The sequence below is a fragment of the Streptomyces lavendulae subsp. lavendulae genome (assembly GCF_002803845.1).
Classification (GTDB): domain Bacteria; phylum Actinomycetota; class Actinomycetes; order Streptomycetales; family Streptomycetaceae; genus Streptomyces; species Streptomyces lavendulae.
In genome coordinates, this window is sequence record NZ_CP024985.1 from 6,519,495 (window position 1) to 6,633,989 (window position 114,495).

Annotated in this window: 106 protein-coding genes (2 of these 106 running past the window's edge); 75 read left to right on the forward strand and 31 right to left on the reverse strand. The window is 72.4% G+C overall.

Features of this window, described 5'->3' with window-relative positions:
- A protein-coding gene (locus tag SLAV_RS29100) for an LLM class F420-dependent oxidoreductase (RefSeq protein ID WP_030238993.1) crosses the window boundary here: on the forward strand, positions 1–321 show its end. The gene continues 729 nt to the left of window position 1, outside the view; 321 of the gene's 1,050 nt are visible here — the last part of the coding sequence; its start codon lies beyond the left edge, outside the window; it ends in the stop codon at positions 319–321.
- 230 nt (positions 322–551) lie between these two features.
- On the forward strand, positions 552–1,340 hold the full coding sequence (locus SLAV_RS29105; protein WP_030238996.1) for a hypothetical protein: 789 nt from the start codon (positions 552–554) through the stop codon (positions 1,338–1,340).
- A gap of 5 nt (positions 1,341–1,345) precedes the next feature.
- Here SLAV_RS29105 and corA read toward each other — a convergent pair whose 3' ends face one another.
- On the reverse strand, positions 1,346–2,338 hold the full coding sequence (corA, locus tag SLAV_RS29110; protein WP_030238998.1) for a magnesium/cobalt transporter CorA: 993 nt from the start codon (positions 2,336–2,338) through the stop codon (positions 1,346–1,348).
- 54 nt (positions 2,339–2,392) lie between these two features.
- On the opposite strand from corA, the gene SLAV_RS29115 reads away from it, so the two are divergent.
- The 4 genes from SLAV_RS29115 to mshC all read left to right on the forward strand — a co-directional run bounded on the left by SLAV_RS29115 (position 2,393) and on the right by mshC (position 5,907).
- A complete protein-coding gene (locus tag SLAV_RS29115) occupies positions 2,393–3,100 on the forward strand; it encodes a histidine phosphatase family protein (protein WP_030239000.1) in 708 nt (235 codons plus the stop codon).
- Between the two features lie 76 nt (positions 3,101–3,176).
- Entirely contained in the window at positions 3,177–3,767 is a 591-nt protein-coding gene (locus SLAV_RS29120) for a DUF3090 domain-containing protein (protein ID WP_030239003.1), read from the forward strand.
- 5 nt (positions 3,768–3,772) lie between these two features.
- Positions 3,773–4,567 (forward strand): SCO1664 family protein, encoded by a 795-nt coding sequence (locus tag SLAV_RS29125; RefSeq protein WP_030239006.1) that lies wholly within the window; start codon positions 3,773–3,775, stop codon positions 4,565–4,567.
- A 110-nt stretch (positions 4,568–4,677) separates the two neighbouring features.
- A complete protein-coding gene (gene mshC, locus SLAV_RS29130) occupies positions 4,678–5,907 on the forward strand; it encodes a cysteine--1-D-myo-inosityl 2-amino-2-deoxy-alpha-D-glucopyranoside ligase (protein ID WP_030239009.1) in 1,230 nt (409 codons plus the stop codon).
- 235 nt (positions 5,908–6,142) lie between these two features.
- Here mshC and SLAV_RS29135 read toward each other — a convergent pair whose 3' ends face one another.
- From SLAV_RS29135 to SLAV_RS29155, 5 genes are all read right to left on the reverse strand, one after another.
- Positions 6,143–7,135, reverse strand: coding sequence for a PAC2 family protein (locus tag SLAV_RS29135; RefSeq protein WP_030239010.1), 993 nt, complete (start codon positions 7,133–7,135; stop codon positions 6,143–6,145).
- Positions 7,136–7,268: 133 nt separating this feature from the next.
- Complete coding sequence (locus SLAV_RS29140; RefSeq protein ID WP_030239012.1) at positions 7,269–8,870, reverse strand: glycerol-3-phosphate dehydrogenase/oxidase; 1,602 nt, start codon at positions 8,868–8,870, stop codon at positions 7,269–7,271.
- A 40-nt stretch (positions 8,871–8,910) separates the two neighbouring features.
- A complete protein-coding gene (glpK, locus tag SLAV_RS29145; protein ID WP_030239014.1) occupies positions 8,911–10,437 on the reverse strand; it encodes a glycerol kinase GlpK in 1,527 nt (508 codons plus the stop codon).
- A 78-nt stretch (positions 10,438–10,515) separates the two neighbouring features.
- The gene (locus SLAV_RS29150; protein WP_030239016.1) at positions 10,516–11,298 is read right to left on the reverse strand and encodes an MIP/aquaporin family protein; all 783 of its coding nucleotides are present in this window, start codon (positions 11,296–11,298) and stop codon (positions 10,516–10,518) included.
- A 324-nt stretch (positions 11,299–11,622) separates the two neighbouring features.
- Entirely contained in the window at positions 11,623–12,390 is a 768-nt protein-coding gene (locus SLAV_RS29155) for an IclR family transcriptional regulator (RefSeq protein ID WP_030239019.1), read from the reverse strand.
- A gap of 252 nt (positions 12,391–12,642) precedes the next feature.
- Here SLAV_RS29155 and metH point away from each other — a divergent pair, with 252 nt between their 5' ends.
- The 4 genes from metH to SLAV_RS29175 all read left to right on the forward strand — a co-directional run bounded on the left by metH (position 12,643) and on the right by SLAV_RS29175 (position 20,707).
- Positions 12,643–16,155 carry a methionine synthase gene (metH, locus tag SLAV_RS29160; RefSeq protein WP_100660987.1) on the forward strand — a complete coding sequence of 1,171 codons (3,513 nt, stop codon included), beginning with the start codon at positions 12,643–12,645 and terminating at the stop codon, positions 16,153–16,155.
- Positions 16,156–16,265: 110 nt separating this feature from the next.
- The gene (locus SLAV_RS29165) at positions 16,266–16,967 is read left to right on the forward strand and encodes an HAD family hydrolase (protein WP_030233578.1); all 702 of its coding nucleotides are present in this window, start codon (positions 16,266–16,268) and stop codon (positions 16,965–16,967) included.
- Between the two features lie 480 nt (positions 16,968–17,447).
- The gene (locus SLAV_RS29170) at positions 17,448–19,052 is read left to right on the forward strand and encodes an ABC transporter substrate-binding protein (protein WP_030233581.1); all 1,605 of its coding nucleotides are present in this window, start codon (positions 17,448–17,450) and stop codon (positions 19,050–19,052) included.
- A 71-nt stretch (positions 19,053–19,123) separates the two neighbouring features.
- On the forward strand, positions 19,124–20,707 hold the full coding sequence (locus SLAV_RS29175) for an ABC transporter substrate-binding protein (protein ID WP_030233583.1): 1,584 nt from the start codon (positions 19,124–19,126) through the stop codon (positions 20,705–20,707).
- Positions 20,708–20,778: 71 nt separating this feature from the next.
- On the opposite strand, the gene SLAV_RS29180 is transcribed toward SLAV_RS29175, so the two are convergent.
- On the reverse strand, positions 20,779–21,450 hold the full coding sequence (locus SLAV_RS29180) for a response regulator (protein ID WP_030233586.1): 672 nt from the start codon (positions 21,448–21,450) through the stop codon (positions 20,779–20,781).
- 65 nt (positions 21,451–21,515) lie between these two features.
- A complete protein-coding gene (locus SLAV_RS29185; RefSeq protein ID WP_078950466.1) occupies positions 21,516–22,391 on the reverse strand; it encodes a RecB family exonuclease in 876 nt (291 codons plus the stop codon).
- A 159-nt stretch (positions 22,392–22,550) separates the two neighbouring features.
- Between SLAV_RS29185 and SLAV_RS29190 the strand changes: the two genes are divergently transcribed.
- The 3 genes from SLAV_RS29190 (at position 22,551) to SLAV_RS29200 (ending at position 25,444) form a co-directional block, all read left to right on the forward strand.
- Positions 22,551–23,750 (forward strand): site-2 protease family protein, encoded by a 1,200-nt coding sequence (locus tag SLAV_RS29190; RefSeq protein ID WP_051841135.1) that lies wholly within the window; start codon positions 22,551–22,553, stop codon positions 23,748–23,750.
- Between the two features lie 18 nt (positions 23,751–23,768).
- Positions 23,769–24,665, forward strand: coding sequence for a tRNA (adenine-N1)-methyltransferase (locus tag SLAV_RS29195; protein ID WP_030233594.1), 897 nt, complete (start codon positions 23,769–23,771; stop codon positions 24,663–24,665).
- Between the two features lie 182 nt (positions 24,666–24,847).
- Positions 24,848–25,444, forward strand: a complete 597-nt coding sequence (locus SLAV_RS29200; RefSeq protein ID WP_030233597.1) for a hypothetical protein — start codon at positions 24,848–24,850, stop codon at positions 25,442–25,444.
- A gap of 4 nt (positions 25,445–25,448) precedes the next feature.
- Here SLAV_RS29200 and SLAV_RS29205 read toward each other — a convergent pair whose 3' ends face one another.
- Positions 25,449–25,769, reverse strand: coding sequence for a ferredoxin (locus SLAV_RS29205; protein WP_030233599.1), 321 nt, complete (start codon positions 25,767–25,769; stop codon positions 25,449–25,451).
- A 264-nt stretch (positions 25,770–26,033) separates the two neighbouring features.
- Here SLAV_RS29205 and arc point away from each other — a divergent pair, with 264 nt between their 5' ends.
- The 6 genes from arc (at position 26,034) to prcA (ending at position 32,210) form a co-directional block, all read left to right on the forward strand.
- Positions 26,034–27,800, forward strand: a complete 1,767-nt coding sequence (gene arc, locus SLAV_RS29215) for a proteasome ATPase (RefSeq protein WP_030233602.1) — start codon at positions 26,034–26,036, stop codon at positions 27,798–27,800.
- Between the two features lie 263 nt (positions 27,801–28,063).
- A complete protein-coding gene (gene dop / locus SLAV_RS29220) occupies positions 28,064–29,575 on the forward strand; it encodes a depupylase/deamidase Dop (RefSeq protein WP_030233605.1) in 1,512 nt (503 codons plus the stop codon).
- A 184-nt stretch (positions 29,576–29,759) separates the two neighbouring features.
- Positions 29,760–29,972, forward strand: coding sequence for a ubiquitin-like protein Pup (locus SLAV_RS29225; protein WP_030233608.1), 213 nt, complete (start codon positions 29,760–29,762; stop codon positions 29,970–29,972).
- 36 nt (positions 29,973–30,008) lie between these two features.
- Positions 30,009–30,608 carry an endonuclease VII domain-containing protein gene (locus SLAV_RS29230; protein ID WP_030234210.1) on the forward strand — a complete coding sequence of 200 codons (600 nt, stop codon included), beginning with the start codon at positions 30,009–30,011 and terminating at the stop codon, positions 30,606–30,608.
- Positions 30,560–31,399, forward strand: a complete 840-nt coding sequence (gene prcB, locus SLAV_RS29235) for a proteasome subunit beta (RefSeq protein ID WP_030233611.1) — start codon at positions 30,560–30,562, stop codon at positions 31,397–31,399. Before SLAV_RS29230 ends, prcB begins: the two co-directional genes overlap by 49 nt.
- A 46-nt stretch (positions 31,400–31,445) precedes the next feature.
- Positions 31,446–32,210, forward strand: coding sequence for a proteasome subunit alpha (gene prcA, locus SLAV_RS29240; protein ID WP_078950451.1), 765 nt, complete (start codon positions 31,446–31,448; stop codon positions 32,208–32,210).
- A 60-nt stretch (positions 32,211–32,270) separates the two neighbouring features.
- Here prcA and SLAV_RS29245 read toward each other — a convergent pair whose 3' ends face one another.
- On the reverse strand, positions 32,271–33,269 hold the full coding sequence (locus tag SLAV_RS29245) for a LacI family DNA-binding transcriptional regulator (protein ID WP_030233616.1): 999 nt from the start codon (positions 33,267–33,269) through the stop codon (positions 32,271–32,273).
- Between the two features lie 136 nt (positions 33,270–33,405).
- Between SLAV_RS29245 and SLAV_RS29250 the strand changes: the two genes are divergently transcribed.
- From SLAV_RS29250 to SLAV_RS29310, 13 genes are all read left to right on the forward strand, one after another.
- Positions 33,406–34,668 carry an MFS transporter gene (locus SLAV_RS29250; RefSeq protein ID WP_030233619.1) on the forward strand — a complete coding sequence of 421 codons (1,263 nt, stop codon included), beginning with the start codon at positions 33,406–33,408 and terminating at the stop codon, positions 34,666–34,668.
- 58 nt (positions 34,669–34,726) lie between these two features.
- Positions 34,727–36,088, forward strand: a complete 1,362-nt coding sequence (gene pafA, locus SLAV_RS29255; RefSeq protein ID WP_030233622.1) for a Pup--protein ligase — start codon at positions 34,727–34,729, stop codon at positions 36,086–36,088.
- Positions 36,089–36,217: 129 nt separating this feature from the next.
- Complete coding sequence (locus SLAV_RS29260) at positions 36,218–37,225, forward strand: FKBP-type peptidyl-prolyl cis-trans isomerase (protein ID WP_030233624.1); 1,008 nt, start codon at positions 36,218–36,220, stop codon at positions 37,223–37,225.
- 28 nt (positions 37,226–37,253) lie between these two features.
- The gene (locus SLAV_RS29265; RefSeq protein WP_030233627.1) at positions 37,254–37,646 is read left to right on the forward strand and encodes an FKBP-type peptidyl-prolyl cis-trans isomerase; all 393 of its coding nucleotides are present in this window, start codon (positions 37,254–37,256) and stop codon (positions 37,644–37,646) included.
- Between the two features lie 123 nt (positions 37,647–37,769).
- Positions 37,770–38,726, forward strand: coding sequence for a helix-turn-helix transcriptional regulator (locus SLAV_RS29270; protein WP_030233634.1), 957 nt, complete (start codon positions 37,770–37,772; stop codon positions 38,724–38,726).
- A gap of 60 nt (positions 38,727–38,786) precedes the next feature.
- The gene (locus SLAV_RS29275; protein WP_030233637.1) at positions 38,787–39,755 is read left to right on the forward strand and encodes a helix-turn-helix transcriptional regulator; all 969 of its coding nucleotides are present in this window, start codon (positions 38,787–38,789) and stop codon (positions 39,753–39,755) included.
- Between the two features lie 15 nt (positions 39,756–39,770).
- Complete coding sequence (locus SLAV_RS29280; RefSeq protein ID WP_030233639.1) at positions 39,771–40,004, forward strand: CpXC domain-containing protein; 234 nt, start codon at positions 39,771–39,773, stop codon at positions 40,002–40,004.
- A 23-nt stretch (positions 40,005–40,027) separates the two neighbouring features.
- Positions 40,028–40,228 (forward strand): hypothetical protein, encoded by a 201-nt coding sequence (locus tag SLAV_RS29285; protein WP_030233641.1) that lies wholly within the window; start codon positions 40,028–40,030, stop codon positions 40,226–40,228.
- A 202-nt stretch (positions 40,229–40,430) separates the two neighbouring features.
- Positions 40,431–40,727, forward strand: a complete 297-nt coding sequence (gene tatA / locus SLAV_RS29290; RefSeq protein ID WP_030233644.1) for a Sec-independent protein translocase subunit TatA — start codon at positions 40,431–40,433, stop codon at positions 40,725–40,727.
- A 56-nt stretch (positions 40,728–40,783) separates the two neighbouring features.
- Complete coding sequence (gene tatC / locus SLAV_RS29295) at positions 40,784–41,746, forward strand: twin-arginine translocase subunit TatC (RefSeq protein WP_030233647.1); 963 nt, start codon at positions 40,784–40,786, stop codon at positions 41,744–41,746.
- Between the two features lie 81 nt (positions 41,747–41,827).
- Positions 41,828–42,715, forward strand: a complete 888-nt coding sequence (locus SLAV_RS29300) for a diacylglycerol kinase (protein WP_030233650.1) — start codon at positions 41,828–41,830, stop codon at positions 42,713–42,715.
- A gap of 46 nt (positions 42,716–42,761) precedes the next feature.
- Positions 42,762–45,623, forward strand: a complete 2,862-nt coding sequence (locus SLAV_RS29305) for a DEAD/DEAH box helicase (RefSeq protein WP_030233652.1) — start codon at positions 42,762–42,764, stop codon at positions 45,621–45,623.
- Between the two features lie 90 nt (positions 45,624–45,713).
- Positions 45,714–46,418, forward strand: coding sequence for a TetR/AcrR family transcriptional regulator (locus SLAV_RS29310; protein ID WP_051841136.1), 705 nt, complete (start codon positions 45,714–45,716; stop codon positions 46,416–46,418).
- Here SLAV_RS29310 and SLAV_RS29315 read toward each other — a convergent pair.
- The 4 genes from SLAV_RS29315 to SLAV_RS29330 all read right to left on the reverse strand — a co-directional run bounded on the left by SLAV_RS29315 (position 46,354) and on the right by SLAV_RS29330 (position 50,956).
- Positions 46,354–47,331, reverse strand: coding sequence for a pseudouridine synthase (locus tag SLAV_RS29315; RefSeq protein ID WP_030233657.1), 978 nt, complete (start codon positions 47,329–47,331; stop codon positions 46,354–46,356). The two genes, SLAV_RS29310 and SLAV_RS29315, sit on opposite strands and share 65 nt — an antisense overlap.
- A gap of 18 nt (positions 47,332–47,349) precedes the next feature.
- Positions 47,350–48,930: a serine hydrolase gene (locus SLAV_RS29320; protein ID WP_051841137.1), complete on the reverse strand. Its 1,581-nt coding sequence runs from the start codon at positions 48,928–48,930 to the stop codon at positions 47,350–47,352.
- 226 nt (positions 48,931–49,156) lie between these two features.
- Positions 49,157–50,002, reverse strand: a complete 846-nt coding sequence (locus tag SLAV_RS29325; protein ID WP_030233662.1) for a siderophore-interacting protein — start codon at positions 50,000–50,002, stop codon at positions 49,157–49,159.
- A gap of 48 nt (positions 50,003–50,050) precedes the next feature.
- Entirely contained in the window at positions 50,051–50,956 is a 906-nt protein-coding gene (locus SLAV_RS29330) for a 5'-3' exonuclease (RefSeq protein ID WP_030233664.1), read from the reverse strand.
- Between the two features lie 856 nt (positions 50,957–51,812).
- Here SLAV_RS29330 and SLAV_RS43240 point away from each other — a divergent pair.
- The 3 genes from SLAV_RS43240 (at position 51,813) to SLAV_RS29345 (ending at position 55,250) form a co-directional block, all read left to right on the forward strand.
- A complete protein-coding gene (locus SLAV_RS43240) occupies positions 51,813–53,780 on the forward strand; it encodes a hypothetical protein (protein WP_051841138.1) in 1,968 nt (655 codons plus the stop codon).
- Between the two features lie 128 nt (positions 53,781–53,908).
- Entirely contained in the window at positions 53,909–54,514 is a 606-nt protein-coding gene (locus SLAV_RS29340; protein WP_051841139.1) for a helix-turn-helix domain-containing protein, read from the forward strand.
- Between the two features lie 4 nt (positions 54,515–54,518).
- Positions 54,519–55,250 carry a helical backbone metal receptor gene (locus SLAV_RS29345; RefSeq protein ID WP_030233673.1) on the forward strand — a complete coding sequence of 244 codons (732 nt, stop codon included), beginning with the start codon at positions 54,519–54,521 and terminating at the stop codon, positions 55,248–55,250.
- Here the strand turns inward: SLAV_RS29345 and SLAV_RS29350 are convergent.
- Positions 55,219–56,343, reverse strand: coding sequence for a TDT family transporter (locus tag SLAV_RS29350; RefSeq protein WP_051841140.1), 1,125 nt, complete (start codon positions 56,341–56,343; stop codon positions 55,219–55,221). The two genes, SLAV_RS29345 and SLAV_RS29350, sit on opposite strands and share 32 nt — an antisense overlap.
- Positions 56,344–56,413: 70 nt before the next feature.
- On the opposite strand from SLAV_RS29350, the gene SLAV_RS29355 reads away from it, so the two are divergent.
- Positions 56,414–57,334: a LysR family transcriptional regulator gene (locus SLAV_RS29355; protein ID WP_030233679.1), complete on the forward strand. Its 921-nt coding sequence runs from the start codon at positions 56,414–56,416 to the stop codon at positions 57,332–57,334.
- Positions 57,335–57,374: 40 nt separating this feature from the next.
- Here SLAV_RS29355 and SLAV_RS29360 read toward each other — a convergent pair whose 3' ends face one another.
- The 4 genes from SLAV_RS29360 to SLAV_RS29375 all read right to left on the reverse strand — a co-directional run bounded on the left by SLAV_RS29360 (position 57,375) and on the right by SLAV_RS29375 (position 61,467).
- The gene (locus tag SLAV_RS29360) at positions 57,375–58,193 is read right to left on the reverse strand and encodes a hypothetical protein (RefSeq protein ID WP_051841141.1); all 819 of its coding nucleotides are present in this window, start codon (positions 58,191–58,193) and stop codon (positions 57,375–57,377) included.
- 139 nt (positions 58,194–58,332) lie between these two features.
- Entirely contained in the window at positions 58,333–59,061 is a 729-nt protein-coding gene (locus tag SLAV_RS29365; RefSeq protein ID WP_030233685.1) for a gamma-glutamyl-gamma-aminobutyrate hydrolase family protein, read from the reverse strand.
- A gap of 48 nt (positions 59,062–59,109) precedes the next feature.
- Positions 59,110–60,567: an ethanolamine permease gene (eat, locus tag SLAV_RS29370; protein WP_030233687.1), complete on the reverse strand. Its 1,458-nt coding sequence runs from the start codon at positions 60,565–60,567 to the stop codon at positions 59,110–59,112.
- A 153-nt stretch (positions 60,568–60,720) separates the two neighbouring features.
- Entirely contained in the window at positions 60,721–61,467 is a 747-nt protein-coding gene (locus tag SLAV_RS29375) for a FadR/GntR family transcriptional regulator (RefSeq protein ID WP_030233689.1), read from the reverse strand.
- A 77-nt stretch (positions 61,468–61,544) separates the two neighbouring features.
- Between SLAV_RS29375 and SLAV_RS29380 the strand changes: the two genes are divergently transcribed.
- From SLAV_RS29380 to SLAV_RS29395, 4 genes are all read left to right on the forward strand, one after another.
- Positions 61,545–62,909, forward strand: coding sequence for a glutamine synthetase family protein (locus SLAV_RS29380; protein WP_030233691.1), 1,365 nt, complete (start codon positions 61,545–61,547; stop codon positions 62,907–62,909).
- A 44-nt stretch (positions 62,910–62,953) separates the two neighbouring features.
- Complete coding sequence (locus SLAV_RS29385; protein WP_030233694.1) at positions 62,954–64,318, forward strand: aldehyde dehydrogenase family protein; 1,365 nt, start codon at positions 62,954–62,956, stop codon at positions 64,316–64,318.
- Between the two features lie 5 nt (positions 64,319–64,323).
- On the forward strand, positions 64,324–65,109 hold the full coding sequence (locus SLAV_RS29390) for a 3-oxoacyl-ACP reductase (protein ID WP_030233697.1): 786 nt from the start codon (positions 64,324–64,326) through the stop codon (positions 65,107–65,109).
- 108 nt (positions 65,110–65,217) lie between these two features.
- Positions 65,218–66,522 (forward strand): haloacid dehalogenase-like hydrolase, encoded by a 1,305-nt coding sequence (locus tag SLAV_RS29395; RefSeq protein ID WP_030233700.1) that lies wholly within the window; start codon positions 65,218–65,220, stop codon positions 66,520–66,522.
- A gap of 34 nt (positions 66,523–66,556) precedes the next feature.
- Here SLAV_RS29395 and SLAV_RS29400 read toward each other — a convergent pair whose 3' ends face one another.
- Positions 66,557–67,750, reverse strand: a complete 1,194-nt coding sequence (locus SLAV_RS29400; protein WP_030233702.1) for an amino acid deaminase/aldolase — start codon at positions 67,748–67,750, stop codon at positions 66,557–66,559.
- Between the two features lie 245 nt (positions 67,751–67,995).
- On the opposite strand from SLAV_RS29400, the gene SLAV_RS29405 reads away from it, so the two are divergent.
- The 3 genes from SLAV_RS29405 to SLAV_RS29415 are packed head-to-tail and all read left to right on the forward strand — an operon-like array spanning position 67,996 to position 70,720.
- Entirely contained in the window at positions 67,996–68,790 is a 795-nt protein-coding gene (locus SLAV_RS29405; RefSeq protein ID WP_051841142.1) for a hypothetical protein, read from the forward strand.
- Positions 68,787–69,977 carry a type VII secretion-associated serine protease mycosin gene (mycP, locus tag SLAV_RS29410; RefSeq protein WP_030233706.1) on the forward strand — a complete coding sequence of 397 codons (1,191 nt, stop codon included), beginning with the start codon at positions 68,787–68,789 and terminating at the stop codon, positions 69,975–69,977. Before SLAV_RS29405 ends, mycP begins: the two co-directional genes overlap by 4 nt.
- 2 nt (positions 69,978–69,979) lie before the next feature.
- Positions 69,980–70,720 carry an SseB family protein gene (locus tag SLAV_RS29415; protein WP_030233709.1) on the forward strand — a complete coding sequence of 247 codons (741 nt, stop codon included), beginning with the start codon at positions 69,980–69,982 and terminating at the stop codon, positions 70,718–70,720.
- Between the two features lie 84 nt (positions 70,721–70,804).
- On the opposite strand, the gene SLAV_RS29420 is transcribed toward SLAV_RS29415, so the two are convergent.
- Complete coding sequence (locus SLAV_RS29420) at positions 70,805–71,185, reverse strand: DUF1844 domain-containing protein (protein ID WP_030233712.1); 381 nt, start codon at positions 71,183–71,185, stop codon at positions 70,805–70,807.
- A gap of 325 nt (positions 71,186–71,510) precedes the next feature.
- Here SLAV_RS29420 and infC point away from each other — a divergent pair, with 325 nt between their 5' ends.
- From infC to SLAV_RS29470, 10 genes are all read left to right on the forward strand, one after another.
- Entirely contained in the window at positions 71,511–72,233 is a 723-nt protein-coding gene (gene infC / locus SLAV_RS29425; protein ID WP_037687754.1) for a translation initiation factor IF-3, read from the forward strand.
- 102 nt (positions 72,234–72,335) lie between these two features.
- Positions 72,336–72,530 carry a 50S ribosomal protein L35 gene (gene rpmI, locus SLAV_RS29430; protein WP_030012385.1) on the forward strand — a complete coding sequence of 65 codons (195 nt, stop codon included), beginning with the start codon at positions 72,336–72,338 and terminating at the stop codon, positions 72,528–72,530.
- A 105-nt stretch (positions 72,531–72,635) separates the two neighbouring features.
- Positions 72,636–73,022: a 50S ribosomal protein L20 gene (rplT, locus tag SLAV_RS29435; RefSeq protein WP_007263143.1), complete on the forward strand. Its 387-nt coding sequence runs from the start codon at positions 72,636–72,638 to the stop codon at positions 73,020–73,022.
- Between the two features lie 118 nt (positions 73,023–73,140).
- Positions 73,141–73,998: a TrmH family RNA methyltransferase gene (locus SLAV_RS29440; RefSeq protein ID WP_030233719.1), complete on the forward strand. Its 858-nt coding sequence runs from the start codon at positions 73,141–73,143 to the stop codon at positions 73,996–73,998.
- 476 nt (positions 73,999–74,474) lie between these two features.
- A complete protein-coding gene (locus SLAV_RS29445) occupies positions 74,475–75,506 on the forward strand; it encodes a sensor histidine kinase (protein WP_063760328.1) in 1,032 nt (343 codons plus the stop codon).
- 151 nt (positions 75,507–75,657) lie between these two features.
- The gene (gene pheS, locus SLAV_RS29450) at positions 75,658–76,785 is read left to right on the forward strand and encodes a phenylalanine--tRNA ligase subunit alpha (RefSeq protein WP_030233724.1); all 1,128 of its coding nucleotides are present in this window, start codon (positions 75,658–75,660) and stop codon (positions 76,783–76,785) included.
- Positions 76,785–79,313 carry a phenylalanine--tRNA ligase subunit beta gene (gene pheT, locus SLAV_RS29455; protein ID WP_030233725.1) on the forward strand — a complete coding sequence of 843 codons (2,529 nt, stop codon included), beginning with the start codon at positions 76,785–76,787 and terminating at the stop codon, positions 79,311–79,313. Before pheS ends, pheT begins: the two co-directional genes overlap by 1 nt.
- 153 nt (positions 79,314–79,466) lie before the next feature.
- Positions 79,467–80,495 (forward strand): PP2C family protein-serine/threonine phosphatase, encoded by a 1,029-nt coding sequence (locus SLAV_RS29460; protein WP_051841143.1) that lies wholly within the window; start codon positions 79,467–79,469, stop codon positions 80,493–80,495.
- A 458-nt stretch (positions 80,496–80,953) separates the two neighbouring features.
- Complete coding sequence (locus SLAV_RS29465) at positions 80,954–82,291, forward strand: NsdA family TPR-like regulatory protein (RefSeq protein WP_030233731.1); 1,338 nt, start codon at positions 80,954–80,956, stop codon at positions 82,289–82,291.
- 53 nt (positions 82,292–82,344) lie between these two features.
- Entirely contained in the window at positions 82,345–82,875 is a 531-nt protein-coding gene (locus tag SLAV_RS29470; RefSeq protein ID WP_030233733.1) for an NUDIX hydrolase, read from the forward strand.
- A 32-nt stretch (positions 82,876–82,907) separates the two neighbouring features.
- Here the strand turns inward: SLAV_RS29470 and SLAV_RS29475 are convergent, their stop codons facing one another.
- On the reverse strand, positions 82,908–83,810 hold the full coding sequence (locus tag SLAV_RS29475) for a 3-hydroxybutyryl-CoA dehydrogenase (RefSeq protein WP_051841144.1): 903 nt from the start codon (positions 83,808–83,810) through the stop codon (positions 82,908–82,910).
- A 153-nt stretch (positions 83,811–83,963) separates the two neighbouring features.
- Here SLAV_RS29475 and SLAV_RS29480 point away from each other — a divergent pair, with 153 nt between their 5' ends.
- Entirely contained in the window at positions 83,964–85,223 is a 1,260-nt protein-coding gene (locus tag SLAV_RS29480) for a glycoside hydrolase family 10-like protein (RefSeq protein WP_030233738.1), read from the forward strand.
- An 18-nt stretch (positions 85,224–85,241) separates the two neighbouring features.
- Here the strand turns inward: SLAV_RS29480 and SLAV_RS29485 are convergent, their stop codons facing one another.
- A complete protein-coding gene (locus SLAV_RS29485; RefSeq protein ID WP_030233742.1) occupies positions 85,242–85,439 on the reverse strand; it encodes a DUF1918 domain-containing protein in 198 nt (65 codons plus the stop codon).
- A gap of 57 nt (positions 85,440–85,496) precedes the next feature.
- Positions 85,497–86,534 (reverse strand): DMT family transporter, encoded by a 1,038-nt coding sequence (locus SLAV_RS29490; RefSeq protein ID WP_030233744.1) that lies wholly within the window; start codon positions 86,532–86,534, stop codon positions 85,497–85,499.
- On the opposite strand from SLAV_RS29490, the gene SLAV_RS29495 reads away from it, so the two are divergent.
- Positions 86,533–87,966: an aminotransferase-like domain-containing protein gene (locus SLAV_RS29495; RefSeq protein WP_030233747.1), complete on the forward strand. Its 1,434-nt coding sequence runs from the start codon at positions 86,533–86,535 to the stop codon at positions 87,964–87,966. The genes SLAV_RS29490 and SLAV_RS29495 overlap by 2 nt on opposite strands.
- Before the next feature lie 42 nt (positions 87,967–88,008).
- Positions 88,009–88,764 (forward strand): hypothetical protein, encoded by a 756-nt coding sequence (locus SLAV_RS29500; protein ID WP_030233749.1) that lies wholly within the window; start codon positions 88,009–88,011, stop codon positions 88,762–88,764.
- 39 nt (positions 88,765–88,803) lie between these two features.
- Here SLAV_RS29500 and SLAV_RS29505 read toward each other — a convergent pair whose 3' ends face one another.
- On the reverse strand, positions 88,804–90,015 hold the full coding sequence (locus SLAV_RS29505) for an MFS transporter (protein ID WP_030233752.1): 1,212 nt from the start codon (positions 90,013–90,015) through the stop codon (positions 88,804–88,806).
- An 89-nt stretch (positions 90,016–90,104) separates the two neighbouring features.
- On the opposite strand from SLAV_RS29505, the gene SLAV_RS29510 reads away from it, so the two are divergent.
- The 6 genes from SLAV_RS29510 (at position 90,105) to SLAV_RS29535 (ending at position 95,578) form a co-directional block, all read left to right on the forward strand.
- The gene (locus SLAV_RS29510) at positions 90,105–90,674 is read left to right on the forward strand and encodes a CGNR zinc finger domain-containing protein (RefSeq protein WP_030233755.1); all 570 of its coding nucleotides are present in this window, start codon (positions 90,105–90,107) and stop codon (positions 90,672–90,674) included.
- An 82-nt stretch (positions 90,675–90,756) separates the two neighbouring features.
- Positions 90,757–91,785 carry an N-acetyl-gamma-glutamyl-phosphate reductase gene (gene argC, locus SLAV_RS29515; protein ID WP_030233757.1) on the forward strand — a complete coding sequence of 343 codons (1,029 nt, stop codon included), beginning with the start codon at positions 90,757–90,759 and terminating at the stop codon, positions 91,783–91,785.
- Entirely contained in the window at positions 91,782–92,939 is a 1,158-nt protein-coding gene (gene argJ / locus SLAV_RS29520; protein WP_030233760.1) for a bifunctional glutamate N-acetyltransferase/amino-acid acetyltransferase ArgJ, read from the forward strand. The genes argC and argJ overlap by 4 nt, the downstream gene beginning before the upstream one ends.
- Complete coding sequence (gene argB / locus SLAV_RS29525) at positions 92,936–93,844, forward strand: acetylglutamate kinase (protein ID WP_030233762.1); 909 nt, start codon at positions 92,936–92,938, stop codon at positions 93,842–93,844. The genes argJ and argB overlap by 4 nt, the downstream gene beginning before the upstream one ends.
- Positions 93,841–95,031 carry an acetylornithine transaminase gene (locus SLAV_RS29530; RefSeq protein ID WP_030233765.1) on the forward strand — a complete coding sequence of 397 codons (1,191 nt, stop codon included), beginning with the start codon at positions 93,841–93,843 and terminating at the stop codon, positions 95,029–95,031. Before argB ends, SLAV_RS29530 begins: the two co-directional genes overlap by 4 nt.
- Positions 95,032–95,038: 7 nt before the next feature.
- A complete protein-coding gene (locus SLAV_RS29535) occupies positions 95,039–95,578 on the forward strand; it encodes an arginine repressor (RefSeq protein ID WP_030233768.1) in 540 nt (179 codons plus the stop codon).
- Here SLAV_RS29535 and SLAV_RS29540 read toward each other — a convergent pair.
- Entirely contained in the window at positions 95,575–96,261 is a 687-nt protein-coding gene (locus SLAV_RS29540; protein ID WP_030233769.1) for a L,D-transpeptidase family protein, read from the reverse strand. The two genes, SLAV_RS29535 and SLAV_RS29540, sit on opposite strands and share 4 nt — an antisense overlap.
- Positions 96,262–96,347: 86 nt before the next feature.
- Complete coding sequence (locus tag SLAV_RS29545) at positions 96,348–97,700, reverse strand: hypothetical protein (RefSeq protein WP_051841145.1); 1,353 nt, start codon at positions 97,698–97,700, stop codon at positions 96,348–96,350.
- Between the two features lie 306 nt (positions 97,701–98,006).
- On the opposite strand from SLAV_RS29545, the gene argH reads away from it, so the two are divergent.
- Positions 98,007–99,434, forward strand: a complete 1,428-nt coding sequence (gene argH, locus SLAV_RS29550) for an argininosuccinate lyase (protein WP_030233774.1) — start codon at positions 98,007–98,009, stop codon at positions 99,432–99,434.
- Between the two features lie 71 nt (positions 99,435–99,505).
- Here argH and SLAV_RS29555 read toward each other — a convergent pair whose 3' ends face one another.
- The gene (locus SLAV_RS29555; protein WP_030233777.1) at positions 99,506–100,018 is read right to left on the reverse strand and encodes an HAD domain-containing protein; all 513 of its coding nucleotides are present in this window, start codon (positions 100,016–100,018) and stop codon (positions 99,506–99,508) included.
- A 90-nt stretch (positions 100,019–100,108) separates the two neighbouring features.
- On the opposite strand from SLAV_RS29555, the gene SLAV_RS29560 reads away from it, so the two are divergent.
- The 3 genes from SLAV_RS29560 to SLAV_RS29570 all read left to right on the forward strand — a co-directional run bounded on the left by SLAV_RS29560 (position 100,109) and on the right by SLAV_RS29570 (position 103,759).
- Positions 100,109–100,660, forward strand: coding sequence for a TetR/AcrR family transcriptional regulator (locus SLAV_RS29560; protein WP_030233780.1), 552 nt, complete (start codon positions 100,109–100,111; stop codon positions 100,658–100,660).
- A complete protein-coding gene (locus tag SLAV_RS29565; protein ID WP_030233781.1) occupies positions 100,657–102,201 on the forward strand; it encodes an MFS transporter in 1,545 nt (514 codons plus the stop codon). Before SLAV_RS29560 ends, SLAV_RS29565 begins: the two co-directional genes overlap by 4 nt.
- A gap of 85 nt (positions 102,202–102,286) precedes the next feature.
- Positions 102,287–103,759 carry a hypothetical protein gene (locus SLAV_RS29570; protein WP_030233784.1) on the forward strand — a complete coding sequence of 491 codons (1,473 nt, stop codon included), beginning with the start codon at positions 102,287–102,289 and terminating at the stop codon, positions 103,757–103,759.
- Between the two features lie 5 nt (positions 103,760–103,764).
- Here SLAV_RS29570 and SLAV_RS29575 read toward each other — a convergent pair whose 3' ends face one another.
- Positions 103,765–104,394, reverse strand: a complete 630-nt coding sequence (locus SLAV_RS29575) for a lysophospholipid acyltransferase family protein (protein ID WP_037687788.1) — start codon at positions 104,392–104,394, stop codon at positions 103,765–103,767.
- 301 nt (positions 104,395–104,695) lie between these two features.
- Between SLAV_RS29575 and SLAV_RS29580 the strand changes: the two genes are divergently transcribed.
- From SLAV_RS29580 to SLAV_RS29590, 3 genes are all read left to right on the forward strand, one after another.
- Positions 104,696–105,862 carry a glycerophosphodiester phosphodiesterase gene (locus SLAV_RS29580; RefSeq protein WP_030233789.1) on the forward strand — a complete coding sequence of 389 codons (1,167 nt, stop codon included), beginning with the start codon at positions 104,696–104,698 and terminating at the stop codon, positions 105,860–105,862.
- A gap of 73 nt (positions 105,863–105,935) precedes the next feature.
- Entirely contained in the window at positions 105,936–106,496 is a 561-nt protein-coding gene (locus tag SLAV_RS29585) for a sigma-70 family RNA polymerase sigma factor (protein WP_078950454.1), read from the forward strand.
- Positions 106,497–106,533: 37 nt separating this feature from the next.
- On the forward strand, positions 106,534–107,040 hold the full coding sequence (locus SLAV_RS29590) for a GNAT family N-acetyltransferase (RefSeq protein WP_030233793.1): 507 nt from the start codon (positions 106,534–106,536) through the stop codon (positions 107,038–107,040).
- A gap of 73 nt (positions 107,041–107,113) precedes the next feature.
- Here the strand turns inward: SLAV_RS29590 and SLAV_RS29595 are convergent, their stop codons facing one another.
- Together SLAV_RS29595 and SLAV_RS29600 are read right to left on the reverse strand one after the other, a co-directional pair.
- Positions 107,114–107,548: a hypothetical protein gene (locus tag SLAV_RS29595; protein ID WP_100660989.1), complete on the reverse strand. Its 435-nt coding sequence runs from the start codon at positions 107,546–107,548 to the stop codon at positions 107,114–107,116.
- On the reverse strand, positions 107,541–107,909 hold the full coding sequence (locus tag SLAV_RS29600; protein ID WP_030233799.1) for a hypothetical protein: 369 nt from the start codon (positions 107,907–107,909) through the stop codon (positions 107,541–107,543). Before SLAV_RS29600 ends, SLAV_RS29595 begins: the two co-directional genes overlap by 8 nt.
- Before the next feature lie 613 nt (positions 107,910–108,522).
- Here SLAV_RS29600 and SLAV_RS29605 point away from each other — a divergent pair.
- The 6 genes from SLAV_RS29605 to cobT form a co-directional block, all read left to right on the forward strand.
- The gene (locus SLAV_RS29605) at positions 108,523–109,590 is read left to right on the forward strand and encodes a methionine ABC transporter ATP-binding protein (RefSeq protein ID WP_030233801.1); all 1,068 of its coding nucleotides are present in this window, start codon (positions 108,523–108,525) and stop codon (positions 109,588–109,590) included.
- The gene (locus SLAV_RS29610) at positions 109,587–110,255 is read left to right on the forward strand and encodes a methionine ABC transporter permease (RefSeq protein WP_030233804.1); all 669 of its coding nucleotides are present in this window, start codon (positions 109,587–109,589) and stop codon (positions 110,253–110,255) included. Before SLAV_RS29605 ends, SLAV_RS29610 begins: the two co-directional genes overlap by 4 nt.
- 93 nt (positions 110,256–110,348) lie before the next feature.
- On the forward strand, positions 110,349–111,215 hold the full coding sequence (locus SLAV_RS29615) for a MetQ/NlpA family ABC transporter substrate-binding protein (RefSeq protein WP_030233806.1): 867 nt from the start codon (positions 110,349–110,351) through the stop codon (positions 111,213–111,215).
- A gap of 204 nt (positions 111,216–111,419) precedes the next feature.
- Entirely contained in the window at positions 111,420–112,136 is a 717-nt protein-coding gene (locus tag SLAV_RS29620; RefSeq protein ID WP_037687790.1) for a GNAT family N-acetyltransferase, read from the forward strand.
- 76 nt (positions 112,137–112,212) lie between these two features.
- Positions 112,213–113,427 carry a precorrin-6y C5,15-methyltransferase (decarboxylating) subunit CbiE gene (cbiE, locus tag SLAV_RS29625; protein WP_030233810.1) on the forward strand — a complete coding sequence of 405 codons (1,215 nt, stop codon included), beginning with the start codon at positions 112,213–112,215 and terminating at the stop codon, positions 113,425–113,427.
- Between the two features lie 247 nt (positions 113,428–113,674).
- Positions 113,675–114,495, forward strand: the beginning of a protein-coding gene (gene cobT, locus SLAV_RS29630; RefSeq protein ID WP_100660990.1) for a nicotinate-nucleotide--dimethylbenzimidazole phosphoribosyltransferase. The gene runs 2,707 nt beyond the window's last position; only the first 821 of its 3,528 coding nucleotides appear in the window; its start codon is at positions 113,675–113,677; its stop codon lies off the right edge, out of view.

Consider the following 114,495-nt stretch of genomic DNA (forward strand, 5'->3'; position numbering starts at 1 on the left):
TACGTCGGCGGCATGGGCAGCCCCAAGCAGAACTTCTACAACCAGCTCGCCCAGCGCATGGGGTACGAGAAGGAGGCCGCCGAGATCCAGGCCAAGTACCTGGGCGGCGACAAGGAGGGCGCGGCGGCCGCCGTACCGCACTCGCTGATCGACTCGACCACCCTGCTGGGCTCCGTCGAGCGGATCGCGGACGGCATGCGCGCCTACGCCGACGCCGGTGTCACCACCCTGACGCTCGCCCCGGCCGGCTTCACCCTGGACGAGCGCCTCGCCGCCCTGCGCGCCGGGACCGAGGCCCTGGAACTGGCCGGACTGGCCTGAGCACGGACGCCGCCCGCGGCACCTGTGAGGTGCGGGGGCGGCGTCCGGATCGGGGTCTGCGGCCGTGGTGGGGGCTCGGGGGGTCTTCCCCGCCACGGCCGACACAGCCAACAACGCGCGGCCCGCCCCCGGGGTTACGCCCCGGGCCGCGGCCGCCCGGATCGTTCATTCGGCCGAGTCGGGGCGAGCCCTCGGTTGCCCGCCCGGCAGATCCGCATTTGACTCGTTCCATGCTCTCTGCCCGCAGCCTGTTCCAGGAGATCGTCGGCCACGACGACTCCTTCCAGCTGTTCTGCTCCATCGCCGCCAGCGGGGAGTCCCAGGGCGGCTGGGAGAACGCCAGGATCGCCGCCCTCGTCCCCGACGGCATGCGCGACCTCGCACCCAAGATCACCCGGCACGGAGCCGACGAGGACAAACACGGCCGGATCTTCCGGGCCCTGCTGCGCAACCGCGGCCTGGCCCCCGTCCCCGTACCGCCCGAGACCGACTACACCATGCTGCTGGAACGCCGCGGCATCGGCCTCGCGCACGACAGGCTGCGCCGCGAGGAAGCACTGAGCGAACGGGACATCGTCGTCTACCTCGCGCACAGCCGCGTCACCGAACAGCGCGCCTCCGAGCAGATGGTCCTGCTGGTGAACCACTTCGGCGACCACCCCGAGATCGGCAGGGCCGTCCGCCAGATCAGCGGCGACGAGGACAACCACCTGGCCTACTGCCACGAGGAACTGCTGCGCCTGGCCCGCGCCGGACACGGGCGGACCATCCAGCGGGTGCTGCGCGAGAGCGCGCTCGCCGAGATCGCCGTCCACCGCGACGTCAGCCTCGCCGTCATGGCCCACATGGGCCGGCTGCTGCGCTGGCCCGCGCCCAAGGCGGCCGCGCTGGCCGCCGGCATCCGCGGGGCGTACGCGTACGAGCGCTTCGCCGGCTGGCACCGGATGGTCGGCCTGCGCCCGCCGGAGCGGCGCGACGCCCTGGGCGGCGCACCCGCCGCCGCGCACGGCCGCGCGTAGGGCCGCTACAGCCAGCCGCGCCGCTTGAACATCCGGTGCAGGCCCGCGCACAGGCCCGCCATGAGCGCCAGCACCGCCGGGTAGCCCCAACCCTGCCGCAGCTCCGGCATGTGGTCGAAGTTCATCCCGTAGATCCCCGCGACCATGGTCGGGACGGCGGCCATGGCCGCCCAGGCGGAGATCTTGCGCATGTCGTCGTTCTGCCGGACCCCCATCTGCGCCAGGTGGGCGGCCAGCGCGTCCGACAGCAGCCGGTCCAGACCCTCGATGTACTCGTTGGCCTTCGTCAGGTGGTCCGCGACGTCACGGAAGAAGGGCTGCGAGTGCTCGTGCACGAACGGCACCTGCCCGAAGGCGAGCCGGTCCATCGGCTGCAGCAGCGGGCTCGTCGCCCGGCGGAACTCCAGCACCTGCCGCTTGAAGCCGTAGATCCGCGCGGCGGTGTTCTTGGAGTCCGAGGCGTTCGGCGCGAACACCTCCGCCTCCAGCTCCTCCAGGTCCGCCTGGAGCTCGGCCGCCACCTCGATGTAGTGGTCCACCACCGCGTCGGACACCGCGTACAGCACGGCGGTCGGCCCGTGCCGCAGCACCTGCGGCTCCTGCTCCAGCCGGTGCCGCACGGTCTTCAGCGCGGCCCCCTCGCCGTGCCGGACGGTGACCACGAAGGAGTCGCCTATGAAGACCATCAGCTCGCCGGTGGACACCGTGTCCGTGTCGTCGTCGTAGAGCACCGGCTTGAGGACCACGAACAGCGAGTCGTCGTAGACCTCCAGCTTCGGCCGCTGGTGCGCGGTCAGCGCGTCCTCCACCGCCAGCGCGTGCAGCCCGAACTCCCGGCTCACGTGATCGAATTCGCTCTCCGTCGGCTCGTGCATGCCCACCCACACGAACGCGTCTCCCGAGGCCCGCGCCTCGTCGAGGGCATCGGAGAAGTCCTCCGGTGCCGCGGAGCGGCGGCCGTCCCGGTACATCGCGCAGTCGACAATCACGCCGGGCATTCTCCCCCGACCGGGGCCCACCCGCACAACGGCGGCACGGCTTAGGCTTCCCCCATGGCCATGCTGATCCTCGTACGACACGGGCGGTCCACCGCCAACACCGCGGGCGTGCTCGCCGGATGGACCGCGGGGGTGACCCTGGACGACCACGGCACCGCCCAGGCCGCCGCACTCCCCGGACGGCTCGACGCGGTGCCCCTCGTGGCCGCCGTCACCAGCCCCCTGGAGCGCTGCCGCGAGACCCTCGCCCCCCTGCTGGCCGCCCGCCCCGGCCTGCCCCTGCACACCGACGACCGCATCGGCGAGTGCCACTACGGCGACTGGTCCGGCCGCAAACTCTCCGAACTCGCCGACGAACCCCTCATGAAGATCGTCCAGCAGCACCCCTCGGCCGCGGGCTTCCCCGGCGGCGAGTCCATGCGCGCCATGCAGGCCCGCGCCGTGGACGCCGTACGGGAGTGGAACGCCCGGATCGAGGAGGAGCACGGCAGCGACGCCGTCTACCTGATGTGCTCCCACGGCGACATCATCAAGTCCCTCGTCGCCGACGCCCTCGGCATGCACCTCGACCTCTTCCAGCGGATCCACGTCGACCCCTGCTCGGTCACCGCGATCCGCTACACCCCCACCAGGCCCTTCCTGCTGCGACTCGGCGACACCGGGGACCTCTCGCCCCTCGCCCCCCGCACCGCCCCGTCCCCCGACACCACGACCGAGGACGGCGGGAACGCCGTCGTGGGCGGCGGCGCGGGCGCGGCCTGATCGAACGGCGCAGTAGGGTGGCATGGCGCCCCCACACGGGCGCAGCCCTGCCCTGCCTCAGACTTGGAGACCGGTCGTGCCCCGTCAGGTGTTCCTTTACGACCCGCCGGACCGCTTCGTGGCCGGCACGGTCGGTCTGCCTGGACGCCGTACGTTCTTCCTGCAGGCCTCCGCGGGAGCCCGGGTCACCAGCGTCTCCCTGGAGAAGACCCAGGTCGCCGCACTGGCCGAGCGGATGGACGAACTGCTGGACGAGGTCGTGCGGCGCACCGGCGGGAACGCGCCCGTCCCCGCCGTCGCCTCCACCGAGGCCGCCGACACCGCCCCCCTCGACGTCCCCGTCGAGGAGGAGTTCCGCGTCGGCACCATGGCGCTCGCCTGGGACGGCGAGGAGCAGCGGATGATCGTCGAGGCCCAGGCCCTCGTCGAACTCGACGCCGGCTCCGACGAGGACCTCGCCGAGGCCGAGGAGCGGCTCCTCCAGGACGAGGAGAACGGCCCGCCGATGCTGCGCGTGCGCCTCTCCGGGGCCCAGGCCCGCGCCTTCGCCAAGCGGGCCCTGGACGTGGTCAACGCGGGCCGCCCCCCGTGCCCCCTGTGCAGTCTGCCGCTCGACCCCGAGGGACACGTGTGCCCGCGCCAGAACGGGTACCGGCGCCAGGTGTGAGCGCCGTGACCCCGATCGAGGAGCTGCTCACCCGCGGTGAGCTCACCGTCCGCGGCCGCATCGCCGAGGCCTCCAACGCCGTGCTGCTGTGCACGGTGGCCCACGAGGGCACGAGCGCGGAGTGCGTCTACAAGCCGGTCAAGGGCGAGCGCCCGCTGTGGGACTTCCCCGACGGCAACCTCGCCCGCCGCGAGCGCGCCGCCTACCTGGTCTCCGAGGCCACCGGATGGGGGCTCGTCCCCGCGACGGTCCTGCGCGACGGCCCGTACGGAGAGGGCATGGTCCAGCACTGGATCGACGCCGGGGAATCGCCGGAGGCCGGGCTGCTCGCGCTCGTCGAGGGCGAGGAGGCAGGGGAGGGCTGGAAGCCGGTCGCCCTCGCCGAGGTGGGGGAGGGCCGCACCGCCCTGCTGGTGCACGCCGACGACCCCCGGCTGCGGCGCCTGGCCGTACTCGACGCGGTGATCAACAACGGCGACCGCAAGGGCGGCCACCTGCTGCCCGCCCCCGACGGCAGGCTCTACGGCATCGACCACGGCGTGACCTTCCACGCCGAGGACAAACTGCGCACCCTGCTGTGGGGCTGGGCGGGGGAGCCGCTCACCGACGAGGCCCGGCAGGTGCTGGGCTCCCTGGAGGCGCAGCTGGCCGAGGGCGCCCCCCTCGCCACCCGGCTGGCCGAACTGATCACCCCGGTCGAGCTGGGCGCCGTACGGGCCCGTGTGGCCCTGCTGCTGCGCAACGGGACGCACCCGAAGCCCTCCGGACAGTGGCCGGCGATCCCCTGGCCGCCCGTCTGAGCGGCCACGACCCCCGACGCACAGAACCGGCCAGACCGCAAGATGGCCGATCAAGCCAACAGTGCTGCTCCGGTTCGTTTCCGGAACACTCGTCCGGTTAGGCTCGAAGCATGCATGCCTGGCCCGCTTCTGAGGTCCCCGCCCTGCCCGGCAAGGGCCGCGACCTCCAGATCCACGACACCGCGACCCAGGGGACGATCACCCTCGACCCCGGTCCCGTCGCCCGTATCTACGTCTGCGGGATCACCCCGTACGACGCGACCCACATCGGTCACGCGGCGACCTACAACGCGTTCGACCTCGTGCAGCGCGTGTGGCTCGACAACAAGCGGCAGGTTCACTACGTCCAGAACGTCACGGACGTGGACGACCCGCTCCTGGAGCGGGCGCTGCGCGACGGCCACGACTGGACCGAGCTCGCGGAACGCGAGACCGCCCTCTTCCGCGAGGACATGACCGCCCTGCGGATGCTGCCCCCGCAGCACTACATCGGCGCCGTCGAGGCCATACCCGGCATCGTGCCGCTGGTCGAGCGGCTGCGCGACGCGGGTGCCGCCTACGAGCTCGACGGGGACGTCTACTTCTCCGTGGAGTCCGACCCGCACTTCGGCGGGGTCTCCAACCTGGACGCCCAGGCGATGCGGCTGCTGTCCGCGGAGCGGGGCGGGGACCCGGACCGTCCGGGCAAGAAGAACCCCCTCGACCCGATGCTGTGGATGGCCGCGCGTCCCGGCGAGCCGAGCTGGGACGGCGGCTCCCTGGGCCGCGGACGCCCCGGCTGGCACATCGAGTGCGTCGCCATCGCCCTGGACCACCTGGGCATGGGCTTCGACATCCAGGGCGGCGGCTCCGACCTGGCCTTCCCGCACCACGAGATGGGCGCCTCGCACGCGCAGGTCCTGACGGGCGAAGCCCCGATGGCCAAGGCCTACGTCCACGCGGGCATGGTCGCGCTGCACGGCGAGAAGATGTCCAAGTCCAAGGGCAACCTGGTCTTCGTCTCCGCCCTGCGGCGGGCCGGCGTCGACCCGGCCGCCATCCGGCTGGCCCTCCTCGCCCACCACTACCGGGCCGACTGGGAGTGGACGGACGAGGTCCTCGCCGAGGCCGTGGCCCGGCTGGAGCGGTGGCGCGCGGCGGTCTCCCGGCCGGACGGCCTGCCGGCGGACGCCCTCGTCGAGGAGGTCCGCGAGGCCCTGTCGAAGGACCTGGACGCCCCGGCCGCGCTCGCGGCCGTGGACCGCTGGGTGGACGCCCAGAACGCCTCGGACGGCGACGACGAGTCGGCCCCGGGCCTGGTCTCCCGCACGGTCGACGCCCTCCTGGGCGTGGCCCTCTAGACCGGAGCAGTACGCACGGAGCGCGCCCCCCGGCCCGGCCGGGGGGCGCGCTCCGTCGTTGCGCCGCCCAGCGCGGCGCCGGATCCCTGCATGACGGTCACCGGAGGGTGCCGGGGGTCGGCGGGGCACGCGTAGAACTGCAAGGTGTACCCGCGGCCCACGGTTCGCCGGCCGGCCACAGCAGCGGACCGCCCACCGAACTCTCGTGCACGGTGGGCGAACCGGGCCGGGGCCGCTACGCCCCGTCGCCGTCCTCGCTCCCGTCGCCCCCGGAGGGGCCGTCCTGGTCCGCCGGGCCGTCCGGCTTCGGCTTCGGCTGGGGGCGGGGGCCGCCCGACAGGTCGCGGAAGTAGGAGCCCGTGTCACCGGCCGTCTCGGGACCCGCCGACGGGTCCCGCCGCCTCAGGTACCGCTCGAACTCCCGCGCGATCGCGTCCCCCGAGGCCTCCGGCAGGTCGGCGGTGTCCCGCGCCTCCTCCAGCGTCTGGACGTACTCCGCCACCTCGCTGTCCTCGGCGGCCAGTTGGTCCACCCCCAGCTGCCAGGCCCGCGCGTCCTCCGGGAGTTCGCCCAGCGGGATCCGGATGTCGATCAGGTCCTCCAGCCGGTTCAGCAGCGCCAGCGTCGCCTTCGGGTTCGGCGGCTGCGACACGTAGTGCGGCACCGCCGCCCACAGCGACACCGCCGGCATCCCGGCATGGGTGCAGGCCTCCTGCAGGACGCCCACGATCCCGGTCGGACCCTCGTACTTGGTCTCCTCCAGGTCCATCGTCCGCGCGAGGTCCGCGTCCGAGGTCACCCCGCTCACCGGAACCGGCCGGGTGTGCGGGGTGTCCCCGAGCAGCGCGCCCAGGATGACCACCATCTCCACGCCCAGCTCGACGGCGAAGCCGAGGATCTCCTCGCAGAACGACCGCCACCGCATGGACGGTTCGATGCCCCGCACCAGCACCAGGTCCCGCGGCTTCGCGCCGCCGATCCGGACCACCGACAGCCGCGTCGTGGGCCAGGTGATCTTCCTGACCCCGTTGTCCAGCCACACCGTCGGCCGGTTGACCTGGAAGTCGTAGTAGTCCTCGGCGTCCAGCGCCGCGAAGACCTCGCCCTTCCACTCCCGGTCCAGGTGCGCCACCGCACCGGAGGCGGCGTCACCCGCGTCGTTCCAGCCCTCGAACGCGGCCACCATGACCGGGTCGATCAGCTCGGGCACGCCCTCAAGCTCGATCACCCAGGTCTCCTTCCGAAGTTCCCTTGCGTACGTGGGCCAGCCTAAGCCTTGATGAGGCACCGGCCACAGCCCACGACAGAGGGGCGGTTCCCCTCGGAACCGCCCCTCTTCCCCACCTGCGGGACAGCTATGCCTACAGGCCCAGCATCTCCTCGACGCGGGTGCGCACGGCCTCGTCGTCCAGACCGCGGACCGTCACCGTGGTACGGCGGCGCAGCACGTCGTCGACCGTCTCGGCCCACTCGTGGTCACGGGCGTAGGCGACCTGCGCCCAGATCTCCGGACCGTCCGGGTGGATCCGCTCGGCCAGGGCCGGGTCCTCGTTGGCCAGGCGCGCGATGTCGAAGGCCAGCGAGCCGTAGTGCGAGGCCAGGTGGCGGGCCGTCAGCGGGTCCATGCGCGTGCCGGGCTCGCGGTCCACGAGCAGCCGGTGCGCGACGGCGTTCGGGTTGGCGACACCGGGCAGCGGGACGCGGCGCACCAGCGACTTCACCGGCTCCATGTCCTCGGTCAGCGGGCTGCCGGGCAGCTTGGCCAGCTTGTCCATGACCACACGGCCGATGTGACGGTACGTGGTCCACTTGCCGCCGGCCACCGACAGCATGCCGCCCGCGCCCTCGGAGACCACCGTCTCGCGCTTGGCCTTCTCGACGCCGCCGGGGCCGCCGGGCAGCACCCGCAGGCCGGCGAAGGCGTACGTCATCAGGGAGCGGTCGAGGTCGGCGTCCTTCACCGAGAAGGCCGCCTCGTCGAGGATCTGCTGGATGTCCGACTCGGTGGCGCGCACGTCCGCCGGGTCGCCCTCGTAGACCTCGTCGGTCGTACCGAGGAGCAGCTGGTCCTCCCACGGGAGGGCGAAGGTGATGCGGTACTTGTCGATCGGGGTGGCCATGGCGGCCTTCCACGGCGACTTGCGCTTCATGACGATGTGCGCGCCCTTGGACAGGCGGATCGACGGCATCGAGTGCTTGTCTTCCATGCGCCGCAGGTGGTCCACCCACGGGCCGGTGGCGTTGAGCACGACGCGCGCGTCGACCCCGAACTCGGTGCCGTCGAGACGGTCCTTGAGCTCGGCACCGGTGACCCGGCCGCGCGTCATGCGCAGGCCGGTGACCTCGGCGTGGTTCAGGACGACCGCGCCGGACTCGACGGCCGCGCGGACCGTCATGACCGCGACGCGGGAGTCGTTCATCTGGTGGTCGTAGTAGACCGCGACGGCCTTCAGGTTGTCCGTCTTCAGACCCGGGTTGTCGGCGACGGCGCGGGCCGGCGAGATGACCTTGCCGATCCCGTCGCCGAAGGCCGAGAGCGCCGAGTACGCGAACACGCCCGCGCCCAGCTTCGCCGCGCCGACCGGACCGCCCTTGTACACGGGCAGGTAGAAGGTCAGCGGGTTGACCAGGTGCGGGGCCACGTCCTTGGCCAGCACCCGGCGCTCGTGGTGGTTCTCGGCGACCAGCTTGACCGCGCCGGTCTGCAGGTAGCGCAGACCGCCGTGGACGAGCTTGGAGGAGGCGGAGGAGGTGGCGCCGGCGAAGTCGCCGGCGTCCACCATGGCGACCCGCAGACCCGACTGCGCGGCGTGCCAGGCCACCGAGGTGCCCAGGATGCCACCGCCGATGACGAGCAGGTCGTAGGTGGCCTTCGACAGCTGCTCACGGGTCTCGGCGCGGCTCGGGTTCGAACCGGCGGTCGGGTGCGTACCCAGGGCGGGAACGCTCTGCAGGGTGCTCATATCTCTTTCAGCTCCTCGTCGATTGACTCAGCTGGTGCGGTCAGCTGGCGTCTTCGTCGTCGACCCAGCCCATGGACCGCTCCACGGCCTTGAGCCAGCTCTTGTACTCGCGGTCCCGCTGCTCGGCGGGCATGCGCGGGGTCCACTCCGCCGCGCGGCGCCAGTTGGCGCGCAGGGCATCGGTGTCGGGCCAGAAGCCGACGGCCAGGCCGGCGGCGTAGGCGGCGCCGAGGCAGGTGGTCTCCGCGACCATGGGACGGACCACGGGGGCGTCCACGAAGTCGGAGAGGGTCTGCATCAGCAGGTTGTTGGAGGTCATGCCGCCGTCGACCTTGAGGGCCGCGAGCTCCACGCCCGAGTCCTTGGTCATGGCGTCGGTGATCTCGCGGGTCTGCCAGGCGGTGGCCTCCAGGACGGCACGGGCGATGTGCGCCTTGGTGACGTACCGGGTCAGGCCGGCGATCACACCGCGGGCGTCGGAGCGCCAGTACGGGGCGAACAGGCCGGAGAAGGCCGGTACGAAGTACGCGCCGCCGTTGTCCTCGACCGAGAGCGCGAGCGTCTCGATCTCGGCCGCGGTCTTGATCATGCCCATCTGGTCGCGCATCCACTGGACGAGCGAGCCGGTGACGGCGATGGAGCCCTCCAGGGCGTAGACCGGCTTCTGGTCGCCGATCTGGTAGCCGACCGTGGTCAGCAGGCCGCTGTAGGAGTTGATGACCTTGTCACCGGTGTTCATCAGCATGAACGTGCCGGTGCCGTACGTGGACTTGGCCTCGCCCTCGGCGAAACAGGTCTGGCCGAACAGGGCGGCCTGCTGGTCACCGAGCGCCGAGGCGACCGGGACGCCGGCGAGGACGCCGTCCTTGACGTGCCCGTAGACCTCGGCGGAGGACTTGATCTCCGGGAGGACGTTGAGCGGGACGCCCATGGACTCGGCGATCTTGTCGTCCCAGGCCAGGGTGTGCAGGTTCATCAGCATGGTGCGCGAGGCGTTGGTGACGTCGGTGACGTGCACGCCGCCCTGGGCGCCGCCGGTGAGGTTCCAGATGACCCACGAGTCCATGGTGCCGAAGAGGATGTCCCCGGCCTCGGCGCGCTCGCGCAGGCCCTCGACGTTGTCGAGCAGCCAGCGGACCTTCGGGCCTGCGAAGTACGACGCGAGGGGCAGGCCCGTCTCGCGGCGGAAGCGGTCCTGGCCGACGTTGCGGCCGAGCTCCTTGCAGAGGGCGTCGGTGCGGGTGTCCTGCCAGACCAGCGCGTTGTGCACCGGCTCGCCGGTGTTCTTGTCCCACAGGACGGTGGTCTCGCGCTGGTTGGTGATGCCGACGGCCTTGACGTCCGCGGCGGTGATCTCGGCCTTGGCGATGGCCCCGGCGACGACCTCCTGGACGTTGGTCCAGATCTCGGTGGCGTCGTGCTCGACCCAGCCCGGCTTCGGGAAGATCTGCTCGTGCTCCTTCTGGTCGACGGCGACGATGCGCCCGTCGCGGTCGAAGACGATGCAGCGGGAGGAGGTGGTGCCCTGGTCGATCGCGGCGATGAAGGGGCCGGTGCTGCTGGTCATGGTGGCTGCTCCTGGCAGATCTGTTGGGTTGGCGGAATCAGGAGGGCGGTGCGGATCTTGCGATCTTGCCGATGCTGATCAGGCGAACGCGATGTTGTACAGACCACCGGCGAGGGCGGCACCGACGAGCGGGCCGACGACCGGGATCCAGGAGTACCCCCAGTCCGAACCGCCCTTGTTGGGCAGCGGGAGCAGGGCGTGGACGATGCGCGGACCGAGGTCGCGCACCGGGTTGATGGCGTAGCCGGTCGGACCGCCCAGCGAGAGGCCGATGCCGACGACCACGAACGAGGTGATCAGGACGCCGATGACACCGAGCCCCTTGCCGTCGCCCTGGAGGCCCTGGGTCAGGATGGCCAGAACCAGAACGGCGGTACCGATGATCTCGGTCGCGAGGTTCTGCACGACATTACGGATCTCGGGGCCCGTGGAGAAGATGCCGAGCACCGGACCGGCCGTGTCGTGCGGGTGCGGGTCCTCGGGACCGAGCTTGGCGTCGCGGATGTGCTCCGGGTCGGCCAGGTGCACACGGAACTGGCCGTAGTACGTGATCCACATCAGGACCGCGCCGATCATGGCGCCCAGGAGCTGGCCGGCGAGGTAGACCGGGACGTCGCCCCACTCGCCGGTCTTGACGGCGATGCCGACGGTGACCGCCGGGTTGAGGTGCGCGCCGGAGAGCGGTGCGGAGACGTAGGCGGCGATCAGGACGGCGAAACCCCAGCCGAAGGTGATCGCGAGCCAGCCCGCGTTGCGGGCCTTGGAGCTCTTGAGCGTGACGGCGGCGCAGACGCCACCACCGAGCAGAGTGAGCAGGGCGGTACCTATGGTCTCGCCGATGAAGATGTCGGAGCTGGACACCCGCGACTCCTTTGTCTTACGTCCAGGGGTGGGCGGACACCGGGTCCCTCCGGTGGTCCACGCACTCGGTGAGTGCTGCACCGGTCCTTGGCCTCGCCATAGCCTAACGCGTATTGCCGGTAGGTGTTCGACAATGCCGACCGATGAACGGCAGTTTTCCGCCTGGGTGAAGAACGCGTCAAGGCCTGGCCAGGTCAAAGAACCGGATCGTTACCACTAGGTACGATCAGCCAAATTCAGCCATTGGGTGATCGGTAAAAGACAAAATCCACCCAAACGGCACGCGGTGGCGCCGCTGGGTGGATCAGGTGGATCAGGTCAAGCTCAGAACCGGCCCGCCCCGAGGTCGCGCGAAACCGACCGCGCGCAGTCCCGTACGGAGGCCACGAGCGCCGCCCGCGGCTCCCCGGACTCCCCGCAGACCCGCTCCACGGCCCCCGCCACCGCGACGGCGCCGACGGGCATCCGCCGCCGGTCGTGGATCGGCGCCGCCACCGAGGCGATGCCCTCCCAGGTCTCCTCGACGTCCGCGGCCCAGCCCCGGGCCCGCGTCAGGTCCAGGACCTCCTCGAAACCGGCGGCGTCGGTGACCGTACGGGGGGTGAACGCCTCCCGCTCCGCCTCCACGGCCTCCGTGTGCGCCACGGGGTCGTAGGCCGACAGGACCTTGCCCAGCGCCGTGGAGTGCAGCGGCTGCATCGCCCCCACCTCCAGCACTTGACGGCTGTCGTCCGGCCGGAACACGTGGTGCATGATCAGCACCCCGCTCTTGTGCAGCACCCCCACGTACACGCTCTCGCCGCTCGCCCGGGCCAGGTCGTCCGTCCAGACCAGCGCGCGGGCGCGCAGCTCGTGCACGTCCAGGTAGCTGTTGCCCAGGCGCAGCAGCTCCGCGCCCAGCTGATAGCGGCCCGAGGCCGGGTCCTGTTCGACGAAACCCTCGGCCTGCAGGGTGCGCAGGATCCCGTGCGCCGTGCCCTTGGCCAGGCCCAGGGAGGACGCCACGTCCGAGAGGCCCAGCCGGCGTTCCCCGCCCGCCAGGAGTCGCAGCATCGCAGCGGCTCGTTCGAGCGACTGGATGTTCCGTGCCATCGCGCAGCCTCCTGCTGACGTAGTTCGACAATGCTGAACACTATCGGTCGATGCCGACCTTGTGCATGGTCGGGCGGTTTCCGGTGCGCCGCGCGCCGCACCGTCCCCCGTCCGGGCCCCGCGCACAGAATGCAGTCCGCCACGTGGGACGACCGCACCGGGTCCGGTGCGGCGCGGTTACCCTGACGGCGTGCACCCTTGACACAGAGGGGGTGCAAAGCCGACAGCCGTCGCATCCCAGGGAGCTCAACCATGGCCTCGTTGCCGAACCCGCCCGCTGACACCCAGACCCGGGCCGATGCCCTCCGGGAGGCGCTCGCGACCCGTGTGGTCGTCGCCGACGGAGCCATGGGAACGATGCTCCAGGCGCAGGACCCCACGATGGAGGACTTCCAGCAGCTCGAAGGCTGCAACGAGGTCCTGAACGTGACGCGCCCCGACATCGTGCGCTCCGTCCACGAGGCGTACTACTCGGTGGGTGTGGACTGCGTCGAGACGAACACCTTCGGTGCGAACTTCGCGGCGCTCGCCGAGTACGACATTCCCGAGCGGAACTTCGAGCTGTCGGAGGCCGGTGCGCGGATCGCGCGTGAGGTGGCGGACGAGTTCACCGCTTCGACGGGTCAGCAGCGGTGGGTGCTGGGTTCCATCGGCCCGGGCACCAAGCTTCCCACCCTGGGCCACATCACTTACGCGCAGATCCGTGACGCCTATCAGATCAATGCGGAGGGTCTGATCTCCGGCGGGGCGGATGCCCTGCTGGTGGAGACCACGCAGGACCTGCTGCAGACGAAGTCCTCGATCATCGGTGCCCGGCGCGCGATGGAGGCCCTCGGGGTCAGCGTTCCGCTGATCTGCTCCGTCACCGTCGAGACCACCGGCACGATGCTCCTGGGTTCGGAGATCGGCGCGGCGCTGACGGCGTTGGAGCCGCTGGGGATCGACATGATCGGTCTGAACTGCGCGACCGGCCCCGCGGAGATGAGTGAGCACCTGCGCTACCTGGCGCGCAACGCCCGTATCCCGCTGTCCTGCATGCCGAACGCGGGTCTGCCGGTGCTGACGAAGCAGGGTGCGCACTATCCGCTGTCGGCTCCTGAGCTGGCGGATGCGCAGGAGACGTTCGTGCGTGAGTACGGTCTGTCTCTGGTCGGCGGCTGCTGTGGCACCACTCCGGAGCATCTGCGGCAGGTGGTGGAGCGGGTGCGTGGCACGGCCGTCACCGCGCGCAGCCCGCAGCCCGAGCCGGGTGCCGCTTCGCTGTATCAGACGGTGCCGTTCCGGCAGGACACCTCGTACATGGCGATCGGTGAGCGGACGAACGCGAACGGGTCGAAGAAGTTCCGTGAGGCGATGCTGGAGGCGCGCTGGGACGACTGTGTGGAGATGGCCCGGGACCAGATCCGTGAGGGCGCGCACATGCTCGATCTGTGTGTGGACTACGTCGGGCGTGACGGTGTCGCGGACATGCAGGAACTCGCCGGGCGTTTCGCGACCGCCTCGACGCTGCCGATCGTGCTGGACTCCACCGAGGTTCCGGTGATCCAGGCCGGTCTGGAGAAGCTGGGCGGGCGTGCGGTCATCAACTCGGTCAACTACGAGGACGGTGACGGGCCCGAGTCCCGCTTCGCGAAGGTCACGCAGCTGGCGCGGGAGCACGGTGCCGCGCTGATCGCGCTGACGATCGACGAGGAGGGCCAGGCCCGCACGGTCGGGCACAAGGTCGCCATCGCCGAGCGTCTCATCGCCGACCTGACGGGGAACTGGGGGATCCGCGAGTCGGACATCCTCATCGACACGCTCACGTTCACGATCTGCACGGGGCAGGAGGAGTCCCGTAAGGACGGCATCGCGACGATCGAGTCGATCCGTGAGCTCAAGCGCCGCCACCCCGACGTGCAGACCACCCTCGGTCTGTCGAACATCTCCTTCGGCCTGAACCCGGCCGCGCGTGTCCTGCTGAACTCCGTGTTCCTCGACGAGTGTGTGAAGGCGGGTCTGGATTCGGCGATCGTGCACGCGTCGAAGATCCTGCCGATCGCCCGGTTCGACGAGGAGCAGGTCACCACCGCCCTGGATCTGATCTACGACCGCCGTGAGGGTGACTACGACCCGCTGCAGAAGCTGATGGCCCTCTTCGAGGGCGTCAACACCAAGTCCCTGAAGGCCGGCCGCGCCGAGGAACTCCTCGCCCTGCCGCTGGATGAACGCCTCCAGCGCCGCATCATCGACGGCGAGAAGAACGGTCTGGAGGCCGACCTCGACGAAGCCCTGCGGACACGCCCGGCCCTGGACATCGTCAACGACACGCTCCTGGAAGGCATGAAGGTCGTCGGTGAGCTGTTCGGCTCCGGCCAGATGCAGCTGCCCTTCGTCCTGCAGTCGGCGGAGGTGATGAAGACGGCCGTCGCCTACCTCGAACCGCACATGGAGAAGACGGACGACGAGGGCAAGGGCACGATCGTGCTGGCCACCGTCCGCGGGGACGTCCACGACATCGGGAAGAACCTCGTCGACATCATCCTGACGAACAACGGCTACAACGTCGTCAACATCGGGATCAAGCAGCCGGTCTCCGCGATCCTGGAGGCCGCGCAGGAACACAAGGCCGACGTGATCGGCATGTCGGGTCTCCTGGTCAAGTCCACCGTGATCATGAAGGAGAACCTGGAGGAGCTCAACCAGCGCAAGCTGGCCGCGGACTACCCCGTCATCCTCGGCGGCGCCGCCCTCACCCGCGCCTACGTCGAACAGGACCTCCACGAGATCTACGAAGGCGAAGTCCGCTACGCACGCGACGCCTTCGAAGGCCTCCGCCTCATGGACGCCCTCATCGCCGTCAAGCGAGGCGTCCCCGGTGCCGCCCTCCCCGAGCTCAAGCAGCGCCGCGTCGCCAAGCGGACCAGCCCCGCCCTCCAGGAGGAGGAGCCGCAGGAGCCGGGCGGCCGCTCCGACGTGGCCGTCGACAATCCCGTCCCCACGCCGCCCTTCTGGGGCACCCGCGTGGTCAAGGGCATCCCGCTCAAGGACTACGCCTCCTGGCTGGACGAGGGCGCCCTGTTCAAGGGCCAGTGGGGTCTGAAGCAGGCCCGCGCGGGCGGTGCCACGTACGAGGAGCTCGTCGAGAGCGAGGGCCGTCCACGCCTGCGCGGCCTCCTGGAGAAGCTGCACACCGAGAACCTGCTCGAAGCGGCGGTCGTCTACGGCTACTTCCCCTGCGTCTCCAAGGGCGACGACCTGATCATCCTCGACGAGCAGGGCAACGAGCGGACCCGCTTCACCTTCCCTCGCCAGCGCCGCGGCCGGCGCCTGTGCCTCGCGGACTTCTTCCGCCCCGAGGAGTCCGGCGAGACCGACGTGGTCGGCCTCCAGGTGGTCACCGTGGGTTCGAAGATCGGCGAGGCCACCGCCAAGCTGTTCGAGTCCGACTCCTACCGCGAGTACCTGGAGCTGCACGGCCTGTCCGTCCAGCTCGCCGAGGCCATGGCCGAGTACTGGCACGCCCGCGTCCGCGCCGAGCTCGGCTTCGGCGGCGAGGACCCGGCCGCCGTGGAGGACATGTTCGACCTCAAGTACCGGGGAGCCCGCTTCTCCCTCGGCTACGGCGCCTGCCCCGACCTGGAGGACCGGGCGAAGATCGCCGACCTCCTCCAGCCGGAGCGGATCGGCGTCCACCTCTCGGAGGAGTTCCAGCTCCACCCCGAGCAGTCCACCGACGCCATCGTGATTCACCACCCCGAAGCGAAGTATTTCAACGCACGCTGAGACGGACCGGCGTACACTGGTCGGTCCCATACAGGCCGGTCACCTGGTACCGAGGGGTTGCCCCCACGGCGAGGTGACCGGCCTTGTCGTCCCCTACGAGAGGCGTACGCATGACCAGCACCGTTCCCGCTCCCGTCGCCCGCACGGCGGACGGGCACGCCCTGCAGGCGGTGCTCCTCGACATGGACGGCACCCTCGTGGACACCGAGGGCTTCTGGTGGGAGATCGAGGCCGACATCTTCCGGGAACTCGGCCACCGGCTCGACGACTCCTGGCGCGACATCGTGGTCGGCGGCCCCATGAGCCGCAGCGCGGCCTTCCTCATCGAGGCCACCGGGGCCGCCATCGGCCTCGCCGAGCTGAGCGTGCTGCTCAACGAGCGCTTCGAGGCCCGCATCGCCGACCAGGTCCCGCTGATGCCCGGTGCCGAACGGCTGCTGAGCGAACTGGCCCGGCACAACGTGCCCACCGCCCTGGTCTCCGCCTCCCACCGCCGGGTCATCGACCAGGTGCTGCTCACCCTCGGCCGCGACCGGTTCACCATGACCGTCGCCGGGGACGAGGTCCCGCGCACCAAGCCGCACCCCGACCCGTACCTGCTGGCCGCCAGCACCCTGGGCGCGCACCCCTCGCGGTGCGCGGTCATCGAGGACACCGCCACCGGGGTCGCGGCCGCCGAGGCCGCCGGCTGCCGGGTCGTGGCCGTGCCCTCCGTCGGCCGGATCGAGCCGGCCCCGGGCCGCACCGTCGTGGCCTCGCTCGAAGACGTGGACCTGCCGTTCCTGCGGTCCCTCATCACTCCGCTGAACTAACCGCGCACGCTCCGTACCGAACGGAACGGGGGTGGGGCCAAGGTCCCACGAGAGGATCTTCCGCCCCCACCCCCGGAGGCCGAAATTCCATCCTGCCCGGGAGCGTTGCAGCGGGTGACCTTGGTCACCCGGGGAGCCCCGGAGGGGCCCGCCGGAGTGCCCCGAGCCCTTCCCATGTGTCCGGATTGATCATCTCCTGACCCCATCTGCGAAGACTCCGGCATAAGCGGTCAGTCCGCTCCCATCACGGTGCGATTACGCCCCAACTCCTGCCGGTTCCAGCCATCCCGTCCCGGGCCACTAATGTCGATGCGGGCACTCCGCACGCACCTCTGCCGCACCGGCCGCACACCCCTGCGCCGGTACCGCGTGGACCGATCGTCAAACACCGGCCCGATCGTTCCGCCCTCACCGGGCGACCGCCGCGAAGTGCCCTCTACGCCGCTTTGACCAAGTGCCGGGTGAGGGAGTACTTCCAGCATGAACCGCAAGACCATGGTGCTGACGGCCGCGATCGGCCTGCTCACCCCCGCGCTGTCCGCATGCGGCAGCGCGAGCGGCGGAGGAGCAGCGTCCGGAGCGATCGTCGTCGGGACCACCGACCGGTTCGAAGCCGCCGACTACGCCCCCGCCCCCTTCGACCCCGCCTACGCCTACGACGCCGGTGCCTGGAACGTCCTGCGCCAGACCGTCCAGACGCTGATGCACACCCCGCGGGGCGGCGGCCAGCCCGTCCCCGAAGCCGCGTCCGACTGCCGCTTCACCGACACGGGCAACGAGAGCTACCGCTGCGTCCTGCGGCCCGACCTGAAGTTCGCGAACGGCGACCCGCTCACCGCCAAGGACGTCAAGTTCTCCATCGACCGCGTCCTGGCGATCAAGGCGGAGAACGGCCCCTCCTCCCTCCTCTCCACCCTGGACACCGTCGAGGTCAAGGGCGCCGACACGGTCGTCTTCCACCTGAAGACCGCCGACGCGACCTTCCCGTACAAGCTCTCCACCCCCGCCGCCGGCATCGTCAGCGAGAAGAACTACGACGCCAAGAAGCTGCGCCCCGGCTTCGCCGTCGACGGCTCCGGCCCGTACACGATGAAGGCCGAGGTCAAGGACGACCACCTCGTCCGCGCCGTCTTCACCAAGAACCCGCACTACAAGGGCGACATCAAGCTGCAGAACGACAAGGTCGAGCTGCGCACCTTCGCGGACTCCGCGTCCATGGGCAAGGCCCTCACCGACGGCTCCGTCCACATGGTCTCCCGCACCCTGGCGCCCGCCCAGATCGCCGACTTCTCCGCCAAGCCGCCCAAGGGCGTCAAGCTCGTCCCCATGCCCGGCCTGGAGATCCGCTACCTCGGCTTCAACACCGACGCCCCGGTCGTCAAGGACAAGGCCGTACGCCAGGCCCTCGCCGCCGCCGTCGACCGCAACAACGTCATCTCCAAGGTCTACGGCAAGTCCGCGCAGCCCCTGTACTCGCTGGTCCCCACCACCGTCACCGGCCACGTCAACTCGTTCTTCAACAAGTACGGCGAGGCCAACACCGCCAAGGCCGCGAGCCTGCTCAAGGACGCCGGGATCAAGACCCCCGTCAAGCTCACCCTGAACTACACCAAGGACCACTACGGCGACGGCACCGCCGCCGAGTTCGAGGCCCTCAAGACCCAGCTGAACTCCACCCAGCTGTTCGACATCACCGTCCAGGGCAACGACTGGTCCGACTTCCGGCCCGCGCAGAAGAAGGGCGACTACGCCGCCTACGGGCTCGGCTGGTTCCCCGACTACCCGGACGCCGACAACTTCCTCGCCCCCTTCCTGGAGGCCGACAACTTCCTGGGCACGCCGTACGCCAACACCACGGTGCGCACCAGGCTCATCCCCGACTCCCGGCGCGCGGCCGACCGCAACACCGCCGCACCCGCGATCGCGGACATGCAGGACATCGTCGCCGAGGACGTACCCGTCCTGCCCCTGTGGCAGGGCAAGCAGTACGTCGCCGCACGCGACGGGATCACCGGGGTGGAGTGGTCGGTCAACGCCATCTCCGACCTCCAGCTGTGGGAACTCGGCCGGGGTGTCAGCGGCTGAGACCGGCAGGAACCGGCGGCGGACGTCGCAGGCCGGCGCAACGACCAGACAAGACTGTGAAGGACATTCGCGTGAAGAGACGTAACCAGTGGTTGGCGGCCCCGCTCGGCGCGGCCACCGCCGCCGCGCTGCTCAGCGGTTGCGGTTCGACCGATGGCGCCAACGCCGGCAGCGGCAAGGGCGTGGTCATGGGGATATCCGACAAGGTGAAGTCGACCGACCCGGCCGCGGGCTACGACCCGGGTTCCTGGCTGCTCTTCAACAACGTCTTCCAGTCGCTGCTCAGCTTCCCCAAGGGCGGCACGACCCCCGAGCCCGACGCCGCGCAGTCCTGCGGCTTCGAGGGTGCCGACAGCAAGCAGTTCAAGTGCGTCCTGCGCACCGGCCTGAAGTTCAGCAACGGCCACAGCCTCACCTCGAAGGACGTCAAGTTCTCCTTCGAGCGCACGCTGAAGATCAACGACGACGCGGGCCCGGCCGTCATGCTGTCCTCGATCGCCGGCATCGACACCCCGGACGAGAAGACCGTCGTCTTCCGCCTCAAGACGTCCGACGCGACCTTCCCCAGCAAGATCGCATCGGGCGCGGGCTCCATCGTCGACCACGCCGAGTACCCGGCGAACAAGCTCCGCACCGACGGCAAGGCCATCGGCTCCGGCGTCTACAAGCTGGACTCCATCAACGAGAAGAGCGCCAGCTTCTCCGTCAACGAGTCCTACAGCGGCAAGGCCAAGGCCAAGAACACCGGCGTCACGCTGAAGTTCTTCAACGGCGACCAGGCCGGCCTCAAGACGGTCCTGGAGAGCGGCGACGTCGACTTCGCCTTCCGCGGCCTCGCCGCCAAGGACATCGCCGCCCTCGCCGCCGTCAAGACCGGCGACAACAAGGTCGACGTCGTCCAGGGCACCGGCGCCGAAGTCGAGCACATGGTCTTCAACGTCAACGACCCCGTCGTCGGCAAGCTCCCGGTGCGCAAGGCCATCGCCTACCTCATCGACCGCGAAGCGCTCGTCAAGGACGTGTACGCGGGCACCGCCGCCCCGCTCTACTCCATCGTCCCCGCCGGCATCGCCGGACACACCACCCCCTTCTTCGACCGCTACGGCGGCAGCCCCCAGGTCGAGAAGGCCAAGGCGGTCCTGAAGGCCGCCAACATCACCGGCAAGGTCAAGCTCACCCTGTACTCCACGCCGTCCCGCTACGGCCCCTCCACCGACCAGCAGTTCCAGGTCATCGCCAAGCAGCTCAACGACAGCGGCCTCTTCGAGGCCGACATGAAGTCCGTCGAGTACGAGCAGTACGAGAAGGACATCCAGGACGGCAAGTACGGCGTCTACGTCAAGGGCTGGGTCCCCGACTACCCGGACGCCGACAACTTCACGCAGCCGTTCTTCGGCCCGGACAACGTCCTGCACAACAACTACGACAACAAGGAGATCACCGGGACGCTCATCCCGGCGACCAACACCAAGTCCGACCGCACCGCGGCCAACACGGACTACACCCGTCTCCAGGACATCGTCGCCGACGAGCTCCCGCTCATCCCGCTCTGGCAGGGCAAGCAGTACGCCGTCACCCGCCAGAACGTCACCGGCCTCCAGTGGTCCCTGGACGCCTCCACGGTCTTCCGCTTCTGGGAGATCAGCAAGGGCTGACCCGGCCCCGCGCACGACGAAGGGCCGGCAGCCGCCCACGCGGCCGCCGGCCCTTCCGCGATCCCGCCCCGCTACTGGGCGCCGGGACGCACCAGCCCGCTCTCGTACGCGTACACCGCCGCCTGCACCCGGTCCCGCAGCCCCAGCTTCGTCAGCACGTGACCCACGTGCGTCTTCACCGTCGTCTCGCTCACGAACAGGTCCGCCGCGATCTCCGCGTTCGACAACCCCCGGGCCACCAGCTTGAGCACCTCCACCTCGCGCTCCGTCAGCGTCCCCAGCGTGTCCGGCAGACTCTCCTCACCCGACGGCAGGTGCCCCGCGTACTTGTCCAGCAGCCGCCGCGTGATGCTCGGAGCCAGCATCGCCTCGCCCCCCGCGACCACCCGGATCGCCTGCACCAGCTCGTTCGCCGGGGCGTCCTTCAGCAGGAAGCCGCTCGCCCCCGCCCGCAGCGCCTCCACCACGTACTCGTCCAGGTCGAACGTCGTCAGCACCAGCACCTTCGCCGGCCCGTTCCGCTCCGGACCCGTGATCTGCCGCGTCGCCTCCACCCCGTCCATCCGCGGCATCCGGATGTCCATCAGCACCACGTCGGGCTGCAGCGCCCGCACCTGGTCCAGCGCCTGCAGACCGTCCCCGGCCTCACCCACCACCACCAGGTCCTGCTCGGCCTCCAGGATCATCCGGAAACCGGTGCGCAGCAGTGGCTGGTCGTCGACCAGCAGGACGCGGATCGCCACGGGGTGTACCTCGAATTCGTCGGACGGCATCGGCGGACCCCGCCCATTGTGCCCTGACCGGACGATCAGGAACCGGCCGGCCGGTCCGCCCCCGGCCTCGGCGTGATCACCAGCGGATACGCCGGGGGAGTCCCCCCGAACTCCGGACACACCGCCTGATGATCACACCAGCCGCACAGCTTCGTCGGCCGCGGCCGCCAGTCCCCCGTCTCCGTCGCCTCGCTGATGGCCTCCCACAACGCGTGCAGCTTGCGCTCCACCCGCTCCAGATCCGCCACCACCGGGTCGTACGTCAGCACGTCCCCACTGCCCAGGTACACCAGCTGCAGCCGCCGCGGCACCACCTGCTTCAGCCGCCACACCACCAGCGCGTAGAACTTCATCTGGAACAGCGCGCCCTCGGCGTACTCCGGCCGCGGCGCCTTCCCCGTCTTGTAGTCGACGATCCGCACCTCACCCGACGGCGCCACATCCACCCGGTCGATGATCCCCCGCAGGCGCAGCCCCGACTCCAGCTCCGTCTCCACGAAGAACTCCCGCTCCACCGGCTCCAGCCGCGTCGGGTCCTCCAGCGTGAACCACCGCTCCACCAGCGCCTCGGCCTCCGTCAGCCAGCGCGCCAGCCCCGCACCCTCGTCCCCCTCGGGGAACAGCTCCGCCAGCTCCGGCTTCGCCTGCAGCAACCGGTCCCACTGCCCCGGGACCAGGGCCTTCGCCACCGGCGCCGTCCGCTCCGCCGCGGGATGATCGAAGAGCCGCTCCAGCACCGCGTGCACCAGCGTGCCCCGCGTCGCCGCCGCACTCGGCTTCTCCGGCAGCTTGTCGATCACCCGGAACCGGTACAGCAGCGGACACTGCATGAAATCACCCGCCCGCGAAGGCGACAGCGAGGTGGGCCGGGCAGCAGCCGGGGAAGGATCGGCACCGGGGATCGTCGTCATGCGGGAAACCCTACGGCCCACCGCCGACAGCACGCGCATACCATCGACTCCGGCGCCCTCGCACTGCATGATCGGAGCATCACACCGCGCTACCGCACCAAGCGCCCAACCCACGACGTGGACCACACTGGAACCACCGGCACCGAACGAAGGACAACCGTGGCAGACACCGACGAAACCGGCGAGCGCACGGCCAAGCGCTCCGACCCGGGCGGCGGGATCCTCATGGGCCGCCCCTTCGGCGTACCCGTCTACGTCTCGCCCAGCTGGTTCCTCGTCGCCGCCCTCATCACCTGGGTCTTCGGCGACCGGCTCGACCAGGTCCTGCCCGACCTCGGGCCCGCCCGCTACCTCGTCTCCCTCTTCTTCGCCGTCGCCTTCTACGCCTCCGTCCTCGTCCACGAACTCGCGCACACCATCGCCGCGCTCCGCTTCAAACTCCCCGTGCGCCGCATCCAGCTCCAGTTCTTCGGCGGAGTCTCCGAGATCGAGAAGGAATCCGAGACACCCGGCCGCGAATTCGTCCTCGCCTTCGTCGGCCCCCTCCTCTCCCTCGTCCTCGCCGGACTCTTCTACCTCGGCATGAAGGCCGTCGACCCCGCCACCGTCCCCGGCGTCCTCCTCGCCGGCCTCATGATCTCCAACCTCCTCGTCGCCGCCTTCAACCTCCTGCCCGGCCTCCCCCTCGACGGCGGACGCATGCTCCGCGCCGTCATCTGGGGCATCACCGGCAAACCCATGACCGGCACCGTCGCCGCCGCCTGGGTCGGCCGCGGCCTCGCCGTCACCGTCCTCCTCGGCCTCCCCCTGCTCACCCACACCGGACTCCTCGGCAACCGCACCCAGGAGATCGGCGGCATGGACACCGTCATGGACGCCCTCCTCGCCGCCATCCTCGCCGCGATCATCTGGACCGGCGCCGGCAACAGCCTCCGCCTCGCCCGCCTGCGCGAACACCTCCCCGAACTCCAGGCCCGCGCCCTCACCCGCCGCGCCATCCCCGTCGAGAACGCCACCCCGCTCTCCGAGGCCCTCCGCCGCGCCAACGAAGCAGGAGCCCGCGCCCTCGTCGTCGTCGACGGCCACGGCGACCCCACCGCCATCGTCCGCGAGACCGCCATCGCCTCCGTCCCCGAACACCGCCGCCCCTGGGTCGCCGTCAGCACCCTCGCCCAGGACCTCACCGACGGCATGAAGGTTTCAGCCGAGCTCACCGGCGAAGAACTCCTCGACCACCTCCGCACCACCCCCGCCAGCGAATACCTCGTCCTCGAAACCACCGGCGAGATCTACGGCGTCCTGTCCACCCTCGACGTCGAGAAGGCCTTCGTGAAGGCCATGGCGCGGCCCCAGTCCTGAAGCCAATACACTGGTCACATGTCCGAACCGACCGGTGCCGCCCGCCGACGCGGGCCCTTCGAGGTCGGGGACCAGGTTCAGCTCACCGACCCCAAGGGCCGCCACTACACGTTCACGCTCGAAGCCGGGAAGAATTTCCACACCCACAAGGGTTCCTTCCCGCACGACGAGCTGATCGGTGCTCCCGAGGGCAGTGTTGTCCGCACCACGGGCAACGTCGCGTACCTCGCGCTGCGCCCCCTGCTCCCCGACTATGTCCTGTCCATGCCCCGCGGCGCCGCCGTGGTCTACCCCAAGGACGCGGGCCAGATCCTGGCCTTCGCCGACATCTTCCCCGGCGCCCGCGTCGTGGAAGCAGGAGTGGGCTCCGGCTCCCTGAGCAGCTTCCTGCTGCGCGCCATCGGCGACCAGGGCATGCTCCACAGCTACGAGCGCCGCGCGGACTTCGCCGAGATCGCCACCGCCAACGTCGAACGCTACTTCGGCGGCCCCCACCCCGCGTGGCAGCTGACCGTGGGCGACCTCCAGGACAACCTGTCCGACACCGACGTCGACCGCGTGATCCTCGACATGCTCGCCCCCTGGGAGTGCCTGGAGGCCGTCTCCAAGGCCCTCGTCCCCGGCGGCATCCTCTGCTGCTACGTGGCCACCACCACCCAGCTCTCGCGCACCGTCGAGTCCATCCGCGAATTCGGCTGCTACGCCGAACCGCAGCCGTGGGAATCGATGATCCGCAACTGGCACGTCGAGGGCCTCGCCGTCCGCCCGGACCACCGGATGATCGGCCACACCGGCTTCCTCGTCACCGCCCGGCGCCTCGCCGACGGCGTCGAGCCCCCCATGCGCCGCCGCCGCCCCTCCAAGGGCGCCTACGGCGAGGACTACGACGGCCCCGGCAGCGACCGCTCCGCCTAGGCCCCGCCCTCACGCCCAACACGAAAGCGCTGTGGCGCAGTTCCCCGGACCACCCGGAGAACTGCGCCACAGCGCCTTTTCGTTGCACCCGGGACACCGACCCGGACCCGGCCGTTCCACCCCGGTGTGAGGTATGGCACGATGCTGGCTCCCCGTCACCCTTCGCACAGGAGACACCCCGCGTGCTGCACAGCCCCACCCCGCCGAACCCGGCACTGGACGTCCTGGCGCACCACCACACCCGACCCGTCCACTGGGTCGCCACCGCCTGCGCCATGGCGGCCGTCATAGCCGGCGCGGGACTGCTCCAGCCGGACCGGGCCACCGGGGCCACCCCCGGCCCCACCGCCGCGAGCGGCCCGCCGGCCACCGCCCCCGACGCGCACGCCGTCACCTACCCCCTCGACTGCAAGGGGGCCCCGCAGGCCGTCACGGACACCGCCGAAGGCGACCTCGACGGCGACGGCAACCCCGAGACGGTCGCCGCCGTACGCTGCGACGCCGGCTCCGGCACCCCGCCCCACGCGATCTACGTACTCGCCCGGGGCAAGGAAGCGGGCGCCGCCCCCCGCGTCGTCGCCACCCTCCTCGACGCCGCCCGACGGCAGACCGCCACCGAACTCACGGTGAGCGACGGAACCGTCACCGCCCGTCTCCTCGGCTACTCCTCGCCCTCGGTCCCGCGCTACAGCCCGGACGTGAAGCAGCTCGCCAAGTGGCGCTGGACCGGCGGGAAATTCCGCCAGGAGCTGACGGACTCGTCCGTCACACGTGTTTGAAGCGTCACTCCGCGTCCGGGCCGTACACCTCGACCCTGTCCGAAACGCGCCTTACGTGAATGCAGTCACCCGGACATTCCTTCGCCGAGTCGACCACGTCCTGGAGCAGCGTCAGCGGAACCGGAGTGGTCGCCCCCGCGTCCTGCAGCAGCTCGTCCTCCGGGCTCTTCACGTACGCCAGACCATCGATGTCCAGCTCGAACACCTCCGGCGCGTACTGCACGCAGATGCCGTCCCCGGTGCAGAGGTCCTGATCGATCCAGACCTCCAGCGGCTCCCCGGCCTCACCGGTACCGCCCGTCGGGGCCTCCTGCTGCACGGTCATATCTCCTGCCGTTTCCTGCCCTGAGTGATCCGTCCCGGACACAACTCGCGACAAGTCGCGCGAGCCCTGACGGGTGTTGAACAGTTCGACCTTACAACCGGCTGCTTTCCGATGTTGAAGGGTGGGTATTTCCCTGGCGTGAGGGAGTACGCAAGGGTGAAGATCGGACACACCTCTACCGTCTTTGTGATCTAGGGGTTTCAATCACCACCAGCCCAGGTAGGGTCAGGAAGCGTCCAGCTCCCCTTGGAGGAGGTGAGGACCGTGGCAGCCCACGACGACGACATCAACCGCGGCATCCGGCCCGGGCGAGGGTCTGAGGACCCCGCTGGCCAGGTTGCCTATCTAGAGCAGGAAATCGCCGTCCTGCGACGCAAGCTCGCCGACTCTCCGCGTCACACGAGGATTCTCGAAGAGCGGATCGTCGAGCTCCAGACGAATCTGGCAGGCGTCTCCGCGCAGAACGAACGACTGGCGAATACCCTCCGTGAGGCCCGCGACCAGATCGTGGCCCTCAAGGAAGAGGTCGACCGGCTCGCACAGCCGCCGGCCGGCTTCGGTGTCTTCCTGCAGGCCAACGAGGACGGCACCGTCGACATCTTCACCGGAGGACGCAAGCTCCGCGTGAACGTGAGCCCCAGCGTCGACCCGGAAGACCTCCGGCGCGGCCAGGAGGTCATGCTCAACGAAGCGCTCAACGTGGTCGAGGCCATGGAGTTCGAGCGCGCCGGCGACATCGTCACCCTCAAGGAGATCCTGGAGGACGGCGAGCGCGCCCTGGTGGTCGGGCACACCGACGAGGAAAGGGTGGTGAGGCTCGCCGAGCCGCTCCTGGACATCACCATCCGCCCCGGCGACGCCCTGCTGCTGGAGCCCCGCTCCGGCTACGTCTACGAAGTGGTCCCCAAGAGCGAGGTCGAAGAACTCGTCCTCGAAGAGGTCCCGGACATCGACTACGACAAGATCGGCGGCCTGGGCGACCAGATCGAGCTGATCCGCGACGCCGTCGAGCTCCCCTACCTCTACCCCGACCTCTTCAAGGAGCACGAACTGCGGCCCCCGAAGGGCATCCTGCTGTACGGCCCTCCCGGCTGCGGCAAGACGCTCATCGCCAAGGCCGTGGCCAACTCCCTTGCCAAGAAGGTCGCCGAGGTGACCGGCCAGCCCGCCGGGAAGTCCTACTTCCTGAACATCAAGGGCCCCGAACTCCTCAACAAGTACGTCGGCGAGACCGAGCGGCACATCCGCCTCGTCTTCCAGCGTGCCCGCGAGAAGGCCAGCGAGGGCACCCCCGTCATCGTCTTCTTCGACGAGATGGAGTCCCTCTTCCGCACCCGCGGATCCGGCGTCAGCTCGGACGTGGAGAACACCATCGTCCCCCAGCTGCTCGCCGAGATCGACGGCGTGGAGGGCCTGGAGAACGTCATCGTCATCGGCGCCTCCAACCGCGAGGACATGATCGACCCGGCCATCCTGCGCCCCGGCCGCCTCGACGTGAAGATCAAGATCGAGCGCCCGGACGCGGAGGCCGCGAAGGACATCTTCGCCAAGTACCTCAAGGCCTCGCTGCCCCTGCACACGGACGACCTGTCCGAACACCAGGGCTCCACGGCCGGCACCGTCCACAGCATGATCCAGACCGTCGTCGAGCAGATGTACGCCGAAACCGAGGAAAACCGCTTCCTTGAGGTCACGTACGCCAACGGCGACAAGGAAGTCCTGTACTTCAAGGACTTCAACTCGGGCGCGATGATCCAGAACATCGTCGACCGCGCGAAGAAAATGGCGATCAAGGCCTTCCTGGAGCACAACCAGAAGGGCCTGCGCGTCTCCCACCTCCTCCAGGCCTGCGTGGACGAGTTCAAGGAGAACGAGGACCTGCCGAACACCACCAACCCGGACGACTGGGCCCGAATCTCCGGAAAGAAGGGCGAGCGGATCGTATTCATCCGCACCCTCGTCACCGGAAAGCAGGGCGCGGACACCGGACGCTCCATCGACACGGTGGCGAATACCGGCCAGTACCTCTGACCGAGCGGGGCGGCTGCGGGTGCCCTCACCGGGCACCCGCAGCCGACTGCTTTACCCCCGGCATTGCCGCCCGCCCTTTTCGGCCGGTGACAGGGCAAAGTCAATGACTGAAATGATCTCCCCACCAGCGCGGAGTGGTTCTAGGCTCTTCCGTACCGCCTCCTCCGCAGTGCGGGGACGGACACCGCACATGACCCACCGGAGAACAAGCGGTACTTGAGCGCCGCTCCCGAACGGGAGCGCCGCCGGGCAAGGAGGGCCGCATGACCGTACGGCGAGTAATGGGGATCGAGACGGAGTACGGGATCTCCGTTCCGGGGCACCCGAACGCCAATGCCATGCTCACCTCGTCCCAGATCGTCAACGCCTACGCGGCGGCGATGCACCGGGCGCGACGCGCCCGCTGGGACTTCGAGGAGGAGAATCCGCTGCGGGACGCCCGCGGCTTCGACCTCGCCCGCGAGGCCGCCGACAACAGCCAGCTGACCGACGAGGACATCGGCCTCGCCAACGTCATCCTCACCAACGGCGCACGGCTCTACGTCGACCACGCGCACCCCGAGTACAGCTCGCCGGAGGTCACCAATCCGCTCGACGCCGTGCTCTGGGACAAGGCCGGCGAACGGATCATGGCCGAGGCCGCCGAGCGGGCCGCCCAGCTGCCCGGCGCCCAGCCCATCCACCTCTACAAGAACAACACCGACAACAAGGGCGCCTCCTACGGCACGCACGAGAACTACCTGATGAAGCGGGAGACCCCCTTCTCGGAGATCGTCCGGCACCTGACGCCCTTCTTCGTCTCCCGCCAGGTCGTCACCGGGGCGGGCCGCATCGGCATCGGCCAGGACGGCCGCGAGCACGGCTTCCAGATCAGCCAGCGGGCGGACTACTTCGAGGTCGAGGTGGGGCTGGAGACCACCCTCAAGCGGCCCATCATCAACACCCGGGACGAACCGCACTCCGACGCCGAGAAGTACCGCCGGCTCCACGTGATCATCGGCGACGCGAACCTCTCGGAGATCTCCACCTACCTCAAGCTCGGCACGACCGCGCTGGTCCTGTCCATGATCGAGGACGGGTTCATCAACGTCGACCTGGCCGTGGACCAGCCGGTGCGCACCCTGCACCAGGTCTCCCACGACCCGGACCTCCAGCACCTGATCACCCTGCGCAGCGGGCGCACCCTGACCGCCGTACAACTCCAGATGGAGTACTTCGAGCTGGCCAGGAAGTACGTGGACGAGCGTTTCGGGTCGGACGCGGACGAGCAGACCAAGGATGTCCTCACTCGGTGGGAGGACGTCCTCGGCCGGCTGGAGACCGACCCGATGAGCCTGTCGGGAGAGCTCGACTGGATCGCCAAGCGGGAGATCCTGGAGGGCTACCGCAGGCGCGACGGACTGGGCTGGGACGCGGCCCGGCTGCACCTGGTGGACCTCCAGTACGCGGACGTCCGCCCCGAGAAGGGCCTGTACAACCGGCTGGTCGCCCGCGGGAAGATGAAGCGGCTCCTGGAGGAGCCGGCCGTGGAGCGGGCGGAGAGCAAGCCCCCGGAGGACACCCGGGCGTACTTCCGCGGGCGCTGCCTGGAGCAGTACGCGGACGACGTGGCGGCGGCCTCCTGGGACTCGGTGATCTTCGACCTCCCGGGCCGCGACTCGCTCCAGCGGGTCCCGACCCTGGAGCCGCTGCGGGGGACCCGCAACCACGTCAAGGAGCTGCTGGACCGCTGTCGGACGGCGGAGGACCTGGTACGGGTGCTCTCGGGGCAGTGAGGCGGCCGACGGGGGCCTGAAAGGGCCCCGTTCCGGGAATCATGAGAAAACCCGGACGTTATGAAAGTGCGGGGACGAATGTCGGACCCTCCTTGTAGGGTCCGACGTAGGGTCTGATCTTGAGAGGTCCCGAATCCCGGGGTCTTTCCATGTGGGCGTGCGAACCGAGCGGGGTGAGGTAGACATGGCGACCAAGGACACCGGCGGCGGACAGCAGAAGGCGACGCGCTCGACCGAGGAGGTCGAGGAGGCGGCGGTTGAGGAATCGACCGACCTCAAGGAGCGGCAGGAAAAGCTCTCCGACGACGTCGACTCCGTACTTGACGAGATTGACGATGTACTCGAGGAAAATGCCGAGGATTTCGTTCGGAGCTTCGTACAAAAAGGCGGCGAATAGCCTTCGAATCCAAGGTGAACTCGCCAGCATTGGGTCATGTCCAATGGAACCAAGTGGTGTCGCGGCTGCAGCCGGGACGTGCCGCTGAGCGGATTCGCCTCAGATCGGAATCGTGGGGACGGCCTGCAGCCGAGGTGCCGGGAGTGCGTGGCGGAGTACGGAGCCCTGCACTACCGGCGCCGCCAGGCGGCCAGGGGCAAGGTCGTCAAAGAGAAAGTGGACGTTCCGTCCGGTCACAAGCTGTGCCGGCAGTGCGGTGAGGTCAAACCGCACAGCGAGTGGCACAGGAACGCTTCGGCGTCGGACGGGTTGTCCACTCGCTGCAAGGCGTGTCGCGCCATCCAAGGCAGGGCTGGCCACTTGAAGCGTTCGTACGGCATCACCGAGGCGCAGCGCGATGCGATGATCGCCGCCCAGGGCGGGGTCTGCGTGGTCTGTCGGAATGCTCCGGCCGAGCACGTTGATCACGATCATCAGACGGGTAAGGTCCGAGGCGTACTGTGCTTCAGCTGCAACGCAGCCTTGGGGCAGTTCAAGGATCGGCCGGACGTCATACGGCGTGCAGCCGCTTACGTGGAAGGAAACCTGTGGAACCCAACACTCGTAGCACAGGGCGTCTACCGGCAGCCTTCCTGACGCCGGGGTCGTCGTCCTTCATGGACTTCCTGGGCGCGCACTCGCCCGAGATGCTGCCGGGCAACCGCAAGCTGCCCGAGGGCGTCGTCGAGGCGCCGCACGGGACGACCATCGTGGCCGCCACCTTCCCCGGCGGGGTCGTGCTCGCCGGTGACCGGCGGGCGACCATGGGGAACATGATCGCGCAGCGGGACATCGAGAAGGTGTTCCCGGCCGACGAGTACTCCGCGGTCGGCATCGCCGGTACGGCCGGTCTGGCCGTGGAGATGGTCAAGCTGTTCCAGCTGGAGCTGGAGCACTTCGAGAAGGTGGAGGGGACGACCCTCTCCCTGGAGGGCAAGGCCAACCGGCTCTCCACCATGATCCGGAGCAATCTGGGCATGGCGATGCAGGGGCTGGCCGTCGTGCCGCTGTTCGCGGGGTACGACGAGGCCAAGGAGAAGGGCCGGATCTTCTCCTACGACGTGACCGGCGGGCGTTCCGAGGAGCACGGGTACGCCGCCACCGGTTCGGGCTCGATCTTCGCCCGGGGCTCGATGAAGAAGCTGTTCCGTCCCGACCTGACGGAGGAGCAGGCCACCACGCTGGTCGTGCAGGCGCTGTACGACGCCGCCGACGACGACTCGGCGACCGGCGGTCCGGACCTGTACCGGCACATCTATCCCATCGTCACCGTCATCACCGACGAGGGCTTCCGCAGGCTGACCGACGACGAGTCGCAGGAGCTCGCCCGTACGGTCACCAACCGTCGTCTTGAGCAGCCCGACGGCCCGCGCGCCGCCCTGCTCTGACCATCCGTCGCCCCGTAGGAGCCCAGAAGAAAGGGACGGACAGCCGGTGTCGACTCCGTTCTATGTGTCACCCCAGCAGGCCATGGCCGACCGGGCGGAATACGCCCGCAAGGGCATCGCCCGCGGTCGCAGCCTTGTCGTGCTGCAGTACGCCGACGGCATCGTGTTCGTCGGCGAGAACCCGTCCCGCGCGCTGCACAAGTTCAGCGAGATCTACGACCGGATCGGCTTCGCGGCCGCCGGCAAGTACAACGAGTACGAGAACCTGCGGATCGGCGGCGTGCGTTACGCCGATCTGCGCGGATACACCTACGACCGCGACGACGTGACGGCCCGTGGGCTGGCGAACGTGTACGCGCAGACCCTCGGCACGATCTTCTCCTCGGCCGGGGAGAAGCCGTACGAGGTGGAGCTGGTCGTCGCCGAGGTGGGTGCCACGGCGGCCGGGGACCAGATCTACCGGCTACCGCACGACGGCTCGATCGTGGACGAGCACGGCTCGGTCGCGGTCGGCGGGAACGCGGAGCAGATCAGCACCTTCCTCGACCAGCGGCACCAGGACGGGATGACCCTGTCCGAGGCGCTGAAGCTGGCGGTGCAGGCGCTGTCCAGCCAGGCCAACGGCGCGGACAAGGCGATTCCGGCGGAGCGGCTGGAGGTGGCGGTGCTGGACCGTACGCGGTCGCAGCAGCGCAAGTTCAAGCGGATCCGCGGCCGGCAGCTGTCGCGGCTGCTGGAGGCGGACGTTCCGGCGGCCGCCCAGGCGGATGCCGTGTCGAACGACGAGGCGCCGGAGGACGACGCCGAGTAGGGCGTGCGTGCGCGTGGGGCCCCGGTCCGCCGTTTCCGGCGGGCCGGGGCCCCTGTGCGCTCAGGGGGTGGGGGCGGGGCCCGAGGAGTCGCGGACGACGAGTTCGACGGGGATGTCGGGGGCGGTCCAGGGGGTGCCTTCGAGGACGGCGAGGAGGGCGGTCATGCCCTGTTCGCCGACGAGCTCGGCCGGGAGGCGGACGGTGGTGAGCTCGGGTTCGACGGCGGTGGCGAGGCCGAGGTCGTCGAAGCCGGTGACGGAGAGGTCCTCGGGGACGCGCAGGCCGAGGCGGCGGGCGGCCTTGCAGGCGCCGGCGGCCAGGATGTCGTCGTCGCAGACGATGGCGGTGGGTCGGTCGTGGGGGTCGGCGAGGGCCGCTTCCATGGCCGTGCGGGCGGCGTCGACGGTGAGCGCGGCCCGTACGGTGCGCAGCTCGGTGGTGGGGCCGAGGCGGGCGGCGAGGGCGCGGGCGCGGACGTCGAAGGTCCAGGTCTCGATGTCGGCGGCGAGGTGGAGGAAGCGGCGGTGGCCGTGGCCGAGGAGGTGGGTGGTGACCTGGTGGACGCCGTCGGTCATGGCGAGGTTGACGTGGGCGGCGGCGGTTCCGGCGGTGGGGTCGCTGTCGAGCATGACGAGGGGGAGGCCGTCGCCGCCGATGGCGGTGAGGGCGTCGGCGGCCATGGAGGAGGCGATGACCCCGTCGAGGGCGGCGCGGGCGGAGGCGAAGGGGTCGCGGGCGGGGCCGGTGCCGTCGGGGGAGGGGTAGAGGACGACGCCGAAGCCGTGGTCGGCGGCGACGCGGGCGGCGCCGGTGTAGACGCGGGCGAAGAACTCGTTGGTGAGGGCGGGGACGACGAGGAGGGCGGTGCGGGTGCTGCCGAGGCGGAGGTTGCGGGCGGCGAGGTTGGGGCGGTAGCCGAGTGCGGTGGCGGCTTCGCGGACGAGGGTGGCGGTGCGTTCGGAGACGCGGCCGCGCCATTTGTCGCCGAGGACGAGGGAGACGGTGGCCTGGGAGACCCCGGCGGCGGTGGCCACGTCGCGGCTGGTGGGTCTCGTCACACGCTGCTCCTGAAGTGCGAGGTGGGAGGGGGTGGGGCTGGTTCGTCGGGTGGACCGGTGGACTGCCGCCATGGTACGTATGACGGGTCAAGTTATACGTATTACCCCGGCAGGGTCCGGGCAGAAGGGGGCGGACATGGCCGCGGGATACGCGGAGCTGCTCAGGACCCGGCACGCGGCGAGGCTGCTGGCGGGCACCCTGATGGGCCGGCTGCCGAACGGCACCGGGCCGATCGCGATCGTGCTCTTCACCCGGGCCGAGGGGGGCAGCTACAGCCTGGCGGGCGCGCTCGCTGCGGCGTACGGGCTGGCCAACGCGGTGGGCCAGCCGCTGCTGGGGCGGGCGGTGGACCTGTACGGGCAGCCGCGCGTGCAGCTGCCGGCGGCCGTGGTCTCGGCGCTGGGCATGGTGTGGCTGGCCCTGGCGGGTACGGGTTCGGCGGCCGTGGCCTACGCGGCGGTGGTGATCGCGGGCCTGTTCACCCCGCCGCTGGAGGGCGGTCTGCGGGCGCTGTGGCCCAAGGTGCTGGGCGGCAAGGAGGAGCGGGTGCACGCCGCGTACGCCATGGACGCGGTGGCCCAGGAGGTCATGTACACGGTCGGGCCGCTGCTGGTGACCCTGTTCGTGGCGCTGTGGTCGCCCGCGGTGGCGCTGCTCGCGCTGAACGGGCTGGGGGTGCTGGGCGCGCTGTCGGTGGTGGTGTCGGAGCCCTCGCGCACGTGGCGTTCCGAGCCGCGCGAGGCGCACTGGCTGGGGGCGCTGCGTTCGCGCGGGCTGCTGGCGCTGCTGGGGGCGTTCTTCTTCGTGGGGATGGCGCTGGGGGCGATCACGGTGGCCGCGGTGTCGTACGCGGACGGTCACGGCGGTCAGGCGGTGTACGGCTGGCTGCTGGCGGCGCTGGGGCTGGGTGCGCTGGTCGGCGGCGTGTTCTACGGCGCGCGGCAGTGGGCGGGCGCGCCGGAGCGGCGGCTGCGGCTGCTGGTGGCGCTGCTGGCGGTGTGTTACCTGCCGCTGATGGTGCCGGTGGGTGCGGTGGCGATGGTGGGGCTGTCGGCGCTGGCGGGGGTGTTCCTGGCCCCGTCGCTGGCGTGTGCGTTCGTGGTGGTGGACCGGCACGCTCCGGCGGGCACCCTGACGGAGGCGTTCTCCTGGCTGGTGACGTTCTTCGGGGTGGGCGCCGCCATCGGTACGGCGGCGGCCGGTCCCGCGGTGGAGGCGGGCGGCACGGTGGCGGGCTATGCGGTGGCCTGCGGAGCGGGTGTCGCGGCGCTGCTGGTGCTGACGGTGACTCAGCGCGCCCTGTCCGGCGGGGGTCGCAGCCGCGCCGTGGCGGGGTCCTCGACGGGACCGGTGGAGGGTGCCGTGGACGCCGTCGTGGAGCCGATGGTCAAAAACTGATCGGAACGCCGCTCTCGAACCCGGTTTCAGAAGAGGGCAGAAGGCGTAATGTTCAGTCATGGACCGCCGCATTTTCGGGCTGGAGAACGAGTACGGCGTCACGTGCACGTTCAGGGGACAGCGCCGACTGTCTCCTGACGAAGTGGCGCGCTACCTCTTCCGCCGTGTTGTGTCATGGGGCCGCAGCAGCAATGTCTTCCTGCGGAACGGCGCCCGCCTGTACCTCGACGTGGGATCGCATCCGGAATATGCAACTCCCGAATGCGACAACCTGATCGAACTGGTCACCCACGACAAGGCCGGCGAGCGCATTCTCGAAGGTCTGCTCGTCGACGCAGAACGTCGCCTGCACGAGGAGGGAATCGCGGGCGACGTCTACCTCTTCAAGAACAACACCGACTCGGCGGGCAATTCGTACGGCTGCCACGAGAACTACCTCGTGGCCCGGCACGGAGAATTCTCCCGCCTGGCGGACATCCTGATTCCCTTCCTCGTCACGCGCCAGCTGATCTGCGGCGCGGGCAAGGTGCTCCAGACCCCCCGGGGCGCGGTCTACTGCGTCAGCCAGCGGGCGGAGCACATCTGGGAGGGCGTCAGCTCCGCGACGACCCGGTCCCGGCCGATCATCAACACCCGGGACGAGCCGCACGCGGACGCCGAGCGCTACCGGCGCCTGCACGTGATCGTCGGGGACTCGAACATGTCCGAGACGACCATGCTGCTCAAGGTCGGGGCCACCGACCTGGTGCTGCGCATGATCGAGGCGGGCACGGTGATGCGGGACCTGACCCTGGAGAACCCGATCCGGGCGATCCGGGAGGTCAGTCACGACATCACCGGTCAGCGCAAGGTGCGCCTGGCCAGCGGCCGCGAGGCCTCGGCCCTGGAGATCCAGCGGGAGTACTACGAGAAGGCGCTGGACTTCGCCGAGCGGCGGGGCATCCGCACCGGGGTGGTGGAGCAGGTCCTGGAGCTGTGGGGCCGCACCCTGGACGCCGTGGAGGCGGAGGACCTGGACCGGATCGGTACGGAGATCGACTGGGTCATGAAGTACCAGCTGATCGAGCGCTACCGGGCCAAGCACAACATGACGATGTCCAATCCGCGGGTCGCCCAGATAGACCTCGCGTACCACGACATCCACCGTCGGCGGGGGCTGTACTACCTGCTGGAGCGCAAGGGGCAGGCGGCGCGGGTCTGCAACGACCTGAAGATCTTCGAGGGCAAGTCGGTGCCCCCGCAGACGACGCGGGCCAGGCTGCGCGGGGACTTCATCCGCCGGGCGCAGGAGCAGCGGCGGGACTTCACCGTCGACTGGGTGCACCTGAAGCTCAATGACCAGGCGCAGCGGACCGTGCTGTGCAAGGACCCGTTCCGGTCGGTGGACGACCGGGTGGAGAAGCTCATCGCCGGCATGTGAGGCCGGTGGGCCGGGGACCCCGTACGCGGTGGCGTCCGGGGTCTTCGCACGCCACCGCCTTGTCGGGGAGGGGTCAGCCCGTAGAGTGGGCCGCTAGGACGGACCATTCCAGCGACCCTGAGGACCATTGTGCGACGCCGACTTGCTGCCGCGCTCATCGTGCCGGCTCTGATGCTCACCGCGGCCTGCGGAGGGGGCGACGACTCCGGGAAGAAGGACTCCGCGTCTCCGTCGGCCGACGCCTCGAAGCCCGCTGACGTTCCGAAGCCGGTGGACGCCGCGGACCCGATGCCGTCCGTGGCGGGTGAGGCGGGGAAGAAGGCGGAGATCACCGTCCCCAAGGGCGAGCCGAGCGGCAAGTTCGTGGTGCACACCGTCACCGAGGGCAGTGGCCCGGAGATCAAGAAGGACGACCTCGTCCTGACGAAGTACACCGGCAAGATCTGGAAGAGCGGCAAGGACCTGCAGGGGTCCTACGACAAGGACGGGCAGCCGCTGGTCGTGCCGGCCGGTTCGCAGTCGATCCTGCCGCTGTTCAGCGACTCGGTGGTGGGCAAGAAGGTCGGCAGCCGCGTGCTGGTCGTCGCCCCGCCGGCGGCGGCGTTCGGTGCGCAGGGCCAGCCCCAGCTGGGGGTCGGTCCGAAGGACAACCTGGTGTTCGTGCTGGACCTGGATTCGGTGATGCCGAAGAAGGCCGAGGGCACGCAGGCGCCGATCCCGTCCGACCTGCCGCAGGTGAAGGCGGACAAGGACGAGGCCGCGACGATCACGATCCCGAAGAACGACCCTCCGAAGGAGCTGGTCGACAAGGTCCTGATCGAGGGGAAGGGCCCGGAGGTCAAGTCCGGTCAGACCGTGTACATGCAGTACAGCGGTGCGGCGTGGGCGCCGAACCAGGGCAAGGACGCGGCGAAGCTCTTCGACACGTCCTGGAAGACCGGGGCGCCGTTCTCGACGGCGATCGGCCAGGGCCAGGTCATCGAGGGCTGGGACAAGGGCCTGGTGGGCAAGAAGGTCGGCAGCCGCGTGCTGCTGGTGATCCCGCCGGAGCAGGCGTACAAGGATCAGGCCAAGGGTGAGGACCTGCCGGCCAACTCGACGCTGGTCTTCGTCGTGGACATCGTCGGAGCAGTGTAAGACTGTTCCGGTTGACCGGTTCGTACGTATGAGGAGCAGTTCCGTGAGCCAGAAGCTCGAGAAGCCCGAGATCGACTTCCCCGAGGGCGAAGCCCCGAAGGACCTCGTCATCGAGGACATCTGGGAGGGCGACGGCGCCGAGGCCAAGGCCGGTGCCATGGTCTCCGTCCACTACGTGGGCGTGGCCTTCTCCACCGGTGAGGAGTTCGACGCTTCGTGGAACCGTGGCTCCGCGCTGCAGTTCCCGCTCGGTGCCGGCCGCGTCATCGCGGGCTGGGACCTGGGCATCGCGGGCATGAAGGTCGGCGGCCGTCGCAAGCTGACGATCCCGGCCCACCTCGCCTACGGCGACCGTGGCGCGGGCGGTGCGATCGCCCCGGGCGAGACGCTGATCTTCGTCTGTGACCTGATGGCCGCCTGATCCACCGGCAGTCACCGTGAGGGCCCCCGCCGTGAGGCGGGGGCCCTCGCTTTTGTCCGGGACCGCCGGGGCGGTACGGTCAACGGTCACGAGTGTGTGTCGAGGAGCGGGGGAACGGCGTCGATGGCGATTGCCAAGGCCGAGCGGCTGATGAATCTGGCGCTGTGTCTGCTGGGGACCCGTCGTCCCCTCAGCAAGCGCGAGCTGCGCGGTTCCATCGAGGCGTACCTGGAAGCCGGGAACGACGAGTCGTTCAACCGGATGTTCGAGCGGGACAAGGACGACCTGCGCGAACTCGGTCTGGTGATCGAGACCGTGGAGAACCTGGAGGGGGAGCCCGGGTACCTGGCGCGCCGGGACAGCAACCGGCTGCCGCCCGTCTCCCTGGACGCCGAGGAGGCCGCGGCCCTGGGGCTGGCGGCCAAGGTGTGGCAGCAGGCCCGGCTGGCCGGGGCGGCCAGCGGCGCCCTGCAGAAGCTGCGGGCCGGCGGGATGCCGGAGGCCGGTGACCCGTACGAGGGCCAGCACAGTGCCATCGAGCCGCGCATCCCGGTCCACGAGGCGGCCTTCGAGCCGCTGATGCTGGCCTGCCGGGACCGGCGGCCGGTGGTCTTCGACTACCGCAAGTCCAACGCGGCCCGGCCCGAGCCCCGTCAGGTCGAGCCGTGGGCCCTGGAGTGCTGGCGCGGTCACTGGTACCTGGCCGGATACGACCGCGACCGCGGGGCGGAGCGCGTGTTCCGGCTGTCCCGGATCACCGGGAAGGTCCGTTCCCGGGCCGGGAAGTACACCGCCGAGGTGCCCGACGTGGTGACCGTGCGGGAGACCGTGGCGAGCTGGGCCGGGGAGGGCGGGGAGCGTTCCGCGCTGATCCGGCTGCGGGCCGGGGCCGGGTACCCGCTGCGGGCCAAGGCCACCGCCGTGCGCGAGGGCGCCGACGGCTGGGACGAGCTGGAGGTCCCGTACGGGCACGGGCTCGACGCCTGGCTCGTGGAGTTCGGCCCGGACGTCGTCGTGGTGGAGCCCGCCGATCTGCGGGCCGACGTGGTGGACCGGCTGCGCGCCGTCGCCCGGGGCTGAGCCTCCGGGCCGCACCGCACCACCATCCGTAGCAACGCCCTGAGGGGGAGACGTACCAGCATGGCTGCCAACGCCATCGACCAGACCCGCCGGATGCTGTCCCTGGTCACCTACCTGCGCGAGCGGCCGGGCGCGCACGTCGCCGATGTCGCCCGCGCCTTCGGGATCACCGAGGACGAGCTGATCTCGGACCTCGACGTGCTGCCCATGTGCGGGACCAGCTTCCGCGGCGGGGACCTGCTCGACATCGACACCGACGGGGAGCGCATCTGGTGGCGCAATCCCGACGCCTCCGGGGAGTCCACGGCCGAGCCGCTGCGGCTGGCCGCCGACGAGGCGACCGCCCTGCTGGTCGCCGCCCGCGCGGTGGCGACCCTGCCGGGGCTGCGCGAGAGCGACCGGGACGCGCTGCTGCGCGCCACCGCCAAGCTGGAGGCGGCCGCCGGGGAGGCGGCCGGGGCCAGCTCCCGGCTGTCGGTGACCTTCGAGTCCGAGGGCGGGGTCTTCGCGGACGTCGACCGGGCCATCGCGGAGCGGCGGAGGCTGTGGCTGCGCTACTACTCGCCCGCCCGTGACGAGCTGACCGAGCGCACCGTCGACCCGATCCGGCTGTTCGCGGTGGGTCACACCTACATGGAGGGGTGGTGCCACCTGTCGGAGGCCCGGCGCACCTTCCGGCTCGACCGGGTGGCCGAGATCCGACTGCTCGACGAGCGGGCCGAGCCGCCCGCGATCGAGCCCCGGGACCTGTCCGAGGGACTGGTGCAGCCGGCCGCCGAGGACCCGGAGGTGGTGGTCGAGGTGGGGCCCGGCGGGCGCTGGGTCGCCGAGTACTACCCGCACGACAGTGCCGAGGAGCGGCCCGACGGGGGCCTGCGGATCACGCTGCGCAGCCCCGACCCGGCCTCCCTGCGCCGGCTGGCGCTGCGCCTGGGCCGCGATGGCCGGATCGTGTCGCCTCCGGAACTGGCGGAGAGCGCGCGGAAGGCCGCCGCAGAAGCACTCGCGGGGTACGGGGAACGGATCTAGGGGGAGCGGGGAGCGATGTCGCCATCATCTGGGCCGGCGGTGGTCACCTTCAAGGCGGCCTGCCCCGAGTGCCGGGCCCGGTTCGAGCTGGCCGCGGACGCGCTGCGGCTGGCGATCGGCGGGAGCCGACGGACCACCTTCTACTCCTTCACCTGCCCCGAGTGCTCGGCTCCGGTTCGCAAACCGGCAGGTGAGCGCATTGTGGAGTTGCTGACCGGCGGTGGGGTGAGCACGCTGCGGAGCGTGTGAGGCGGGCGCGCTAGGCTCGACCCATGCTGTGGCCGATGCTCGCAATTGTCCTGGGCTTCCTCGGGGTCGCCGTCCTCGCCGTGCTGGCCGTGCGGGTCTTCCTGGAGGTGCGGCGGCTGTCCGCCCAGGTGGCCCTGGCCAGCCGCCGGATCACGCAGGCGTCGGGGGACCTGGAACGGGCCGCGGCCGACCTGGCGCGGGCCGGGCAGGGACTGCGGCCGTAGGCGCGCGGGCCGCCGGCCCGCGCTTATGGAATCCGTGGAGGAGTACCCGTACCGTCGGTGCGGTAAGCAAGCGGGGATACCCCGGGGGATTGCCGGGCGTTAACCCTCGGGGGTTACGATCCTTGTCAGAGCGGTGTCCGGAGCTCCGTCCGGAGTCGCCAGGCCACCACAACCAGCCGTTTCGGTGAGAAGGAAGACACACATGATCGGCAATCTGAAGCCCCTTGAGATCCTTCTGATCATCGCTGTCATCGTGCTGCTGTTCGGCGCCAAGAAGCTTCCCGAGATGGCCCGGTCGCTGGGCAAGTCGGCCCGGATCCTCAAGAGCGAGGCGAAGGCCATGAAGAAGGACGGCGAGTCCGAGGACGCCGCGGCCACCGCCCCGGTCGCCGACCAGGCCCCGGCCCAGCCCGTCGCCCCGCGCACCATCCAGGCCGCCCCCGGTGACGTCACCAGCGCCCGTCCGGTCAGCGAGCCGAACCGCACCACCCAGGCCTGACATCCGGGGCGGTCGCCCGTCGCACGAGTCATCTGTAACGAGACAAGGGACGTGGGTTGCTCAAGTCTGCCCGCAAGCAGGGGAACAAGGACCGGGCCAAGGACGCCGAAGGGCGCATGCCGTTGGTCGAGCACCTGCGTGAGCTGAGAAACCGCCTGCTGAAGTCGGTGCTGGCGATCGTCGTCGTGACGATCTTCGCGGCCTACTTCTACCGGCCGATCATCGACTTCCTGCTGGAGCCGATGCTCTCGTCCGTCGGCTGCACCAACGGGGCCACGCACCAGCGCAACGGCGCCCCCTGCGCCGAGATGACGACGAACGGCCTGACCGCGCCCTTCTCCATCGCGCTGAAGGTGGGCCTGTCGGCGGGCATCGTGCTGTCCGCGCCCGTCTGGCTCTACCAGCTGTGGGCGTTCGCCGCCCCCGGCCTGCACAAGAACGAGAAGAAGTACGCGCTCAGCTTCGTCGCGGTCGGCGCCCCGCTGTTCCTGGCCGGCGCGGTGCTCGCGTACAAGATCCTGCCGCAGACGGCGGAGATCCTCCTCGGCTTCACCCCCGACCACGTCAAGAACCTGCTGCCGGTCGACGACTACCTCGACCTGGTCACGCGCATGGTCGTGGTCTTCGGCCTCGCCTTCGAGCTGCCGCTGATGCTGGTCCTGCTGAACTTCACCGGAGTGCTGAGCGCCAAGCGGCTGGGCAGCTGGTGGCGCGCCATGGTGCTCGGCATCACGATCTTCTCGGCCTTCGCGACGCCCACCGGCGACCCGCTCACCATGCTGACGCTGGCCTCCCCGATCGTGGCCCTGTACTTCATCGCCCTCGGCGTCTGCCTGCTGAACGACCGGCGCCGCAAGCGCGCCAACCCCGACGCCGACCTCGACGACGACGAGGCCTCCGACCTGGACCTGACCCCGGCCCCGATCGGCGCGACGGAGCGGGCCCCGGCCGCCTCCACGCTCCCCGAACAGGCCGACGGCGGCCGCAGGCAGATCAACGGCTACGACGACGCCACCTGACGGGCCCGCCCCCGGCCCGCGCCGGGAGGCGGCCCCCGGAAACGGGTGAGCGCGGAGATCACCCTCGGGTACATTCCCGGGGTGTCCTCAGAGATCACCCTCTTCGTCAATCCCACCGCGGGACGCGGCCGGGGCGCGCACGCCGCGCAGCCGGCCGCTTCCGCGCTCCGGGAGGCCGGCTTCTCCGTCCGGACGGTGGTCGGCACCGACGCGGCCGACGCCCTGGCCCGGCTGCGCGCGGACGTCCGCGAGGGCACCGGCGCCGTGATCGCCGTCGGCGGCGACGGGGTGGTCTCCCTCGCCCTCCAGGCGCTGGCCGGGACGGCCGTCCCCCTCGGCGTGGTCGCGGCCGGCACCGGGAACGACTTCGCCCGCTCGATGGGACTGCCCGTACGGGAGCCCGAGCGGGCCGGGCACCTCGCCGCCGAGGCCCTCAAGCAGGGCCGGATACGCGAGATCGACCTCGGCCGCGCCGGCGACACCTGGTACGGGACCGTGCTGTGCTCCGGCTTCGACTCGCGGGTCAACGACCGCGGCAACCGGATGCGGCTGCCGCTCGGCCGCTTCAAGTACGACCTGGCCATCCTCGCGGAGCTGGCCGCCTTCCGGCCCTTCCCGTACCGGATCACCCTCGACGGCGGCCGGGTGATCGAGACGGAGGCCACGCTGGTGGCCGTCGGCAACGGGTCCTCCTACGGCGGCGGGATGCGGATCTGCGCGGACGCCGAGCCGGACGACGGCCTCTTCGACGTCACCGTGGTCGGCGACTGCGGCCGCGGCACCCTGCTGAAGGTGTTCCCGCAGGTCTACAAGGGCACGCACCTCTCCCACCCCAAGGTCACCGTCCACCGGGCCGCCGAGGTCACCCTGGAGTCGGCCGGGCTCACCGCCTACGCCGACGGGGAGCGGCTGGGACCGCTGCCGGTGACCGCGCGGTGCGTCCCCGGGGCCCTGCGGCTGCTCACTTAAATGATCGCGACTGTTGTCGGAGCCGACGGGTAGGCTCGACAGCAAGATGACCGAAGAACTTTCCCCCGCCGAGCGGTACGCCGCTGCCCGGATCCGCGCCGCCGAAGAGGCCTCCGCCCTGGCCCCCTTCCGCGAGATGTACGAATTCGATCTGGACCCGTACCAGGTCGAGGCCTGCAAGGCACTGGAGGCCGGCAAGGGCGTCCTGGTCGCCGCCCCGACCGGTTCCGGCAAGACCATCGTCGGCGAGTTCGCCGTGCACCTCGCGCTCCGGCAGGGGCGCAAGTGCTTCTACACGACGCCGATCAAGGCCCTGTCGAACCAGAAGTACGCCGACCTCGTCAAGCGCTACGGCGCCTCGAAGGTGGGCCTGCTGACCGGCGACAACAGCGTCAACTCCGAGGCGCCGGTGGTCGTGATGACCACCGAGGTGCTCCGCAACATGCTGTACGCGGGCTCCCAGTCGCTCCTGGGCCTGGGCTACGTCGTGATGGACGAGGTGCACTACCTCTCCGACCGGTTCCGCGGAGCCGTCTGGGAGGAAGTGATCATCCACCTCCCCGAGTCGGTGACCCTGGTGTCACTGTCCGCCACCGTCTCCAACGCCGAGGAGTTCGGCGACTGGCTCGACACCGTGCGCGGCGACACCGAGGTGATCGTCTCCGAGGAGCGGCCCGTACCGCTGTGGCAGCACGTGATGGCCGGCCGGCGGGTCTACGACCTCTTCGAGGAGGAGTCCGACCACGGCGGCCGCGGCTCCGCGCGCCGCGAGGTCAACCCCGACCTGCTGCGCATGGCCCGCGAGGAGAACACCCGCACCTACAGTCCGAAGGACCGGCGGCGCGGCAAGATGGTCCGCGAGGCCGACCGCGAGCGCGAGCGCCGCTCCCGCGGCCGGATCTGGACCCCCAGCCGGCCCGAGGTGATCGCGCGCCTGGACGGCGACAACCTGCTGCCCGCCATCAACTTCATCTTCAGCCGGGCCGGCTGCGAGGCCGCCGTCCAGCAGTGCCTGTACGCGGGCCTGCGGCTCAACGACGACACCGCGCGGCTGAAGGTCCGCGAGATCGTCGAGGAGCGGACCGCCTCCATCCCGGCCGAGGACCTGCACGTCCTGGGCTACTACGAGTGGCTCGAAGGCCTGGAGCGGGGCATCGCCGCGCACCACGCGGGCATGCTGCCCACCTTCAAGGAGGTCGTGGAGGAACTCTTCGTCCGCGGTCTGGTCAAGGCCGTCTTCGCCACCGAGACCCTCGCGCTGGGCATCAACATGCCCGCGCGCACGGTCATCCTGGAGAAGCTGGTCAAGTGGAACGGCGAGCAGCACGCCGACATCACCCCCGGCGAGTACACGCAGCTCACCGGCCGGGCCGGGCGGCGCGGCATCGACGTCGAGGGCCACGCGGTGGTGCTCTGGCAGCGCGGCATGGACCCGGTGGGGCTGGCGGGGCTCGCGGGTACCCGTACGTATCCGCTGCGCTCCAGCTTCAAGCCCTCGTACAACATGGCCGTGAACCTGGTCCAGCAGTTCGGGCGGCACCGCTCGCGCGAGCTCCTGGAGACCTCCTTCGCGCAGTTCCAGGCCGACCGCTCCGTCGTGGGCATCTCCCGGCAGGTCCAGCGCAACGAGGAGGGCCTGGCGGGCTACCGCGAGGGCATGACCTGCCACCTGGGGGACTTCGAGGAGTACGCGCGGCTGCGCCGCGACCTGAAGGACCGTGAGACGGACCTGGCCAAGCAGGGCGCGGCGCAGCGCCGGGCGCAGGCCGCCAGTTCGCTGGAGCGGCTCAAGCCGGGCGACGTCATCCACGTGCCGACGGGCAAGTTCGCCGGGCTCGCGCTGGTCCTGGACCCGGGCGTGCCGGCGGGGCGGGTCAACGGCCACCGCGGGTACGAGTACGCCGAGGGTCCGCGCCCGCTGGTGCTGACCGTGGAGCGGCAGGTCAAGCGGCTCGCCGTGATCGACTTCCCGGTGCCGGTCGAGGCCGTCGACCGGATGCGGATCCCCAAGACGTTCAACGCCCGTTCGCCGCAGTCCCGCAGGGACCTGGCGACGGCGCTGCGCAACAAGGCCGGTCACCTCGTGCCCGAACGGCACCGTCCGGGCCGGGCGGCGGCGGCCGACGACCGGGAGATCGCCCGGCTGCGGGCCGAGCTGCGCGCGCACCCCTGTCACGGCTGTGACGAGCGCGAGGACCACGCGCGCTGGGCGGAGCGCTTCCACCGGCTCAAGCGGGACACGCAGCAGCTGGAGCGGCGCATCGAGGGCCGGACGAACACCATCGCCCGCACCTTCGACCGGATCCACGCGCTGCTGACCGAGCTGGACTACCTGCGCGAGGACGAGGTCACCGTGCACGGCAAGCGGCTCGCCCGGCTCTACGGGGAGCTCGACCTGCTGGCGTCGGAGTGTCTGCGCGAGGGGGTCTGGGAGGGGCTCAGCCCGGCGGAACTGGCGGCCTGCGTCTCGGCGTTGGTCTTCGAGGCCCGGCAGTCGGACGACGCCACGCCGCCGAAGGTGCCGAACGGGCCCGCCAAGGCGGCGCTCGGCGAGATGGTCCGGATCTGGGGCCGGCTCGACGCGCTGGAGGAGGAGCACCGCATCAACCAGGCGGAGGGCGTGGGCCAGCGCGAGCCGGACCTCGGCTTCGCGTGGGCGGCGTACCAGTGGGCCTCCGACAAGAGCCTGGACGAGGTGCTGCGCGAGGCGGAGATGCCGGCCGGTGACTTCGTGCGCTGGTGCAAGCAGGTCATCGACGTCCTGGGGCAGATCGCCGCGGCGGCTCCGGGCTCTTCGGCCCCGGCGTCCTCGGCGTCCTCTGCGGGTGGGAGCACGGTGGCGCGCAATGCCCGTAAGGCCGTGGACGCCCTACTTCGGGGTGTAGTGGCCTACAGCTCGGTCGGATAGGCCTTTTTGGGTCTTCCTCTAAAGGCTGGGTTGGCCAGATCTCATCTCTTGCCATGATCGTTTGAACGTGTCCTGTGCGACGATCGGCGCATGAGCGGTGGAACGGACGAAGGACCGAGACGGGTCGGCCGGCCACGCGCCGATCAGCTCAGACCGTACAGCGGCCGGCCGCCGCGCGAGGAGCTCCTCTGCGCGGCGGCCGAGCTCTTCACGGTGCGCGGGTACGCGGCCACCACCACACGGGCGGTGGCCGAACGGGCCGGACTGCGCCAGGCCACGATGTACCACTACTTCGGCGGCAAGGAGGAACTCCTCGCCGAACTCCTGGAGTCCACGGTCACGCCCTCCCTGGTCCTGTCCCGGCGGCTGCTGGCCGACGACGGCCGGCCCGCCGCGCACCGGCTGTGGGAGCTGTGCCGCTCGGACGTGCTGCTGCTGTGCGGGGGGCCGTACGACCTCGGCGCCCTGTACCTGCTGCCGGAGCTGCGGGGTCCGCGCTTCACGCCGTTCCGGCGGATGCGCGAGGAACTGCGCGACGCCTACCGGGCGTTGCTGCGCGCCACGTCCGTGGGCGCCGAACTCGCCGGGGACAGCGCCGGTCTGACGCTCCGCAACGACCTGGTGTTCGGCCTGATCGAGGGCGTCATGCTGATCCACCGCTCCGATCCGGGCCGCCCGGTGGCGGCCTTCGCCGAGGCCGCCGCCGACGCCGCCCTGCGGATCGCGGGCGTCACGCGGCCGCCGGCCCCGGGTCCCGTTCCCAGCCTTCCGGGTCCTCCCAGGCCCGCAGGGTGAGGCCCGACTCCAGCCGGTGTTCCACTCCCGTGACCGGATCGGTGAAGGACAGGGTCCGGGCCAGCAGCTGGAGCGGACGGCGGTAGTCCGCCGGGTCTGCTGCCGCGGCCACCACCGGGTAGACCGGATCGCCGAGCAGGGGCAGGCCCAGCGCGTTCATGTGCACCCGCAGCTGGTGCGTGCGGCCGGTGCGGGGCGTCAGCCGGTAGCGTCCCAGCGGGCCCCGGGTGCCGGTCAGCTCGACCATGCTCTCGGCGTTCGGTTCGGCGTCCGGGACCTCGACCGCCGCCATCACCCCGCGCACCTTCTCGATGTGGCTGCGGACCACGCGGGGGAGTTCCACCGCCGGGTCGTGGCGGGCGATCGCCTCGTACTCCTTGTGGACCCGGCGCTCCTGGAACAGCAGCTGGTAGGCGCCGCGGTCCTCGGGTCGGATGCTGAACATGACCAGTCCCGCCGTCATCCGGTCCAGCCGGTGCGCCGGGCTGAGGGCCGGCAGGTCCAGTTCCTCGCGCAGCCGGGCCAGGGCGGTCTGGGTGACGTGGCTGCCGCGCGGGGTGGTCGCCAGGAAGTGCGGCTTGTCCACCACCAGCAGGTGCCGGTCGCGGTACACGACGCCGATCGGGAACGGCACGCGCGGCTCGGAGGGCATGTCCCGGTGGAACCAGAGCCAGCCGCCCGGCTCGTACGGGTCCTGCGGGCGCAGCACCCGGCCGCCCGGGCCGAGCACCCGGCCGGTGGCCAGCAGCCGCGCCATCGACTCGGCGCCGCGGGTGCCGGCGTAGCGCTCGCTCAGGTAGTCGCCGAGGAGCCGCCAGCGTCCTTCCGGGTCGGGGGGCAGGCGCATGCGGACCGGGTCGATCCCGGCGATCTGGGGGAGCGGTGCGGGCGGGATGTGGGATCTGCGGCTCATCGGGACCAGGGTAGGGGGCTATTGCCGGGTGAAGGTGCCCAGGTGGTCCCGGTCCAGGTACTCGACGCGGACCGTGCCGTCGGCGAAGGTGACGCCGGTGCGGCCGACGGCGTTCTCGCCGGTGGTGACGAAGCTGAAGGTGTCGCCGTCGTAGTGGGTGAGGGGGAAGCGCAGCGGCCGGGGGCCGAGGGACAGGACCAGGCCCTTGCCGCCGGGGGACGCCGTGACGGTGAGGGGGCCGTAGTACGGGTTCCGGTAGGTGCCGGTGTACGCGGCGGGGTCGCGGGCGGGCTTCGCAACGGCGGGCGGGTGCGCGTAGTCGGTGGGGGAGCGTTCCGCCGCGGCGGCAGCGGCGTAGAGGGAGGCGGTCAGGGCCAGCCAGTCGGTGCCGGGCCGGCCGTGCTCGGCGGTGTCGAAGAAGTCCAGGGCCACGGCGTCGGCGAGACCGGCGGGGGCGCCGTTGGTCAGGACGACGATGCCGAGCCGTTCCAGGGGGAGCATGGTCACGTTGGTGTTGGCGCCGAGGGCGAAGCCACCGGAGTGGCTCAGGCGGAGCCGGCCCGCGTCGTCGTAGCTCACGTTCCAGCCGAGGCCGTAGAACTGCGGGGTGCCCGCGGGTGTCCGGGCCTGGGTGACGCTCTCGGGGACGCGGGTGCGGTCGAGGCCGGCGGCGGGGACGATCCGCTTGCCGTCGAGGGTGCCGTCGGCGAGCTGGAGGCGCAGCCAGCGGGACATGTCGCGGGCGGTGGAACTGACCCCGCCCGCCGGGGTCTGGGCGTCGGCGTCGCGCACGTAGCGGGGGCTCCAGGTGCCGTCGGGGTTCCTGACGTGGCCGTAGGCGCGGTCGGGGGCGTGGGCGTAGGCGGAGAACTCCGTGCTGGTTCGGGTCATTCCGGCGGGCTTGAAGAGGGTGTCCTCGCTCAGCTTCTGCCAGCTGACGCCGTGCGCGCGGGCGACGGCCTCTGCGGCGGCGGTGAGGCCGAAGTTGGTGTAGGCGTAGCTCGCGCGGAAGGGGGTGAGGGGTTCGAGGCGGAGGTGGCCGAGGATGTACGGACGGTCGTAGCCGAGGTCTTCGAGGAGGTCCCCGGCGTGGTCGGGGAGGCCGCTGCGGTGGGAGAAGAGGTCGGCGGCGGTGACGTGCGCGGTGACCCAGGGGTCCTTGAGGGCGAAGCCGGGCAGGGCGTCGCCCAGCGGTGCGTCCCAGGCGGCGGGGTCGGTGAGGGTGGCGGCCACGACGGTGGAGGAGACCGGCTTCGAGACGGAGGCCAGCTGGAAGACGGTGTCGGGGTCGACCTTGGCGGCTTCGCCGGTGCGGCGGAGGCCGAAGCCCTTGAGGTAGACCACCCGGTCGTCGTGGACCACCGCCACGGAGAGGCCGGGCACGCCGGTGCGGCGCATGCCGTCGGTGACGGTGGAGTCGAGACGGGCCACGGCGGCGGCGACGGCGGAGTCGCTCAGCAGGGGCCTGGGCGGCGGGGGCGGTGTCGGGGCCGGTGTCGGCGACGGGGCCGGCGAGGCTCCTGCGGGGGCGGCGGTGGCCGCCGCCGAGGCCAGGAGGAACGCGGCTCCGGCAAGCCCTGCCGCTCGGAGCGTACGCATGGGCTCATTGTCCCGCCGGCCGACGCCCCCTGCGCGCCGGCCGCGAGGCGGACCCGGGGCCGTCCCGTTGCGGCGCCGCCGCCGGGGGCGCCGCCCCCGGGCCCCCGCGCCTCAAACGGCGACGGGGCTGGATTCGGGCGGGGCTGGACCGGGTCCGGGCGCAGGCGCCGGAGGGGCGCCGGGGCGGCTGTGGGCCCCGGCGGCCCGGAAGCCGTGTGGCGGGCCGTCAGGCCGCGGCGGCCGTGGAGAGGTCCTGTTCGGCCTCCACCGAGGCGTTCCAGTCGCGCTTGATCGCGCGCCAGCCCTCGTCCGTCTCGCCCTGGCGCCAGTAGCCCGAGATCGACAGGCGGTCACGCGTGATCCCGCGGTCCAGGCGGAGGTGGCGGCGGAGTTCCTTCACGAAGCCCGCCTCGCCGTGGACGAAGGCGTGGACGTCCTCGGAGGGGAACTCCAGGGAGGTGACCGCCTCCACGAGGGCCGCGCCCACCGGACGGTCCCCGCGGTGCAGCCAGACCGGGGCGACCCCGTCCGGCGTGGCGATCTCCTGCTCGTCGGCCGGGCCGTCGACCTCGATGAAGGCGTGCACCCGCGCGCCCGCAGGCATCCGCTCCATGGCGGCGGCGATCGCCGGAAGCGCGCTCTCGTCGCCCGCCAGGAGGTGCCATCCGGCCATCGGGTCGGGAGCGTACGCGCCGCCCGGGCCGAGGAAGTGCACCGTTTCTCCAGGCTGGACGCGGGCCGCCCAGGGGCCGGCCAGGCCCTCGTCGCCGTGGACGACGAAGTCCAGGGTCAGCTCCCGGTGCGTCGGGTCCCACGCGCGGACCGTGTACGCGCGCTGGCGCGGCCAGGCCTCGCGGTGGTGCGTCGCGCGGATCCGGTCCAGGTCCCAGGGCTCCGCGTACCGCACGCCCTCGGGGGCGAACAAGAGCTTCACGTAGTGGTCGGTGTACACGCCCGCGCCGAAGTCGGCCAGCCCGTCACCGCCCAGCACGAGCCGGACCATGTGCGGCGTCAGCCGCTCGGTGCGTACGACGACTGCGGTGCCGACTGTGCGGGCGCGTCCTTCTGCCACGGCGTCTCCCCTGAACTTACGAAGCTTAGGATTACCTAAGTTAGCACCTCATGGGCGCAGTGCGCCGCTCAGACGGGATACCGCTCCTCCCAAACCCCACCGATGGGCGAGTGCGTCGACCAGTTCCGGCTGTGCCGGAAGGTGCGGAAGGGTCGGGTCGAAGGCCGGGAGCGGCACGTCGGAGGCCACCTTGACGACCTTGGGCGCCACCGCCAGGTACGGGCGGGATTCCTCCAGCCGCTTGCGCTGGGTGGGGGTCAGCTTCGACTTCGGGTCGCCGACCGCGGCGAGGATCCCCGCGAGGTCCCCGTACGCGTCCAGCAGCTTCGCGGCCGTCTTCTCGCCGATGCCGGGGACCCCCGGCAGGCCGTCGCTCGGGTCGCCGCGCAGCAGCGCGAGGTCCGCGTAGCCCGGGCCGTCCACCCCGTACTTCTCGCGCAGCCAGGCCTCGTCCGTGACCTGGAGGGTGCCGACGCCCTTGAGGGGGTACAGGACGCGGCGCCGGCGGGCGTCGTCCACCAGCTGGTAGAGGTCCCGGTCGCCGGTGACGATGTCCACCGGGCCGGTCGCCCGTGCGGTGAGCGTGCCGATCACGTCGTCCGCCTCGTACCCGGCGACGCCGACGCGGGCGATGCCGAAGGCGTCCAGGGCCGCCTCGATGATCGGCACCTGCGGGGCGAGGGTGTCCGGGGTCTCCTCCACGTCGGGGCCGGTCTCCGTCTCCACCGCGACCCGGTGCGCCTTGTAGGAGGGGATCAGCTCCACCCGCCAGTGCGGCCGCCAGTCGGCGTCCATGCAGGCCACCAGGTCGTCCGGGCGGTGGTCCTGGACCAGGCGTCCGATGAAGTCGAGCAGCCCGCGCACCGCGTTGACGGGGGTGCCGTCGGGGGCCTTCACGGAGTCCGGCACGCCGAAGTAGGCGCGGTAGTAGAGGGAGGCGGTGTCCAGGAGCATCAGGCGTCGTGTCGTCACGGAGACGATGATGCCGCACGGGCGGTGGGGGGCCGACGGCGTCGGCGCCGTCACTCCAACAGTGCGCCCGGCGCGCGCGGGGGCGGGCTTTCGCGGAGGGTGTTGATCACTGGCAGGACGTTCTGCCCGCCCGGTCCCCCACGCGAGGAGTCTCGGACGCCCATGGTCGCCGTTGTCGCCGCCGCCGCCGTTGTCGCCGCCGCTTCCGTCGCCGTTGCCGTCGCGGTCCGCGCCGTTCCGGCGGGCGGCGGGCTCATAGGCGCGGCCCTGATCGGCTGACGCCCCCGGCCCCGCCCCGCCGAGGCCTCCGCGTCCGTGCGGCCGGACCGCGGACCACCGCCCCGAGCCCGGAGCCTGCCCCTGGCTCCGCCCCGCACCTGGTCCGTGTCCCGTGCCCGGCCCCTGCCCGGGACCCGGCCCGGCCCGGCCCTACCCGACCGGCCCGAATCCGGCCTGACCCGGACTCTGCCCGGCCCGGCCGACGCCCACCGGGAACCGTGCCTGGGCCCTGCCCCAGTCCCGACCTGCCCCAGTCCCGACCTGCCTCACCCGACCCCGTCGGCCTCACCCGGGCAGGCCGGGCCTGACCTGGACCTGCCCGGCCGGACCTTGACCGGCCCCGCCGCCCGGGCCGACCCGGGCTGAGCCGGACCTTGGCCCGGACCGGCCTGACCCGGCCCGACCGGCCTCACCCCGGCCCGGCCCGCCCACCCGGCCCGGCCCGCCCGGACCGGGGCGGTTCGGGTTCGGGCCGGTTCGGGCCGGGGCCGGGAGTCGTACCCCTGCTTCGGGCGTGTGGTGCGGGGGCGTTCCGTTCGTATCTCACCCAGGAGTTGCCATGGATGCCGTCCCCTCCTCCGCCCCCGCCCGCCGGACCGTGATCCTGGCGGGTGCGGGGGCCGCCGCGCTCGCGGTGTGTCCCCGGGCCGCCACGGCCGCGGCGGCCGCCGGTCCGGTGCCGCTCGCGGACCGGCCGGCCGAGGCCGCCGAGCTGCCGCTGCGGGCCGACCGCACCACCCAGGGCGACGTCCTGGCGGGCTCCCGCAAGGACCACGCCTGCCTGCTGCTCCTGCACTTCCGGGACGTGGTCCTGGCCCGCCGCTGGCTCGCCCGGCTGGTCCCCGAGCTCTCCACCACCGAGGAGATGGCCCGCTTCAACGCCCTCTTCAGCGCGGCCCGGGTCAAGGCGGGCGGCACCGACCCGGCCTCCCTGTCGGCCCAGTGGACCGGGCTCTCCCTGACCTACCCGGGGCTGCGGCTGTTCGCCGGGCGGGACCCCTTCCCCGCCGTGCCGGCCGACAGCACCGCCGAGGCGTTCACGCAGGGCGCCGCCCGCCGCGCGGAGGCGCTCGGGGACACCGGCGCCAGCGCCCCCGCCTCCTGGCTGTTCGGGGCCGAGGACCCGCGGCGAGCCGTGCACGCGGTCCTCAGCCTCTCCGCGGACGACCCCGACCGCCTCGCGAGCACCGTCACCCGCCACCGGGAGGCCCTCGCCACCGCCGGGGCCACCATCGTCTTCCGGCAGGACGCCGGCACGCTGGCCGGAGCCCTGCGCGGCCACGAGCACTTCGGGTTCACCGACGGCATCAGCCAGCCCGGGGTCCGCGGCTTCCACGCACCCGACCCGGCCACCGGGACCACCGTGCAGGGCAAGCCCGGGACGCGGCTGGTCCCGGCCGGGGAGTTCCTCGTAGGACAGGAGAAGGCCGGGCAGCGGCCCGCCGGGCTGCCCGCCTGGGCCAACGGCGGGTCGTTCCAGGTGGTGCGCCGCCTCGCCCAGGACGTCCCCGGCTGGTGGGAGCAGGCCCGGCAGCGGCTGGCGGAACTGAAGAAGGCCGGGGCCGCGCCGGCCGACGCGACCGCCACGTGGGTCGCGGCCCGGCTGGTCGGCCGCTGGCCCGGCGGCACCCCCGTCGCGGGCTGCCCGCTCGCCGAGGTGCCGGGCCCGGTGGGCTCCGACCCGGACGCCCACCTCACCTACCACGAGGACGCACAGGGCTGGCACACCCCGCTGTTCGCCCACATCCGCAAGGGCAACCCGCGCGACGGCCTCGTCCCCGGCCCCGGCCGCCCCCCGCTCGACCCCGGCGTCCTCGACAACCGCCGCATCATCCGGCGCGGCATCCCCTTCGGCCCCGCCTACGACCCCCAGCACCCCGAGGGCGCGGGCGGCCCCGACACCCCGCGCGGACTGGTGTTCATCGGCTACCAGGCCGACCTGGTCCAGCAGTTCGAGTTCGTCGCCAAGAAGTGGATCAACGAGTCGGACTTCCCGGCCGGCCGCAACCCGCGCGTCGGCGCCGACCCCGTGCTCGGCCCGGATTCGCCGGTCACCTTCGAGACCGAGTCCGACAACGGCAGCCGGGCCACCACCCTCCGCTTCGGCCGCTACGTGCGCACCCAGGGCGCCCTGTACGCCTTCACCCCCTCCCTGCCCACCCTGCGGGCCCTCGCCCAGGGCGTCCTCGACGACTCCGTCGAGGTCCACCCCGGCACCGTCCTGCGCCCCGGCGACGTCCTCGACGCCGGCGCCGTCCGGCTGGCCCTCGCCGCCGACGGGGACCTCGTCGTCCTCGACCGCTCCGGGGCCCGGCGGTGGAGCGCCGGCACCGCGGGCACCGGCCACGACGCCCTCTTCTCCCGCGACGGCGAGCTGACCGTGCGCACCGAGGCGGGCGCCACGGCCTGGACCAGCGGCACCGCCGGGCACCCCGGCGCCCGGCTGCTGGTCAAGCCGTCAGGTGACGTAGTGATCCTCGACGTGGACCGAGTGCTGTGGCGGGCGCCCGGGGGCCACGTAGGGTGACCGGGGGACCACGGGAGAGCACCGGGGCGGGGTCCGGTGGGCCCGTGCGGGCGAATCCGGGGGCGGTTGCTGCGTAAGGTGCTTACAGCACACCGATGTGCACCAGGACAGGGGAGGGCAGCCCCGAGATGAACGACAAGGAAGACGGCAACGACAAGGAGAAGGACTCCAAAGAGCCGCTGCGGGTGGGCGTGGCCGTGCGCAAACGGCGCCGCGCGCTCCACCTGACCCTCGCCGCGGTGTCGGCGCGCAGCGGCCTGTCCGTCCCCTTCCTGAGCCAGATAGAGAACGAACGGGCCCGCCCCAGCATGCGATCGCTGGAGCGGGTGGCCGACGCGCTGGAAACCACGGCGGTCGAGCTGCTGGCCGCCTCCGACACGGCGCGCACGGTGGACCTCGTGCGTTCCGGTGACGAGACCGGGCTGAGCCCGGTGGTCGGCGTACGCCCCCTCGTGCGCGGGCACCACCAGCTGCACGCGCTGGAGTTCACCGGGGACCAGGACGCCGGACGCGAGTACCAGCACCGCAACGACGAGCTGATGTACGTGGTCTCGGGCGCCTGCCAGGTGGAGGCGGAGGGGCGGGCCTACCGGCTGGAGAGCGGGGACGCGCTGTTCCTCTCCGGCGGGGTGCGCCACCGCTGGCGGGCCACGAGCGAGGACACCAAGCTCCTGGTCGTCGCGGTCGGCGACCACATCCACGCCACCTCCGAGCCCCCCTCCCCGGAGCACTGATCCGGTGCGCGTCGTCTCGCTCGTGCCCTCCCTGACCGAGGCGGTCGCGGTGACCGCGCCGGGGCTGCTCGTGGGGGTGACGGACTGGTGCACGCACCCGGCGGACCAGGGCGCCGCGGTGCGGATCGGGGGGACGAAGAACCCCGACGTACGCAGGATCGCCGGCCTGCGCCCGGACCTGGTGATCGCCAACGAGGAGGAGAACCGGCTCCCGGACCTCGACGCCCTGCGCGCGAGCGGGGCGGAGGTGCTGGTGACCGAGGTCCGGGACCTCCCGCAGGCCTTCGCCGAGCTGGAGCGGGTACTGGTGGGGGCGCTGGGGCTGGAGCGGCCCGAGTGGCTGGACCGGGCGGAGGCGGCCTGGGCGGCGGTGGAGCCGCCCGGGGAGCTGAGGGCCTTCGTGCCCGTCTGGCGCCGGCCCTGGATGGTGCTCGGCCGCAACACCTTCGCGGGGGACCTCCTCGCCCGGCTGGGGGTCCGCAACGCCTACGGGGACCACCCCGAGCGGTACCCGAAGGTGCCGCTCGCCGAGCTGGCGGCGAGCGGCTGCGATCTGGTGGTGCTCCCGGACGGGCCCTACGCCTTCTCCGAGGAGGACGGCCCGGAGGCCTTTCCGGGTCTCCCGGCCGCCCTCGTCAGCGGACGCCACCTGACCTGGTACGGGCCCTCGCTGGCCGAGGCCCCGGAGGTGCTGGGCAGGGCGCTCAGCGGGTCGTGGGGAGCAGCCGGCCGGTGAACAGGCCGCGCAGGGTGTGGGCGGCGGCCAGCAGCCAGGCGGTGACCAGGCCGAGGAACAGGGCGGTGGCCAGCCAGGCGAAGGCGTCCAGCCCGGTGTGCCGGGCCAGTCCGGCGGCGCCGGTGACGCAGGTGCCGACGGGGAAGGTCAGCGCCCACCAGGTCATCGCGAAGCCCATGCCGCCCCGGGCGGCCCGGACCAGCATCGCGGAGGCGAGGGCCAGCCACAGCAGGGCGAAGCCCATCACGGGCACCCCGTAGACCACGGCGAAGGCGGCCAGCGCGTCGGCGTAGGGGGCGTCGATCGCGCCGGGGGCCACGTCCGCGAGCTGGTTCACGGCGGTGGTCGACTGGCCGAGGGGGCCCAGCACCAGGAACAGGGCCGGGGTCAGCGCCAGGGGCAGGGGCCCGCTCACGATCAGCCGGCCGAAGACCAGGGGGAGCAGCATCAGCACGGCCAGCAGGCTGATGCCGAACATGGCGTAGCAGGCCAGCAGCAGCGTCTCGCGGGGCTGTCCGGCGGGCAGGTGGGGCACGAGCAGGGGCCCGACGGCGGCGGAGACCATGGGGGAGACCACGGGCAGCAGCCACACGGGGCTGGCCTGCGAGGCCTCGACCTTGTGCCGGACCACCATCAGGTAGGGCACGAGCACGGCCATGACCAGGCCTATGGCGGTGCCGGCGGTGAAGAGCACGGTGTCCGCGGCGACGGCGGCACCGGTCCCGATCAGGTCCTTCCCGACGGTCAGGGTGCCGGCCCCGACGGCCAGCAGGGCCATCGCCAGGCACCCGTAGAAGGGGGCCACGGCGGGGTCGAGGAGGTGGGCGCGGGCCTGGTCCCGGTGGTGCAGCCAGTGCCCGGCGCGGGCGGTCAGCAGCACGGCGAGGGCCACGGCCGACAGCGCCCAGACGAGCTGGCAGGCCACGCGCTGGCCCGGGAGCTGGTACGGGAGGGCGGCTCCCGCGTTGGCGACGATGGCCGTGCCCATGACGGACGCGTACCAGTTGGGGCCGAGGTGGCGCAGCGCGGGGACCTTGTGGGTCCGGGGCGCGATGTCGATGACGGTGCGGGGTCGCACGATGGTGGTGGCCATGGGTCCAGCGTCCCGTCGTCCGGGGCCGACCGGCAGGGATCACCTGGCTATAAGGTCATAAACTGATGTTATGGGTAACGAGGAGACGGTCCCGCTGGCGCACCGCGTGCCGGACCTGGGCGCGCTGGAGCTGCTGCTCACGGTCGCACGGGTCGGCAGCCTGAGCGGGGCCGCGCGCCGGCTGGGGATCACCCAGCCCGCGGCGAGCAGCCGGATCCGGGCGATGGAGGTGCGGCTCGGGGTGGCCCTGGTGGACCGCTCCCCCCGCGGCTCGACGCTCACGGCCGAGGGGGCGCTCGTCACGGACTGGGCCCGGCAGGTCGTGGAGGCGGCCGAGGCCTTCGACGCGGGGGCCCAGGCGCTACGGGGCCGGCGCGACTCCCGGCTGCGGGTGGCGGCCAGCATGACCATCGCGGAGTACCTGCTGCCCGGCTGGCTGATCGCCCTGCGCGGGGAACGCCCGGACACGGCGGTCTCCCTGCACGCCGGGAACTCCGCGGACGTGGCGAAGCGGGTCCTGGCCCACGAGGCGGACCTCGGCTTCGTGGAGGGCCTGTCGGTCCCCGAGGGGCTGGACTCGGCCGTCATCGCGCAGGACCGGCTCGTGGTGGCGGTCGCCCCGACGCACCCGTGGGCCCGGCGGTCCAAGGGGGTCGCGGCGGCGGAACTGGCCGGGACCGCCCTGATCCTGCGCGAGCGGGGCTCGGGGACCCGGCAGGTCCTGGACGCGGCCCTGGCCTCCGCCGGGGGACTGGCCGCCCCGCTGCTGGAGCTGGCCTCCACCACCGCCGTGAAGGCGGCCGCGGTCAGCGGAGCCGGGCCGTGCGTGCTGTCGGAGCTGGCGCTGGTGGACGAGCTGGCGGCCCGGCGCCTCGTGGAGGTCGCCGTGGCGGGGGCCCCGCTCGCCCGCGCCCTGCGCGCCGTGTGGCCCACGGGGGCCCGCCCGGCGGGCCCGGCCCGCGACCTGCTGTCGCTGACCCGGCGGGGCTGAGACCCGGCGGGGCTGAAACCGGCCCCGCGCGCGGCCGTCCTCAGCCGAGCGGGGGACCGGCGGGACGGGCGGGGTCCGGTTCGGTCCGGGCCCGGAGGGCCTTCGTGAGCAGCCCGCCGACGACGATCAGGGCCACGCCCAGCCACCAGAGGCCGCCGTCGAACACCAGCACCGCGATCCCGATCGGCACCAGCAGGCCCGCCAGGGGCAGCAGCAGCGAGGCCCCGCCCGGCGCGGCCTCGCCGCGTGCGCGGGCGCGGACCACCCCCGGGTACCAGGCGGTGAACCGCAGCGCCGCGACGATCGCGAGGATCTGGATGATCCACCCCGTCCAGATGTTGTTCGGGTTGTGCAGCACCAGGTCCCCGTAGGCGCCAGCGAGGGCCGCCACCAGGAAGGCCAGCCCCCACACCCCGGTGATCACGTAGTTGGTCCGCAGGAAGGCGGGCGAGTGCCAGAGCGAGGGGTCGACCTGCTCCCGCGCGTACTGCAGCGTGAAGGGCATCCCTACGGCCATCGAGCCGAAGGCGATCACCGTCAAGGTGAGGTTCGCGACCTCGCCCGCGTACGTCTCCAGCCAGCGCAGCGTGCCCGCGCTCGCGAGGGCGCCGACCACCGCCATGGCCGCGAAGAACACCACGTCGGCCACTTCGAGCAGCTTCCACGAGCTGCCCCGGTGGACGACCCGCCCCAGCACGACCAGGGCCACGGCCGAGGCCAGGGCGATCCCGACCGCGATCTCGAACCGTCCCGGGCCGACCAGCAGCGAGAAGATGATCCACGGCGCCATCCCGACGACCGGGTTCTCCAGGATCCCGGACGCCGGGCCGGGGGCCGTGCCGTGCGCCTCGGTCCGCATGGTTCCAGCGTGCCCGCCCGGCCCGGCCCCGGCCATTCGGGCGGTGCGCCCCCCGGCCCCGGCCATTCGGGCGGTGCGCCCCCCGGCCCCGGACGCGGAAGGGCCCCGGCGCCGGGGGGAAGGCGCCGGGGCCCGGTCCTCAGGAGACCGGGACCGCCTGACGGGCGACCGGGACCGCCCGGCGGGCGGCGGCCGCCTCGATCAGGTCCGCCATCACCCGGGTGTCCTTGTCCCGCTCCGGGTGCCACTGGACGCCGACGACCCACTTCGAGCGGTCGGGGTCCTCGATGGCCTCCACCGTGCCGTCCTCCGCGTACGCCGAGACGACCAGGCCGCGCCCGAGCTGCTCCACCGCCTGGTGGTGGTACGTCGGCACCTCCGCCACCTCCGGGACCAGCTCCGCGTACCGGGTGCCCGCGACGGGCCTGACCGGGTGCCAGGAGGTGACGCCCGGGGTGTGGACGTGTCCGTCGATGTGCTGGACGAGCGTTCCGCCCAGGGCCACGTTGAGGGCCTGCATGCCCCGGCAGATGCCCAGCAGCGGGAGGTCCGCTTCGAGGGCCGCCCCGATCAGCGCCAGCTCCCACTCGTCGCGCACGGTCGCGGGGGCGCCCGTACGGGGGTCGCGCACGGCCCCGTAGCGGACGGGGTCCACGTCCGGGCCGCCGGAGATGATCAGACCGTCGAGCCGGCCCAGCACCTCCGCCGCCCGCTCGGGTTCGTCCGGCGGCAGCAGGACGGCCGCGCCGCCCGCCGCCTGGACGAGCTCGTAGTACCCGGACGGGACGAGGGACGTGGGCAGGTCCCACACGCCGTAGCGGGTGGACGCCTCCACGTAGGTGCTGATGCCGATGAGCGGCCTGGGCACGGTGATACCTCCAGGGTGGTACTGGACAGCGGTGCGGGGATCAGGATTTCAGTCGCGGGTCAACTCCGCCTCGGCTTCGGCCAGCGCGGCGAACTCCTCCTCCGGAGCCGAGGCGACGAGGTGGCGGCGGCTGTAGAAGGCGAAGTACGCGAGGGCGACGGCGTACACGCCGAGCGCGATGAACGCGGCGTCCTGGTCGACCAGGAAGGTGGCGACCAGCGCCGACAGGGCGAGGACGAAGGCGACGGACGAGGTCAGCACCCCGCCGGGGGTGCGGTAGGGCCGCTCCAGGCCGGGCTCGCGGCGGCGCAGCACGATGTGGGAGAGGGCCATCAGGGCGTAGGAGATGGTCGCGCCGAAGACGGCGATGTTCAGCATCCGCGCGCCGTTGCCGGTGGCCGCCGCGAGGGCGAAGCCGATCGCGCCCGGGATCACCAGGCCGAGGTAGGGGGCCTTGCGCTTCGAGGTGAGGGAGAGGAAGCGGGGGAGGTAGCCGGCCCGGGAGAGGGCGAACAGCTGGCGGGAGCCGGCGTAGATGAGGGAGAAGAAGGAGGCGACCAGCCCCGCGAGGCCGGCGTAGTTGACGAAGCGGCTGAGGGCCGTGGGCCCGCCGTCCCCCTCCAGCGCCACGACGAGGGGGTTGCCGGCGGACTTGACCGCGTCCGCGCCCTGGGCGCCGGTGGCGGCGAAGAAGGTGATCAGGGCGAGCAGGGCGAGGATGCCCATGGAGATGGCCAGGGCCCTGGGCATGGACCGGACCGGGTCCTTGGCCTCCTCGGCGGCGAGCGGGACGCCCTCGACGCCCAGGAAGAACCACATGCCGAAGGGGAACGCGGCCCAGATGCCGAGGACGCCGAAGGGGAGCCAGGAGCTGGAGCCGAAGGCCTGCGGGTCCGCCGGGATGTTGTCCAGCGCGCCGGCGTCGAAGTCCGAGAGTGCGCCGAACGCGAAGATCAGCAGTGCGGCCACCGCTATGGCGGTGACGACCAGGCTGAAGCGCAGGGCCTCGCCCACGCCCCACAGGTGCACGCCGATGAAGATCACGAAGCAGCCGAGGTAGACGGGCCAGCTGGAGGTGAGCCCGAACAGGCCCAGGGACTCGACGTAGTCGCCGATGAAGATGACGATCGCGGCGGGCGCCAGGATGTACTCGATGAGGATGGCCGTGCCGGTCAGGAACCCGCCCCAGGGGCCCAGCGCGCGGCGGGCGAAGCCGTAGCCGCCGCCCGCCGTGGGCAGGATGGTCGACAGCTCGGCGAGGGAGAAGACCAGGCAGGCGTACATGGCGCCCATGAGCACGGTGGCGATGGCCAGGCCGCCGAAGCCGCCCTTGTCCAGGCCCACGTTCCAGCCGGAGTAGTCCCCGGAGACCACGTAGGCGACGCCGAGGCCGGTCAGCAGCAGCCAGCCGGCGCTGCCGCGGCGCAGGGTGCGGCGCTGGAGGTACTCGGCGTCCGCGTCCCCGGGGGAGGGCGGTGCGGATACGGGTGCGGTGTCGTCGGCCATGTGCGCTCCTGCCTAGGGCAATGCAATGGTTGTGAGGCGTACCTTTGCGTCCTGGGTATGGCGGGCGCAAGACCCCTGCGTTAAACAGCGGTTACGAAAACCTCTTCCGCCCCACCGATCGGGCCGCTCGTGCCGCTCGTGCCGCCCGGCCGCTCAGGCCAGGAAGCCGCGCAGCAGGGCCGCCGTCCCGCAGCAGTGCTCGCGCATCACCGCCCGCGCCCCCTCGGCGTCCCGCTCCAGCACCGCCTCCACCAGGGCCGTGTGCTGCTGCTGCGAGTGTTCGAGGTTGCGCACCAGCAGCGGGATGCAGTCGAGCAGGTCGTTCACGGTGGCCCGGACGGCCGCGTACTGGGCCGTCAGGGAGGCGGAGCCGGCGAGTTCGCTCAGGGTGAGGTGGAAGAGGGTGTCCTGGCGGCGGTAGTCGGGCAGGGTCGCGTCATGGGTGGCGGTCAGCGCGCGCAGCAGCCGTTCGGTGCCCTCCTCGGTCAGCCCGTGGGAGGCGCACAGACCGGCCGCGCCCACCTCCAGCACCTCACGGAAGCGCAGGACGTCCTCGATGTCGACCCCCGCCACCCGGCGCCGCAGCTCCTCCTCGGCCCCGCCGGCCGGGGTGTCGGGCCGGGACAGCACGAACGTCCCCCCGTACCGGCCGCGCCGGGCCTCCACCAGGCCCTGGTCCTGGAGCACCTTCAGCACCTCGCGCAGGGTGACCCGGCTGATCCCCATGCGCTCCGCCAACTCGCGCTCCGGCGGCAGCCGTTCCCCGCCCGGCACCAGACCCAGCCGGACCACCTGGAGGATCTGCTCCAGGGCCTCCTCGAAACCGTTGCCCGCCCGCACCTGTCGCAGTACGGGATTCAGCCGCGCGATCGCGCCACCCTCACCCGCCGTGTCGGTCATCTCGGCTCCTCCCCTTCCCAAGCAATGGTTCTATTCAATACCTTAGGCCCCCTCGGCTCACCGAAGGAGAGATTCCAGTGGTAGACCGCAAGCCCCCGCTCGCGCCCGAGGAGCTCCGCGCCCTCGTAGCGAGCGGTGAGATCGACACCGTCGTCCTGGCCTTCCCCGACATGCAGGGGCGCCTCCAGGGCAAGCGGTTCGCCGCACAGTTCTTCCTCGACGAGGTCCTCGCCCACGGCACCGAGGGCTGCAACTACCTCCTCGCCGTCGACACCGACATGAACACCGTCGACGGCTACGAGATGTCCTCCTGGGACCGCGGCTACGGCGACTTCGCCATGCACCCCGACCTCGCCACCCTGCGCCGCGTCCCCTGGAACCCCGGCAGCGCCTTCGTCCTCGCCGACCTCGCCTGGAACGACGGCTCGCCGGTCGTCGCCGCCCCCCGCCAGATCCTGCGCCGCCAGCTGGAACGCCTCGCCGAACACGGCTACACGGCGATGGTCGGCACCGAGCTGGAGTTCATGGTCTTCCAGGACACCTACGAGGCGGCCTGGAACGCCAACTACCGCGGCCTGACCCCCGCCAACCAGTACAACATCGACTACTCCGTCCTCGGCACCGGCCGCGTCGAACCCCTGCTGCGCCGCATCCGCAACGAGATGCAGGCCGCCGGGCTGGTCGTGGAGTCCGCCAAGGGCGAGTGCAACCTCGGGCAGCACGAGATCGCCTTCCGCTACGACGAGGCGCTCACCACCTGCGACCAGCACGCCGTCTACAAGACCGGCGCCAAGGAGATCGCCGCCCAGGAGGGCGTCTCGCTCACCTTCATGGCCAAGTACGACGAGCGCGAGGGCAACTCCTGTCACATCCACCTCTCACTCGGTGACGCCGACGGCAACAACGCCATGGCCGGCGACGGCCCGCACGGCATGTCGCCCGTGATGCGCCACTTCCTGGCCGGCCAGCTCGCCGCCCTGCGCGACTTCTCCCTTCTCTACGCCCCCAACATCAATTCGTACAAGCGTTTCCGCCCCGGATCCTTCGCCCCCACCGCCGTCGCCTGGGGCCTCGACAACCGCACCTGCGCCCTGCGCGTGGTCGGCCACGGCCGCTCCACCCGCTTCGAGAACCGCCTCCCCGGCGGCGACGTCAACCCCTACCTCGCCGTCGCCGGCCTGGTCGCGGCGGGCCTCTACGGCATCGAGAACCGCCTGGAACTCCCCGAGGCCTGCGCCGGCAACGCCTACACCGCCGACTACGCCCACGTCCCGGCCACCTTGCGCGAGGCGGCGGAGCTCTGGGAGAACAGCGAGATCGCCAAGGCGGCCTTCGGTCCCGAAGTCGTCGCCCACTACCGCAACATGGCCCGCGTCGAACTCGACGCCTACGACTCCGCCGTCACCGACTGGGAACTGCGCCGCTCCTTCGAACGCCTGTAGAGCCCCCGTCCACCCACCGCACCGCACACCAGAGAGGCACCACGTTGTCCGACGTGTTGGAAGTCCTGAACCCGGCCACCGAGGAACTCGTCGCCACCGTCCCGGCCGCCACACGGGACGACGTCGACGCGGCCGTCGGACGGGCCGCCGCGGCCCAGCGGGGATGGGCGGCACTCGCCCCCGCCGACCGGGCCAGACTTCTGCGCCGCTTCGCGGCGGCCGTCGACGGACACCTGGAGGAACTGGCACGGCTGGAGGTCCGCGAGGCGGGCCACACCATCGGCAACGCCCGCTGGGAAGCGGGCAACGTACGCGACCTGCTGGAATTCGCCGCAGGGGGAGTGGAACGCCTCTCCGGCCGGCAGATCCCCGTCGCGGGCGGCATCGACGTCACCTTCCTCGAACCCCTCGGCGTCATCGGCGTGATCGCCCCCTGGAACTTCCCCATGCCGATCGCCGCCTGGGGCCTGGCCCCCGCCCTCGCCGCGGGCAACGCCGTCATCCTCAAGCCCGCCGAGACCACCCCGCTCACCGCCCTGCGCCTCGCCGAACTCGCCCTCGAAGCCGGGATCCCCGAACACCTCTTCCAGGTGCTCCCCGGTCACGGGGCGGTCGCCGGGGACGCCCTGGTCGAGCACCCCGGAGTCGCGAAGATCGTCTTCACCGGCTCCACCCGCGTCGGCAAGCAGATCATGTCCAAGTGCGCCGACCGGGTGAAGCGGGTCACCCTCGAACTCGGCGGCAAGAGCCCCAACATCGTCTTCGCCGACGCCGACATCGAGGCGGCCGCGGCCGCGGCCCCCATGGCCTACCTCGACAACACCGGCCAGGACTGCTGCGCCCGCACCCGGATCCTGGTCCAGCGCAGCGCCTACGACCGCTTCCTCGAACTCGTCGCCCCCACCATCGAGTCCATCGCCGTCGGAGACCCGCTCGACGAGAAGACCCAGATGGGCCCGCTCATCTCCCGCACCCAGCTGGAGCGCGTGCGCGGATACGTCACCGACGACCTCACCACCCTGCGGGGCAAGGCCCCCGAAGGCCCCGGCTTCTGGTACCCGCCCACCCTCGTGACCGGCGTCGCCCCCACCGCGCCCGTCGCCGTCGAGGAGGTCTTCGGGCCGGTCGCCGTCGTCCTGCCCTTCGAGGACGAGGAGGACGCCGTACGCCTGGCCAACGCGACCGAGTACGGCCTCTCCGGCTCCCTCTGGACCCGCGACCTCGGCCGCGCCCTGCGCGTCTCCCGCGCGGTCCAGGCCGGCAACCTCTCCGTCAACTCCCACTCCAGCGTCCGTTACTGGACCCCCTTCGGCGGCTACAAGCAGTCCGGGCTCGGCCGCGAGCTCGGACCGGACGCCCTCACCGCTTTCACCGAGACCAAGAACGTCTTCATCAGCACGGAGGCCTGACCAGCATGTCGAACGAAGAGATCATCTGCCGCCGCCTCGTCGGCCGCACCGCCGTCATCACCGGAGCCGGCAGCGGCATCGGCCTCGCCACCGCCCGCCGCCTGGCCTCGGAAGGGGCCAACGTCGTCTGCGCCGACATCGACCCGGCCGCCGGCAAGGCCGCCGCCGAAGAGGTCGGCGGCACCTTCGTCCAGGTCGACGTCACCGACCAGGAGCAGGTCGAGGCCCTCTTCAAGACGGCCTTCGACACCTACGGCTCCGTCGACATCGCCTTCAACAACGCGGGCATCTCGCCCCCGGACGACGACTCCATCCTCACCACCGGGCTCGACGCCTGGCGCCGCGTCCAGGACGTCAACCTCACCTCCGTCTACCTGTGCTGCAAGGCCGCCCTGCCCTACATGCAGCGCCAGGGCCGCGGCTCCATCATCAACACCGCCTCCTTCGTGGCCATCATGGGCGCGGCCACCTCCCAGATCTCCTACACCGCCTCCAAGGGCGGCGTCCTGGCCATGTCCCGCGAACTCGGCGTCCAGTTCGCCCGCGAGGGCATCCGCGTCAACGCCCTGTGCCCCGGGCCGGTCAACACGCCCCTGCTCCAGGAACTGTTCGCCAAGGACCCCGAGCGGGCCGCCCGCCGCCTCGTCCACATCCCCCTCGGCCGCTTCGCGGAGCCCACCGAGATCGCCGCCGCCGTGGCCTTCCTCGCCAGCGACGACTCCTCCTTCATCAACGCCACCGACTTCCTCGTCGACGGCGGCATCTCCGGCGCGTACGTGACTCCTCTCTAAACGTTCACCTCCGCACCACCCCCACGACAGCCGGGCGTCGCACGACGCCCGGCTGTCGTGCTCTACCGTCCCCGACGATCTTCATCGGAATCAGGAGCGACCATCCCAGTGACCCGACTCAGCCCCACCCGGCGGCTCCAGGCCGCAGCCGTCGCCGCCGCCGCGATAGCCGCCGGCACCCTCGTCGCGGCCGCCCCCGCCGCCCAGGCCGCCCGGCCCGGCGCGCACTGCACCACCCCGAAGCTCGCGGCCGGCTGGTACGGCGACAACCAGGCCCGCCTCCAGCAGCTCATCGACCGGTACGGCAGCTGCAACCCGTACCGCCCCGGCCGCGAGAAGCCCGTCGCCGTCTTCGACTGGGACAACACCGTCGTCAAGAACGACGTCGGCGACGCCACCATGTTCTGGCTGCTGCGCAACGGCAAGATCCGCCAGCCCGCCGGCGGCGACTGGACCACCACCAGCCGCTACCTCACCCCGGCCGCCGCACAGGCCCTGGCCACCGCCTGCGGCCCCCTCGCCCGCCCCGGCGCCCCGCTGCCCACCGGCACCCCCGCGGGCGCGCCCTGCGCCGACGAGCTGAACGCCGTCTACGGCACCGCCGCCACCCGCACCGGCGCCGCCGCCTTCGCCGGCTGGGACCACCGTACGATCGAACCCGCCTACGCCTGGCTGCCGCAGCTGACGCAGGGCTGGACCGCGAGCGAGGTCCGCGGCTTCGCCGCCGCCGCCCGCACCGAGAACCTCGCCGCGCCCGTCGGCACCAAGCAGCAGGTCGGCACCACCACCGCCACCGGCTGGGTCCGCTACTACGACCAGCAGCGGGACCTCGTCAAGGGCCTCCAGAAGGCCGGCTTCGACGTGTGGATCAGCTCCGCCTCCCCCCAGCCCGTCGTCGAGGTCTGGGCCCAGGGCGTCGGCGTCAAGGCCGACCACGTCATCGGCATCCGCAACACCACCCGCAACGGCAAGCTGACCGCCCACCTCCAGGGCTGCGGCTCCGTCAAGGACGGCGCCGACACGATGATCACCTACATCGACGGCAAGCGCTGCTGGATCAACAAGGCGGTCTTCGGCGTACGCGGCCCGGCCGCCGAGAAGGTCCAGCCCGCCTCCCGCCGCCAGGTCTTCGCCGCCGGCGACTCCGACACCGACATCTCCTTCCTGCGCGACGCGACCGCCCTGCGCCTGGTCGTCAACCGCAACAAGAACGAGCTGATGTGCCGCGCGTACGACAACAGCGACGGCAAGTGGATCGTGAACCCGATGTTCATCGAGCCCAAGAAGCAGAAGACCAGCCCCTACCCGTGCTCCACCACCGGCTACACCGACCACGACGGCACGGCCGGACCCGTCCGCCGGGGCGACACGAGCGTCATCCCCGACCAGACGGACAGCGTCTTCCAGAACTAGTGCCCTGACCGGAAGGGTTCACCGGGTCACGGCACTAGAGGAACGTGCGGCCCTCGCCCCGGTACGTCGGGGCGGTGGCCGTCACCCGGTCGCCCTCGACCAGGTGCAACGTGTCGAAGCGCTCGCACAGTTCACCGGCCTTCGCGTGCCGGAACCACACCCGGTCGCCGATCAGCAGGTCGTCGGCCGCGCTCCCCAGCAGCGGCGTCTGCACCTCGCCCGCCCCCTCCTGGGGGTCGTAGCGCAGCCCCGCGGGCAGGTACGGCACCGGCAGCCGGTCGGCGCCCGCCGCCCCCGAGGCCGGATAGCCCCCGCCCAGCACGGTCACCGCACCCACCCCGGGCCTGCGCACCACCGGCTGCGCGAACAGCGCCGCGGGCCGCCCGCGGAACGAGGTGTAGTTGTCGAACAGCCGCGGCACGTACAGCCCCGACCCCGCGGCGATCTCCGTCACCGCGTCCTCGGCCGCCGTCTCCGCCACGCTGCCGGTGCCGCCGCCGTTGACGAACTCCAGGTCCGGCACCACCGCCCGCACCGCCCGCACCGCCTCGGCCCGGCGCTCGGCCAACTCCCGGCGGGCCGTCGCCTGCATCAGCCGGATCACCCGCGAACGCAACGGCCGGCCGGCCAGGTCGTCCCCGACCCCGGCGATGTGGCCCTCGTAGGCCATCAGCCCCACCACCCGGAACCCGGGCCGCTCCTGCACCGCCCGCGCCAGCGCGGCCAGCTGACCGGGCTCCCGCAGCGGCGAGCGCCGCGCCCCCACCCGGAACCGGCCCCCGAGCAGGTGCAGGGCCGTGTCCAGCTCCAGGCAGACCCGGACCTCCTCCGCGCCCCCGCCCCGCGCCCCCTCGATCAGGTCCAGCTGCGCGGGATCGTCCACCATCACCGTGACGGCGGCCGCCAGCTTCGCGTCGTGCGCCAGCTCCCCGAAACCCGCCCGGTCCGCCGACGGATAGGCGAGCAGCACGTCCTCGAACCCGGACCGGGCCAGCCACAGCGACTCGGCGAGCGTGTACGACATGATCCCGGCGAACCCGGGCCGCTCCAGCACCCGTTCGAGCAGCGCCCTGCACCGCACCGACTTGCTGGCCACCCGCACCGGCTTGCCACCCGCCCGCCGCACGAGGTCGTCGGCGTTGGCGTCGAAGGCGTCGAGGTCCACGATGGCCAGGGGCGCGTCGAGATGCGCGGTCGCCCGGTCGTACCGAGCCCGGTCGGAAGTCATGGGCGGCAGCTTGCCAGACGGGTGTACCGGTGGGTAGGGGTACGCAACCCCCGGGGGCTCCGCCCCCGGCCCCCCCGCGCCTCAATCGCCGGCGGGGCCGGATTTCACCTGGCCGGGGTGGAATCGCGCCGACCCCGGCCACCCCCGGCCCCGCCCGGCCGGGGCAGCGGCCCGGCCGGGGCAGCGGCGACCGCCCCGTAGAGTACGGGCAGGCAGCCGTACGGAACGGGGGGCGGAGCCGCCGGATGACCACGTCGACACCAGGGACCGCGGTCCTGGGCGAGCACGGACCGCCCCCGCCCCCGGCCCCCCGCCGCCACCCCGGCAGGATCCTCGCCGCCACCCTCAGCGCCCTCCTCGGCACCGGCCTCCTCGCCGGCGCCGCCACCACCGCCTGGAACGAACACCGCGCCGCGCACCGCCCCGTGCCCCCCGACGCCTCCTACCGCGCGGCCGCCTCGCTCTGGCACTCGGCCCCCGTGGACCGCCTCCTGCCGCCCGTACTCGCCGCCCCCGACACCGGCCCCGGCGGCGCCGACCGCAGCTGGACCCGGATCGCACTGGCACCCGACGCCGACTGCGCCGCCGCCCTCACCCCCGAGTGGCGCGCCGCGCTCACCGCGGCCGGCTGCTCCCGCGTGCTCCGCGCCACCTACACCGACGCCACCCGCAGCTCCCTCGTCACCGTGGGCCTGGTCTTCACCCCCGCCGACGCCACCACGATGGCCGGCCTGCGGGGCCGCCTGCCCGCCCCGCCCGCCTACGAGTACGCCGACTCCCGCCGCGCCGCCTGGACGGCGACCGTCACCGACCAGGCCCCGGCCGTGGTCTACGCGGTCTCCGCCTTCGCCGACGGCCGCACCATGGACGCACCGCTCCCGGCCGGGGACGCGGCCCGCCAGGGTGCCACCGGAACGGTCGCCGAAGCGGGCCTGGGCCACGCGGCCCAGGCCGTGGCCGACCGGGTCGGCCGCGCCCTCGGCGCGCTCGCGGCCCCGCCCGCCCCCACGCACACCCCGCGCCCGGAGCCCCGCCGATGACCGCAGCCCGCCGAGCCGCAGCCACCACCAGCGCGATCGCCCTGGCCGCCCTGTTCACCGCGGTCGCCGCACCCCCGGCCGCCGCCGACACCATCCGCGACCGCCAGTGGGGCCTGCTGGCCCTGCGCGCCGAGGAGGCCTGGGGCACCACCCAGGGCGACGGGGTCACCGTGGCCGTCCTCGACACCGGCGTCGACGCCACCCACCCCGACCTGACCGGCCAGGTCCAGGGCGGCACCGACCTCGTCGGCATGGGCGCCGGCCGCGGCGACCGCGCCTGGGCCCGGCACGGCACGGCGATGGCGAGCATCATCGCCGGCCACGGCCACGGCCCCGACCGCTCCCAGGGCGTCCTCGGGATCGCCCCCCACGCACGGATCCTCCCGGTCCGGGTGATCCTGGAGGAGGGCGACCCGGGCCGCGCCCAGGCCCGCGACAGCAAGTCCGGCGCCCTCGCCGAGGGCATCCGCTGGGCCGCCGACCACGGCGCCGACGTGATCAACCTGTCGCTCGGCGACGACAGCGACACCGCCCACCACGAGGCGGCGGAGGACGAGGCCGTCCAGTACGCCCTCGGCAAGGGCGTGGTCGTCGTCGCCTCCTCGGGCAACGGCGGCGAACGCGGCGACCACACCTCCTACCCCGCCGCCTACCCCGGGGTGATCGCCGTCGCCGCCGTCGACCGCCAGGGCCACAAGGCCGCCTTCTCCACCCGCCACTGGTACGCCAGCGTCAGCGCCCCCGGCGTCGACGTGGTCATCGCCGACCCCGACCGGGCCTACTACGAGGGCTGGGGCACCAGCGCCGCCGCCGCCTTCGTCTCCGGCGCCGTCGCCCTGGTCAAGGCGGCCCACCCCGGCCTCTCCCCGGCGCAGATCAAGAAGCTGCTGGAGGACACCGCCACCGACCGCCCGGCCGGCGGCCGCGACGACTCCCGAGGCCGCGGCACCGTGGACCCCGTCGCCGCGATCCAGGCCGCCGACGGGCTGCGCCCCGAACCGGCCGCCCCGGCGCCTGTCGCGGCCGGTCGGCAGTACTTCGGCGCGGGCCCCGACCCCGTGCGGCCGCCGGAGCGGCGCGCCCGGCTCGGCGCCGGGGCGGCCGCCGCCGGGGGAGCGGTGCTGCTGGTGCTGGCCGGCGTACTGGCCCGGCGTCCCCGTGCCGCCCGCCGGGATAGGGTCGGGTAACTGTGGCCACCAAGAACATTCCAGACCCCGGTTTCTCCGACGACGACGGCACCGCCGATCCCCGGCTGAGCGCGGCCCTCGCCGCCTGGGCCGCCGACCGCGCGGCCGAACCGCAGCTGCTCGCGGCCCTCAAGGAGGCCCGCCTGCTGGTGCCCGTCGTTGCCATGCTCGGCGAGGTCGAGACGGACCCGGAGACCGGCCTCAAGCGCGAGAAGACCAGCGACATGGCCGTGCCGACCCTGACCGCGGGCGGCCGGCGGGCCCTGCCCGCCTTCACCTCGATCGCCTCGCTGGCCCTGTGGGACCCCGCCGCCCGGCCCGTCGCCGTCCCGCTGCACCAGGCCCTGGCCGCCGCCGCGCACGAGAAGGCCGACACGATCGTCCTCGACCTGGCGGGCCCCGTCCCCTACCAGCTGACCGGCCCGGCGCTGCTCGCGCTCGCCGAGGGCCGCACGGACGCTGACCCGCTGGCCGCACCGGCGGTACGGGAGGCCGTACGAGTGGCGGTCGGGGCGGAGCCGGCCGTGCTCCGGGCGTACCTGGTCGCGGGCGGCTCCGGCGCCGACGGGACCCTCGCCGTACTGCTCGCGGCCGACGCGGATCCGGCCCCGGCGGCCCGGCGGATCGCCGAGGCGCTCGCGGCCGACGAGACCCTCCGGGCCCGCCTGGTCCGGGGCCTGAACCTGGCCCTGCTCCCGGCCGACGCCCCGCTCCCGCCGGACGAACCGCTCTTCACGCGCTGACGCGCGTACGCGCGTACGCACGCAGACGAGAGGGGCGCCCGCCGACCACCGGCGGGCGCCCCTCTCGTCTGCGTACCGGACCGGTCAGGCGTAGACCGGACCCGTGAACTTCTCGCCCGGACCCTGGCCCGGCTCGTCCTGGACGAGGGAGGCCTCGCGGAAGGCGAGCTGGAGCGACTTCAGGCCGTCGCGCAGCGGCGCCGCGTGGAAGGAGCTGATCTCGGTGGCGCTGGCGGTGACCAGACCGGCCAGGGCGGTGATCAGCTTGCGGGCCTCGTCGAGGTCCTTGTGCTCGGAGTCGGGCTTGTCCAGACCCAGGTTGACCGCGGCGGCGCTCAGCAGGTGGACGGCCACCGTGGTGATGACCTCGACGGCGGGCACGTCCGCGATGTCGCGGGTCATGTCGTCGTAGTCGGGAGCGTCCGGGGCGGAGGAGGGGGAATCGGAGGGCGTCGCTTCAGTCATGCGTCCCACGATATGCCGTGCGGCGGGCTTGCAACGCGGGTGCTAGTATGTACTTCGACCGGCCGGACACCTGTGTGCCCGGCCCACAAGTGGAGGCTCCGATCTCCCACCCGACCACCCTCCGGGGAGGCGGGTCATCCGGTCAGGTGGCATCCATCGTTCCGTACGGACGATGGAAAGCTGCCCGAGTCTGCGCCCCGCGGTTCGCACGCGACGGTGCTCCGGTTGTGTTGGAGCCCCTGCCTGTGCCCGGCGGGGCATTTTTCATTCTCCGCCGCGGTAGGTCTGACGACAAATGACGTCAGCGGCTGTCTGCCAGACAGTCGTGTGGTGCTACCGAGGAGGATCCATCAGCACCGAGCCCCGCATCAACGACCGGATTCGCGTTCCCGAGGTACGACTCGTCGGTCCCAGCGGCGAGCAGGTCGGCATCGTGCCGCTTGCCAAGGCGCTTGAGCTGGCGCAGGAGTACGACCTCGACCTGGTCGAGGTCGCGGCGTCCGCACGCCCGCCGGTCTGCAAGCTCATGGACTACGGCAAGTTCAAGTACGAGTCGGCCATGAAGGCCCGTGAGGCGCGCAAGAACCAGGCGCACACGGTCATCAAGGAAATGAAGCTCCGGCCGAAGATCGACCCGCACGACTATGACACCAAGAAGGGTCACGTCGTTCGGTTCCTCAAGCAGGGCGACAAGGTCAAGATCACGATCATGTTCCGTGGTCGCGAGCAGTCGCGACCGGAGCTCGGCTACCGCCTGCTCCAGCGCCTCGCTTCGGACGTCGAGGACCTCGGGTTCATCGAGTCGAACCCGAAGCAGGACGGCCGCAACATGATCATGGTCCTCGGTCCGCACAAGAAGAAGACCGAGGCGATGGCCGAAGCCCGCGAGGCGCAGGCCGCCCGCAAGGCCGAGCGCCAGGGTGTCGCCGCCACCGACGAGGAGGCTCCTTCCGAGGAGGCCGCCCCGGTCGAGGCGGAGACCACCGAGGCCGCTGAGGCCGCTGAGGTCACCGAGGCCGCCGCCGACGAGGCGAACGCCGAGGCCTGATTCCGGGGCAGCCCGTCTCGGATCACCGACACAACATGACGCTCCCGCCAGCCGGCCCCCAGGGGCCGGTGGGAGCGCCACCGACGAGGAGATAACGGCGCCATGCCGAAGAACAAGACGCACAGCGGTACCAAGAAGCGCTTCAAGGTCACCGGCTCCGGCAAGGTGCTCCGCGAGCGCGCCGGCAAGCGCCACCTGCTCGAGCACAAGTCGTCCCGTGTCACCCGTCGCCTCACCGGCAACGCGGAGATGGCCCCCGGCGACGCCGCGAAGATCAAGAAGCTTCTCGGCATCTGACGCCCTCCGCTCCCCCCGTCGGGAGCGGACGGACGTCAAGACCGGGACCCCATCGAATTCGGGCCGTGTGAAGTCATCCACGGCCCCGCTACAAGGAGTTAAAAAGTGGCACGCGTCAAGCGGGCAGTAAACGCCCACAAGAAGCGCCGGGCGATCCTCGAGGCGGCCTCCGGCTACCGCGGTCAGCGTTCGCGCCTGTACCGCAAGGCCAAGGAGCAGGTCACCCACTCGCTGGTCTACAACTTCAACGACCGCAAGAAGCGCAAGGGCGACTTCCGTCAGCTGTGGATCCAGCGCATCAACGCCGCTGCCCGCCAGAACGGCATGACGTACAACCGCCTCATCCAGGGTCTGAAGGCCGCCAACATCGAGGTGGACCGCAAGATCCTCGCGGAGCTGGCCGTCAACGACGCCAACGCCTTCGCCGCGCTCGTCGAGGTTGCCCAGAAGGCGCTTCCGGCCGACGTCAACGCCCCCAAGGCCGCTGCCTAAGGGCTAGCCGGCCCGCTCCACGCGGCCGGCCCCCACGGACCCGCAGGCGATTCGCCTGCGGGTCCGTGTGCTTTCGCCCCGCCCGCCCCCGGAACCCCCAGAGAGAACCGCAGACACCATGGGTTACCCCGACGAGCTGATCTCCCCCCGATCCCCGCGGGTGGCCGCCGCCAGGCGCCTGGCGCGGCGCAACTTCCGCACCAAGGAGCGCCGGTTCATCGCCGAGGGACCGCAGGCGGTCCGCGAGGCCGTCGAGCACCGTGGGTCCCAGGGCGCGACCCTGATCGAGCTGTTCGCCACGGTCGAGGCCGCCGAGCGCTACGCGGACATCGTCGAGGCCGCCCTGCTGGCCGGCGCGCGCGTGCACTACGCCTCCGACGAGGTGCTGGCCGAGGTCTCGCAGACGGTCACCCCGCAGGGCCTGGTGGGTGTCTGCCACTTCCTCGACTCCCCCTTCGAGGAGATCCTCAAGGCGCGCCCCCGCCTGGTGGCCGTCCTCGCGCACGTCCGCGACCCCGGCAACGCCGGCACGGTGCTGCGCTGCGCGGACGCCGCGGGCGCCGACGCGGTGGTGCTGACCGACGCCTCCGTCGACCTGTACAACCCGAAGTCCGTACGGGCCTCCGTGGGCTCCCTCTTCCACCTCCCGGTGGCCGTCGGCGTCCCGGTGGAGCAGGCGGTGGAGGGGCTGCGGGCGGCGGGCGTACGGATCCTCGCGGCCGACGGGGCCGGTACGGACGACCTCGACTCCGAGCTGGACGCGGGCACCATGGGCACCCCCTCGGCCTGGGTCTTCGGCAACGAGGCCTGGGGCCTGCCCGAGGAGACGCGGGCGCTCGCGGACGCCGTCGTACGGGTCCCGATCCACGGCAAGGCGGAGAGCCTGAACCTCGCGACGGCCGCCGCCGTGTGCCTGTACGCGTCCGCGCGTGCACAGCGGGCGCCCGGAGGGTGCCGCTCCGTGACCCCCAGCTAGTAGTGTGGCCGCCCGGGGGGCCCACTGCGCTACTCGGAGATGTGGGGTACGGGGAAATGACCGTCGGTACGAACAGCTCGCCGGAGGCCGCGGGCGCGGCCGAGGAGCGGCTGCGGGACGCCCCCGGGCCCGCGGGATCCGCACCCGCCGGCGACACCCTCCGCGGCGTACCGCCCCAGGCGGCCTCCCGGGCTTCCGCCGCCCCCTCGGCCCGCACACCCGGCCCGTCCCACGGCCCGGGCCCGTCGGCCGTCACCACAGGCCCGTCGCCCGTCCCCGGCGGCTCCGCCCCGGGCGGCCCGACCGCCGCAAGCGCCACCACCGGCCCGTCGCCCGTCCCCGGTGGCCCCGCCCCGGACGGCTCCGCCCCGGACGGCTCCGCCCCGGACGGCTCCGCCCCGGACGGCTCCGCCCCGGGATCCCCGTTCGCCGGGCCGGGGCCCCTCGGCGATGCCCCCGCGGGGAACGGGTTCGGGATGGACCCCGATGAGTTGCCCGACGGGCTCGTCGTCGCCGACCACGCCGGGCGGGTGATCTGTTTCAACCGGGCCGCCGCCCGGATGACCGCCACCGACCCCGGGCAGGCCCTCGGCGCCCGCATCGACCGCGCGCTGCCGCTCGAAGACCTCGAAGGCCGCCGCTGGTGGGCCCTGACCGACCCCTACGGCGGCCTCGCCACCCGCCGCGGCCAGCCCGAGCGCAACCTGCTCCTGCCCGGCGGCCGCGAGGTGCTCGTCTCCGCCCACTACGTCCGCAGCCACCCCACCGGCCCGCTGTGCCGCCTCGTGGTCACCCTGCGCGGCACCGAGGCCCGCCGCCGCACCGAACGCAGCCACGCCGAGCTGATCGCCACCGTCGCGCACGAGCTCCGCTCCCCGCTGACCTCGGTGAAGGGCTTCACGGCGACCCTGCTGGCCAAGTGGGAGCGGTTCACCGACGACCAGAAGCGGCTGATGCTGGAGACCGTCGACGCCGACGCCAACCGCGTCACCCGGCTGATCGCCGAGCTGCTCGACATCTCCCGCATCGACTCCGGCCGCCTGGAGGTGCGCCGCCAGCCGGTCGACCTCGCCGCCGCCGTCGGCCGCCACGTCCAGGCGCTCACCGCGAACGGCCAGGCCCCCGAACGGTTCCTCGTACGCGTCAGCCGCCCGCTGCCCGACTGCTGGGCCGACCCGGACAAGATCGACCAGATCCTCGGCAACCTCCTCGAAAATGCGGTGCGCCACGGTGACGGAACGGTCACCATCGACGTGGCGCCGCACGAGAAGGGAACCGCCGTCACCGTGACCGACGAAGGCCCCGGGATCCCCGAGGAATCGATGGGCCGCGTCTTCACCCGCTTCTGGCGGGGGAGCAAGCGCGGCGGCACCGGCCTGGGCCTGTACATCGTCAAGGGCATCGTGGAGGCCCACGGCGGCACGATCACCGTCGGCCGCGGCCCCGGCGGCGGGGCCGAGTTCCGATTTATCCTGCCCGTGAGCGCACCGGCCTACCTCACGCAGTAACCCTGCGGAGCGTCTCGCCAGGCGGCCCACGGGCTCCTCCACCCCCGACGGCCCTTAGAATCGTCCTTTGGCACCTTTGTGTCTCTGTGTCGATCGGTCTGATCGTGCCGTACGGGGACCCACCAGCCAGCCATCGGAAGTACGGGAAGAGATGTCGGCACCGAACAAGTCGTACGACCCTGTCGAGGTCGAGGCACTGAAACCGGAAGAGATCGAGCGCATGCGGGACGAGGCGCTCGCCGCCTTCGCGTCCGCCGGCGACCTCGACGAGCTCCGCGAGGCGAAGACCGCGCACATGGGCGACCGCTCGCCCCTGGCGCTCGCCAACCGGGAGATCGGCGCCCTGCCGCCCCAGGCCAAGGCCGAGGCGGGCAAGCGCGTCGGACAGGCCCGCGGCGCCGTGAACAAGGCCTTCGGGGCCCGCACCGTGGCGCTCGAAGCCGAGCGCGACGAGCGGGTGCTGGTCGAGGAGGCGGTGGACGTCACGCTGCCCTACGACCGCGTGCCCGCCGGCGCCCGCCACCCCCTGACCACGCTGATGGACCGCATCGCGGACATCTTCGTGGCCATGGGCTACGAGGTCGCGGAAGGCCCCGAGGTCGAGGCGGAGTGGTTCAACTTCGACGCCCTCAACTTCACGCCCGACCACCCGGCGCGCCAGATGCAGGACACGTTCTTCGTCCAGGGGCCCGAGGGCACCGAGGGCGACGAGTCCGGCGTCGTGCTGCGCACCCACACCTCCCCGGTGCAGGCGCGCTCGCTGCTGGAGCGCAAGCCCCCCGTCTACATCGTCTGCCCGGGGCGGGTCTACCGCACCGACGAGCTCGACGCGACGCACACGCCCGTCTTCCACCAGGTCGAGCTGCTCGCCGTGGACGAGGGCCTGACCATGGCGGACCTCAAGGGCACCATGGACCACATGGTCCAGGAGCTGTTCGGCGAGGGCACCACCACGCGCCTGCGCCCGCACTTCTTCCCCTTCACCGAGCCGTCCGCCGAGATGGACATGCAGTGCTACGTGTGCCGCGGCGCCTCGGTGGGCAACCCCGACCGCCCCTGCCGCACCTGCTCCAGCGAGGGCTGGATCGAGCTCGGCGGCTGCGGCATGGTCAACCCCAAGGTGCTGACCGCCTGCGGTGTGGACCCGGAGAAGTACAGCGGGTTCGCCTTCGGCTTCGGCATCGAGCGGATGCTGATGTTCCGTCACAACGTTGAAGACATGCGAGACATGGTCGAGGGTGACGTTCGTTTCACCCGGCCCTTCGGGATGGAGATCTGATGCGGGTCCCGCTTTCGTGGCTGCGGGAGTACGTCGACCTCCCCGCAGGTGAGACCGGCCGTGACGTGGCGGCCAAGCTCGTCGACGCCGGCCTGGAGGTCGAGACCGTCGAGCAGCTCGGCGCCGGGCTCAAGGGTCCGCTCGTCGTCGGCCAGGTGCTGACCATCGAGGAGCTGGAGGGCTTCCGCAAGCCGATCCGCTTCTGCACGGTCGACGTCGGCGCCGCCAACGGCACCGGCGAGCCGCAGGAGATCGTCTGCGGCGCCCGGAACTTCTCCGTCGGCGACAAGGTCGTCGTGGTCCTGCCCGGCGCCGTCCTGCCCGGGGACTTCGCGATCGCCTCGCGCAAGACCTACGGCCGCACCTCGCACGGCATGATCTGCTCCGGCGACGAGCTGGGCATGGGCGACGACGGCACGCACGGCATCATCGTGCTGCCGCCGGAGCACGAGGTCGGCACCGACGCGATCGAGCTGCTCCAGCTCGTCGACGAGGTCCTCGACATCGACATCACCCCGGACCGCGGCTACTGCATGTCCATGCGCGGCGTGGCCCGCGAGGCCGCCACCGCCTACGGCCTGCCGCTGCGCGACCCGGCGCTGCTCGACGTGCCCGCGCCGAACTCGTACGGCTACCTGGTCAAGATCGACGACCCGGCCGGCTGCGACCGTTTCACCGCCCGCACCGTGACCGGCCTCGACCCCGAGGCCCGGTCCCCGATCTGGCTCACGCGCCGCCTCCAGAAGGCGGGCATGCGCCCGATCTCGCTCGCCGTCGACGTCACCAACTACGTGATGCTCGAACTCGGCCAGCCGCTGCACGCCTACGACCGCTCGCGCCTCGACGGCGCCATCGGTGTCCGGCGTGCCGAGCAGGGCGAGAAGTTCACCACCCTCGACGGGGTCAAGCGCACGCTCGACGCCGAGGACCTGGTGATCACCGACAACAGCGGCCCCATCGGGCTCGCCGGTGTCATGGGCGGCGCCAACACCGAGATCGCCGACTCCGTCACCGACCCGGAGACGGGCACCGTCACCGGCACCACCGACGTGGTCGTCGAGGCCGCGCACTTCGACTCCGTGTCGATCTCGCGCACCGCACGCCGCCTGAAGCTCTCCTCCGAGGCCTCCAAGCGCTTCGAGCGGGGCGTCGACCCGCAGGCCGCCGCCGCGGCCGCGCAGCGGACCGTCGACCTGCTCGTGCTGCTCGCGGGCGGCACCGCCGAGGCCGGGGTCACCGAGCTGACCGCCCCGGGCGCACCGCGCTCCATCGCGATGCGCGCCGACCACCCGGACCGGGTCGCGGGCATGGACTACGGCCGCGAGACCGTCGTGCGCCGCCTCCAGGAGGTCGGCTGCGACGTCTACGGCCAGGACGAGCTCGTCGTGACCGTCCCCTCGTGGCGTCCCGACCTCGCCGAGCCCAACGACCTCGCCGAGGAGGTCATCCGCCTGGAGGGCTACGGGAACCTCCCCTCCACCCTCCCGCAGGTGCCCTCCGGCCGCGGCCTGACCGCCCGGCAGCAGCTGCACCGCCGGGCCGGCCGCGCGCTGGCCGGCTCCGGCTACGTCGAGGCGCTGAGCTACCCGTTCCTCGGCGAGGCCGTCCTCGACCAGCTCCAGCTGCCGGCGGACGACGCCGCCCGCCGGGTCGTCAAGCTGGTCAACCCGATCTCCGACGAGGAGCCGGCGCTGCGCACCACGCTGCTGCCGGGTCTGCTCGGCGCGCTGCGCCGCAACGACAGCCGGGGCAGCCACGACCTCGCGCTCTTCGAGACGGGCTCGGTCTTCCTCGCCGGGGACCGGCCGGGCGTCGCCGTGCGCCTGCCCGTGGACCGTCGTCCCACGGACGAGGAGATCGCCACCCTGAACGCGGCCCTGCCCGCGCAGCCGCGGCACGCCGCGGTCGTGCTGGCCGGGGCCCGCGAGCAGGCCGGCTGGTGGGGCAAGGGCCGTCCGGCGGACTGGGCCGACGCGGTCCAGGCCGCCCGCGCGCTGGCCGTGGAGGCCGGTGCCGAGCTGGTGGTACGCCAGGGCCAGTACGGCCCCTGGCACCCGGGCCGCTGCGCCGAGCTGGCCGTCGTCCTGAACGGCGTCGAGACGGTCATCGGCCACGCCGGTGAGCTGCACCCCCGCGTGGTCAAGGCGATGGGCCTGCCCGCCCGTACCAGCGCCATGGAGCTCGACCTGGACCGTCTCGCGGCGGCCGGCGGCGAGGCCCTCCAGGCGCCCCGGATCTCCTCCTTCCCGGTGGCGACCCAGGACGTGGCGCTGATCGTCGACGCGTCGGTCCCGGCGTCCGAGGTGGAGAGCGCCCTGCGCGAGGGGGCCGGCGAACTGCTGGAGTCCCTGCGGCTGTTCGACGTGTTCACCGGTGAGCAGGTGGGCGGGGGCAAGAAGTCCCTCGCGTACGCGCTGCGCTTCCGCGCGACCGACCGCACGCTGACCGCCGAGGAGTCCACGGCCGCGCGCGACGCGGCGGTGGCCCTGGCCGGCGAGCGCACCGGGGCGGTGCTGCGCGGCGCGTAGCGCCCCGCCGCAGAACCCGCGTGAGGGGCCCTTCCGGATCACCGGAGGGGCCCCTCACTCATTAGGGTGAGAAGAACGGTGACGCGTGTCCGGTACGTCAGGAGGTCGACACAATCGTTCCGGCCGTCGAGCCGGAGGGGGAGGGTCCTACGGATGATCACGCGCGAGATGCCCCGGGTGCGCCGGGTGTGCGTCCTCGCCCGGGGCGGCGCCCCGGCGCCCTGGGAGCCGCCGTCCTTCCCCGGGCGGCCGGGACCGAGCCTCACCACCTGCGCGGCCTTCCTGCTCCTCGCCACGGGCTGCGCGCTGCACGTGCGGCACGGGCTGGTGGCCGAGCTGCGCCGCTCGCGGGAGATCGCCGGGGCCACGCAGCGGGTCCTGCTGAGACCGCTGCCGGGGCGGGTGGACGGCCTGGCGGTCGCGGCGGCCCAGCTGTCGGCGAGCCGGGGCGCGGCCGTGGGCGGGGACCTGTACGAAGCGGTGACCACGGCGTACGGGGTGCGGGTGGTGATCGGGGACGTACGGGGCCACGGTCTCGCGGCCCTCGGGGCGGCCGCCGCGGTGCTGGGCTCCTTCCGGGAGGCGGCCCACGACGAGCCCGATCCGGCCGGGGTCCTGCGCCGGATGGAGCGCTCCCTGGAGCGGCACCTGCGCGAACGTGCCCGCGCCGAGCCCCCGTCGGCCCGCCCGCAAGGGCCGCGGTCCCCGGTGGCGGAGGAGTTCGTGACGGTGCTGCTGCTCCAGATCGCGGCGGACGGTTCGGTCCAGGCCCTGAACTGCGGCCACCCCTGGCCCTACCGCCTCGACCCGGCGCCCGCGTCCGTCCCGACGGGCCCGCAGGGCCCGCCGGCGCGCACGGTACGGCCGCTCGCGGGCGGCGAGACGCTGCCGCCGCTCGGGGTGCTGCCCCTGCCGCCGGACCTCAGATCCGTGCCCTGCGGGAAACTCGGCCCCGGCGAGGCCCTCGTGCTGTACACCGACGGCGCCGAGGACGCCCGGGACCGCCGGGGCCGCTTCTTCCCGCTGCGGGGCGTCCTCGCACAGGCGCCGGCGCCCACGCCCGCGCGGCTGGTCGCGGGCGTGCACGCCGCACTGCTGCGCCACACCAGGGGGCGCCTCACGGACGACGTGACCCTGCTGGTGCTCCGCAACGACCGGGGCGGCCGGGGCGGGCGCCCCTGACGGGCCGCTCCGCCCGCGGTCCGGCCGGGTGCGGGCCGGCGGCGGAGCCGGACCGGCCCTGCACCGGTCCGGCCGTCCCCGCGCGTCCGGCGGAGCCACTCCGCACCGGGCCGGTGGACGGGCCCGGTGCGGGTGCGGCCCGGCTCCTGGCGGGCGCCCGGCGACCAACCGGGCCCCGGAGGAGCCGTGGTGCGCCGCCCGCCTGCCATGGAGTGTCGGGCAGACAGCAGGTCGGGCGGCGCGGTGCCGGGTCGTCGCACTGTACGAGGGGGAGCCGACGACCCGAGCGGCCTCCTTGGCGAGGCTCTTAAGTGAAACCCCGCGGGGCCCCTCCGCGGCAGGGTGCGCATCGCATTTATGCGCGTACTTGCTTCACACCCCGTGTGAATCGAGCGCACCGCACCCCGGGCGGGGCCCCGAACCACTAGCCTGGATCCGACGAGCCCTTGGAGGGGCCCATGCAGCCCAACGCCCTGCTCGACGCCCTCCTCGCCGAGGCGGGCATGTCCCACGCAGGACTCGCCGCGCACGTCAACCAGGCGGGCCGGTCGCGCGGACTCGCGCTGCGCTACGAGCACACCGCGGTCTCCCGCTGGCTGAAGGGGCAGCGCCCCCGCGGCCAAGTGCCCGACCTGATCTGCGAAGTGCTCGGCGGGCGCCTGCAACGGCCCGTCGCACTGGAGGACATCGGGCTCGGGATCCCCGGACAGCACAGCCCGCACACGACCCGGATCGGCGGCTTCGTCGACCGCGCCACCGCCCTGTGGCGTTCCGACGAGCTGGGCCGGCCCGCGCTGCTCACCGCCGAGGCGGTCACCGGCACCCCGGCCGTGATCCCGGTGTGGGAATGGGAGAACCCGCCGGAGGACACCGACGTGTCCCGCTCCGGCCCGTACCGGATCGGGCCCGAGCACATCGAGATCCTGCGGGCGGCCCGCGCGCACTACGAGCTGATGTACCGGCGGACCGGCGGGATGGCGACCCGCGCCCGGATCGTCCGCTTCCTCGGCAGCGAGACCGCCCCGATGCTCCGCGGCAGCTACCCGGACGAGGTCGGCCGCCTCCTGCACCGGGCCACCGGGTCCCTGGTGGCGGTCGCCGGGATCTGCGCGTACGACTCCGACGCCCACGGGCTCGCCCAGCGCTACTTCCACCAGGCGCTGCGCCTCGCCAAGGCCAGCGGGGACCGGGGGCTCGGTGCGTACGTGATCGCCCTGCTGGTCAACCAGTCGCTGCACCTGCGCGAGTACCGCCAGGCCGTCGCCTTCGCGGAGGCCGCGCTGCGCGCCGCCGGACGGCACACCACCCCGGCGCTGGCCGCGGACCTGTACGCGATGCAGGCCAAGGCCTACGCCCAACTCGGCGACCCGGCGGCCGCGTTGGCCTGCATCCGCAGCGCGGAGGCGGCCGCCGACCGGATCCGGCCGGGCGTGGAGCCCGCCGAGACCGGCTACGTACAGCCCGGACTGGTCAACGTACAGGTGGCGGAGGCGCTGCTGAGCCTGGGGGACCTGGACGCGGCGCACGCCCAGGCCACGGAGGCCGTGGGGACCCCCGCGCACGACCGGGGGAGGGTGCACCGGCTCGCGATGCTGTGCGAGATCCAGCTGCGCCAGGGCGAGGCGGACCGGGCGGTGGCCTCGGCGGCCGAAATGGCCGAAAGGGCCAAGGGGATGGAGTCGCTACGGCTGCGGGACCGGCTGCGAGCGGTCCGGGAACAGCTGCTGACCAGCGGTTACGCGGCCGCGGAAGAGACCGCACAGCTCATCGACGGGGCGCTGCGCGTTCCCCTGTGACAGCAGGAACTGCTGCCATGTTGCCACCGACGGATGCGAAAGGTGGCACAACCGTGCAGTGGACGAACCTGAGTGAGCAGACGGTGTACAAGAACCGATGGTTCGATGTGAACCTCGCGGACGTGGAACTCCCCGACGGCCGGCACCTGGACCACTTCGTGATCCGGCTGCGCCCGGTGGCCGTGGCCACGGCCGTCAACGAGGCCAACGAGGTGCTGCTGCTGTGGCGGCACCGGTTCATCACCGACAGCTGGGGCTGGGAACTGCCCGCCGGGGTGGTCGAGGACGGCGAGGCCGTCGAGACGGCGGCCGCGCGGGAGATGGAGGAGGAGTCGGGCTGGCGCCCGGGACGGCTGCACCACCTGATGACGGTGGAGCCGTCCAACGGGCTGACCGACGCCCGCCACCACCTCTACTGGGCGGAGGGGGCCACGTACGTCGGCCACCCGGAGGACGACTTCGAGTCCTCGCGGCGCGAGTGGGTCCCGCTCAAGCTCGTGCCGGACATGATCGCGCGGGGCGAGGTCCCGGCCGCCAACATGGCGGCCGGGCTGCTCCTGCTGCACCATCTGCGGCTCGGCTAACGGCCCTCCGCCCCCGGGCGCCCGCGCCGGGCTCAGCCGTACGGGTAGAAGCCCGAGCCGGTCTTGCGGCCGAGGCGGCCCGCGTCGACCATCCGCTGGAGCAGCGGGGGAGCGGCGTACAGCGGCTCCTTGAACTCGGAGTACATGGAATCGGCCACCGAGGCGACCGTGTCCAGACCGATCAGGTCCGCCAGCTTCAGCGGGCCCATCGGGTGGGCGCAGCCCAGCTCCATGCCGTTGTCGATGTCCTCGCGGCTCGCGATGCCGGACTCGAACATCCGGATCGCGGACAGCAGGTAGGGGATGAGCAGGGCGTTGACCACGAAGCCGCTGCGGTCCTGGGCGCGGATCGCGTGCTTGCCCAGCACGTCCCGCACCAGGGCCTCGGCCCGCTTGACGGTCTCCTCGCCGGTGGTCAGGGCCGGGATCAGCTCGACGAGCTGCTGCACCGGGGCCGGGTTGAAGAAGTGGATGCCGATGACCTGGTCGGGCCGCGAGGTCGCGACGGCCAGCTTGACCAGCGGGATCGAGGAGGTGTTGGAGGCGAGGATCGCGTCCGGGCGGGTGATCACCTGGTCGAGGACCTGGAAGATCTCCGTCTTGACCTGCTCGTTCTCGACGACGGCCTCGATGACGAGGTCGCGGTCGGCGAACTCGCCGAGGTCGGTGGTGAAGGTGAGGCGGGCCAGGGTGGCGTCCCGCTCCTCCTCGCTGATCTTGCCGCGTTCGGCGGCCTTCGTCAGGGAGTTGTGCAGCCGGGTGCGCCCGATCTCCAGGGCCTCGCCCGTGGTCTCGGCGACCATCACCTCAAGACCGCTGCGGGCGCACACCTCGGCGATGCCCGCGCCCATCTGGCCGCAGCCCACCACGCCGACCCGTGCGATGTCGGTCGGGAGGGTAGAGAGGTCCGTCACATCGTGCCTTTCGCTGCTCATCCATCGCGGGTCCCCCGTACTCGGCAGTGGTAACTGCGTCCGGCGCCCGCCACGCCCCCCGACGTTACCCCCGTCCTTGCCCGCGGTGGCGGGGTGGGGCGGGCATGCTGGGCGCACGCAGAGCGATGTCACGGAGCGGAACGGAGTCGTCACATGGCGCACATCGGACGGCGGGGGCTGCTGGCGGGGGCCGCGGGGGTGCTGGCCACGACGGCTGCGGCCGCCCCGGCGGGGGAGCGGAGGGCGGGACGGGGGCCCGGGCGGGGGCCGGGCGGGGGCCGGGCGCCGGCCCCGGAACTCAGGGGGATGTGGATCGCCTCCGTAGAGAACGTCGACTGGCCCTCCGAGACCGGGCTCCCGGCGCGGGAGCAGCGCGCGGAGCTGACCGGGCTCCTCGACACGGCCGTGCAGCGGCGGCTGAACGCGGTGTTCCTCCAGGTCAGGCCGACGGCCGACGCCCTGTGGCCCTCGACGAAGGAGCCCTGGTCGCAGTGGCTGACCGGGGTGCAGGGCCGGGACCCCGGCTGGGATCCGCTGGGCACGGCGGTCGCCGAGGCGCACGCGCGGGGGCTGGAGCTGCACGCCTGGTTCAACCCGTACCGGGTGGCGAACCACACCGATCCGCAGCGGCTCGTCGCCGCGCACCCGGCCCGCCGCAACCCCTCCTGGGCCGTGCCGTACGGGGGCAAGCTCTACTACAACCCGGGGCTGCCCGAGGTGCGGGCCTTCGTGCAGGAGGCCATGCTCGACGCCGTCTCCCGCTACCCGCTCGACGGGGTGCACTGGGACGACTACTTCTATCCGTACCCGGTCGCGGGCGAGGAGTTCGACGACGACGAGGCCTACGAGCGGTACGGCGCCTCCTTCGCCTCCCGCGCGGACTGGCGCCGCCACAACACCGACACGCTGGTGAAGGAGATGTCGGACCGGCTCAAGACCGCCCGCCCCGCGGCCCGCTTCGGCGTCAGCCCCTTCGCGGTGTGGCGCAACAGCGACCGGGACCCGCTCGGCTCGCAGACCCGGGCGGGCGTACAGACCTACGACGACCTGTACGCGGACACCCGCAAGTGGGTCCGCGAGGGCTGGATCGACTCGATCGTGCCGCAGGCGTACTGGCAGATCGGCCACCCGTCCGCCGACTACGCCGCGATCGTGGAGTGGTGGGCGCGCACCGTCAGGGGCACGGGGGTGTCCCTGTACGTGGGGGAGGCGCTGTACCGCTGCGACGCGGACAGCTCCACGCCCGCCTGGCGGGATCCGGCGGAGCTGTCGAGGCACCTGACCCTCGCGGCGCGGTACGCCGAGGTCCGCGGACACGTCTACTTCTCTGCGAAGCAGGTGGCCGCGGACCCCAACGGTGCGATGGCCAGGGTCGTCGCCGACCACTATCCGGCGACGGCGGCGCCGCGTTGAGCCGGGCTGCCGCCCGGGTCAGGGGGTGTGCTCGGACGGGTGCTTGACGACGCAGTCGGGGCCGGGCGACATGACCGCCTCGTGGCCGTCGGTGAAGCGGACCCGGTAGGGAGGGGTTCCGTTCTCGCCCAGTACCTGAGTGATCTCGCCGACCTTGTCGTGTTGTCCCACGACCCGGCCGTGCTGCACCAGCTGGTCGCCCTCAGTAGCGCGCATAGCTGACCTCCTCGGTGGCGGTCCGATCCGGTGTTGTCAGTTTAGGGCGACAAGCGGCTATTTGACCCGTTGGGTCACGGCGATGCAGACCAGTACCGCGCAGGCGGCGGCGGGCGCCGCCGGGGAGAGGTGCTCGCCCAGCAGCGCGACCGACCAGACCAGGGTCAGCAGGGGCTGGGCGAGCTGGAGCTGGCTGGCCCGCGGGGCGCCGATCTCGGCCATCCCGCGGTACCAGACGTACAGGCCGAGGAAGGTGGAGCCGGCCGCCGCCCACACCAGGCCGGCCACCCCGTGGCCGGTCAGGTGCACCGGCTCGTACGCGAGCCCGAGCGCGGAGCCGGTCACGGTGAGCGGCAGGCACAGCACCAGGGCCCAGCCGATCACCTGCCAGCCCGGCATCAGCCGGGCCAGCCGCCCGCCCTCGGTGTATCCGGCGGCGCACACCACGAGCGCTCCGAACAGGTAGGCGTCCCCGGTGGAGAGGGCTCCCCCGCTCTGGGCGAGCGTGAAGCCGAGGACGACCGCGGCCCCGGCGACGGCCGCCGCCCAGAAGCGGGGGGAGGGCCGGGCGCCGGTGCGCAGGGCGGAGAAGGAGGCGGTGGTCAGCGGGAGCAGTCCGACCACGACGGCGGCGTGCGAGGTGGTGGAGGTCTGCAGGGCGAGCGTGGTCAGCATCGGGAAGCCGGCCACCACACCGCCCGCCACGACCGCGAGCCCCGCCCAGTGCGCGCGGGCCGGCAGGGGGACCCGGCCGGCCAGCAGGAAGGCGCCCGCGATGAGGGCGGCGAGGACGCTGCGCAGGGCGACGAGCGACCAGGGGCCGAAGCTCTCCAGGCCCCAGGCGGTGGCGGGGAAGGTCAGCGAGAAGGCGACGACGCCGAGGAGGGCCAGGAGCGTGCCGGTGCGGGCGGCGCCGGCGCCTCCCGCGGTGGCCGCACCCGTAGCGCTGCCGGCGGTGCCGCCCGCGACGGCGCCCGCAACGGCGTCCGCGCGGGCGTTCGCACCGGCGTTCGCGCCGACGCGCGCGCCGAGGTGGTGACCGGTCGGCCGAACCGCTATCGGGCCGGAGGGAGTAGCGCTATTCTGTGCTGTCATGTACGAGCGTAGCAGTGTGGCGGAACTGGCAGAAAGCCTGCGGTCGGAGCTCGACCGCTACCCGGTGGGTGGAAAGCTCCCGTCCAGCCGGGCCCTGGTCGAGCGCTACCGGGTCAGCCCCGTCACCGTGTCCCGAGCCCTCGCCTCGCTCGCCGCCGAAGGGCTCGTGGTCACCCGGCCCGGCGCCGGGGTGTTCCGCTCCCCGCCGCGGACGGAGGCCGGCGCCTCCGGGGACACCTCCTGGCAGGAGGTCTCCCTCAGTGCCGAGGGGACGGGGGAGGTGGTTCCCCGCTCGGTGGACGCCTCCGGGGTGATGGTCTGTCTCACCGCGCCCCCGCCCGGGGTGATCGGACTCAACAGCGGCTACCTGCACACCTCTCTCCAGCCGGAGCGGGCCATGGCCGCCGCGCTGGCCCGGGCCGGACGCCGCCCGGGGGCGTGGGGGCGGCCGCCGGTGGAGGGGCTGCCCGAGCTGCGCGACTGGTTCGCCCGCGAGATCGGCGGGGCCGTGGGGGCCGCCGACGTGCTGGTCACCGCCGGCGGGCAGAGCGCGCTGACCACGGCCCTGCGGGCACTGGCCCCGCCCGGGGCGCCGGTCCTGGTGGAGTCCCCGACCTATCCCGGGCTGCTCGCCATCGCCCGTGCCTCCGGCTGCCGGCCCGTACCCGTACCGGTGGACGCGGACGGGGTCCGGCCGGAGCTGCTCGCCGCCGCCTTCGAGGCCACCGGGGCGCGGGTGTTCGTGTGCCAGCCGCTGTTCCAGAACCCGACCGGCGCGGTGCTGTCGGCCGGGCGCAGGCCCGAGGTGCTGAGGATCGCGCGGGCGGCCGGGGCCTTCGTGATCGAGGACGACTACGCGCGGGCCCTGGCCCACGAGGACGCCGGTCCGCCGCCGCCCACCCTGGCCGCCGAGGACCTCGACGGGGTGGTGGTGCACGTCCGTTCGCTGACCAAGGTCACCTCGCCGAGCCTGCGGGTGGGCGCGCTGGCCGCCCGGGGGCCGGTGCTGGACCGGCTGCGCGCGATCCAGGTGGTGGACAGCTTCTTCGTGCCCCGGCCGCTCCAGGAAGCCGCCCTCGAACTGGTCGGCGCGCCCGCCTGGCCGCGTCATCTGCGGGCCGTCGCCGCCGAGTTGCGCCACCGCCGGGACGTGCTCGCGGGCGCGCTGCGGCGGGAGCTGCCCGCACTGGAGCCCGTCCGGCTGCCGACCGGCGGGTACCAGCTGTGGACCCGGCTCGGCGAGGGCGGCGACGACGCGGCCTTCGTCGCCGAGGCCCTGCGCGCCGGGGTCGCCGTCGCGCCCGGCCGGCCGTTCTTCTGCGCCGAGCCGCCGGCCGCGTACGTCCGGCTGGGCTTCGCCGGGGTCTCGGGTCCGGGGGAGCTGGTGGAGGCGGTGCGGCGGATGCGCGGCGGGCTGTCCGGGGCGCCGTAAACCCTGTTGAGGCAGGCGGGGAGGGGTTCTAGCCTGCCTGGCATGACCGCCGTAGTGATCACTTCCCTCGCCCGCCGCCCCGAGCTGGCCGCCCGGCTCGGGGACATGGAGGACACCTGGCCGGAGTTCGCCGGCCACGACGCCCTGGCCTGGCTGCTCTACCCGCGCATGGTCGCCGAGTTCCCCGAGTACGTCTGGATCGCGACCGAGGGCGACACGGTGGTGGCCCGGGGCTTCAGCCTGCCGTTCGCCCTGCACACCCCCGAGCGGGCCGGCGTGCTGCCCGCGAAGGGCTGGGATGCGGTCCTCATGTGGGCCTTCTCGGACCGGCGGCGCGGGATCCGGCCCGACACGGTCAGCGCCGTCGAGATCTCCGTCGCCGCCGGCCGGCAGGGCGAGGGCCTCTCCGGCCGGATGCTGGCCGCCATGCGCGAGGGCGTCCGCGCCGCCGGGTTCGCGGAGCTGGTGGCCCCGGTCCGGCCCAGCGGGAAGCCGGCCGAGCCCGGGACGCCGATGGCGGAGTACGCGTACCGGACCCGCGAGGACGGCCTCCCGTACGACCCGTGGCTGCGGGTCCACGTGCGCGCCGGGGCGGTCATCGAGGGGGTGGCGCCGCTCTCCATGACCGTCAACGGCACGCTCGCGCAGTGGCGGGAGTGGACGGGGCTGCCCTTCGACACCCCGGGCCCGGTCCTCGTGCCCGGCGCGCTGGCACCCGTCCACTGCGAACCGGAACGCGACTTCGCGGTCTACGTCGAACCGAACGTGTGGGTCCGCCACCGGCTGGACGGCTCCTGACACGACCGACGGCCGCGCGGTGCGGCCGGCCCCGGCGCACTACGCCGCAGGCGCACCGGCTCCCGGCCGCACCGGCAGGCCCCTGGTGAGCGGCCCGACCACCAGGGGCTGCGCGGCGGCGAGCACGAGGCACAGGACCGCGGTGCCCGCCCACAGGGCCCCGGCACCGGCCCGTTCGAGCAGCTGGGTGGCGGTGACCGGGGCGGCGACCGTGGCGACGCCCCAGCTGATGCCGTACGCGGCGAGGTAGCGGTCGGTGCCGCCCGGCGGCGCCAGGCCGGCCACGACGCCGAGCACCCGGCCCAGGACCAGCACCTCGCCCACGCTCAGCACGGCGGTGGCGGCCAGGAACGCGGGCAGCGTCCGCGCCGCGGCGTAGCCGGCCAGACCGGCCGCCAGCAGGGCGTGGCCGAGGGCCATGGCCGCGGGGTCGGGGAGCGCGGCCAGGCGGCGCAGGCGCAGCGCGGGCTGGGCGGCGACGACGGTCACGGCCGAGGCGGTGAACAGCAGCCCGGCGTCGGCGGGTTCGAGGCCGCGGTGGCCGAGGGTGAGCGGGAGCGCCATCACGATGTGCAGGGAGACGAGCGCGAACGCGGTCCCGGAGGCGAACATCGCCCACAGCCCCCGGTCCCGCCACGGCCGCACGGGGCCGCCGTCGTGACCGCCGTCGCCGTGGCCGTCGTCCGGTACGCCGCCCGGACCCCGGGGGCCGTCGGCCGGCAGGGCGAGGCGCAGGGTCAGCGCGCAGGCCAGGCAGGTGAGGGCGTCGACCACGAACAGCCAGCGCAGGTCCCACCGGCCGAGCCCCGCCGCGATCAGACCGGACCCGGTGCCGCCCACGGCGAGCGCGGCGTTGAGCGCGCCGTAGGCGCGCACCCGGTCGGCCGGGCCGACGGCGTCGGCGATCAGCGCCTGGCTCGGCGGCTCGTACAGCTCGAAGGACAGGCCGAGCAGGACGGCGAAGACGGCCACCGCGGCGAGGGAGCCGGCGGCGGCGATGCCCAGCTGGGCGAGGGCGCAGCCGACGAGTCCCAGCACGATCGTGCGGCGGCGTCCGATCCGGCCCGCCAGCCGTCCGCCCGCCACCCGGGACGGGATCGTGGCGAGGCCGAAGCCCGCGGAGACCAGGCCCGCCGTGGTCGTGCCCGCACCGAACTCGGTGCCGATCAGGACGGTCAGGAAGGGCAGCGAGAAGGCGCCCAGCCGGTTGATCGCCCGCGCCACCACCAGCATCCATACGGTCCGCGGCATGACCACACTCCTCGCGTGACTGTCGAATCGAGTAATGTCAGTTACGAACCCGAGGAACGCTAGCGATCGAAGGAGTGACTGGTCAAGTGATGTTCGACAGTCACGTGGCGGTACTGCTGGAGCAGGCGGTGGCGCTCGTGAACGCACTGACGGACGGAGAGGCGCGCGGCCGCCCGTACACGGCGCCGCGCGGGGCCGAGCTGGCCGACGCGATCGAAGCGGCGGTCCCGCGCGCCGCGGCCTCGCTGCCGCGCGCCGTCGACGCTGCGCAGGCGGAGTACTTCGTCGCCGCCGCCGGGCGCATGCGCGAGGTGTTCCGGGCGATGCAGGATGGGGAGGTGGACGCCGCGGCCGTGACCGTGAACGACCTGCTGCGCGACACCGGGGCCCGGCCGAGGCTGGACCGGTCCGCGGGTGAACCGTGGCAGATGCACTTCCATGGCCCGGACGACTCCTTCGCCGCGGGTGTCAACGCGGCCGGTGCCACCGCGCTGGCCCTGGCGGTGGGCGGCGGCCTCGCGGGCCGCCTGGGCGTGTGCCGGGCCGACCGCTGCGACCGCGTGTACGTGGACACCTCGCGCAACGCCGCCCGCCAGTTCTGCTCCACCGCCTGCCAGAACCGGGCCAAGGCCGCGGCCTTCCGGGCCCGCAGGGGTTGAGGCGCGGGGAGGAGGGTGATCACAAGGCGATTGCATAAAAGTGCAGGCCTACGTATAGTCATGCCATCGAGGAGGAGGTCCGATGGTGGTACGTGTAGCGGTGGCCGGAGCGAGCGGATACGCGGGCGGTGAGGTCCTGCGCCTGCTGCTCTCGCACCCCGAGGTCGAGATCGGCGCGCTGACCGGCCACTCCAACGCCGGACAGCTCCTCGGCGGCCTGCAGCCCCACCTCGTCCCGCTCGCCGGGCGGACCCTGGAGGCCACCACGCCCGAGGCCCTCGCGGGCCACGACGTGGTCTTCCTCGCGCTGCCCCACGGGCAGTCCGCGGCCGTCGCCGCCCAGCTCGGCGACGACGTGCTCGTCGTCGACATGGGAGCCGACCACCGGCTGAAGGACTCCGCCGACTGGGACCGCTTCTACGGCGCCCCGCACGCCGGGACCTGGCCCTACGGCCTGCCCGAGCTGCCCGGACACCGCGCCGCCCTGGCCGGCACCAGGCGGATCGCCGTCCCCGGCTGCTTCCCCACCGCCGTCTCGCTCGCGCTCTACCCCGCCTACCAGGCGCGGCTCGCGGAGCCCGAGGCCGTGATCGTCGCCGCCACCGGCACCTCCGGCGCGGGCAAGGCCCTCAAGCCGCACCTGCTCGGCTCCGAGGTGATGGGCACCGTGACCCCGTACGGGGTCGGCGGCGTCCACCGGCACACCCCGGAGATGGTGCAGAACCTCTCCCCGTTCGCCGGGGAACGGGTCTGCGTCTCCTTCACCGCCAACCTCGTCCCCATGCCGCGCGGCATCCTCGCCACCTGCTCGGCGAAGGCCCTCCCGGGCACCACCGCGGAGTCGCTTCGCGCCGCGTACGAGAAGGCGTACGCGGACGAGCCCTTCGTCCGCCTGCTCCCCGAGGGCGTCTGGCCGACCACCAAGTCGGTGTACGGCTCCAACGCCGTCCACCTCCAGGTCGCCCACGACGCGTCCGCCGGCCGGATCATCGCCATCAGCGCCATCGACAACCTGACCAAGGGCACCGCCGGCGGCGCGGTGCAGAGCATGAACATCGCGCTCGGGCTCCCCGAGACGCTGGGTCTTTCCACGATTGGAGTCGCGCCGTGAGCGTTACGGCTGCACAGGGGTTCACGGCGGCGGGCATCGCCGCCGGGATCAAGGCGAACGGCAATCCCGACCTGGCCCTCGTGGTCAACAACGGGCCGCGTCTGGCCGCCGCGGGCGTGTTCACCTCCAACCGGGTCAAGGCCGCCCCCGTCCTGTGGTCCGAGCAGGTCCTGCGCGGCGGTGCCATCAGCGCCGTCGCCCTGAACTCCGGCGGCGCCAACGCCTGCACCGGCCCCCGGGGCTTCCAGGACACCCACGCGACCGCCGAGAAGGTGGCCGACGTCCTGGGCGGCGCCCACAACGCCGGCGAGATCGCCGTGGCGTCCACCGGCCTGATCGGCGTCCTGCTCCCCATGGACAAGCTGCTGCCGGGCATCGAGACCGCCGCGGCCGCCCTCACCGAAGACGGCGGCGAGGCCGCCGCCATCGCCATCAAGACCACCGACACCGTGCACAAGACGGCCACCGCCTCCCGGGACGGCTGGACCGTCGGCGGCATGGCCAAGGGCGCGGGCATGCTCGCCCCGGGCCTGGCCACCATGCTCGTCGTCCTCACCACCGACGCCGACCTGGACAGCGCCACCCTCGACCGGGCGCTGCGCGCCGCCACCCGGACCACCTTCGACCGGGTCGACTCCGACGGGTGCATGTCCACCAACGACACCGTGCTGCTGCTGGCCTCCGGGGCCTCCGGCGAGGTCCCGGCGTACGAGGACTTCGCCGAGGCCGTACGGACCGTCTGCGACGACCTCGCCCGCCAGCTCATCGGCGACGCCGAGGGCGCCAGCAAGGACATCCGCATCGAGGTCGTCGGCGCGCTCACCGAGGACGACGCCGTCGAGGTCGGGCGCTCCATCGCCCGCAACAACCTCCTCAAGTGCGCCATCCACGGGGAGGACCCCAACTGGGGCCGGGTGCTCGCCGCCATCGGCACCACCAAGGCCTCCTTCGACCCCGACCGGCTGAACGTCGCCATCAACGACGTGTGGGTCTGCAAGAACGGCTCCGTGGGCGAGGACCGCGACCTGGTCTCCATGAAGGGCCGCGAGGTCCGCATCACCGCCGACCTGGCCAACGGCAGCGAGTCCGCCGTGATCTGGGGCAACGACCTGACCGCCGAGTACGTCCACGAGAACAGCGCGTACAGCTCATGAGCACGGCGAGGAGGCACACCGCGCTGCCCAAGGCCGAGATCCTCATCGAGGCCCTGCCGTGGCTCACCCGGCACAACGGCAAGATCGTCGTCATCAAGTTCGGCGGGAACGCCATGATCGACGAGGACCTGAAGGCCGCCTTCGCCCAGGACGTGGTCTTCCTGCGCCAGGCCGGCCTCAAGCCGGTCGTCGTCCACGGCGGCGGCCCGCAGATCAACGCCCAGCTGGACAAGCAGGGCCTGGTCAGCGAGTTCAAGGCGGGCCTGCGGGTCACCACCCCCGAGGCCATGGACGTCGTCCGGATGGTCCTGGCCGGGCAGGTCCAGCGCGAGCTCGTCGGGCTGCTCAACCAGCACGGGCCGCTCGCCGTCGGGATGACCGGCGAGGACGCGCACACCATCACCGCGACCAAGCACAGCCCCGAGATCGAGGGCGAGATCGTCGACATCGGCCGGGTCGGCGAGATCACGGCCATCGACACCGGCGCGATCGAGGCGCTGCTGGCGGACGGCCGGATCCCGGTCATCTCCTCCATCGCGCGCAGCGCCGACGACCACCACGTGTACAACGTCAACGCCGACACGGCCGCCGCGGCGCTCGCCGCCGCGCTGGGCGCCGAGACGCTGATGGTCCTCACCGACGTCGAGGGCCTCTACGCGGACTGGCCCAGCAGCGACGAGGTGATCAGCCGGCTCACCGTGAGCGAGCTGGAGAAGCTGCTGCCGGAGCTGTCCAGCGGGATGGTCCCCAAGATGGAGGGCTGCCTGCACGCGGTGCGCGGCGGGGTCGGCACGGCGCGCGTGATCGACGGACGGGTCCAGCACTCGATCCTGCTGGAGATCTTCACCGACGAGGGCATCGGCACCATGGTCGTGCCCGACGCCCAGGGAGGGGCACGGACATGACGGGCAACCAGGACTACGCCACCCGCTGGCAGCACGCGCTGACCAACAACTACGGCACCCCGCCGCTGGCCCTCGTACGGGGCGAGGGCGCCCAGGTCTGGGACGCGGACGGCAAGCAGTACACCGACTACGTCGGCGGGATCGCGGTCAACGCCCTCGGCCACGCCCACCCGGCGATCGTCGCGGCCGTCACCGCCCAGGTCTCCACCCTCGGCCACGTCTCCAACCTCTACGCCTCCGAGCCCGTCCTCGCGCTCGGCGAGCGGCTGCTCCAGCTCTTCGGCCGCGAGGGCCGGGTTTTCTTCTGCAACTCCGGTGCGGAGGCGGTCGAGGCGGCCTTCAAGATCGGCAGGCTGACCGGGCGGACCCACATGGTCGCCACCGACGGCGGCTTCCACGGCCGGACCATGGGAGCCCTCGCGCTCACCGGCCAGCCGAAGAAGCAGGCCCCCTTCCTGCCCCTGCCCGGCGAGGTCACCCACGTCCCGTACGGCGACGTGGAGGCCCTGCGGGCCGCCGTCACCGAGGAGACGGCGATCGTGGTCATCGAGCCGGTCCAGGGCGAGAACGGGGTCGTCGTCCCGCCCGCCGGGTACCTCACGGCCGCCCGCGAGATCACCCGGGCCACCGGCACCCTGCTGGTCCTCGACGAGGTGCAGACCGGCATCGGCCGCTGCGGCCAGTGGTTCGAGCACCAGGCCCACGAGGGTGTCGAACCCGACCTCGTCACGCTCGCGAAGGGGCTCGGCGGCGGTCTCCCGATCGGCGCGGTGGCCGCCTTCGGCCCGGCGGCCGACCTGCTCCAGCCCGGCCAGCACGGCACCACCTTCGGCGGGAACCCGGTCGCCTGCGCGGCCGGCCTCGCGGTGATCGACACCATCGCCGCCGAGGGCCTGCTCGACCGGGTCAAGGCCCGGGGCGAGCGGCTGCGCTCCGGAATCGAATCTTCCGGCCATACCCTGGTCTCCCACGTCCGCGGGTCCGGCCTCCTGCTGGGTATCGTGCTGACGGAGCCGCTCGCGCCGAAGGTGCAGCTCGCGGCTCAGGAAGCCGGATTCCTGGTCAACGCGCCCGCCCCCGACGTCGTACGGCTGATGCCCCCGTTCGTCATCACCGAGGCCGAGGTCGACGCGTTCGTCCGGGCGCTGCCCGGCATCCTCGACGAAGCGGGACGATCCGGAGAATGAGACGACGATGAGCCAGGCGCAGGAACCCGAGCACGGGGGTGGTCCGTCCGTCCCGCAGACGCGCACCGCCCGCCACCGCCGGATCGTGGACATCCTCAACCGGCAGCCGGTCCGCTCCCAGAGCCAGCTGGCCAAACTGCTCGCCGACGACGGGCTGAGCGTCACCCAGGCGACGCTCTCCCGCGACCTCGACGAGCTGGGCGCGGTCAAGATCCGCAACACCGGGGGCGAGCTGATCTACGCGGTCCCCAGCGAGGGCGGGTTCCGCACCCCGCAGGCCCCGCTCGGCGAGTCCGCGAAGGAGGAGCGCATGCGGCGCCTCTCCGGCGAACTGCTGATCTCGGCGGAGGCCTCCGCGAACCTCGTGGTCCTGCGCACCCCGCCCGGCGCGGCCCAGTTCCTCGCCTCGGCGATCGACCAGGCCGAACTCCAGGCCATCCTCGGCACCATCGCGGGCGACGACACCCTGATGCTGATCAGCCGCGACCCGGCGGGCGGCCAGGCCCTGGCCGACCACCTCCTGCGCCTGGCGCAGAAGGAGGGCTAGTACCGGGTCACCGCCAGTGGGCCGGAGTCGGTGCCGATCGCGATGTGGGGGTGGCGGCGGGGGTCCGCCCAGCGGAGCAGGGCGCGCATCTCGCGGGCCGGTACGGAGACGCAGCCGGCGGTGGCGCCCTTGCCGTTCACGTGCAGGAAGATGCCCGCGCCCCGGCCGCGCACGGGCCGGTCGTAGTTGAAGGCGATGACCAGCGCGTGCGCGTACTGCGTCCGGTACGTGATCAGGTGCTCCGCCTCGCCGGGCGCGCAGTCGGCGGGCAGCGGCTCGGTCCAGCGGTTGTAGGCGGCGGAGGCGTTGTCCTGGCACCACCAGGAGCGGTCCGTCACCCGTCGGTAGCGGTACGCCGTTCCGGCCGGGGCGTGCGCGGTGCCGAAGGCGTACGGCAGCTCGTACAGGCCCGTCGGGGTGGTGTTCGTGCCCTGGGCCCGGCTCCCGCCCTCGGTCAGGCCGTTCGCGCCGAACCGGGCGGGTGCGCTGCCCGCCTCGAACCAGTGGCCCGCGCGCCGGTCCCACCAGGTGAGCCGGCCCGTCGTGGACCCCGGCGCGGGCGCGACGGCGGTGATCAGCTGGCTGCCGCCGCCGGTGTCGGCGAGGCGGGCGGGCAACGGGTCCGGGCCGTACGGGAAGAGCCCGGCGAGGATCAGCGAGCCCGTGAGCAGAGCGGTACGCAGCACGTGTCAGACGGTACGGGCCGACAGGGGCCGGGGGCGTGCAGGCAGGCCGTCGGGACCCGTTCCGGCGTGTCCCCGTGAGCGGATCAGCGCACGCCCCCGGGGGGAAGCGCGAGCATCGTGCGGATCCGCTCCAGGACCCGTCCGCTGAACAGGCCCGCTGACCGGTCCAGCAGCGCTCCGACCTCCGGCTCCCGCAGGGGCAGGCCCGCCCGCCCGCGCGGGGACATCAGGGTGTTCTGGATCCGCTGCCCGGCGATGCGGCGCAGCGCCGGGTCACGGTCCGTCAGCAGTTCCACGGACGCCCGCAGTCCGGCGACCCCGCCCCGCGCGTGCAGCACCCGGTACGCGGCCCGGCGGGTGTGCGCGGGCCGGCCGGGCGCGATCAGTTCGAGGAGCGGGCCCACGGGCAGCTGCTCGGCCGATCCGCACAGCCCCAGGGAGGCCTGGCGGGCCACGGCCGGTGACGGGTCGTCGAGCAGCGGGCGCAGCAGGGCCGGATCGGTGTTGTCCAGCAGGCGCAGCCCCGCGAGGGCCTCGGCCCGGATCACGTCCAGCGGGTGGTCCACCAGGGACCGCAGCAGCGGTGCGTCCCCGCGGCCGGCGCACTCGGCGAAGCCGGCCACCGCGTACCGGCCGACGCGCTCCGGGTCGGCGAGCAGCGCCCGGCAGCGGGCGTACGGGTCGCCCCCGTCCTGGCGGACCAGCCAGCGGGCGCAGGCCCGGACCAGCCCCGACCGGTCGGCGAGGTACCGGTCCGCCTCCGAGGACCGGCCGGCCCGGTGCAGGCAGGTGACCCCGGCCGCCCGCACCATCGGGATGCGGGCGCCGAGCAGGGCGTCCACCGCCTCGTCGTCGGGGCCCCGGGCCGCCATGGCCGCGAGCGCGGCGTCCGTCCAGAGCCGGGCGGTCGCGGGGTCCGTCTCGGCGGCGGCCCGCCGCGCCGCGTCCCGGGGGCCGGGCTCCGCGCGGCGCAGGCTCAGCCGGGCGGCGAACCGGCGGGTCGGCGGGTCCGCGTCCCCGCACAGGTCGGCCAGTACGGACGGCTCGGCGTGCAGCGCGGCCTCGAAGCGCTCCAGCGCCCACGCGCCCTGCTCACGCCGGCCCAGCCGCAGTACGAGGGGCGTCAGCGCGCGCAGCGTGCCCGGAGGATCGGCGGCCAGGACCTGCTCCAGTACCTGCCGGGCCCGTGTCCGTACGGCCGGGACCCAGTCGGTGGCCCGGACGGCGATCAGCGGCAGCGGCGCGTCGGGCGCCCCCAGAGCGGCCTGCCGGATCCGGCCGTCGGGGTGGCAGAGGCGGACCTCGATCCGGGCGTCGTCGCACGCGCCGTGGCCGTGGCCTCGCGGGAGGCGCACGGTCCGGTCGAAATCCGTCCAGTCCCCGGGCCGGGCGAACACGGGCTCCGCCGTTTCCCCGGTGACCGTTCCCGTACTCATGTGCGGACCCCTCCCTCTCGCTGTGGGCCCTGATCGTATGTCTCGGCCGGATGGGCCACCTTTGAATATTTCCGCAGCCCGGATGTCCTGCCGGGCCCGGCACCCGGGCTTGCGATTGACGAAACATGCGGATCAATGCATAGTTATCCAATCAGTGACCGCATCGTGTCGAAGACCGCCGTCCATCGCGACCCCGCCTGAGTCCGGTCGTTCACACAGGGGCGCCACGCGCCACCGGGACGGCCTCCCCGCGACCACCTCCGCGGCGGGGAGGCCGTCGTACATCCACCCTCATGAGGAGCAGCAGTGAGCAGCAACAACGGTGACGTCCGGCTCTGGGGCGGCCGGTTCGCCGACGGGCCCTCCGAGGCCCTCGCGAAGCTGTCCGCGTCGGTCCACTTCGACTGGCGCCTGGCGCCCTACGACATCGCCGGCTCGCGCGCCCACGCCCGCGTGCTCGCCAAGGCCGGTCTGCTCACGGCCGAGGAGCTCGACCGCATGATCGAGGGCCTGGACCGGCTGGAGGCCGACGTGGCGGACGGGTCCTTCGTCGGCACCATCGCCGACGAGGACGTCCACACGGCCCTGGAGCGGGGCCTGCTGGAGCGGCTCGGCGCCGAACTCGGCGGCAAGCTGCGGGCCGGCCGCTCGCGCAACGACCAGGTGGCCACCCTCTTCCGGATGTACCTGCGCGACCACGCGCGGACCATCGGCGGCCTGATCGCCGACCTCCAGGACGCCCTGGTCGGCCTGGCCGAGGCGCACGCGGACGTGGCGATGCCGGGCCGGACCCACCTCCAGCACGCGCAGCCGGTGCTGTTCGCCCACCACGTACTGGCCCACGTGCAGTCCCTGTCCCGGGACGCCGAGCGGCTGCGGCAGTGGGACACCCGGACCGCGGTCTCCCCGTACGGTTCGGGCGCTCTGGCGGGCTCCTCCCTCGGCCTGGACCCGGAGCAGGTGGCCGCGGACCTGGGCTTCGAGCGGGGCTCGGTCGGCAACTCGATCGACGGCACGGCCTCCCGCGACTTCGTCGCCGAGTTCGCCTTCGTCACCGCGATGATCGGGATCAACCTGTCCCGGATCGCGGAGGAGATCATCCTGTGGAACACGAAGGAGTTCTCCTTCGTCACCCTCCACGACGCCTTCTCCACCGGCTCCTCGATCATGCCGCAGAAGAAGAACCCGGACATCGCGGAGCTGGCGCGCGGCAAGTCGGGCCGGCTCATCGGCAACCTGACCGGCCTGCTCGCCACGCTCAAGGCCCTGCCGCTCGCCTACAACCGGGACCTCCAGGAGGACAAGGAGCCCGTCTTCGACTCCTGCGACACCCTTGAGGTGCTGCTGCCGGCCTTCACCGGGATGATGGCCACGCTCACCGTCAACCGGGAGCGGATGGAGGAGCTGGCCCCGGCGGGCTTCTCCCTCGCCACCGACATCGCGGAGTGGCTGGTCAAGCAGGGCGTGCCCTTCCGGGTGGCGCACGAGGTGGCCGGCGAGTGCGTCAAGGTCTGCGAGGCCGAGGGCATCGAGCTCGACGAGCTCACCGACGACCAGTTCGTGAAGATCTCGGAGCACCTGACCCCCGAGGTCCGCACCGTCCTCAACGTCAAGGGCGCCCTCGCCTCCCGCAACGGCCGCGGCGGCACCGCCCCGTCCGCGGTCGCCGTCCAGCTCACCGAGCTCAAGGCCGACCTGGTCATCCAGCACGCCTGGGCGGTCCACAAGCAGTAGTGCGGGCCGTGCCCGAGGGGGCGGGGGAGCCGGCCGGCTCCCCCGCCCCCTCGGTGTCGCGGGGCTCGGCCTCAGGCGTGCGCCCAGTCCGCCAGCAGGGCGAAGTCGCTCCCGACCAGGCCGATCCGCTCGTCGATGCGGAGCAGCAGGGCCCGTGCCGGATGGCGCTGGTCGACGTACTCGTGGTCCAGGGCCGTGATGTCGTCGTCGACCCAGGCGAAGGGGCGCGCGCCCGCGTAGTCCAGGACGTACTGGGTCTTCCAGAAGGTCCCGCGCGGCGCCCGGCCGTGCATCACCGGCCAGTCGACGAAGGGGAGCCGGGGCAGTCCCAGCTGCGGGCCTATCCAGTCGTTCGCCTCGTCCTTCCAGGTCGTGGCCCAGACGAGCTCGTAGCGGTCCGCGAGGGCCAGCAGCTGCGCCCCGTGGGCCGGGTTCAGCCAGACGCGCAGCGGCTTCGCGCTCTCCGCCTCCCGCCAGCCCGTCGGCCGCATCCGGTGGGTGGTGTACCCCTGCGGGCGGCGCTGGGCCTTGGCAGCGTAGGGGTTCAGAGGTCCGTCGACGTCGATCAGCAGCAGGGGCTTCATGTCCTCAGGTTTCCTTTCCGGCCGCCCCGTCGGCAGCCGATTTTCCACCACGATGAGACAGTGACGTCTCATGCGGGGTATGCTTGTCTCATGGCCATGGATCGTGACCAGGTGCTCCGCGACGCGGCGGCCCTGCTTTCCCGCAAGTCGACCGCCACGATGGACGAGGTCGCCCGCGCCGCCGGCATCGGCCGCGCCACCCTGCACCGGCACTTCGCCGGACGCGACGCCCTCGTACGGGCCCTGGAGGAACTCGGCATCCGGGAGTTCGAGGTGGCCTTCGACAACGCCCGCCTCGACGAGGGCACGGCGGTGGAGGCGCTCAAGCGGCTCGTCGCCCAGGCGGAGCCCAACGCCGAACTGCTGGCGTTCCTCGTCACCGAGAACCAGCTCTTCGAGGGCGACCAGGTCAACGAGGGCTGGGCCCGCCTCGACGCCCGGGTGGGCGCGCTCTTCCGGCGCGGCCAGCAGGAGGGCGACATCCGGATCGACCTGAGCCCCGCCTGGCTCACCGAGGCCCTCTACGGCCTCATCGGCACCTGCGCCTGGGCCGTCATGGACGGCCGGGTCGCCGCCAAGGACTTCCAGTACATGATCACCGAGCTGCTGCTCGGTGGCGCACGACGGAGCGTGGAGCAATGAGCCGTACCGAACAGCTGAACCGGCAGACGGAGGTGGAGGAGCGCAGCCGCGGGCGATGGCTGGCCCTCTGCGTGCTCGTCCTCGCCGTGCTGCTGGTCGCGGTGGACGCCACCGTACTCGGTCTCGCCACCCCCTCCCTCAGCGAGGACCTCAAGCCGTCCGGCACCCAGCTGCTGTGGATCGGCGACATCTACTCCTTCGTCATCGCCGGTCTGCTCGTCTCCATGGGCTCCCTCGGCGACCGCATAGGCCGCAAGAAGCTGCTGCTCGTCGGCGCCACCGCCTTCGGGGCCGTCTCCGTGCTCAACGCGTACGCGAGCAGCCCCGAGATGATGATCGTGGCCCGGGCGCTGCTCGGCGTGGCCGGCGCGACCCTGATGCCGTCCACCCTCGCGCTGATCCGGAACATCTTCCAGGACCCCCGCGAGCGCAGCCTCGCCATCGGCATCTGGGGCGCCACCGCCTCGGCCGGCGCGGCCGTCGGGCCGGTCGTCGGAGGGGCCCTGCTCCAGCACTTCTGGTGGGGCTCGGTGTTCCTGATCAACCTGCCGGTGATGATCGCCCTGGTCCTCGTCGGCATCAAGCTGCTCCCCGAGTCCAAGAACCCCGTCGCCGGCCCCTGGGACCTGGTCAGCGTCGCCCTCTCCCTCGTCGGCGTCATCGGCGTGGTCTACGCCGTCAAGGACGTCGCCAGCCACGGCCTCACCTGGGGCGTCTGGGCCGCCGCCGTCATCGGCGGAGCCTGCCTGTACGCCTTCGTACGACGCCAGTTCAGCCTGCCGTCGCCGCTGCTCGACATGCGGCTCTTCCGGCACCGCGGCTTCTCCGGCGCGGTCCTCGCCGACCTGCTCACCGTGTTCGGGCTCTCCGGACTGGTCTTCTTCCTCTCCCAGTTCCTCCAGCTCGTGCAGGGCCGCGACCCCCTGGAGGCCGGACTGGCCGAACTGCCCGCCGCCATCGGCGCGGTGGTCACCGGCCTGGTCGCGGGCCGCTACGCCCGCCGGCACTCGGTACGCGTCATCGTGACCGGCGGCCTCGCCGCGATAGGCCTGGCCCTGGGCGCCCTCACCCTGATCCACAAGGAGACCGGCTACCCGCTGCTCGGCGCGGCCCTGCTCGTCGTCGGCCTCGGCGCGGGCTTCTCCTTCACCGTCACCGCCGACGTGATCCTCTCCAGCGTCCCCAAGGAACAGGCCGGCTCGGCCTCGGCCGTCTCCGAGACCGCGTACGAACTGGGCGCCGCCCTCGGCATCGCCCTGCTCGGCTCCGTGGTGACCGGCGTCTACCAGTCCTTCACCGCCCCCGCCTCCGTGCCCGGCCCGCTGGCCGACGCGGCGCACGAATCCCTCGGCGGGGCCGTCGAGGCCGCCAAGGCCGTGGACCCGCAGACGGGCGCGCAGATGGTCGGCGCCGCCCAGGACGCCTTCGTGGACGGGCTGCGGCTCGCCTCGGGCGTCGGAGCGGCCGTCCTGCTCGCCACCGCCGCGGCCGCCTGGTTCCTGCTCAAGGGCCAGGAGCTGCAGGACGGCGTCGAACACTGACGTACCGCCGTACCGCCGTACCGCCAAGGGGTGGTTTCCCGGCCGCAGTTGACATGGCGTCGACGGCCGGGACACCATCCCGGCGATGGAGATCACCGATCTGACCCCGGCCGAACGCCGCGTGTGGGAAGCCTTTCCGCGCGGCGACGGCGTCGACTTCCGGGAACACCCCGAGGACAGCTCCGTGGACGGGGCCGGATGGGGTCCGGAGCGCACCGTCCGGGCCGAGGTGCTGCGGGCCCTGCTGCTGGGCGCGGGCCGCGCCGAGGAGGGCCGGGTCGCCGGACTCAAGATCAAGGGCGCGCGGATCGTCGGCAGCCTCGACCTCAGGTACGCGGTCGTCGACCACGCCATCCGGCTGCGCGACTGCTGGTTCGAGCGCAAACCCCTGATGTACGGGGCCCAGCTGAAGGCGCTCGTCCTCGGCTACTCCACCCTCCCGGGCCTCACCGCCGCCACGGTCCGCGTCGACGTGGTCCTGCGGCTCTCCTGCTGCCGGATCACCGGCCCCGTACGGCTCCAGGGCGCCAAGCTGTCCGCGCTCTTCCTCCAGGGGGCCGTGATCGGGCCGACGGCGGGCGAGGAGTCGGACGAACCCCCGCTCCAGCTCAACCACGTCGAGGTCGGCACCGACATCATCGCCAACGACCTCACCGTGCACGGTCAGCTGCGCCTCAACGGCGCCACCGTCGGGGGCCAGGTCAGCCTGGACCGGGCCCGCCTGCTCGCCCCCGGCGGGATCGCGCTGCACGCCGAGACGCTGACCGTCGGCACGGACCTGCGGGCCCACCGGATGGAGGCCCACGGCATGGTCAACCTCACCGGCTCCCGGATACCGGGCCAGCTCAACTTCGCGTACGCCGTCTTCGTCAACCCCGACGGCGTCGCCCTGCGCGCCTCCAGCTGCGCCATCGGCGAGATGTGGCTGCGCAACTGCCCGCCGGTCCAGGGGCTGGTGAACCTGCGCCGCTCCCAGTTCGACCTGCTGCACGTCCCCGCCGCCACCTGGCCGGAGAAGATCCGCATCGACGGCCTCAGCTACCGCACCCTCGCCCCCCACCTGCCCGCCCAGGAGCGGCTGCCCGCGCTGGAGCGGGAGGAGTCGGGCTACCTCCCGTACGCCTACGAACAGCTCGCGGGCGCGTACCGCACGGCGGGCGACGAGGCGGCCGCGCGGACCGTCCAGCTGGCCAAGCTGCGGCGCCACCGCCGCACCCTGCCCCGGCACGGGCGGGCCTGGGGGCTGCTCCAGGACGTCACGGTCGGATACGGCTTCCGGCCGCTGCGCGCGGCGGGCTGGCTGCTGGCCCTGCTGCTCGTGGGCTCGGTCGCCTACGGCCTGCACGCGCCCCGGCCGCTGAAGGCGGGGGAGGCGCCGGACTTCAACGCCGTGTTCTACACGATCGACCTGATGCTGCCGATCATCGGCTTCGGCCAGGAGTCCGCCTACGCGCCGGCCGGCTGGTACCAGTGGCTGTCGTACCTGCTGATCGTGACCGGCTGGGTCCTCGCCACCACCACGGCGGCGGGCGTCAGCCGGTCACTCCAGCGGCAGTAGGGGAGCTACGCGGCCTTCGCCTTGGTGGCGTACATGTCCACGTACTCCTGGCCCGACAGGCGCATGACCTCGGCCATCACCGAGTCGGTGACGGCGCGCAGGACGTAGCGGTCGCGGTCCATGCCCTCGTAGCGGGAGAACTCCATCGGCTCGCCGAAGCGGACGGTGACCCGGCCCGGTCGGGGCATGCCCGCGCCGCCGGGCTGGAGCTTGTCGGTGCCGATCATCGCGAAGGGGACCACGGGGGCGCCCGTCATCAGGGTGAGGCGGGCGATGCCGGTGCGGCCCCGGTACAGGCGGCCGTCGGGGGAGCGGGTGCCCTCGGGGTAGATACCGAAGATCTTGCCCTCCTCCAGGATCCTGCGACCCGTCATCAGCGCGGCCACTCCGCCGTTCGCGCCGTCGCGGTCCACGGGGATCATGCCGGCGCCGGTGAAGAACCACGCCATCAGGCGGCCCTTGAGGCCCTTGCCCGTCACGTACTCGTCCTTGCCGATGAAGTGGACCGTACGGTCGCACACCAGCGGCAGGATCATCGAGTCGATGAAGGTGAGGTGATTGCCCGCCAGGATCACCGGACCGGTGCCCGGAATGTTCTCGATGCCCTCCACCCGGGTGCGGATGATCAGGCGCATGACCGGTCCGACAGTGGCTTTGATGAGCGCGGTACGGAACAACGTGAGCCCTCCGGCATCGAAAAGCGGCTTTCGCACCACACGGCGGTAGTGCAGGTGAGGACGATACTCTCGGCTCACGGCTGATCGCACATCGGGTTCACGTGGTGGATACATCGTGTTGACGCACGTTTCCGTCGTGTTCCCGCCACGCCCACCCTCCCGCCATCCCTCCTTGCCTACGATCGGCACGCCGATTGCGGGCCGCGCGCCCCGGAGATCCCGGGTCCGGGAGCCCGTTTCACGATGAGGAGAGGCACTCATGACGCAGGGTGGGGCAGCACGGCGCACGGTCCTGGGAGCGGCGGTCCTGGCGGCCGGAACCGGAATCACCGGACTGGCGGCGGGCACCGCCTCCGCCGCCACCGACGACGGCGGACACGGCGAGGGCGGCTACCGGGACCTCCCCGTCCCGACGGTCATCGGCCACCGGGGCTCCAGCGGGTACCGGCCCGAGCACACCCTCGGCTCCTACCAGCTCGCCCTGGACCTGGGTGCCGACGTCATCGAACAGGACCTCGTCCCCACCAAGGACGGCCACCTGGTCTGCCGCCACGAGAACGAGATCGGCGGCACCACCGACGTCGGCGACCACCCCGAGTTCGCCGCCCGGCGCACCACCAAGACCGTCGACGGGGTCTCCGTCACCGGCTGGTTCACCGAGGACTTCACCCTCGCCGAGCTGAAGACCCTGCGCGCCAAGGAGCGCATCCCCGCCGTCCGCCAGCGCAACACCCTCTACGACGGCCGCTGGGCCGTCCCCACCTTCGAAGAGGTGCTGCGCTGGGCCAACCGCGAGAGCCGCCAGCGCGACAAGCGGGTCTGGCTCCACGTCGAGACCAAGCACCCCACCTACTTCCGGGGCCTCGGCCTCGGTCTGGAGGAGCCCCTCGCGAAGCTGCTGCGCCGCTACGGGCGCGACGGCCGGGACGCCGCCGTCTTCCTCCAGTCCTTCGAGCCCTCCAGCCTCCAGCGGCTCTCCCGCCTGGTGTCCGCGCCGCGCGTGGCGCTGCTCGGCGCGGCGAACACCCGGCCCTGGGACTTCGAGGTGGCCAAGGACCCCCGTACCGTCGCCGACCTGGTCAAGCCCGAGGGGCTGCGGTGGATCGCCGGCTTCGCCCAGGGCATCGGCCCGACCCTGGACCTGATCGTGCCGCGCACCGCCGACGGCCGGCTCGGCGAGCCGACCACCCTCGTCAAGGACGCACACGCACGCGGGCTGGTGCTGCACCCCTACACCGCGCGCAACGAGAACAGCTTCCTGCCCGCCGAGTTCCGCAAGGGCACCGATCCGGCCGCGTACGGGGACGCCTTCGGCGCCTTCAAGCGGTACTTCGAACTGGGCGTCGACGGCATCTTCACCGACAACCCCGACACCGGACTCCTCGCGGCGGAGGCCTTCCGCCCCGGACGCGGCGTCAACCGCTAGCCCCGCTTCCCCGTACGGGTGTGCCCTTCCCGGCGGGGAAACCGCCGGGAGGCGTCCGCTCGTCCCGCCCGGCATGGACCTGCTGAAGGAACCGGACCTGCCCGAGGCCGCGCGGCCGGAGAGCGAACTGCTCCGGGAACTGGGCCCGCTGCTCTCCGCCGAGGCGGCCGCCGAGGCCCCGGCCGCCGGGGTGGAGGCCGCGGACCTGGAACAAGCCGTCTGGGTCAGGCTGCTGGAGCGCGGCCCGCGCGCCCCCGACCCGGGCGGCCGTGCCCGCTGGCTGCGCAGGGCGGTGCGCGCGGAGGCGCGGCTCGCCCGCAGGCGGGCCCGGCGCGAGGTCCCCTACGGGGCCGCGCCCACGCCCGCAGCCCCGGCCGGAGAGCCCGAGGACGCCCTGCTGCACGGGGAGGAGAACCGGGCCCTCCGATCGGCGGTCGCCCGATTGCCCGGGCGCTGTCCCCAGCTCATAGGGGCACTTCTCTCGCCAAGAGACCTCACTTACCGTGAAATCGCAGGAGAGTTGGGTATCTCACAAGGAAGTTTGGGACCCGTCCGTTCCCGTTGCCTGGGATGTCTGCGCAGAATGCTCGCTGCAGAGGTTGCGGCTCCTGGCCCGTGGGGAAAGGAGCGGTAGACCGGAGAGCTACCAGGTGAGCGGGAGGCATGCGCACATGGGCATGAGCGTGACCATTTCGGCGGCGGCCGCCGAAGACGCCGAGCAGATTTTCAAGCTGCAGTATCTGGCGTTCCAGCGGGAGGCCGAGCTGTACGGCAACTACCTCATCCAGCCGCTCACCCAGTCCCTGGACTCCCTGAAGGCGGAGCTCGCCTCGGACACGGTCCTGGTGGCCCGGCTGGGCGACGAGGTGGTCGGCACGGTGCGCGGCAGCATCGGCGAGGACGGTACCGCGAGCATCGCCAAGCTGTGCGTGCACCCGCGCCTGCAGGGCCACGGACTGGGCGCGCGGCTGCTGCGCGGCGTGGAGGAGGCCCTCGCGGGCCACGGCGCCGCGACCCGCTTCCGCCTGCACACGGGCGTCAAGAGCGAGTCGAACCTGCGCCTGTACCGCAAGGCCGGCTACGCGCAGGTCGGCAACCGCACCGCCTCCGACGGCGTGCACCTGGTGATCCTGGAGAAGGAGGCCGCGGAGGCCACCGACTTCGCCGTCAGCGCGTAGCTTCCACCCGGCCCGTCGCCCCCGGCCCGCCGCGCCCCGCCGTCGACCGGCCGGGCGCGGCGGGCCGTCGGCGTCAGCGCTTCGAGCGCAGCCAGATCATGCCGGTCACCGGCAGGACCACCGGGATGAACAGGTAGCCCATCCCGAAGTCCGACCACACGGTGGCGTCGGGGAAGGACTCGGGCCGCACCAGGGTCCAGGTGCCGACGGCCAGCACGCCCGCCAGTTCGGCCGCGCAGCAGACCAGTGCCGCCTTGCGGGCCTTCTCCCCGCCGCGCACCAGCGAGTACGTGATGAAGGCGTAGGCCAGGGCCGCGGCCCCGGACAGCGCGTACGCCAGCGGGGCCCGGTCGAACTCGGTGGAGATCTGGTAGGCCGAGCGGGAGACGGCGCCGACCACCATCACCCCGTAGAGCCACACCAGCAGCAGCCCCGGCCCGGAGACCAGCCGCTTGCGCCCGGGCGCCGCGGGGGCGTCCGCCGTCGTGGTCTTCGTGTCGTCAGGCACCGGCGGTTCCCCAGATGTCGTAGAGCCGTACTTCGAGGACGGCGAGGACGACCGCGCCCGCGGCCACGGTCACCGAACCCCACTTGGTCCGTTCGCTCAGCGAGAGCATCCCGGCGGCCGGGACCGCCGCGAAGGCACCCACCAGATAGGCGACGAAGAGCACCGTGCCCTGTGCGGGCCTCTCGCCCCGGGCCAGCTGCACCAGGCCGACCACCAGCTGGGCCAGGACCAGCAGGGTCACCACGGCCATGCCGATGAAGTGCCAGTCCTTGGTCGGCTGGTCCCGCCACACGGCGTGACCGCACCAGGCGGCGAGGGCGAGGGCGGCCACACCGATGGCGGCCGTCAGGGCGTCGAGCATGCAGCGAGGGTATTACGGGCCGAAAGACCCGGTGCGCTCACCCCTCGCCCGCATCCGGCGGCGGGCCGCGCGGCCCGGCCGCGCCGCCGGGTCGCGGACCGTGGCCTTGGCCACAGAGCGCCCCGCGGCCGGACCCGCCGCGGACGTGGCCGCCGCGGACCTCCCGGCCGTGTCCGCACTGGTCGGGGCCGTTGTGACGAGGCGTGGGACGGAGCGTCGGCGGTGACCGATGTTGTCCGTAATGCGGCCGGAATCCGTCCGCTATACGGACAGAGTGGATCGATGAGTCGCCATGTCTGCTTTACTGGGGCCCATGACCACGACGAGCAGCCGCACCCTTGCGACCGAGGCGACGATGACGCCCGGTGCTCGTTGTATGTGTCGAATGCGCGCCTTCTGAGGGCCCCCTTCCTGCAGTCTCGCGCCCCGAAGCGAGACCGGCCGAGCCGCTCCGCCGCAGCCGTCACCACCTGACGGGCCGTACGGAACGCTCCTGCCCCGCGCACGCGTCGACACCATCCCCTTCATGACGGTTCGACCCGTATCGCGTCCCCAGATGTTTGCCCCGTGCACGGCACCCGCACGCCGTGCACTCGACAGCGACGGAATTCCTGTGATCACCACATCGGGCCTCACGAAGGTCTATCAGTCCCGTGGCCGAGAGGTCACCGCCCTGGACGGCGTCGACCTGCACGTCCGCGAGGGCGAGGTCTACGGAGTCATCGGCCAGAGCGGCGCCGGCAAGTCCTCCCTGATCCGCTGCGTGAACCTGCTGGAGCGTCCCACCACCGGCACGGTCACCGTCGACGGCGTCGACCTCACCGCGCTGGCCGGCCGCGGCCGCCGCGCAGGCAAGGAACTGCGCGAGGCCCGCAGCCGCATCGGCATGGTGTTCCAGCACTTCAACCTGCTGTCCTCGCGCACCGTGCAGGCCAACATCGAGCTGCCCCTGGAGATCCTCGGCGTCTCCGGCCGCGAGCGCTCGCGCAAGGCCCTGGAACTCCTCGACCTCGTCGGCCTCGCCGACAAGGCCAAGGCCTACCCCACCCAGCTCTCCGGTGGCCAGAAGCAGCGCGTCGGCATCGCCCGCGCCCTGGCCGGCGACCCCAAGGTGCTGCTCTCCGACGAGGCCACCAGCGCCCTGGACCCCGAGACCACCCGCTCGATCCTGCAGCTGCTGCGCGACCTCAACCGCCAGCTCGGCCTGACCGTCCTGCTCATCACCCACGAGATGGACGTCGTCAAGGCCGTATGCGACTCCGCCGCGCTGATGAAGCGGGGCCGGATCATCGAATCGGGCACCGTCGCGGAACTGCTCGCCACCCCCGGCTCCGAGCTCGCCGCCGAACTCTTCCCGGTCAGCGGCACCGCCACCGGCCCCGACCGCACCGTCGTCGACGTCACCTTCCACGGAGAGGCCGCCACCCAGCCGGTCATCTCCCAGCTGTCGCGGACGTACAACATCGACATCTCGATCCTCGGCGCCGCGATGGACACCGTCGCGGGCCGCCAGATCGGCCGGATGCGCATCGAACTGCCCGGCCGCTACGAGGACAACGTCGTGCCCGTCGGCTTCCTGCGCGAGCAGGGCCTCCAGGTGGACGTGGTCGACGACGCCGACGCCGCGACCGACGAGATCGACGACGAACTGGCCGCACTGGTCAAGGATGGTGCCAAGTGACCTGGTCCGAGATGCAGCCCCTGCTCACCCAGGGCACCTACGACACCCTCTACATGGTGCTGTGGTCCACCCTGGTGACCGTCCTCGGCGGACTGCCCGTCGGCATCCTCCTCGTCCTCACCGACAAGGGCGGCCTCCTGCAGAACCGGCCGCTCAACAAGGTCCTCGGCGCGATAGTGAACGTCGGCCGCTCGCTGCCGTTCATCATCCTGCTGATCGCCCTGATCCCGGTCACGACCGCCGTCGTCGGCACCTTCATCGGCCCCACCGCGATGATCGTCCCGCTCGCCATCGGCGCGATCCCCTTCTTCGCCCGCCTCGTCGAGACGGCCGTCCGCGAGGTCGACCACGGCCTGATCGAGGCCGTCGAGTCCATGGGCGGCGGCATCCCCACCCTCGTCGGCAAGGTGCTGCTCCCGCAGTCCCTGCCCTCGCTGGTCGCCGCCGTCACCACCACCGTGATCACCCTGGTCGGCTACTCGGCCATGGCCGGCGCGGTCGGCGGCGAGGGCCTCGGCTCCAAGGCCATCACCTACGGCTTCCAGCGCTTCGAGACCGGCTTCATGGTCGCCACCGTCGTCGTGCTGATCGCCCTCGTCACGGTCATCCAGCTGATCGGCGACGGCGTGGTACGCGTCCTCGCCCGTCGCGGCCGGACCGCCTGAACCTCCCCACCCCCAAGAAAGCCCGCACTTGTCGTGCTTGGGCCTCCACCAGCGGGTCCCCTACGGACCCGTACCGCAAGAAAGGCACTCTTCGTGCGTAAGAACATCAAGCTCACCGCCTTCGCCGCCGCCTCCGCCGCGCTCGCCCTCGGCCTCACCGCCTGCGGCAGCTCCTCGGACCCCTCCACGGCCAAGGCCGACGGCGGCAAGGTCGACGAGAGCAAGCCCCTCGTCATCGCGGCGTCCCCGACCCCGCACGCCGACATCCTGAAGTTCGTCAAGGACAACCTCGCCGCCAAGGAAGGCCTCAAGCTGGAGGTGAAGGAGTTCACGGACTACGTCCTGCCCAACACCGCCACCGAGCAGGGCCAGGTCGACGGCAACTACTTCCAGCACAAGCCGTACCTGGACGACTTCAACAAGAAGAACGGCACCCACATCGTGCCCGTGGTGAACGTGCACCTGGAGCCCCTCGGCCTCTACTCCAAGAAGGTCAAGGCCCTCTCCGACATCAAGGCCGGCCAGACCGTCGCCGTCCCCAACGACACCACCAACGAGGGCCGCGCGCTCCAGCTGCTCGCCGCGAACAAGCTGATCACCCTCAAGGACGGCGTCGGCACCAACGCCAAGCTCTCCGACATCACCGACAAGAAGGGCCTGGAGTTCAAGGAGCTGGAGGCCGCCACGGTCCCGCGCGCCCTGAACGACGTGGACGCCGCCGTCATCAACGGCAACTACGCCATCGAGGCCAACCTCTCCCCGGCCAAGGACGCCCTGATCCTGGAGAAGGCCGAGGGCAACCCCTACGCCAACTTCCTGGCGGTCAAGGAGGGCAAGCAGAGCGACCCGCGCGTCCAGAAGCTCGCCAAGCTCCTGAACTCCGACGAGGTCAAGAAGTTCATCCAGGACAAGTACCAGGGCTCGGTCATCCCGGCCTTCGGCGCCCCTGCCGCTTCCTGACGAAAACCGCCTGGTAGACGCCGGATTGCCGGCCCCGCGCCCCCTCGGGGGGACGCGGGGCCGCGGTCTGCCCGTATCCGGGCAGCCCGGCCCTGCACATCACCCGGCCGATGCTGCATGCTGTGGCCTACGACCCGCACGAACGGTCCCGCTCGAACGGTCCCGCACCACGGTCGCACCACGGTCTCAGGCATGGAGCTGCGCATGACTACCACCTTCCCGGACGTCACCATCAGCACGGACCGGCTGGTGCTGCGCGCCTTCGAGGAGGACGACGTCACGGCGCTCGCCGAGATGATGAACGACGAACACGTCACCGCCTGGACCTCGGCGCCGCACCCCTACACCCACGCAGACGCCCACCACTGGGCCACCCGTCGGTCCCACGCCGAACGCACCGAAGGCCGCGGCATCGTCTTCGCCGTCACCGAGTTCCTCACCCAGCGCCTCGTCGGCATCGTCCACCTCCAGAACACCGACTGGCGCACCCGTACCACCGAGGCCGGCTACGTCACCGCCCCCTGGGCCCGGGGCGAGGGTTACGCCAGCGAGTCCGTCCTCGCCGTCGCCCAGTGGCTCTTCCGCGACCGGGGCTTCGAACGCCTCGAAATCCGCACCGCCGCCGACAACACCGCCTCCCAGCAGGTCGCCCAGAAGATCGGTTGCATCAGCGAAGGCGTCCTGCGCAACGCGTGGATAGTGCGCACCCAGGCGGCCGACGGCGGCTGGACCGAGACCCGCACCGACCTCATCGTCTGGAGCCTGGTCCCCGAGGACCTCGACGAGACCGAGGAGTACGAGGGCTACGACGGCCGCAGCGGCTACGACGGCGCCCGCGGCTACCCGTCCCGGGACTCCGGATACGCCTTCGGCCGGAGTGCCGACGCGGCCGGCTACCCCGTCGGCGCCGACTGGAACTGACCCGACCGCCAGGTAGTCTCACCGTGCGCGATCCCCGACGAAGCCCGCCCGCCCCCACCCCAGGAGACTGACGACGATGGCCGACCGGGTCACGGTGATCGGCTGGGACGGTTCGCCCCTGACCACGGCCGCCCGGTCCGCGCTCGCCGCCGCCACCCTCGTGGCCGGCGCAGCCCACCACCTAGCACTCCCCGAGGTCCCGCCCACCGCGGAACGCATCCGCCTCGGCAGCCTCCACCTCGCCGCCCGCCGCATCGCCGGCCACCGCGGCACCGCCGTCGTCCTCGCCGACGGGGACCCCGGCTTCTTCGGCGTGGTCCGCACCCTGCGCGCCCCGGAACACGGCCTGGAAGTGGAGGTCGTCCCCGCCGTCTCCGCCGTCGCCGCCGCCTTCGCCCGCGCCGGGATGCCCTGGGACGACGCCCAGGTGGTCGTCGCCCACCCGCGCACCCTGCGCCGGGCCGTCAACGTCTGCCGGGCCCACAGCAAGGTCGCCGTCCTCACCTCGCCCGGAGCCGGACCCGCCGAACTCGCCCTGCTGCTCGACGGGGTGCACCGCACCTTCGTCATCTGCGAGGAACTGGGCACCGACCGCGAGCGCGTCACCGTCCTCACCTCCGACCGGGCCGCCGACCACACCTGGCGCGACCCGAACGTGGTCATCGTCATCGGCGGCGCGGGCCAGGTCTCCACCGCCGAGCCCGGCTGGCTGCTCGGCCAGGCCCCGCACCCCCCGGCCGCCCGCGGCTGGGCCCGGCCCCGGCCCGAGGAGGAGGGGCCCGCGGGGGAGGGGGAGTCCGCCCAGCTGCGCGCGGCCCAGCTCGCCCGCCTCGGCCCCCGCGCCGGCGACCTCGTCTGGGACATCGGGGCCGGCTCCGGGGCCCTCGCCGTGGACGCCGCCGCCCTGGGCGCGGCCGTCATCGCGGTGGACGCCGACCCCCGCGCCTGCGAACGGGTAACGGCCGCCGCCCGTCGGCGCGGTGTCCAGATCCAGGTCGTGACCGGCCGCGCGCCGCACGTTCTGGAGAGCCTCCCCGAGCCCGACGTCGTCCGCGTCGGCGGGGGCGGCGCCGAGGTCGTCGCGGCCGTCGCCGACCGGCGCCCCGAACGGATCGTCAGCCACGCCTCCACCCGCGACGACGCCGAGGCCATCGGACGCACCCTCGACGAACACGGGTACGTGGTCGAGTGCGCCCTCCTGCAGTCCGTCGGCCTCGATACCCGGACCTGGGCGGAACAGGAGCGTTCCGTGGTGTTCCTCCTGGCAGCCGAGCGCCCCGTGAGCCGCTAGCGCGGAGGCCGGGGTAGGCTGGCCGATCGTCGTACCGCCCGCAGGACGCGCGACGTGGCGCAGTCCACAGCCGGCCGTGCCGCTTTGTGGCCGACACGGCGGCCGACGAGCGCGACAATGCTCAGGAGTTGTTGTGCGGGCGGACGCGAGGCGCCGCACCACACGGCGACCCCGCACACAGCACCGCCCGGCGGTCCTGTGGGCGACCGGGCGATCGAGAGGCAACACCGATGGGCGAGGGGTACGCATGACTGACACCGGCCAGGTCCCGGGCGAGGGTCACCCGGACAACGGGGGCATGGTGGATCAGCAGGGCATTCCCGCTCCGGTTCCGCCCCTCCCGCCGCTCCCGCCGCAGCCCCCGGCGGGCTACGCCTTCCAGGACCTCGTGGACGACCCCGCCGAGGGTGAGGACGAGGAACTGCTGCTGATGCCGAGCGGCCAGGGTTCCTGGAGCGACCCCCAGGTGGTCCCGCAGGTGCCGGCCTTCCCGGCCGAGCCCGTCTACACCGAGTACCCGCAGGCCGCCGCGGCCGGCTACCCCGAGCCCGGACACCTCGGCTTCCCCGAGCCCGGCTTCCCCGACGCCGGCTACCCGGCGCCGCAGCAGCCCGCGCAGCCCGGCTTCCCCGACCCCTCGTACCCCGCGGGCGCGGGCTTCCCCGACGCCTACGCGGAGCCCGCCGCGTACAGCGCGGGCGCGCACGAGACCGGCGGCCGTGACACCGGCTCCCTGGACCTCGGCGGTCTCGTGGCCCCGCAGGCCGCCCAGGTGCCGCCCGCGTCGCCCGTGATCCCCGCGCGCCGCCCGCTGCACATGGGCCCGCCCATGCCCGAAGCCGGGGGAGTCGTGCGTTCCCTCGCGGACCGGGGTCCCGCCACCGCTCCGGCGCCGGCCCCCGTGGCCGCTCCGGCCCCCGTACCCGCCCCCGAGCAGGTCCCCGTACCGCCGGCGCAGCCCGTCGCCGAGCCGGCGCCGCAGCCCCTGCCGCAGCAGCCCGCCGCGGAGCCGGTGGCCGCGCCCGCCGCCGTCGCCGAGCCGGTCGCCGTCGCCGAGCCGGTCGCCGT

Coding starts and splice junctions, on each gene's coding strand:
- SLAV_RS29105 (WP_030238996.1), top strand. CDS start 552: ATGCTCTCTGCCCGCAGCCTGTTCCAGGAGATCGTCGGCCACGACGAC.
- corA (WP_030238998.1), bottom strand. CDS start 2,338: ATGCCCGGCGTGATTGTCGACTGCGCGATGTACCGGGACGGCCGCCGC.
- SLAV_RS29115 (WP_030239000.1), top strand. CDS start 2,393: ATGGCCATGCTGATCCTCGTACGACACGGGCGGTCCACCGCCAACACC.
- mshC (WP_030239009.1), top strand. CDS start 4,678: ATGCATGCCTGGCCCGCTTCTGAGGTCCCCGCCCTGCCCGGCAAGGGC.
- SLAV_RS29140 (WP_030239012.1), bottom strand. CDS start 8,870: ATGAGCACCCTGCAGAGCGTTCCCGCCCTGGGTACGCACCCGACCGCC.
- glpK (WP_030239014.1), bottom strand. CDS start 10,437: ATGACCAGCAGCACCGGCCCCTTCATCGCCGCGATCGACCAGGGCACC.
- SLAV_RS29155 (WP_030239019.1), bottom strand. CDS start 12,390: ATGGCACGGAACATCCAGTCGCTCGAACGAGCCGCTGCGATGCTGCGA.
- metH (WP_100660987.1), top strand. CDS start 12,643: ATGGCCTCGTTGCCGAACCCGCCCGCTGACACCCAGACCCGGGCCGAT.
- SLAV_RS29165 (WP_030233578.1), top strand. CDS start 16,266: ATGACCAGCACCGTTCCCGCTCCCGTCGCCCGCACGGCGGACGGGCAC.
- SLAV_RS29170 (WP_030233581.1), top strand. CDS start 17,448: ATGAACCGCAAGACCATGGTGCTGACGGCCGCGATCGGCCTGCTCACC.
- SLAV_RS29185 (WP_078950466.1), bottom strand. CDS start 22,391: ATGACGACGATCCCCGGTGCCGATCCTTCCCCGGCTGCTGCCCGGCCC.
- SLAV_RS29195 (WP_030233594.1), top strand. CDS start 23,769: ATGTCCGAACCGACCGGTGCCGCCCGCCGACGCGGGCCCTTCGAGGTC.
- SLAV_RS29205 (WP_030233599.1), bottom strand. CDS start 25,769: ATGACCGTGCAGCAGGAGGCCCCGACGGGCGGTACCGGTGAGGCCGGG.
- dop (WP_030233605.1), top strand. CDS start 28,064: ATGACCGTACGGCGAGTAATGGGGATCGAGACGGAGTACGGGATCTCC.
- SLAV_RS29225 (WP_030233608.1), top strand. CDS start 29,760: ATGGCGACCAAGGACACCGGCGGCGGACAGCAGAAGGCGACGCGCTCG.
- SLAV_RS29230 (WP_030234210.1), top strand. CDS start 30,009: ATGTCCAATGGAACCAAGTGGTGTCGCGGCTGCAGCCGGGACGTGCCG.
- SLAV_RS29250 (WP_030233619.1), top strand. CDS start 33,406: ATGGCCGCGGGATACGCGGAGCTGCTCAGGACCCGGCACGCGGCGAGG.
- pafA (WP_030233622.1), top strand. CDS start 34,727: ATGGACCGCCGCATTTTCGGGCTGGAGAACGAGTACGGCGTCACGTGC.
- SLAV_RS29265 (WP_030233627.1), top strand. CDS start 37,254: ATGAGGAGCAGTTCCGTGAGCCAGAAGCTCGAGAAGCCCGAGATCGAC.
- SLAV_RS29270 (WP_030233634.1), top strand. CDS start 37,770: ATGGCGATTGCCAAGGCCGAGCGGCTGATGAATCTGGCGCTGTGTCTG.
- SLAV_RS29275 (WP_030233637.1), top strand. CDS start 38,787: ATGGCTGCCAACGCCATCGACCAGACCCGCCGGATGCTGTCCCTGGTC.
- SLAV_RS29280 (WP_030233639.1), top strand. CDS start 39,771: ATGTCGCCATCATCTGGGCCGGCGGTGGTCACCTTCAAGGCGGCCTGC.
- SLAV_RS29285 (WP_030233641.1), top strand. CDS start 40,028: ATGCTGTGGCCGATGCTCGCAATTGTCCTGGGCTTCCTCGGGGTCGCC.
- tatA (WP_030233644.1), top strand. CDS start 40,431: ATGATCGGCAATCTGAAGCCCCTTGAGATCCTTCTGATCATCGCTGTC.
- SLAV_RS29305 (WP_030233652.1), top strand. CDS start 42,762: ATGACCGAAGAACTTTCCCCCGCCGAGCGGTACGCCGCTGCCCGGATC.
- SLAV_RS29310 (WP_051841136.1), top strand. CDS start 45,714: ATGAGCGGTGGAACGGACGAAGGACCGAGACGGGTCGGCCGGCCACGC.
- SLAV_RS29315 (WP_030233657.1), bottom strand. CDS start 47,331: ATGAGCCGCAGATCCCACATCCCGCCCGCACCGCTCCCCCAGATCGCC.
- SLAV_RS29320 (WP_051841137.1), bottom strand. CDS start 48,930: ATGCGTACGCTCCGAGCGGCAGGGCTTGCCGGAGCCGCGTTCCTCCTG.
- SLAV_RS29330 (WP_030233664.1), bottom strand. CDS start 50,956: ATGCTCCTGGACACCGCCTCCCTCTACTACCGCGCCTACTTCGGCGTG.
- SLAV_RS43240 (WP_051841138.1), top strand. CDS start 51,813: ATGGATGCCGTCCCCTCCTCCGCCCCCGCCCGCCGGACCGTGATCCTG.
- SLAV_RS29340 (WP_051841139.1), top strand. CDS start 53,909: ATGAACGACAAGGAAGACGGCAACGACAAGGAGAAGGACTCCAAAGAG.
- SLAV_RS29350 (WP_051841140.1), bottom strand. CDS start 56,343: ATGGCCACCACCATCGTGCGACCCCGCACCGTCATCGACATCGCGCCC.
- SLAV_RS29355 (WP_030233679.1), top strand. CDS start 56,414: ATGGGTAACGAGGAGACGGTCCCGCTGGCGCACCGCGTGCCGGACCTG.
- SLAV_RS29360 (WP_051841141.1), bottom strand. CDS start 58,193: ATGCGGACCGAGGCGCACGGCACGGCCCCCGGCCCGGCGTCCGGGATC.
- eat (WP_030233687.1), bottom strand. CDS start 60,567: ATGGCCGACGACACCGCACCCGTATCCGCACCGCCCTCCCCCGGGGAC.
- SLAV_RS29375 (WP_030233689.1), bottom strand. CDS start 61,467: ATGACCGACACGGCGGGTGAGGGTGGCGCGATCGCGCGGCTGAATCCC.
- SLAV_RS29390 (WP_030233697.1), top strand. CDS start 64,324: ATGTCGAACGAAGAGATCATCTGCCGCCGCCTCGTCGGCCGCACCGCC.
- SLAV_RS29400 (WP_030233702.1), bottom strand. CDS start 67,750: ATGACTTCCGACCGGGCTCGGTACGACCGGGCGACCGCGCATCTCGAC.
- SLAV_RS29405 (WP_051841142.1), top strand. CDS start 67,996: ATGACCACGTCGACACCAGGGACCGCGGTCCTGGGCGAGCACGGACCG.
- mycP (WP_030233706.1), top strand. CDS start 68,787: ATGACCGCAGCCCGCCGAGCCGCAGCCACCACCAGCGCGATCGCCCTG.
- SLAV_RS29420 (WP_030233712.1), bottom strand. CDS start 71,185: ATGACTGAAGCGACGCCCTCCGATTCCCCCTCCTCCGCCCCGGACGCT.
- rpmI (WP_030012385.1), top strand. CDS start 72,336: ATGCCGAAGAACAAGACGCACAGCGGTACCAAGAAGCGCTTCAAGGTC.
- SLAV_RS29440 (WP_030233719.1), top strand. CDS start 73,141: ATGGGTTACCCCGACGAGCTGATCTCCCCCCGATCCCCGCGGGTGGCC.
- SLAV_RS29445 (WP_063760328.1), top strand. CDS start 74,475: ATGGACCCCGATGAGTTGCCCGACGGGCTCGTCGTCGCCGACCACGCC.
- pheS (WP_030233724.1), top strand. CDS start 75,658: ATGTCGGCACCGAACAAGTCGTACGACCCTGTCGAGGTCGAGGCACTG.
- pheT (WP_030233725.1), top strand. CDS start 76,785: ATGCGGGTCCCGCTTTCGTGGCTGCGGGAGTACGTCGACCTCCCCGCA.
- SLAV_RS29460 (WP_051841143.1), top strand. CDS start 79,467: ATGATCACGCGCGAGATGCCCCGGGTGCGCCGGGTGTGCGTCCTCGCC.
- SLAV_RS29465 (WP_030233731.1), top strand. CDS start 80,954: ATGCAGCCCAACGCCCTGCTCGACGCCCTCCTCGCCGAGGCGGGCATG.
- SLAV_RS29475 (WP_051841144.1), bottom strand. CDS start 83,810: ATGAGCAGCGAAAGGCACGATGTGACGGACCTCTCTACCCTCCCGACC.
- SLAV_RS29480 (WP_030233738.1), top strand. CDS start 83,964: ATGGCGCACATCGGACGGCGGGGGCTGCTGGCGGGGGCCGCGGGGGTG.
- SLAV_RS29485 (WP_030233742.1), bottom strand. CDS start 85,439: ATGCGCGCTACTGAGGGCGACCAGCTGGTGCAGCACGGCCGGGTCGTG.
- SLAV_RS29495 (WP_030233747.1), top strand. CDS start 86,533: ATGTACGAGCGTAGCAGTGTGGCGGAACTGGCAGAAAGCCTGCGGTCG.
- SLAV_RS29490 (WP_030233744.1), bottom strand. CDS start 86,534: ATGACAGCACAGAATAGCGCTACTCCCTCCGGCCCGATAGCGGTTCGG.
- SLAV_RS29500 (WP_030233749.1), top strand. CDS start 88,009: ATGACCGCCGTAGTGATCACTTCCCTCGCCCGCCGCCCCGAGCTGGCC.
- SLAV_RS29505 (WP_030233752.1), bottom strand. CDS start 90,015: ATGCCGCGGACCGTATGGATGCTGGTGGTGGCGCGGGCGATCAACCGG.
- SLAV_RS29510 (WP_030233755.1), top strand. CDS start 90,105: ATGTTCGACAGTCACGTGGCGGTACTGCTGGAGCAGGCGGTGGCGCTC.
- argC (WP_030233757.1), top strand. CDS start 90,757: ATGGTGGTACGTGTAGCGGTGGCCGGAGCGAGCGGATACGCGGGCGGT.
- argB (WP_030233762.1), top strand. CDS start 92,936: ATGAGCACGGCGAGGAGGCACACCGCGCTGCCCAAGGCCGAGATCCTC.
- SLAV_RS29530 (WP_030233765.1), top strand. CDS start 93,841: ATGACGGGCAACCAGGACTACGCCACCCGCTGGCAGCACGCGCTGACC.
- SLAV_RS29535 (WP_030233768.1), top strand. CDS start 95,039: ATGAGCCAGGCGCAGGAACCCGAGCACGGGGGTGGTCCGTCCGTCCCG.
- SLAV_RS29545 (WP_051841145.1), bottom strand. CDS start 97,700: ATGAGTACGGGAACGGTCACCGGGGAAACGGCGGAGCCCGTGTTCGCC.
- SLAV_RS29555 (WP_030233777.1), bottom strand. CDS start 100,018: ATGAAGCCCCTGCTGCTGATCGACGTCGACGGACCTCTGAACCCCTAC.
- SLAV_RS29560 (WP_030233780.1), top strand. CDS start 100,109: ATGGCCATGGATCGTGACCAGGTGCTCCGCGACGCGGCGGCCCTGCTT.
- SLAV_RS29565 (WP_030233781.1), top strand. CDS start 100,657: ATGAGCCGTACCGAACAGCTGAACCGGCAGACGGAGGTGGAGGAGCGC.
- SLAV_RS29570 (WP_030233784.1), top strand. CDS start 102,287: ATGGAGATCACCGATCTGACCCCGGCCGAACGCCGCGTGTGGGAAGCC.
- SLAV_RS29575 (WP_037687788.1), bottom strand. CDS start 104,394: ATGCGCCTGATCATCCGCACCCGGGTGGAGGGCATCGAGAACATTCCG.
- SLAV_RS29580 (WP_030233789.1), top strand. CDS start 104,696: ATGACGCAGGGTGGGGCAGCACGGCGCACGGTCCTGGGAGCGGCGGTC.
- SLAV_RS29585 (WP_078950454.1), top strand. CDS start 105,936: ATGGACCTGCTGAAGGAACCGGACCTGCCCGAGGCCGCGCGGCCGGAG.
- SLAV_RS29590 (WP_030233793.1), top strand. CDS start 106,534: ATGGGCATGAGCGTGACCATTTCGGCGGCGGCCGCCGAAGACGCCGAG.
- SLAV_RS29600 (WP_030233799.1), bottom strand. CDS start 107,909: ATGCTCGACGCCCTGACGGCCGCCATCGGTGTGGCCGCCCTCGCCCTC.
- SLAV_RS29620 (WP_037687790.1), top strand. CDS start 111,420: ATGACTACCACCTTCCCGGACGTCACCATCAGCACGGACCGGCTGGTG.
- cbiE (WP_030233810.1), top strand. CDS start 112,213: ATGGCCGACCGGGTCACGGTGATCGGCTGGGACGGTTCGCCCCTGACC.